The organism is Corynebacterium sp. CMW7794, assembly GCF_001563605.1.
Taxonomy (GTDB): Bacteria; Actinomycetota; Actinomycetes; order Mycobacteriales; family Mycobacteriaceae; genus Corynebacterium; species Corynebacterium phoceense.
In genome coordinates this window covers 1-115,343 of the sequence record NZ_KQ961731.1, presented here as the reverse complement: position 1 = coordinate 115,343, position 115,343 = coordinate 1, and the positions used below count along the sequence as shown (strand labels likewise).

Genomic DNA, 115,343 nt, shown 5'->3' with positions numbered 1-115,343 from the left:
CTAAGGCGTTATGACTGATCTGAAAACCACTGCAGGCAAGATTGAGGACCTCGGTAATAAGATTGCCGAGTCCCGCTCGCCACTCGGCGCGGATGCCGGTACCCCAGCGGCCCGCGCGCGGCTGGATGCCCTCATGGACGACGGATCCTTCGTGGAAACGGACGCTCTCGCCCGTCACCGCTCCAAGGATTTCGGCCGCGAGCACGACCGTCCTTACACGGACGGCGTCATCACCGGCTACGGCACGATCAATGGCCGCAAGGTCTGCGTCTACTCGCAGGACGCCACCGTCTTCGATGGCACGATGGGCGAGGTCTACGGCGAGAAGATCATCAAGCTCTACGACCTAGCTTTGAAGACCGGCGTGCCCATGGTCTCCATCGTCGAGGCCGGCGCCCCGCGTGCCCAGGAGGGCATCGTCACGCTCGCCATGCAGGCGCGCATCCTCGAGCGCGTCACGCGCGCCTCGGGGCTTATCCCGCAGGTCGCCATCCAGGTCGGCGAGCTCGCCCCGCTGGCTACGCTCGCCCCGGTCATGGCGGATATCGTGATCGGCGAGGGCGGCCACCTTCACGCCGCAAATGCGGACGAGGCCATCGCCGCCGCCCGCACCGTGCTGGGCTACCTGCCTTCCAATAACCGCGCAGAGGCCCCGCGCACGGACGCCGCCCTCCAGGCAGGCTCCATCGCGGAGAATATCTCGGAGTCCGACCGCGCGCTCAACGCGGCCATCGCGGACAACGGCTCCTTCGAGATGAGCGCCATCGTCGACGCCCTCTTCGATGACGTCCTCGAGCTCCAGGCCGATGTGCGCGGCATCTCCACCGCATTCGCCCGGCTCGAGGGCCGCACCGTCGGCCTTATCGCGACGGCCGGCGGCTTCGACGAGGCCGCAGCGGAGAAGGCCGCCCGTTTTATCCGCCTGTGCGACGCGTTCAACACGCCGATTATCGAGCTCGTCGACACCCCGGAGCTCACCGCGCAGCCAGCACGTCTATCCAAGCTCGTCCAGGCCTACGCCGCGGCGACCGTGGGCAAGCTCACCGTGGTCCTGCACCGCGCGTACGGCTCCGGCTACGTCGTCATGGGCTCCAAGGATCTCGGCGCGGACCTCGCCTACGCATGGCCCACCGCGGAGATCGCCGTCGCGGACGCCACGACGCTCGCCAGCACCCTGGGCGTCGAGGAGGCCGAGGCTGCAGAGTTCCTCACCCCGTACCAGGCCGCCGAGCGCGGCCTTGTCGACGCCGTCATCGAGCCGGCCGCCACCCGCGGCTACCTCATCGAGGGCCTGCGTCTCCTCGAGCGCAAGATCGTCTCGACCCCCGCCAAGAAGCACAGCAATATCGTTCTTTAGAAACTACCCAAGGAGGCAGCTATGAACGCTCCCGTCATTCAGGTCCTGCGGGGCAACCCCAGCGACGACGAGGTCGCGGCTCTCACCGCCGTCCTCACGCAGCTCGACGCGGACGCCCGCGCCAAGGCCGCGCAGACGAAGCAGACGCGTGATCTGTGGACCGAGCCGGGCCACCGGTTCAACCCGTCCGCGTTCCGCAACGTGCGCTACTACTAAAGCATGCGTATCGTTCTCGCTTCTCAGTCCCCGTCCCGCGCAGCCATCTTGCGCGGCGCCGGGGTCGAACCCGTTTTACGCCCCGCACACGTCGACGAGCGCGCCATCGAGGCTGAGCTTGCCGATGCCGCCCCCGGCGACGTCGTCGCAGCCCTCGCCGCTGCCAAGGCCGAGGCCATCGCGCCCCACTACCCTGATGACGTCGTCATCGGCGGCGATTCCATGCTGCTGCTCGACGGGCAGCTCCAAGGCAAGCCGCACACCGAGGAGCGCACTGTCGAGCGCTGGCGCGCCCAAGCGGGCAAATCCGCGCAGCTGCTCACCGGACACTGCATCCTGCTCGGCGACAAGCGCTACGTGGAGACTTCCACGACGACCGTCCACTTCGCGCAGGCCTCCGAGACCGACATCGCGGCCTACGCGGCCTCGGGCGAACCCCTCCAATGCGCGGGCGCGTTCACGCTCGAGGCCCTCGGCGGCTGGTTCATCGACGCCATCGAGGGCGACCCCTCCTCGGTCATCGGCCTGTCCCTGCCCGTCGTGCGCCGCGCGCTCTACGAGTTTGGGGTGAACGCCTCGGAATTCTGGAATCTGCCGCGCAACTAGCCACGCGACTCCCTCCATCCTGCGTAGAGTGGCGAACATGGAAATGAAAGACATGCTTGCCCCGGATCCCATCCTGCTGCCGGAAGACCCCGGCCACGACGTCACCGACCTTACGCAGGGCGCCGTCGAACACCCCAGCTCCCCGCTCGTGTGGGCGCTGCTCGCCGAAAAGGAGCTCGCCCGCGTCCGCGAGGACGAGGCCTTGCCCACCGCCTACATCACGGCCTACGCCCTCGCCCGTACCGGCTACCACCGCAGCCTCGACCGCCTGCGCGGCAACAGCTGGAAGGGCTGGGGTCCAGTCCCCTTCGCCCACGTGCCTAACCAGGGCGTCCTACGCTCCTGGGCCGCCCTCGCCCACGCCGCCCAGGCCATCGGCGAGACAGACGAGTACGACCGTCTGCGTCAGATGCTCTCCGACGCGGACCCGGACTGCGTGGCGCAGCTGCTCGACTAAGGCGCGCTTCACGCGCGACAGAACGGGGCCCCATGTGGCTTGACGGATACCTCGAGCAATTCAGAAACCGCCTCGCCGATTTCCTCGCGGAGGCCGCGTGCCCACGGGGATGGTCTGCGCCGCGGCGAACCTCACGGCACCACGCATGCCGGACCAGACGATGACAGAACCCTCGCGGCGAGCAGCGCCGTGCGCAGGGTGACCAGAGCCGACGTCGTTGATGAGTCCCTCGCCATCGAGGATGGAGATGACGCGGCGGTTGACGCCGGCCTTCTTCACGATGGAGGTGGCGACGGCATCGGAAGGGCTCATGACGGCGCCGGCCGCAACGCCGTGGCGTAGAGCAGCGGCGGGAGGATGAGGTCGGGCTCGATGTCGAGCTCCGGGACCGGTGTGACGACAGCGACGACGACGCTCACCACGAGCAGCATGATGACTGCCACGACGATTTAAAAAAGCACCTCCCGATCATATGGGAGGTGCGGGTCATCGCCAGATTCCTAGGTTCTCGCGTTGACCGTGAAGGCACGTGCGCTACGCGTCGGCCGCCTCGACGCGGGAGATGGCTTCCGCAGCGACCTTCTCCTGGATGCCCATGTCGAGCTCCGAGGTGAAGCCCACGCAGGAGCAGTTGATCTCGCCGAGGACGTAGGTGTCCTCGCCGTTCTCGCCGTCGGCGAGCATGAAGTCCGCAGTCCAGATGAGCGGGACGTGGCCGGTCTCGCCAAGCTTCTCGGCGATGACGGGGCGGGCGCGCTCGAACATGGCGAGCAGCTCCGGCCAGGCTTCCGGCTTGTCGTAGGTGTACTTCGCGCCAGAGAAGAGCGTCGCGGAGAAGTTGTCGCCACCCTCGGCCGGCTTCTTGTGGACGATAAAGACCGGCTCATTGCCCACGAGGAGAATGCGGATTTCGCCTTCGACAATGCGCGGCATGAAGCGCATGTCGACGAGCATGCCGTTGTCGCCGATGATGTACTGGTCGCAGAAGTCCATGAACTCGCCCAGCGTATAATCATGCGTCTTGTTGTCGACGGCCTCGGTGCACTTGAGCGCCGTGTCGAGCGGCAGCGCGGTGCCCGGCTCGACGGAGGCAGCCAGATCTGCATCAGCGAGGCGAACGCGCCAAATGCCCTCACCCGTGGAGCCGCGGTTCTGCTTGAGCACACGCTCACCGAAAGACAGGGAGGTAGGGAAGGTCTCGTGGAAGTCGGAGACCTCGTAGTAGGCCGCAGTGTCTTCCGGCACGAGCGGGGTGTCATTGAGCTTAACCAGAGCGTCCTTGGCGCCGTAAGCCATCATGTCGGCCGGGGTGGACATGCCCACGAGCCCGGCGTCCGCCAGCTTGGTGAGCAGCTCGAAGTAGCCCTTCTCGCCGCCGGGGATGTTGCCGGGGTTGACGCGCGAGATGTAGGCGTCAAAGTTCTGGGAGACGCGCTCGAAGATCTCGTCCGCGTTGTCCGGGTGGAAGTAGATGACCTCCGAGTCCCATCCGTTGGCCTTGATGGCCTCCACGATGGGCATGGTGTCCTTGCGGTGGCCGTCCGGTCCCTTGTCGGAGCCGCCTTCAACCTCAAAAACCACGATTGCCTTGTGCACAGCAATTTACCTTTCGTCCCTGGGAAAAATTGTTGTGGGCGCGTAAAGGGAATTCCTCCGGCCCTCGCCTAAAAATTACCTGAGTACACTCGTTTTCGCGCGCTAAAGAAACCGTGATTAACCCCACCTACCCACGGCCCACGCACCCCACCTGCATCGTTGTTATAACCAGCCCCCCACGTGTATCCGAGACCACATTACGTTACCCCTTGTTGGGTATCGCGGTATTGTAAAAGGGCTAAAGACTACGCTAGGGAGTTCACCCTCAGCCCGTCCTGAATCAACAGAAAGGCCACCAGGACCATGATTGAGACCGACCCAAATCCGTCGTTCCAGGACTACGCCGTTCCTTCACGCATGGTTTCCGCGCCGTGGCTGTCCGCCCGCTTGGGCATTCCTGGCTTGCGCGTCATTGAGGTCGATGAAGACAACCTCCTCTACGACATCGGCCACATCCCCACGGCCACACGCATCAACTTCCACACGGATCTGCTGGACAAGCTCACCCGCGACATCATCGGCCCCGAGGATTTCGCAGCACTCATGCGCTCCAAGGGCATTCACCGCGACGACACCATCGTCGTCTACGGCGACAAGAACAACTGGTGGGCCACCTACGCCCTGTGGGTCTTCGAACTCTACGGCCACCCAGACGTCCGCCTCCTCGACGGCGGCCGTGACGCCTGGATGAACGAGGAACGCGATACCTCCTACGCCGTCCCGGAGCACCCGGAGTCCGAGTACCCCGTCACCGAACGCGACGACGCGGACCACCGCGCCTTCGTCGCCGAATTGGGCGACGCTTCCCTCGTCGACACTCGCCCCACCGAGGAGTACCAAGGCATCGCTACGGAGTTCTCCCCCAAGGGCGATTCTTCCTACGGCACGACCATCCGCCACGGCCACATCCCGGGCGCCGTCAACCTGCCGTGGTCACTCGCCGTGCATTCCAACGGCGCCTTCCGCTCACGCGCCTCGCTCGACGAGGCCTACGCGGAACTCGATCCAAAGAAGGACACCATCCTCTATTCGCACCTCGGTAGCCAGGCAGCCCACACGTGGTTCGTCCTCAAGTTCCTCTTGGGATTTGAGAAGGTCCGCAATTATGACGGCTCCTGGGCCGAGTGGGGCAACATGATCCGCATGCCCATCGAGCGCTAAACCCTTCACACCACCGAACGAGCCCTTACCGACACGCCGCACCGTCTTTAACCGCGACAAAAGCGCAGGTAAGGGCTTTGTCGATCAAATTTCTAGAAACCTGACGGATCACTCATGTTTTTGTGTGCGATAATAGTCCGAGCACAAACAAACTAGGAAGGTTTTAAATAAGCCGTGACTGTTGAAACCAAGAAGATCACCAAGGTGCTCATCGCCAACCGCGGTGAGATCGCCGTGCGCGTCATCCGTGCCGCACGCGACGCTGGAATTGCCTCTGTCGCCGTCTACGCCGAGCCGGACGCGGACGCCCCGTTCGTCGCACTCGCTGACGAGGCCTTCGCCTTGGGCGGTCAGACCTCTGCCGAGTCGTACCTCGACATTGCCAAGATTCTCGACGCCGCCGCGAAGTCCGGCGCCAACGCCATCCACCCGGGCTACGGCTTCCTCTCCGAGAACGCCGAGTTCGCCCAGGCCGTCCTCGACGCCGGCCTCATCTGGATTGGCCCCTCCCCGCAGTCCATCGCCGATCTCGGCGACAAGGTGACGGCCCGCCACATCGCGGAGCGTGCCGATGCCCCCATGGCCCCCGGCACCCCGGACCCGGTCAAGGATGCTGCCGAGGTCGAGGCCTTCGCCGACCAGCACGGCCTGCCCATCGCCATCAAGGCCGCCTTCGGCGGCGGCGGACGCGGTATGAAGGTCGCCTACGAGCGCGACGAGGTCGCCGAGCTCTTCGAGTCTGCTACCCGCGAAGCCACCGCCGCCTTCGGCCGCGGCGAGTGCTTCGTCGAGCGCTACCTCGACAAGGCCCGCCACGTCGAGGCCCAGGTCCTCGCCGACCAGCACGGCAACGTCATCGTCATGGGTACTCGCGACTGCTCCCTGCAGCGCCGCTTCCAAAAGCTCGTCGAGGAGGCCCCAGCCCCGTTCCTCACCGATGAGCAGCGCGCCACCATCCACGAGTCTGCCAAGCGCATCTGCCGCGAGGCTGGCTACTACGGCGCCGGCACCGTCGAGTACCTCGTCGGCTCCGACGGTCTCATCTCCTTCCTTGAGGTCAATACCCGTCTGCAGGTCGAGCACCCGGTCACCGAGGAGACCACCGGCTTCGACCTCGTGCGCCAGCAGTTCCGTATCGCCGAGGGCCTGCCACTGGAGATCACCGAGGATCCCGCTCCGCGCGGCCACGCCTTTGAGTTCCGCATCAACGGCGAGGACGCTGCCGCGGGCTTCATCCCGGCACCGGGCACCATCGTCCAGTACTCCGAGCCCGCCGGTCCCGGCGTGCGCGTCGACTCCGGCGTCCAAGCCGGCACCGTCGTGGGCGGCAACTTCGACTCCATGCTCGCCAAGCTCATCGTCTGGGGCGAGGACCGCGAGCAGGCCCTGCAGCGCGCCCGCCGTGCCCTGGCCGAGTACACCGTCACCGGCCTGCCCACCGTCATCCCCTTCGACCGCGCCATCGTCGAGGACCCCGCGTTTACCGCAGAAGACGGCTCCTTCGGCGTCTACACCAAGTGGATCGAGGAAGAGTGGGTCAACGGCCTGCCGCCGTACACAGATCCGGACGCCGACGCTGGCGCGTCGGCAGAAGACAACGAACCCGGCCAGAAGTTCGTCGTCGAAATCGGCGGACGCCGCGTCGAGGTCGCCCTGCCGGGCAATCTCTTCTTCGGCAACACCGGCGGACGTAAGAAGACGAAGAAGCGTCGCGGTGGCGGCGCCAAGGCAGCCGTCTCCGGCGATACCGTGGCAGCGCCCATGCAGGGCACCGTCATCAAGGTCAACGTCGAAGAAGGCGCCGAGGTCAATGAGGGCGACGTCGTCGTAGTCCTCGAGGCCATGAAGATGGAAAACCCCGTCAAGGCCCACAAGTCCGGCACTGTGAAGGACCTCAAGGTCGAGACCGGCACCCAGATCAACAAGGGCGAGCCCATCCTCGACATCAAGTAGGACATCCCACCCTAGCGGCATCGCTTGCCGATGCCCCCTCACCCAAGCCCGCAGCATGCCGGGGCATCGCTTGCCAGTGCCTCGTTGCCACCACCTCTGCCGCCGCTTGCTCCCCTGCACGCGGCGGCAGAATCATTTCTGCAACTCTGCGCAATCGCACTTGACACCGCCCACCCGTCCCTCGCACAGATTCGGTGTTTCGGCCTTGTGTCTGTCGTGCGCATGAGACAATTGCCTACATGGCTGAGATGACACATGCGCAGCGTGTTGCTGCTGCTAGAGATTTCGCTTCGCGGTGGAAAGACCGGGGTGCTGAGAAGTCAGATACCCAACAGTTTTGGATTGATTTGTGCTCCGAGGTGCTGGGGATGGGAAATCAGACCACGGCGTTGCATTTTGAGTCTCGTACCTCTGGCGCAGGCTGGATTGATGTTGTGGTCCCCGATGCGAAGACGTTCATTGAGCAGAAGTCGCTCGGCATCGACATGGACAAGCCGGAGCCGCGCCAGGGCACGATGGTCACGCCGTACCAGCAGGCTAAGCGCTATGCGGACCAGCAGCGTAACTCCAAGCGCCCGGACTACATTGTCATCTGTAACTTCGGTGAGTTCCGCATTCATCATCTTGATGATGACTTTCCAGAAACCGAGTATGAGTCCTTCAAGCTTGAAGAGCTGCCCGAGCAGCTGCATCTTCTCGACTTCCTGGTCAACCCGCAGGCGCAACGTGCCCGACGCGAGCAGAAGGCATCACTGCAAGCTGGCGAGCTTATCGGCAAGCTCTACAAGCTGCTGCGCGAGCAGTACGTTGACCCGGATTCTGCCGCATCCCAGCATGCACTCAACGTGTTGTGTGTGCGCTTGGTGTTCTGCCTGTTTGCCGAGGACGCGGGCATCTTCCCGAAGAACGCGGTGTTGAACTACTTAGCCCCTTTCAATGCGTCCGCGTTGCGTCTTGCCCTCAAGCGCCTGTTTATCCAGCTCGATACACCGTTAGACCAGCGTGACCCGTATGATGAGCAGGCACTTGCGGTCATGCCCTACGTCAACGGTGGCCTGTTCACAGGCACAGATGTTGAGATCCCTAACTTCACAGACGAAATTCGCGAGCTGCTCATTACCGAGCTGTCGGCGGATACGGACTGGTCGCACATTAGCCCAACGATCTTCGGTGGTGTCTTTGAGTCCACACTCAATCCTGAAACTCGTCACCAAGGGGGTATGCACTACACCAGTCCTGAGAACATTCACAAGGTCATTGACCCGCTGTTTTTGGATGCGTTGACCGATGAGCTGACAGACATCATCAATGAGCCGGGTGTGGGTGCAGTCAAACGGCGCAACAACCTCAAGCGCTACCACGATAAACTTGCCAGCCTGACCTTTTTCGACCCTGCTTGTGGTTCGGGCAACTTCCTCACTGAGACCTATATCAGTCTGCGCCGCTTGGAAAACAAGGTGCTCTCTGAGTTAGCGAATGACCAGACCGCGCTCGATTTTGGCGGTGAGTCCTCACAGATCAGGGTGCATATTAGCCAGTTCTACGGCATTGAGATCAACGACTTCGCGGTATCAGTCGCGCAGACTGCGCTTTGGATTGCCAAGCTACAAGCCGACGCGGAGACCGAGATTCTCACCTCAGCAAACATCGATAACCTTCCGCTGCGCGACTCTGCGAACATCATGCTTGGCAACGCGCTACAGCTCGACTGGGCAGACATCCTTGAACCGGACCAGTGCAGCTTCGTTATTGGAAACCCACCATTCTTGGGCGCGCGTAACCAGTCCAAGGAACAAAAGGCCGAGCTACAGGCCACGTTCAAGTCCATCGGTGCGACGAAGAACCTGGGCAACATCGACTACGTAGGCGGCTGGTACGCCAAAGCCGCCAAGTACTTAGGCAACCACGACATCCGCGCAGCCTTTGTCTCAACCAACAGCATCTGCCAAGGTGAGCAAGTCGCCAACGTATGGAGCCGTCTCTGGGACATGGGCATCCGCATCGACTTCGCACACGACACGTTCAAATGGACCAACGGCGCAGCAGACCAAGCAGCCGTCTACTGCGTCATTGTCGGCTTCTCCAAGCTCGGAGGACCAAAGACACTCTTCCACTACCCCACCGTGACGGGCGAGCCTGAAATAAGCCACCCGAAACAACTAAACGCTTACCTCAAAGACGCGCCCGAGGTCTTCGTATGGAGCCGGTCTAAGCCGCTCTCAGATGTACCCAGTATGGGGATTGGCTCGCAACCTATCGACGATGGAAACTACCTGTTCACAGCCGAAGAGAAAGCGGAGTTCCTGGCCGCTGAGCCGAAGGCAGCGCCCTTCTTCCACCGCTGGTACGGCTCGCGCGAGTTCATCCAAGGCGTTGAGCGTTGGGTCATGTGGGTCGGCGATGCTATGCCGGCACAGCTTCAAAGCTTGCCCCGGGTGAGAGAACGAGTCGAAGCAGTTAGGGCATACCGCCTGAAGTCAAGGCGATCACAGACGCTGAAGGCCGCTGAAACTCCACAACGATTCGGGACGCAGATTATTGCGACCTCGAACTCTCTACTCATCCCTGAAGTGTCTTCTCGGCGCCGAAACTACATACCTATCGGATTCATCACGCCGGAAAACTTTTGCTCGAACAAGGTAAAGCTAGTCCCCGAAGCCACGAGATACCATTTCGCAGTGCTTCATTCTCGGTTACACAATGCATGGATGCGCGTAGTCGGCGTTCGCCTGAAGTCCGACTACAGCTACTCAGGCAGGATTGTTTACAACAACCTCATCTGGCCAGATGTCACGCCCGAACAGGAAGCAGAAATTGCCCAGCTCGGCCAGGCCGTGCTCGACGCACGAGCCCAGTACCCAGACTCGACCATCGCGCAAATGTATGACCCCGACAACGACTGGATGTACCCCGAGCTCACTAAGGCTCACGCGGCACTGGATGCAGCTGTCGAGCGTGCCTATGGTCTAGAACCCGGTTGCGAAGAAAAGACCATCGTGGAGCACCTATTCAAGCTCTACTCGCAAGCCGTAGAGAAAGCTGAAAAGGCTTCCTAGCAGGAAAAGAAAGTCTCACCCAACGCCGGACAGCTATAGTCAAAAGCGCAGTTTTAACGCGGGCCAAAGACGACTCGCACTGTGTGCTGAAGGGATTTAGGCGGCATCGGCAGCCTCCTGCGCCATGACGAAAGCCCACCGAACCTGCAGGTTCGGTGGGCTGTACGCTGGGTGAGCTACCTGGTGTTACTTGATGACAGCGATGAGGTCGCCGCCCTCTACCTTGGTGGCCTTGCCAATGGCGACACGCTCGATGACGCCATCCTTGGTCGCGGAGATGGAGGCTTCCATCTTCATGGCCTCAATAACTGCAACCTGGTCACCGGCCTTGACCTCGTCGCCCGCAGAAACGGTCGGGTTGACCACACCAGCGAACGGAGCGGCCACGTGGCCCTCGTTGCTCGGGTCGGCCTTCTCGACGGTGGCGACGGTGGATTCGACGTTATTGTCGCGGACCTTCATCGGGCGAATCTGACCGTTGACCGTCAGGACAACGTTGCGCATACCCTTCTCGTCGGCTTCGCCGAGCGCATCGAGGCGCACAGTAATCGGCTTGAGGTCAGCACGGTCGTTGGATCCGTCAGCGAAGTAGTGAACCACGTACTCGTGGCCTTCTTCCAGACCGTAGAGGAACACCGTGTCCGTGAGGGCCTCCGTGTTTCCGTACTTACGACGGAATTCGTTGAACTCCTCAAACTGCTTCGGGAAGAGCAGGCGGTTGAGGGAGTCACGGCGTTCCTGCGAGTTATCGGAGTCAAGGTGCGGCTGCTCTTCAGCGGGCACCTCCTTGACGGTCACCTCGCCCGGCGTACGGCCTTCGAGGACACGGTCGCGCAGCTCCGGCCAGCCGCCCGGAGGGGTACCGAGCTCGCCGCGCAGGAACGCGATGACGGAATCCGGGATGTCGTACTTGGACGGGTTGGCCTCAAACTCGGCCGGGTCCACGCCAGCACCCACAAGCTGCAGGGCGAGGTCGCCCACGACCTTGGAAGACGGGGTGACCTTGGTCGGACGGCCGAGCATCTCGTTGACGGCGGCGTAGGTGTCCTCGATGACCTCGAAGCGGTCCTCGAGGCCCAGAGCAGTCGCCTGAGCGCGCAGGTTGGACAGCTGACCACCCGGGATCTCGTGGCGGTACACGCGGCCAGTCGGGCCAGGAATACCCTTCTCGAACGGCTTGTAGAGCTGGCGGACGGCCTCCCAGTACGGCTCCAGATCGGAGACGGCCTTGAGGTCGAGGCCAGTGTCGCGCGCGGAGTTGGAGAATGCCGCGACAATAGCAGACAGGGACGGCTGCGACGTGGTACCGGCCAACGGAGCGGAGGCACCGTCGACGACATCGGCACCGGACAGCGCCGCCGCGTAGTAGGTCGCCATCTGGCCACCCGCAGTGTCGTGGGTGTGGACGTGCACCGGCAGGTCGAATTCCTTGCGCAGTGCCATGACCAGCTTGGAGGCAGACTCCGGACGCAGCAGGCCCGCCATGTCCTTGATAGCCAGCACGTGTGCACCCGTGCCCACGATTTCCTCGGCGAGCTTGAGGTAGTAATCCAGCGTGTAGAGCTTCTCATTCGGAGAGCACATATCGCCGGAGTACGCCATGGCAACCTCAGCCACGGACTTGTCGTTCTCAAGGACAGCCTCGATAGCCGGACGCATCTGGCTTACGTCGTTGAGGGCGTCGAAGATACGGAAGATATCGACGCCAGACTTGGCGGCTTCGTCCACGAAGGCGTGGCACACCTTGTCCGAGTACGGCGAGTAGCCAACCGTATTGCGGCCGCGCAGCAACATCTGAATATTCTGGTTCGGCATGGCCTCACGCAGCAGATCAAGGCGAACCCACGGGTCCTCCTTGAGGAAGCGCATCGCGACATCATAGGTCGCTCCGCCCCACGCCTCCACCGAGTAGAGGGACGGGGTCATGCGGGCCACGGCCTCCGCGGCAGAGACGAGGTCAGTACCGCGCACACGGGTGGCGAGCAGCGACTGGTGCGCGTCACGGAACGTCGTGTCCGTAACGCCGAGAGCCTGCTGATTGCGGATCTTTTCTGCCCAAGCCTTCGGACCCAGCTCAAGCAGATCGTCACGAGAACCACGCGGCAGCTCAGAGTTGCGATCGAATTCTGGGAGCTTGTCGAACGGACGAAGCGCGGTCGGACGCGTGCCATTCGGCTTGTTCACGGTGACGTCCGCGATGTAGTCGATGATACGGCCGGACTCGTCCACAGCCGGCGGAGCCTTGAGCAGGTCCGGGTGGGACGCGATAAAGCTGGTGTCGACGCGGGTCTCGGTGAAGTCCGGCTCGCGCAACAGGGCGCGCAGGAAGCCGATGTTGGTGGCAACGCCGGCGACGGTGAACTCGTTGAGGGCGCGCTGTGCACGGGCGACAGCCTGCTTGAAAGTGACGCCACGGCAGGTCATCTTCACCAGCAGGGAGTCGAAGTTCGGGGAAATCTCGGCGCCGACGGCAGTCGCGCCATCGAGACGCACGCCCGCGCCGCCCGGGGAGCGGTACGTGGTCAGGGTGCCGGTATCCGGGCGGAAACCGTTGTTCGGGTCTTCAGTCGTAATACGGCACTGCAGGGCCGCGCCGGTGATGTGGATATCCTCCTGGTGCAGACCAAGCTGCTCGAGGGACGCGCCCGCAGCGATGTGCATCTGCGACTTCACGATGTCGACACCGGTGATTTCCTCGGTAACGGTGTGCTCGACCTGGACACGGGGGTTCATCTCGATGAAGACGTGGTTGCCGCGCTCGTCCACGAGGAACTCGACGGTGCCAGCGCCCTCGTAGTTGATGTGCTGGCAGAACTTCACAGCGTCCGCACAGATGCGGTCACGCAGTTCCGGATCCAGCGTCGGAGCCGGAGCAATTTCCACGACCTTCTGGTGACGACGCTGCACGGAGCAGTCACGCTCGAAGAGGTGGATGACGTTGCCCTGGCTATCGGCGAGGATCTGGACCTCGATGTGCTGCGGCTTGATGACCGCGGTCTCAAGGTAGACGTGGCCGTCGCCGAAGGCAGCCTCGGCCTCGCGGGAGGCCTCAGCGCACTTCTCGCGCAGCTCAGACTCGTTCTCGATGAAGCGCATGCCGCGTCCGCCGCCGCCGGCGACTGCCTTGACGAAGAGCGGGTAGGTGAAGTCCTTGGAGTACTCGACGAGCTTGTCCACGTCAGTGGATGGCTCGGAGTCCTTCAAGGTCGGCAGGCCCGCCTCCTGAGCGGCGTGCACCGCAGCGGCCTTATCGCCGGTGAGGTCCAGGGTCTCCGGAGTAGGGCCAATGAACTTGATTCCGGCCTCATTGCAGGCACGGGCAAGGTCGGCGCGCTCAGAGAGGAAGCCGTAACCCGGATAGATGGCATCCGCGCCCGACTTCTTGGCGGCACGAATCACCTCATCAATGTCGAGGTACGCCTTCACCGGGGCACCCTCGGCGCCAATGCGAACGGCTTCGTTGGCGAATGCACGGTGGAAGGAGTTGCGATCCTCACGTGGGTAAATTGCAACGGTCTTCGCGCCAATTTCGAAAGCGGCACGGAAAGCACGGACAGCAATTTCGCCGCGGTTGGCTACAAGCACCTTGTTGAACGTCGGTAACGCGGTGGCAGACACTGCAGTAAGTTCCTTTCGGATTGTGGTCATTGGTTCACGTTGCTACGAGGTAGTTCAGAAAACTAATGCCAGCACGGGTGATCCACATCTCAGATTAGTAGTGCGTGATGCACGATGCGAACACGATCCCACACTATTGGTACTAAAGGGGGGTAAAACGTCCCGAAGGCCGGACGCCCGACGTATAAAGTCTGGCGCCGGCCGGGGAAATTCAGGGGCAACGGAGGAGTGTAGGGGTTCCGTCACAGATAGGTCATAGGAAACGTCGTTCCCTCCGGGGTGACGCCAGGAATACCCCGGCGCCACAGACGGCGATTAGAACTGCTTCGGCGGAACGGAGCGCTGAGCCTCACCGTTGTAGGCAGACAGCGGGCGGATGAGCGAGTTGTTCTCGTTCTGCTCCACGATGTGTGCGGTCCAACCGGTGATACGGGACATCACGAAGATCGGGGTGAAGAACTCGATGTCGAAGCCCAGGATGTGGTACGCCGGGCCCGTCGGGAAATCGAGGTTCGGCTGAATCTTGATGGAGGTGTTGTCGTACATGGTCTTTGCCATGATTTCGTACATCTCCACCCACTGCTCCTGGCCGTGCTCCTTGGCCAGCTCGCGGAAAGCGGCCTCCATGGTCGGAACGCGGGAGTCACCGTTCTTGTAGACGCGGTGACCGAAGCCCATCACGAGCTCCTTGTTCTTGAGCTTGTTGAGGGTCCACTCTTCGGTCTTCGCCGGGTCGCCAACCTCAATGAAGTTGTGCATGACGGCCTCGTTCGCACCACCGTGCAGCGGGCCCTTGAGGGCGCCGATAGCACCGACGACTGCGGAGTAGGTGTCGGACATCGTGGAGGTGATGACGCGCGCGGTGAAGGTGGAGGCGTTGAAGGAGTGCTCAGCGTAGAGGATGAGCGACTTGTCGAAGGCCTCGATGTCGGCGCGGGAGTTGGCCGGGGAGCCCTCTTCCTCACCGAAGACCATCCACAGGAAGTTCTCGGCAAAGCCCTTCTTACGCGACGGCTGGATGTAGCCTTCACCGCGGCGACGGCGGATGTCGAGCGCGATGATGGTCGGGATCTTGGCCATCAGCTCGAGAGCGGTACGACGGATGTGCTCGGAGTTCTTGGTGTAGGCCTCCGGATCCTGAGCGCCGATGAAGGAGATGGCGGTGCGCAGGACGTCCATCGGGTGGCAGGACAGCGGCATCGACATGATGAGGTCGATAAGGTGGCGGTCCAGGTGGCGCAGAGCCTTCTCACGTGCAGAGAAGCGGATGAGCTCCTCCTGAGTCGGAAGCTCGCCGTTCCACAAAAGGTAGGCAACCTCTTCGAAGGAGCAGTAGCGTGCCAGCTCCTGAACGGGGTAACCACGGTAGGTCAGGGAGTTGGTCTCCGGGACGACCTTGGAGACGGCGGTCTCGTCAACGACGACGCCGTACAGGCCCTTGCGGATTTCGGGGGTGTTCTCAGACATTGTGTTCTCCTTGTGCTTGGAAAAGTGTGTGGGACGAAAGACGCCACGAACCGTGGCGCGGTTCTTTTACTTGGATTGAAGGAACGACGTTCCAAGAAGGTTCGCCGCTGTGCGCTCGAGGCACGGGGTTCCGCGCTTCGAACGCAGTAGCTCGTCATACCGGCGAAGCGCCGGTCGGCAGGAGCCGGGGTTTTACTCGAAGGTCGGCTTGTAGGAGTCCTTGGAGTAGGTGAACACCGCCTGGTCGAAAGCGTTGTACTCGTTGTAGCGAACAAGTTCGTACAGGCGAGAACGGTGCTGCATGCGCTCGAGCCACTCGGTCTGGTTGCCCTCTTTCTCCATGAAGCGGAGGAACTCTTCGGTGGCGCCCATGGCGACACGGAAGGTGGACACCGGCCAGATGACAGCGTTGTAGCCCAAATCCTCGATTTCCTTGGCGGACAGCAGCTCGGTCTTGCCGAACTCCGTCATGTTCGCCAGGAGCGGGGTATCGACAGCGGCGCGGAACTTCTCGAAGTCTTCCTTGGAATAGAGGGCCTCGGTGAAGATCATGTCGGCTCCAGCGTCGGCGTAGGCCTTAGCGCGTTCGATGGCGTCGTCGATGCCGTGGATGCCGGCGGCGTCCGTACGGGCGCAGATGATGAAGTTGGGGTCGCGGCGCTCGTTGACCGCGGCGGAGATGCGGCGGACCATGAGGTCGGTCGGGACAACTTCCTTGCCGTCGAGGTGGCCACAGCGCTTCGGGTTGACCTGGTCCTCAAGGTGCATGCCGGCGAGGCCAGCGTCCTCAAGGGCCACCACCGTGCGAGCCGAGGACATCGGCTCACCGAAGCCGGTGTCAGCGTCGACGAGGACCGGCAGGTCGGTGGCGCGAGCAATCTGGCCGGAGCGGTGGGCGACCTCAGTGAGAGTGGTGAGGCCGATGTCCGGCAGGCCCAGGTCGTTAGCGAGGACGGCGCCCGAGATGTAGACGCCTTCGAAGCCGCCGATGTCCTGGATAAGACGCGCGGTGAGCGGGTTGAAGGCACCCGGGAGGCGGGTCAAACCCGGCCCCTCCAGGGAGGCGCGGAACTCCGCGCGCTTCTCGGCGTTGGTCTTGGTAGAACCAAACAGTCCAGCCATGTTAGAAAATTCCTTCCGGCTTCTTGGGGGCCTTCGCGAGGTGGTCCGGGGTGACATGGACGTTGAGCTCGTTCAGGTCGGTGAGGTTCTCGAGGTCCTGGACGGCGGCGAGGAAGCGCTCCTGCTCTTCCTCGGAGACCTTGCCTGCGGCCAGCTTCTTGAACTTGTTGATGTACTCCTCGCGGCCGAACGGACGGGCGCCGAGCGGGTGAGCATCAGCGACGGCGCGCTCGTCCTCGATAACGGTGCCGTCCTTGAAGGTGATGACGGCCTTGCCGCCGAACGCCTTCTCGGAAAGGTCGTTGGAGTGGTAGCGGCGGGTCCACTCAGGATCCTCGACGGTGGAGATCTTGTGCCACAGCTCGATGGTCTCCGGGCGGTGCTTGCGCTCGTCGGAGTAGGAGTGCTCGTAGTCCCAGTCGCCGTCCTCGAGGGCAACGGCGAAGATGTACATGATGGAGTGGTCGAGCGTCTCGCGCGATGCGCCCGGGTCCATCTTCTGCGGGTCGTTCGCACCGGTACCGATGACGTAATGGGTGTGGTGCGAGGTGTGGAGGACGATGGACTCGATGTCCGCCAGGTCGCGGCCCTCCTCGGCGAGGCGCTTCTTCAGCGCGAAGGCCATGTCGATCTGGGCCTGTGCCTGGTACTCCGCGGAGTGCTCCTTGGTGTAGGTGTCGAGGATGGCGCGCTTTTCTTCGCCCTCGGCCGGCAGCGGGATGGTGTAGGTGCGCTCCGGGGAGTGCAGCATCCATGCGATGAAGCCGTCCTCACCTTCCCAGATGGGAGCCGGGGCGCCCTCGCCGCGCATCGCGCGGTCGACAGCCTCGATGGCCATCTTGCCGGCGAATGCCGGAGCGGAGGCCTTCCAGGAGGAAATCAGGCCCTTGCGGGACTGGCGGGTCGCGGTGGTGGTGTGGAGAGCCTGGCCGATGGCCTGGTAGATGGTGTCGACATCGAGGTTCAGCATGGTACCGATACCAGCGGCGACGGACGGGCCGAGGTGAGCGACGTGGTCAATCTTCCACTCGTGAAGGCACATGCCCTTGACGAGGTCGACCTGGATCTCGTAGCCGGTAGCGATACCGCGGATGAGGTCCTTGCCGGTGAGGCCCTTGTGCTGTGCGACGGCAAGGATCGGCGGGATGTTGTCGCCCGGGTGGGAGTACTCGGCGGCGAGGAAGGTGTCGTGGTAGTCGAGCTCGCGGACGGCGGTGCCGTTGGCGAGTGCGGCCCACTCGGCGGAGTACTTACCATCAACACCGAAGACGGTGGACCCGTTGCCGCTCGCATCCGAAGAATGAGGATGCGACTGAGCCATGACGCGGGCGGAGGTGACCGGGCCGCGGACGACGGACGCCATAGCAACGGAGGCGTTGTCGATGATGCGGTTGATGATCATGTCCTTGGTGTCGGCCGGAACCTCGACCTTGTCTGCGGCAACCTTGGCGATCTTGTAGGCGAGGTGCTCCTCAATCGGGAAATCCTCGGCGGACTTGTGGGTGCGTACTTCGTGATTAATCACCGGAATTTAAACTCCTTTTTAAGTGTGGAAGCGTGGAGTGCATCGCAAGGAAAGCGAGCGACGCACTGTGGCACCGCGTTGTTGCGATAGCAATCACATTACTTTTTTCGACGTGCCCTAGGCCACAAGTGACCTTTGCGTAAATTTGTGGCATTATTATGCATACTCTGTAAAAGCTGTAAAACTCGCAGCCAGGACGCAGATCTGAAGGAGCACCATCCATGAGCAAGCACTACGCGGGGGCACGAATCCACGCGCTCCGCAAGCAACGCGGGCTGACGCAAGTCGCCATGGCCAAGACTTTGGGGCTATCCACGAGCTACCTCAACCAGCTCGAAAACGACCAACGGCCACTCACTGTGACCGTGCTCATGCAGCTATCGCAGCGCTTTAATGTGGACCCCAGCTACTTCTCCACAGAAAAAGATTTGCATGCCATCACGGAGCTGCGCCTCCTCTTCCCCGGCGCGGAAGAAGACACATTGGCAGACCTCGCCGGCCGGTTTCCTGAGCTCATGCCGGGACTCACCCGCGCCGCCGCCCTCGTCCCCCGCGAGCAAGAAGGCCCCTTCGAAGCCGTCCGCGAGTTTTTCTATAACGCGCACAACTACATCCATGAACTCGATGTTCTCGCGGAGGAACTCGCCGGCCAGCTTGGCCAGCGCGTTTTCCGTCGGGCTCGCCTTGCCTCGCTCCTCGAAGAGGAACTCGGCGTCTCGGTGCGCTTTGGCCGCACCGGCCCTCGCCGCGAATTCGATCCGGTCCGCCGCGAGCTCAATCTGCGCGGCGGCCTCACCGAAGCGCAGCTGGTCTTTGAGATGTCCTTGCAGTATTGCCTTCTCGCCTATCAAGACCTCTGCGACAACCTCGTCTCCGAGTTGCCCGAAGGCGTCGCGCGCGACATCGGCAGGCTGGGCCTCGGCCAGTACTTCGGCGCCGCGGTGACCATGCCATATAACGAGTTCCTCGCCAAGGCGGAGGAATCCCGCTACGACATCGACATGCTCGCCGGTGACTTCGGCACCGGATTCGAGACCACTGCCCAGCGCCTGTCCACCCTTCAGCGCCCCGGCAACACGGGTGTGCCCTTCTCCTTCATTCGCACAGACCGCGCCGGCAATATCTCCAAACGCCAGTCCTCCACGAGTTTCCACTTCGCCCGCTCCGGCGGCACGTGCCCGCTCTGGGTCGTCCACCGCGCCTTCGAGACCCCCAACCGCATCACCCGCCAGGTCGCCTCCATGCCCGATGGCCACACCTACCTCTGGATTGCCCGGCACGTCCAGGGTCCCGCCAAATCCTTCGGCACCCCGCGCAAGGAGTTCGTAGTGGGGCTTGGCTGCGACATCACGCAGGCCGATCGCCTTGTTTACGCGGACGCCCTGAACCTCTCCCCCTCCGCCGCCACGCCTATCGGCCCCGGCTGTCTCGCTTGCCCGCGTACCGACTGCCCGCAGCGCGCCTTCCCGCAGCTGGGCCGCACCATCCGCCTCAATCTCAATACGACAGCGGACCAGGCGTACGACACCATTTAAGGCGCAGGCTCGGCACCCTTGCACCAGCTTGCCGATGCCCCCTTTTCTTTCCGCTCGCACGAGCGTTCTAGGCCCCGAGCCTCCATGTCACCTGTGCGCGAGAAACTACCTGTGTTCCGCGCGAGAGGGCATCCGGTCTCTTTCCCTTTCCCGGAGGCCGGGCCTCGTTCGGAACACCTCTCCTCTCGAGTCCTCTCCACCCGTGCCCTGCGCAGGAATGCGCAGGGTGTGGCCCTACGAGTGTCTCGCTTCTTCTCATATGCCTCATGGCGCTCGCCGCGAAGAGAAAGCTCCACGACCGCGCACGGTGAAGCGCGGCCGCGGCGGCGCTGGAGGCTAGGGACGAGCCGGGCGCGGGGGCATCGGAAAGCTCCTGCGTGCTGCGGCTGTCATGCCACACCGGGGATAGCCACGGTGGACACCAACCATCCGATGAGCGTTCAGAATTAGTTCGTGAAGACGCTAAGGCCTGCGAAAGCAACGACGAGAAGCTCGGGCAAGGCAAACCCTGCCGAGCTCCACGTCGTTATAGTCCCTTGTTCTGAAACGAAAACTTAGGACAGATCGTCGTGCGCAACGAGGCGGCGAGCCGCCTCCGTGATGGTGCCCGACAACGATGGGTAGACCGCAAACGAGTCTGCGAGCTGGTTGACCGTGAGCTGGTTGGTCACGGCAACGGCGACGGGCAGAATGAGCTCCGAGGCGGTCGGCGCGACGATGACGCCGCCGATGACGCGGCCGGAGGTGGCGCGGCAGAAGAGCTTGACAAAGCCGTGGTTAAGGGAGCGCATCTTCGCGCGCGGGTTGGTGTTGAGCGGCATCATGATGGTGCGCGCGGAAACCTCGCCAGCCTCAATCTCGGCCTGAGTGAAGCCCACGGCGGCGATCTCCGGGCGGGTGAACACAGCGGTGGCCACGGTCTTCAGGCGCAGCGGGGACACGCCCTCGCCCAGCGCGTGGTACATGGCGATGCGGCCCTGCATGGCGGCGACGGAGGCGAGCGGGAAGAGATCCGAGCAATCGCCCGCCGCGTAGATGCCGGCGACGTTGGTGCGCGAGACGCGGTCGACCTTGATGTGGCCGGACTTCTGGGTGTGGACGCCCACGTGCTCGAGGCCCAGGTCCTTGGTGTTCGGGACGGAGCCGATGGACATGATGACGTGGGAGCCATGGATCTCGCGGCCGTCCTGGGTCTTCACCACGACGTTGCCGTCCTCGGTGCGCGCGACAGACTCCACGCGGCAATTCTTCTCCAGCTCCACGCCGCGCTCGGCGAGGACGGTCTCGAGCACATCTGCGGCATCGGCGTCATCATGCGGCAGAATGCGGTCGCGGGAAGCGACCATGGTGACCTTGACGCCCATCTCGGCGAAGGCGGAAACGAACTCGGCACCGGTGACGCCGGATCCGACGACGATGAGGTGCTCCGGCTCCTCCTTGAGGTCATAGACCTGCTGCCAGGTAAGGATGCGCTCGCCGTCCGGCTGTGCGCCCGGCAGGATGCGCGGGGTGGCGCCCGTAGCAACGAGGACGAGGTCCGCCTCGAGCTGCTCCTCGGTGCCGTCAGCACGCGTAACGTCGACGAGGTGGTGCGTGCCGCGCACGCCGGTCTGGTCCTCAGAGAACTTCGCGCGGCCGTCGATAACCTTCACGCCGATCTTCTCCAGGCCCGCCCGCACGTCCGCGGACTGCTTCGCAGCCAGTGCTTGGACGCGCTCGTTAAGAGCATCGAGCTTCAGCTGCAGCGAGCTGAGCTGATCGTTAAGCCCCATCGCATCTGCACGGCGGAAGTCCGTCTGAATGTTCGCGCCGGCGATGAAGGACTTAGACGGAACGCAGTCGAGGAGCACGGAGGAACCACCGGGCCCCTGCTCCTCAATGAGCGTGATGTGGGCGCCGTACTTGGCGCCGGCCGTTGCGGCCTCGTACCCGGCGGGGCCACCGCCGATGATGACAATGCGCGGGGTGTCTTCGGTCACCTGGGCAGTCTGAGCAGCAGCCTTATCCTGGGTCACTTTTATTTCTCGCTCCTTATGAGATCTCACGTCAAACACGTCATGGGGAATGCGGCTAACTCCAGTATCAACCTGGTCCTCGCCGGTAATGCCTTGGTGCTTTGCCTCCGCCACGGACGCACAGATCTCCGCCGCGCTTCCGAACGTGGAAACGCATGCGCATTATACGACCACCGTGAGGCAGGCACACTCATCCCACAGTGTAGTGCCCGCAGGTCACCTCCCGCACGCTGGGTAACGCGGCTGAGCTTCGACCGCCAGTTCCGTGGAGCGGTTTACTCTGCTGCCGCGAATTGATCGACGACGGATCCGAAGAGCTTAATGCCCACACCGAGGGCGCGCTCGTCCACGATGAGATCGCCCATATGCAGGTCATACTGCTCGCCCTCGCCAGACCAGCAGCCCAGGCGCGCCATGGAGCCTGGGACATGCTCGAGGTACCACGAGAAATCCTCGCCGCCCGAAGACTGCGGGGCCTGGGCCACGCACTGCGGATCGATGGCCGCGGCCGCCGCGGTGAGCGCGGCCGTCGCCACGTCGTCGTTGAGCACCGGCGGCACGCCGCGATGATACTGCAGGTCGTACTCCACGCCGAGGGGAGCGAGGACCTGTTGGACAAGTTCGCTGAAAAGCTTTTGCATGCCGCGCCACACGGTGATGTCCGCCGTGCGCATGGTGCCGGTGAGCGTGCCCGTCTCCGGCATAGCATTAGGTGCAAAACCGGAGTTGATCTGGCCGAACACGAGCACGGTGCCGGTGCGCGGATCCACCCGGCGCGAGAGCAACCCGGGCAGATCCGTGACGACCTTGGCGAGGGCAAAGATAACGTCGGCCGACAGGTGTGGGCGTGACGTGTGTCCGCCCGGTCCCTTCACCTCAAGCTCGACCACGTCGGTGGCCGAGGTGATCGCCCCTGCGCGCACGCCGATGCGCCCCACGCGCAGCTTGGGCTCGGCGTGCACAGCGAAGATGGAATGCACGCCCTCGAGCGCACCCCAGGACACGACGTCCGTGGCGCCTCCGGCCCACGTCTCCTCCGCCGGCTGGAAGATAGCGCGCACGCCGACAGGCAGACCGTGCTGCTCGTCGTATTCCTTCAGCGCGCAGGTGAGCCCCAGCACGACCGTGGTGTGGACGTCATGCCCGCAGGAATGGGAGACTCCTTTATTCAGCGACGTAAACTCCAGCCCCGTGACCTCTTGGATGGGCAGTGCGTCGATATCCGCACGGAAGGCCAGACGGCCCTGCTCGCTGTCCGGGCCCAGGTCGGCCATGAGACCGGTCTCTGGGAACAGGTGCGGCTCCACGCCCCACTCCTCCAGAATCTTCGCGATGTAGCGCGTGGTCTCGACTTCGTTATTCGACGTCTCTGGGTGGCGGTGAATGTGGCGGCGCCAGCCGATGACCTCGGCGCGGTGCGCATCGAACCAGGCCGCCACGAAACGCGAGACATCGCCCGGCCCCTCGCCGAAGACGTCAATCGACGTATCCGCGTGAGCGTAATGCGAGCTCGGTCGAGCGTTCATGAGGTACCTCCTGGGTCTTTCCCAACGAGTCTAGACTAGACCAAGCGGTACAGAAAATCTGGCCCGGTTTTAATGCGGCCAACCCCGGGCTATTCGAAAGCCCACTTCCCGCTAAAACGCCGGCGATTCACGTAATCCGATGGAAACGGTGCGATGTGTTCCGGCTTCACGAGGAGCGTCCAGTCATCCTCTCCATCCAGCGCGCAGATTTCCTCCACCATGCGCGCCGCACCAGGCAGCAACGATGCCGGCGGGACTTCAAGCCCGAGCGCCAGCTTATAGATGGTGGACAAGCGTGGGTCCGCGAGCCCCTCCCCGTAATGATCGTTTCGCTCTAGGTTCGAAATCTGGTTGCGCGATAAGCCCGTGATGTCTGCGAGCGCTTGCTGCGAGATCTTCCTGCCCTCGCGCAGTGCTTGGAGCGTGATGGAAAAGCCGTGGCCATAGCTTGACCACATGAGTCGTTCGACAGCGAAAGTCATGTGTCCCCCGAGTAGTCGGACCCGCGCACCCCAGCGCGGGCTTTCTACCCCGGGATTCTAAAACGACGGCCACGAACGCGCCACCGCTGCGGCGAAACACTTACGTCACCGCAGCTCAGCGGCCGCTGCTTGCGGCTTAAAGGTCAATATTGCGTGGTCCGTAGAGGCGGTCGCCAGCGTCGCCCAACCCCGGCACGATGTACGCGTCTTCGTCGAGCGAAGGGTCGATGACGGCGGTCACGAGACGGACCGGCAGACCGGAGTTGGCCAGTGCATCCACGCCTTCCTGTGCCGAGACCATGCAAATAGCCGTGATATTCGTCGCACCACGCGCGGCAAGCAGACGCAGGGCGTGGAGCAGCGAACCACCCGTGGCAAGCATGGGATCCACAACGAAGACCGTACGGCCTGACAGATCTTCCGGCAGCGCCTCGAGATACGGCACCGGCTCGTGCGTTTCCTCGTCGCGGGCCATGCCGATGAAACCAACCTGTGCATCCGGAATCATGGACAAGGCGGGGTCAATCATGCCCAGGCCAGCGCGGATGATGGGAACGATGATCGGCGGGTCTTGCAGGCGCGTGCCTTGCGCGGTGTCCACGGGGGTCACGCAGTCAAAGTGCTCAACGGGCAGGTCGCGCGCGGCTTCGTAGACGAGCATGGTGCCCAAGTCTTTCAAAGCAGCGCGGAAGGCGGCGTTATCGCTGCGCGCGTCGCGCATGAGCGTGAGGCGGGAGGCAGCCAGTGGGTGGTCTACAACGTGGATATCCATGCCCCCTACTCTAAAAGCTTTTTTAAATTTTGTGGGAACCTTTCGGCGCGCAGCACAGTCCAATGAGGCATGAACACTTTTACCTTGGACCCCGAAGTAACCCGCTCTCTTGCCCGTGACCTCGATCAACAGTCGCTACCCCAACCTTTGGCACTGCCCTCACTGCCGGGCGGCTGCCTCAGTGACTTCTGTTCGGCGCTCACCGCAGCGTTTCACAATGTTGCCGCGCGTGACGAAATGATGCGCTCCGACTTGGCACATCTCGCAGAAGTCGCCGTCGTGACAACGCACGCAGCACTCACCGTGGACAGCGATGGCGCTGCGGCTTTCGCCAACGAGAACGTCGCCCCACGTCCAGGAACGGAGGGATGAGCTCATGATGGTCATCATGGACGCCATTCGCCAGATTTCGGCGCTGCGTCCCGCCGAGCTTCCCGCCGTCCCCACGCCACGCATGCCGGATGTCTCGAGCGTGCACGAACTGGCCCGCATCACGGATGGCACACCAGAGAAGATCCTGCGTGCCGTGGACTCGCTACGAGCGGACTCGGCGCAGATTGAAAAGCTGCAGCGCGAGGCCCGCCAACTCGCTTTTGGGTGCATTCGTGACCTCTTCGCCTTGGGCCTGCGACTTCTCCAAGAGGCGGTACCCATGGCGCTGGGCTTGCTCATTCCCAATCCGGCTGCACAGATGGCTGCCCGCGCCGCCCTGCAAGGGCTGGCCATGCGTGGCCTCGCGGAGGCCGGGCAGCGCATTATGCAACTCGTCCATGAGCTCATTCCGCTCGCCCGTCCCCTTCTAGAGATAGCCGGTCGCGCCGTCGCCTCGGCCGTAAGCGAGGAAGGCCACGTCGCCAAAGACTCGCTCAAGTCGGAGCAGTCCCGTGCACTTCCCGGCGCGCCCGCGCCCTCCGCCGCGCCCGAGATTCGCCCCGCTGCGCTGGAAGACACCACCGCTGGCAGCAGTGCACGTCCGGCCACCAGCAGCTCCAGCAGTTCCGCGCAAGGTCAGGCCGCCGTCAACGCGGCGCTGTCGCAAATCGGCACTCCGTATACCTGGGGCGGGACCGGCGCCGGTGGCTACGACTGCTCCGGATTGACGCAATGGGCGTGGCGCCAGGCGGGCATCGAATTGCCGCGCCTTGCCGAGCAGCAAACGGTAGGCCGCCAAGTCACCGCCGCAGAGCTCCAGCCCGGGGACCTCGTCGTCTGGGACGGCCACGTGGCCATGTATGCCGGTGACGGCCAGATCGTCGAGGCCGGAAGCCCCGTCCAGACCAACCCGCTGCGCACCACCAACATGGGCATGGCGTTTAAGGGCTTTTGGCGACCGACCGGCTAATTCCACCGAAGTTTATGGGCGCAGCCTCGGCATGGGTACAAGCCGCTTCTGCTCTAGTGCGATCGCGTGCGCATCCGTCGCGCACGGTTGGGTAGACTGAGCTTTTATGAGCACCCGCGCAATCGTACCGATTAAGCTCTCGCTGACTGAGGGCGACTTTTATACCCTGTGGGCCCCGAAGTGGCGCCAGAACGGCACGGAGTGGCAAGCCTTCTTGGGCGATGATGAGTCGATCCTCCTCTTCCGCACCGAGGCCGAGCTGCTGACGTTCTTGGAGTCAGGCCAGCGTCACGACTTGCTGGATCACCCCAACTGGGAAGCTTTCAACTCGCGGCCCGCGAACCGCGTCTCCGTCGCGCCGCGCGATGACTACGACCTCATCGGCATGCCTGCCAAGCTGGCGGAGCGCCCCGGCCACGAGGCCGTGTCCACCGTCGCACGTGACTTGGAGGTCGCCGAGGCTCTCGCCTCGGTCGCGGGTGCCGAGCACACCACCATCTTCTTCGCCACGCACTCCATCCTGCGCAACACGGTGCGCGGCTCTGAGCACTACACGGGCGATGAAGGCCTGCGCGAGTGGTCCGGCGTGGGCCGCGTCATCCTCACCAACTGGAAAGAGATCATCGAAGACCTCGACAAGCACGTCAAGGTCGTTCCCACCACGGACTTCAGTGAGGATAAGGTGACCGACGCCGCCGCGCGTATCTCCGCCGCCACCGCTGCCGCGGCCAAGAAGCGTCAAGAGGACGAGGAAGCCCGCAAGGCCGAAGCCGCCGCCGCGGATCCGTACGACAAGTCGGTGTGGGCCGCCGCTGGTATCGACCCGGTGAAGATCACCATCGACCGTAAGACCGTCTACACGCTGCGCACCTATCTGGGCGAGCGCCCGGTCTTCCTGGGCAAATGGGGCGAGATTTACTCCTTCCCCACCCCGAAGCAGCTCGTGCGCTGGATCATGGAAAACGATGACCATGACCTCGCCCATGTGTCCACGTGGGAGGACATCATCACCGCCGCCAACGCCGGCGAGCTTGAGGTCCAGGTTCACCCGGACAACCAGTACACGTTTAACAACCTCGTGCGCGACATCGAGCAAGGTCCGGAGGCCGTGGACAACGACCAGCTCGCTCGTGCCTACGAAATCTGCGCGGACGCCGCAGACTGGGCCGGCGACGACTCGATTAACTCCTTCATGTTGGCGAACCCGCGCTTCCAGGACTACCTGGGTTATATGCTCGGCTCCACGGAGCATGCTGGTTACGTGCCGTCCAAGCCATACAGCGATCATTCCTCCGCTTGGCGCAGCCTGGAAGAGATGCTCATCAAGCGCTTCTCCAAGTTCTAAACAGCACGATAACCGCTGCTAGAGCACTGCGTCGGTCACCCCGGCGCCGTGCGAACACCGAACGCCCGCTGCCCCACGTCATCGACGTGGGCAGCGGGCGTTTGCTGTGCGACTACATGTTCTCCTCCGCGCTTTAGGGAAGCAGGTACGGCCGCAGCGCCGCGATGAGGTTTGCGGTGAGCTGGGCAGTCTCCGGTGACTTCGGCGCGAGCGCGTCAAAGCCATGGTAGGCACCGGGAACCTCCACGAAGTCGACGGGAACGCCCGCCTCCCGCAGCTTGTCCGCGTAGGCACGCGACTCGTCGTAGAAGAGATCGAGCGTGCCGATGGAAATCCACGTCGGCGGCATGCCGGTAAAGTCGCCGCGCTCGACGGGGGACGCATAGGGTTCCGGCTCCCTCTCAAGGTGATCAGCGCCGAGGTACGCAGCCCACGCCGCACGGTTGAAGTTAGCCGTCCAGACAAAGTGCCCGCGCCCGCCCTCGACGGGGCGCTGTCCCGTGCGGTGGTCGAGCATGGGATAGACCAGCCCGTTGAAGACAATGGGATGGCCCTCATCGAACGCGCGTTGTGCAAGGCCTGCGGCTAGTCCGCCGCCGGCGCTATCGCCACACACCGCCACGGGGCCGGAGGTGCGTTCCTGTGCCCAGCGCAGCGCCGCGTAGCAGACGTCAAAGTCCGCCGGGAAGGGATTCGCCGGGGCCTTGGGGTAATACGGTGCCACGATGATGGCGCCCAGCGCTCGCGCGATGGCCGCGTTGCGAGTGTCATACATCTCCGGCGCACCGACCAAATGTCCACCACCGTGCGTCCACACCATGACCGGTATGTCGCCCCAGTCGGGTGCATCCGCCGCGGCATCCACAGAGTCCGGAACTAGCACGTGTACGTCGCAGGACACGCCCTCGGGTGACTGCACACGCAGGCGGGAGGCCTGCACATCGTCGCCGGTGGGCTGCGCCATGACGGCGCGGCGGCCCAGGCGCGCGATGGCCATGGCCACAGCGCCTGGCACATTCGTAAACGGGAACCACGTCGCGGGCGTGCGCAGCGTCGGCGAGACAGCGCTGCGGTCAGCCCGCCATTGCGGCACCAGAGCGGCGGCTGCGCCGAGCGCGCCAAGGACCCCGGCACTGACGAGGGCGCGGGAGGCGAAGCGGGAACAGGTAAGGGACATCACTATTCTTTCGTGTGGGTGCGGCAACGGCGCACGGCATCGAGGGAAACGACGTCGGCATCAGGCGCATCCGGCGCCGCCGGTGTCGCGGATTCTGTGGAGCCAGGGGGCTGCGCGGTCGTGGCGCGTTCACCGCCCAGAACCGTGAGTGGTCGTCGCGCAGCGCGGCGCGTGGCGGCGAAGCGGTGAATCTCCTGCCCCACGGCGGGCTCGCCCAGGATAATCACCTGGGCAAAGGAGGCCTCGTCCACGGTGTGCAGCGCGCGGGGGCTCAGCAACGCGAGGGTGCACTCCTCCAGATAGCCGCGCACCCGCGTCGCCGCGTCAGGGCCCAAGGATTGGAGCTCGGTCTCGTCTACCTGTGGCTGTGCCCCGCCCGGTGTGGCAAGTACAACATAGTGCCCAGCCGCCTTCGCAGTACGGTGCGCGTCGACGAAGGCAGCGGCATCAAAGTCCGCCTCGGCAGGCAGGATGATAAGCACCGAAGACGCAGTGTTTGACGCTGAAGACATACCCCCATTGAACACGCGTCACCGCGCGATGGCACCCCACCGCGGCGCCACTGGCGCATTGAACAGCGTGTTCGTCGGTTCCTGGCAGGCCGTCTTCAGGAAGCGTGCCGGGCGCGAGACATCGGGCTAGTGCGTATGACCGTGATCGTGGTCGCTAGCACCGTCCGCGTCCTCGCCGCGGAAGAGAGCGTCCTCGGCGAATTCGGGGTCGCCGAGTTCCTCGTAGGCCGGCAGGATGGTCGTCTCCAGGAGCTTCTCACGCACGACCTGCGGAGCGAAGGCGTTCTCCACGGCCTTGACGGTGAGGTCGAAGAACTCCTCGAGACCGTAGCTAAACGTCTCGTTGAGCGCGACGAACTGGTCGGTGAGCGTGCCCACCTCCGGCAGTCCGGCAGAGATAGTGCACGTAAAGCCCAGCTGCTGCAGAAGCGGCAAGGGGTGATCGGACAACTCCTCGAGTTGGCCGCGCATGATTTCTACCGCGGGGCTAAAGGTCACCGGGATGCGTCGGTCGCACACCCAGCCGGAGACCTCGCCCGGAGCGATGCCGTCAAGGTTCGCGGTGAAGTCATCTACCAGCGCCGTCGCGTGGGAGAGACGGTTCACGCCCGCCTGCACGCCCGCAGCAACATCGTCGAGCTCGCCGTCAGCGTGAAGCTCGAAAGGAAGGAAGCCCCTGCGCAGGGTGGCAACGAGCGCGTCCAAATCCGGTAAGGGCTGCGCCACATCGCTGCCCAGAGCAAAGCCGGCGACGCGGGCGCCCTCGGTGCCGCGGTCAGCCTTGTCCTTGCGTGCGGCGGCGACGGTTAGCGCGGCCAACTCCTGCAGGGTGGTGGACCCACGCAAGCCCATGATCACGAGGCGGGCGTCGATCCCCGCGTGATCGAGCCCGGCAAGCGCGGCATCGACAGCCTCCTGCGCGCTGAAAGGATAAGTCTCCGCATGGAGACGCAGCTCCGCGTAGACGACATTATCGGCGGCCAACGCCGCCACCGCGGCGGCCGTGGCCGCCGTGAGGTCTGCGGGAGTGGCGGCATCGGAAGGCACATGCTCTTGGAGGGTGACTTTCGGCAGGCCAGCGAAGGTGTCGCGGTCCGAGTCCTTATTTTCCGGGCTAATCAAAGGTGCGTCATGCATGCCCACCATCGTAGGCGGGCGCCTAAGATGTTTCACGTCATGAAAAAGCTCGCCACCCTGTCGCTCGCCGCGGTGTGTTCCGCGGCGCTCAGCGCCCCAGTCCTCAGCCCCGCCCCCGCCCGTGCGCAGGAGGATCCTGCCGCCACGGCACCGGCCCCAGGCGACCCCGCAGGCGGCCCCGCTGGCGACCAGGCGGGCGAGGAAGGCGACGCCACAGAAGAGTCCGTCACCCCGACCTACCGCACGGAGGCACCCAACACGGATACGTGTCCGCAGTCCCTCGTGCCGCCAGAGCCGGTGACGACCTCGGAGCGTCTCGCGCCGGGCCAACCTGCGCCCACTCCCCTGCCGGCTACGCAGACCAGCGACTGCGGCGTGAAAGCGCCGAAGGGTTTCACGGTGGACAAGGACGTCCTTGCCGCGGCGTTCCTCGTCGCAGACGTTGACTCAGGCGAGATCATCGCGATGAAGGATCCGCACGGGCGTTACCGCCCGGCGTCCATCATCAAGGTGCTCCTCGCACTCGTCGCCATCGAGGAACTCGACCTCAACCAGAAATACACCGCCACCGCGGAGGACGCGAACGCGGACGGCTCCGCCGTGGGCATTGGCGAGGGCGGTGTCTACACCATCGAGCAACTTCTTCAAGGCCTCGTCATGGCCTCAGGCAACGATGCCGCGCACGCGCTCGCCCAAGCCCTGGGCGGCGATAAGGCGACCCTCGACAAGGTCAATAAGAAGGCCCACGAGCTGGGCACCACCGACACCGTCGCCGCGAGCTACTCCGGTCTCGACGCGCCAGGCATGTCCACCTCGGCCTACGACCTAGGCCTCATCTACCAGGCCGCGTACCGCAACCCCACCTTCGCGCGCCTGGTCAACACGGATCACGTCGACTTCCCCGGCTACGGCGACCTGCCCGGCTATGAGCTGTGGAACGACAACGGCCTGCTCATGAACGATCCGGAGGGCATCGGCGGCAAAACCGGATACACGGATGACGCGCACCATACCTTCGTCGGCGCCGTCAACCACGGCGGCCGTCGCCTCATGGCGATCATCCTCAATACCACCGTGGAGCACGGCCCCCGCGCGTGGGAGCAGGCCCAAAAACTGCTCCACGAGTCTTATGACGTCCGCCCCGGCCAGGGCGTGGGCACGCTGGCACCCGCCGAGGATCCTTCCGCGACCCCCACGGTGACGGCCACACAGGACCCTGTGGCGCCCAACGCCGCGGAGCCTTCCGATGCCCCCACCACCTCAGCGCGCGCACACGCCTACGACCCAGTCCTCGACGATCTCAAGCCGTGGATGAGCTGGCTCATCGTGGGCCTCGTCGGGCTCTTCGCGCTTATCGCCGCGGTGCTCACGCTCCGCGGGACGACGGGTCGCCACCACAAGCGCTAGCCTTTGTCCCACGCACATGCCGCGGCTCCCGGATGAACATTCGTATGTCTAGCGGCGCGACGAACGCTTGACCACTTCGGCATGAGCGAAGCGATCGTGGGCACCCAGCATGCCGTTATCGGGCGAGATGGTGCCGACGCTGATGAGTCCACCAATGAAACCGACGAGCTGGCCGAGTCCCGGCACGATGTTGACGAGGCGGAACCAGTTTCGTTTCATCGCCTGTCGCGGGCTAAGCCGCTCGTGCGTGTCGACGTCGCGCACCTCGTAGCCTGCCGCCAGCTTGATGGGGCTGCCGCCCCAGAGCACCTCGGGGAGGATGAAGTACGCCGAGAAGACGACGAAGAAGAGGAGCGCAGCGATGGCGTCTCCGCTGTCGCCGAATACGCTGAGCGGCGCAAGCACCGCACCGCCGACCATCGTGGCGAGGAAACCGTCCACGATGCCCATTGCCCAGCGAGTGCCGGGCGTGGCGCGTTGCGCGACCGCGCCGTAATCCACGACGCCGGTGGGCTGTCCCCACACTGGGTGCGCGGGGCTGGGCACGTTGTTATTCGGCCCCACGCCCGGCGTGTGTGCGAAGTTAAGAGAAGAACCGTACGGGTTCACCGCAGGTTGATCGAGCTGGGCGTACTGGCCATAAGGGTTCTGCGCAGGGCCCGGCTGTGCGTGCTGGTGCGGCTGCGGGGCGCTGGCGGCCTGCGCGTTAGTGTCGTGGTCGGGTTCCGTCCACCCCGTGTAGTCCTGTGGCCACGTGCCAAAGTCGCAGAGGTACTGCAACTGCGCCCACGTGACGCCACGGCCAGCGCGGAGCGCTTCATCGTAAAGCGCGCGGGCCTCGTCGTTGCCTAGGATGCCGTAGCCGATATTCGTCTCACGCCGCGTATCCGCCGACGTGGAATAGCCCTGCTGAGACAGGCGCGCGTCGCGCGCCGAAAGCAATACGCCCAGAGCAGTCGAGTTCTCCTGCGGATCAAGACCAAAGTGGGTGTAGAGGTTCGGTGCATGCATGGACGCTCACGGATCCTTTCGTTGCTGCACTGCGCACCCCATCGCGCTGCGAGAGCGCCGCGCGGGGTGCCGCAGAGACTCTGCTGGGTGTGTTTGTGGCGCTATTGTATCGCCCGCGCCACGACTCGCTCGAGCGAACGGCGGGGTGACGTGCGGATGAGCTACTTGCGGCGGAGCAGGGCCACGAGACCGGCGCCCACCGCGCCGAGAGCCGCGCCAATGCCCAGCGTGGTGCCCGTGGACGGACCGCTCTTCATCTCGTTGCGCACACGAATAATCGCCGGTGCGGGGACGTCCACGTCCTCGGCGTTGACGAGAGACTCCTCCGTCGTCGCCGTCCAGGCTGAGACATAGAGCACCACGCGCCAGACGAGGTACATGACAACCATGAGGACAATGACGGGGCCGAAGACGGCGCCCGCCGGGTTGCCTGCAGCAGAGGACATGATGACGGTGGACAGCTGCTTGAGGACCTCAAAGGCCACGGCGCCGATAAGGGCACCCATGAGGCCGGACTTCTTCGGCACCTTAGTGCGCGGCAGGATGACAATGAGCCACCCGAACACGAGGAAGTTCGCAATGAGACCGACCACTAGGCCGACGAGGAAGATCACGATATTCATGCCGGGGAAAGATTCAATGCCCACCCAGTCGAAAACCTTCTGCGTGAGTCCAGACGAACCGGCTGCGGTAACGCCGAAGGCGATGACGAGCGCGACGAGCAAACCGATGAGGCCGAGCAAGTCGCTAAGCTTCTTTTGAATGAAGGTGCCGCCTTCATTCGCGTCGATCTTCCACATCGCGGAGATACCAACGCGCAGGTTGTTCATCCATCCCAAGCCGGACCACAGGGTGGTCAGACCACCGATGCCGAACATGGCGCCGCGCTGATCGACGGCGGTTTCAAGAACCTCGTTGAGTGTCGAGCCTAAATCACCCGAGACAGACTCGGTGATGCGGTCCTGCAATTGCTGAAAAAGATCGGGGCGCGATGCCAAGACCGTTGCCGCACCCGCGGTAAGCAGCATGAGCAACGGGAAGATAGCGAGCACCGAGTAGTACGTGGTGGCTGCGGCGAACTGGTTGCCGCCCTCAGACCCGTACCGATCGAGCGTGCGCATGATGTGGTCGACGAAGGGCGAACGCTCACGCACTTTGTCGACGGCACCTGGCTCGTCATCATATGCGCGTTCAATGCCGTACACGTCGGTGCGTGCCTCGTCGTTCTTCGTAGACGGAGATGACGCTGCTGTCATGCGGACGAGAGTCCTTTCTTAGAAAGAAATAAGTTACTCGTCCTAGAATATCGTGGTCCTAGCCACGGCGGGGGCGGAGGAAGCCAACCTTGTCATAAACGTTATCGAGCAGGGGCTGCGCGATCTCCTGCGCGCGCTCCGCGCCGCGGGCAAGGATGGACTCGAGCTCGCCGCGGTCCGTCATGAGTTCCTCATAGCGTGCCTTGAGCGGCGTGGTGAACGCTTGGAGGGCATCGGCAGTGTCGACCTTGAGGTGACCATAGCCCTGACCTGCGTACTTCTCGACCAGGGCATCCACGGATTCGCCGGTAAGCGCGGACTGGATGATAAGGAGGTTGGACACGCCCGGCTGGGTCTCACGGTCGAAGGCGACAGAACCCAGATCATCCGTGACGGCGGACTTGATGCGCTTGGCCGAGGTCTTCGGATCGTCGAGCAAGTTGATGATGCCCTTCGGGTTCGAACCCGACTTCGACATCTTAGAGGTCGGATCTTGAAGGTCGTAGATTTTCGCGGAGCCCTCCGGGATGAACGGCTCGGGCACGCGGAAGGTCTCGCCATACTTGGCGTTGAAGCGCTCGGCCAAGTTGCGCGTGAGCTCGAGGTGCTGGCGCTGGTCCTCCCCCACCGGCACGAAGTCCGGCGAGTACAGCAGGATGTCCGCCGCCATGAGCATGGGGTAGGTAAACAGGCCCACGGAGGTGCGGTCCGAGCCTTGCTTGGCGGACTTGTCCTTGAACTGCGTCATGCGTGAGGCCTCGCCAAAACCGGTGAGGCACTGCAGGACCCAGGTGAGCTCCGTGTGCTGCGGAACGTGGGACTGCACGAAGAGCGTGGACTTCTCCGGATCGATGCCCAGGGCGATGAGCTGGGCGGCACCGGCGATGGTGCGCTGGCGCAGCGCCTCGGGATCCTGCTCCACCGTGATGGCGTGCAGGTCCGGGATGAAGTAAAAGGCCTCGAAGGAATCCTGCAAGTCAATCCACTGCTTGAGGGCTCCCAGGTAATTACCCAAATGGTAGGAATCCGCCGTGGGCTGGATACCGGAGAGGACGCGGTGCGTCGCGGCGTCGGTGCTCCCCGCGGTTGCTGCAGAATTCTGTTCAGTCATAGTCATTCAGTGTAGTGCGCGGCCTCCTGCGTGCAAGGCCCAGGGTTAGCCTCGCGCTACACGGCCATTCTTCATGTCAACACCCACCGGCGTGCGCAACTCCCCCACAGAGCGAAAGCCGCCCCTCCCGAAACGGGAAGGGCGGTTCAGCGTCGTGAACGCGAGAACTAGATCTTGCGCTTGGTCGGGCTGTGGGTATCCAGCGCGTTAGAGAAACCAGCGACCATGAGTGCGCCGCCTACGCCCATGAGGACCATCGGTGCCAGGGACAGGAAGGACGGGCCTTCGACGCTAAACCACCAGATGGCGGCGGCCAAGATAACAGCGCCGAGGATGAATTCAATTGCTGCGCGTGCCATGCAGTTGCTCCAAGTTCTCGCGAGGAAAGAATGATATAGACGTCACAGAGTTTAACACCCGGCACACGCTTCAATCCATTAATGCCCGCTTTCGGCCGCTCGCGCGGGGGTAGCCTTAGCGGTACTCCACCACAAGCGGCGAGTGATCGGACCAGCGTTCCTCGACGCTCGGGGCCTTGTCGACCCAGGTGCGCACGGCGCGGTCGAGCATCGCACGGGTCGCGGCTTGATAATCGATGCGCCACCCTGCGTCGTTATTGAAGGCCTGACCACGGTAGGTCCACCACGTGTACGGGCCTTCCAGCTCCGGCTGGAGGCGACGCGCGGCGTCAAACCACACCGGCTCATGGCCGGCCGCGCGAGCCGCCCAATCCGTCTTCGTCGCGTACTCCACCACGCCGTGGTACTCGCCCAGGCGCGCCTTGACCTGCGGCTCAGAATCCGGGAATGCGCCAAAGACGAAGTCCATGAAGGCGCGCTCCTCCGGCAGGTGGCCAGCCTTCTTCTCGTTCGCCTTGTTGTTCTTCAGGTCCTGCGCGCGGTGGCAGATATTCCAGTCCCCGCCGATGACCATCTGTGGAAACTCGTTGGCACGCTCCTCGAGCACATCCGCGAACTCGTCCAGGAAGCGGTACTTCTCATCCAGCTTGGGCGAGTCCGTGTCGCCGCTGGGCAGGTAGAGGGAGGCGACGCGCTCGCCGTTGGCGACGGTGGCCTCGATGTAGCGACCGGAAGATGCAAAGGAACCGAAACCCACAGAGACATCGGAAAGCTCCGTGCGGGAGAGGATGCCCACGCCAGCGCGGCCCTTGGCATCCGACTCAGCCTGAACCAGGTGCCAGCCCGCCTCGAGCGACGGCGCCAGGGCCTTCTCCGTCTCCTTGGGGTTCGCGCGCACTTCCTGCATGAGCACAACGTCCGCCGGGGTCTGGGCCAACCAGGCGTTCATGCCCGGGTTGAGTTCGTTGCGCTGCTTGCAAGCGGCGCGGATGCCATTGACGTTGACGGAAGCGATGGTAAAAGTCATGCCGCCTACTCTAGCGGGCGGACGAGCGGGCCAAGCGCGCGGCCACGACGCAGAGGACGACGGCGGCGGCTGAGAGCGCGGCGCCAGCAAGCGCCGGCGAGCCGAAGCCCAAGCCCGCGCCGACAACCACACCGAGCGCGTAGGCCGAAATGATGGCCGAGGCGGTGTCCTCACTCACCCCGAAGTCCGCCGCGATGAGTGGCAGCAAGCCCATGGAGGTAAATTCCGTGGTACCGAGCGCGAAGGCGCCGAGTGCCATGGCGAGCATGGCGATGGTACGGCGACGCCGCCCCATCTCCGTCTGGCGGGAATGGGGCGGCGGTGGAGCCGGCGGCGGGGCGCCCGGCCGGTGGGCTGGGATTCTTCGACTATCCGCGTGGTGTCCTTGTATATGGTGTCCTTGCGTACAGTGCGAGTGAGTGCGTTTTAGCTTTGCTCGACGATCTTGACCTTGGGCGCAAACGCCTCCGGGTCGCGACGCATGATGCGGCGCTTATCCCACATCGTGACGAACCACAGGGAAACGCCCACGAGGGCAAGCGCGGCACCGGCCAGCGCCGTCGAGTTGTAGGAGAAACCGGCGCCCACGACAATGCCGCCGATGGCGGCGCCCATCGCGTTCGCGATGTTAAGGGCCGACTGGTTGAGCGCGGAGGCGAGCGCCTGGGCATCACCGGCGACCTCCATGAGGCGCAGCTGCAGCGAGGGCACGAGGACGGAGCCGAAGAAAGCGAGGACGCCGAAGACGAGGGCTCCGGTCCATGCATTGTGCGCGGCGAAGTAGAAGGCGACGGCCAGGCCCAGCATGCACGTGAGCGCGATGAGGATGGCGCCGTCCATGTTGCGGTCTGCCATGGCACCGCCGGCGCCATTGCCCAGCGTCATGCCAATGCCGTAGGCCATGAGCACAGCCCACGTCCACTTCGCGTCCATGCCAGCGACCTCCGTCATGGTCCACGTGATGTAAGTGTAGATGGAGAACATGACCGCGAAACCGGCGATGCCCATGAAGACCGTGAGCCACACCTGGGAGTTCTTCAACGCGCCCATCTCCGTGGCCAGGGAGGTCTGTTGCATCTTCGTCATGTGTGGCATGAGGAAGTAGAGCAGGACCATCGTCGCGAGCGCAATGATGACCACCAGGAGGTACGCCGCGTGCCACGTCATGGCCTGGCCGAGCGCCTGTGCGGCCGGCACACCCACGACGGTGGCGACAGCCAGGCCCATGCCCACAAACGCCATGGCCTTACCGCGGTCGCCCGCCGGGGACATGGAGGCCGCGGACAGGTTGGCCACGGAGAAATACGCGCCATGCGGCAGGCCAGCAACAAAGCGGGCGATGACGAGCACCGCAAAGTTGGGCGCCAACGCCGTAAAGAGGTTGCCCACGAGCAGGAACGCGATGAGCAGCAGGATCAGGCGGCGGCGCGGGAGCTTGCCTGTCACCGCGGAGATCACCGGCGCGCCCACCACGACACCGAGCGCGTAGATAGAGATAAGAATCGACGCGGAGTCCTCAGACATCCCGAAATCGTGCGCGATAAGCGGCAGCAAGCCCATGGACACGAACTCGGTCGTGCCGATAGCGAATGCGCCCAGCGCCATGGCAAGCATGACGAGGGTGCGGCGCGTCGAGGAAATCTCGGTCTGGCGCGGCACGCGCGGGGCGTTGGGGTCGCGGGGATGCTTACGCTGGTCAGTCTTTGCGGAGGAGTCAGTCACGAGCAAGGACGTTAGCTAATTATGAGTGCTCTTCGTAAGTTGGAAGCGACATTCACGACGAATCAGACATGACTCACCACGTGTGACATGGTGCACTCACCGCCCGCCCGATATCCCCGGTAGGCTGCGCCTTTCTTTCCCACAGGCCGTAGGTGGTAGCGTAGGCTCACCTAAACAACGCAAGCCTTACTTACCATGAAGGATGTCTCTGATTATGGCTCACGCACGTTCCTCCGCTCGCACGTTCTCACGTCTCGGTGCGCGCCCGCTTACCGCAACGCTCGCTGGGCTCACGTGTCTCTCGCTCGCGCTCACCGGATGCTCGTCCACGGATTCCGCCACCACTGGCGGCTCTGACTCCCAATCCGCGCCCAACGCACAGTCCTCCTCTGACTCCGCCGCGGCGTTCCCCGTCACCGTCCAGCACGCCTTCGGCGAGACCACCATCGAGGCCGCCCCGCAGCGCGTCGCCACCGTAGGCTGGGGCAACCACGAAGTACCGCTGGCCCTCGGCATCGCCCCCGTGGGCATGTCGAAGGTGACGTGGGGCGACGACGATGGCAATGGCATCCTGCCCTGGGTCGAAGACAAGCTAACCGAGCTCGGCTCGGAGACCCCTGTTCTCTTCGATGAGACGGACGGCATTCCCTACGAGCAGGTCGCGGAAACCAAGCCGGACGTCATCCTCGCCTCCTACTCGGGACTCACGCAGGAGGATTACGACACGTTGTCCAAGATCGCACCCGTCGTCGCCTACCCCACCCAGCCGTGGACCACCTCGATGGAGGACATGGTCACTATGAATGCGAAGGCCCTGGGCAAGGAGGACGAGGGCAAAGAGCTGCTCGCTGCCCTCGATAAAGAGGTCTCTTCGACCTTGGACTCTTACCCCGATCTCAAGGACAAGAAGGTGCTGTTTACCTCCTTCGGCGGCGCCTCCGATCCGTCCAAGGTGGGCTTTTACACCACCGAGGATCCCCGCATGGGCTTCCTCGCCAACCACGGCCTCGCCGTGCCGCAGGTGGTCAAGGACAACACCGAGGGCGCCGACTCCTTCTGGGTCGAGGTCTCCGCGGAGCAGCCAGAGCTCTTCGAGGACGTCGATCTCTTCGTCTCCTACTCCCAGGGCAGCGCGGAGGCCGACGCCCAGGCGCTCAAGGACATGCAAAAAGACCCGCTGCTGTCCAAGATCCCCGCCATCAAGAATGGCCACGTCGCCTGGCTGCCGGAGGGACCGCTGGGTGCCGCATCCAACGAGTCGCCGCTGTCCATTCCGGCCACCATCGACGACTACTTCTCACTCCTCAACGACGCCGCCCAGTAACCAGCACAGTAACCCGCCGTGACGCACCAGATGCCCCGTCTTCCCGAGACCACCGAATCCCCGAACCGCCCGCGTCCCCGCCCAAGCACCGATTCAGGCCCGGACTCAGGCACCCGCACGCACGCCCGCCGCGCCAGCCTTGTCCTCGCCGGCACGCTCCTCGCGCTCGTACTCGCCGTCGTTGCGTCTGTCATGTTTGGCGTCCGCGTCATCGGCGTGACCGACGCCCTCGCCGCGTTGCAGGGACACGCTGACACTGCGGCGCAGGCGGCAGCCTATGTCCGCGTGCCGCGCACGATCCTTGCCGTCCTCGTTGGCGCAAGCCTCGCCGTCGCGGGCACGGTCTTTCAAGGCGTCACCCGCAATCCGCTCGCCGATCCCGGCATCTTCGGGGTGCTCGCTGGGGCATCGCTCGCCGTCGTCACTGGCATCACGTTCTTCGGGCTCGCCCGCCCATTCAGCACCATGGCCGTGGCCATCGTCGGTTCCTTCTTGGCCGCGACCTTCGTCTACGCGGTGGGATCGCTCGGCCGCGGCGGAGCGACGCCGCTCAAGCTGGCGCTCGCGGGCGCGGCCACTGCGGCGGCCATCTCCAGCCTCGTCTCTGCCATCGTGCTCCCCCGCGCCGACGTCATGGATACCTTCCGCTTCTGGCAGATCGGCTCCGTGGGCGGCGCGCAATGGCCACACCTCGCCGCCGCGGCCCCGCTGTTACTCCTCGGCGCCGGCATCGCCGCCTACTGCGCGCACGGGCTCAACGCCCTAGCGCTGGGCGATAGTCTCGCCAGCGGTCTGGGATTCCATGCCGCCCGCACGCGGCTTCTCGCGACCATCGGCGCGGTTATCCTCTGCGGCTGTGCAACGGCGCTTGCCGGCCCCATCGCCTTCATCGGGCTCATCGTCCCGCACCTCATGCGTGTGCTCGTCGGCACCGATCACCGCGTCCTCCTGCCAGCGTGCGCGCTCGGCGGTGCGGTCGTCCTCACCGTCGCGGACACGGTGGGCCGGCTTATCGCCCGGCCCGAAGAACTCGCCGTAGGCATCCTCACGCCTTTCCTCGGCGCCCCTCTGTTTATCTGGATAATCCGCCGCACGAAGATACGAGAACTCGCATGACCGCCACGACCACCACGCCCGCGCCCCGCACGCAGCACGAACTCGCCCGCGACATCCGCGCCGCCCGCCGTAATCGTGCACGCTCGCACGCTCTGCGCACCACTGTCCTGGTCCTCCTCGTCGGCGGCCTATGGCTCGCCAGCCTCGTCTTCGGGGAGGTGACCTACTCGCTCGGCGACATCGCCCGCGTCATCGCCGGGCAGACCGTCCCCGGCGCGTCCTTTAGCGTCGGCGAGCTGCGCCTGCCGCGCGCCACCGTCGCCGTCGCCGTGGGCCTCGCGTTTGGCATCGCAGGAACCACCTTCCAAACCATGCTGCGCAATCAGCTTGCCTCGCCTGACATCATCGGCATCTCCTCGGCGGCCTCCGCCGCGGGCGTCACGGGCATCGTCGCCTTCCATTGGTCACAGACCGCCGTCTCGGCCTTGTCGCTCGCCGCCTCACTCGTCGTCGCCGCGGTGATCTACCTGCTCAGCCTCAAGTCAGGTTTCTCCGGTACCCGGCTCATTCTCATCGGAATTGGCATCTCCGCCATCCTCAATTCCTGGGTGACGTACCAGCTCTCCCGCGCCGCGGCATGGGACCTCGGAACCGCCACCCGCTGGATCACCGGCTCTCTCAACACGATGAGCTGGGAGCGCGGCGCCCCGCTGCTTCTCACCGTCGCGCTCTGCGTACCGCTTATGACAATCGGCCGCCACCAACTCGCGGTACTCCGGCTTGGCGATGCCCTCGCCACCGGCCTCGGCCTGCGCCTGGGCGTCGTGCGGGTCGCACTCATCGCCGGCGCCGTCACGCTGATCGCCGTGGGCACCGCCACTGCTGGCCCCGTCGCCTTCGTGGCCTTTATGTCCGGACCCATCGCCACTCGGCTCTACCCGGGAGGGCTCACCTCTCCGCTGCCCGCCGGTCTCATCGGCGCTGTCCTCGTCCTCGCCTCCGATCTCGCGGGGCAATTCGCCTTGGGTACCCGCTACCCCGTGGGCGTCATTACCGGCGCCCTCGGCGCGCCTTTCCTCATCTATCTGCTCACCCGCGCCCGCCGGTAACAACACAACGCAACGCCCGATAAACCCACCTACAAAGAAAAGAGCTTCCATGCACTCCGAACTCCGCGCGGATTCGCTCACCGTCGGCTACGGCGGCACGCCCATCCTGGACGATCTCAGTCTCACCGTCACGCCGGGCCGCATCACCTCCATCATCGGACCCAACGGTTGCGGTAAGTCGACGCTGCTCCACACGCTCTCGCGTCTGCTCAAGCCCGCGGGCGGTTCAGTCCTCCTCGACGGCCGCGACATCTCGTCGGTTCCCACCAAGGAACTTGCGCGCACCCTGGGGCTCTTGCCGCAATCCCCCACCGCGCCCGAAGGCATCACCGTCGCCGAACTCGTCGGCCGCGGCCGCTCGCCGCACCAGAATTTCCTCGGCCAGTGGTCGCAGGCGGATTACGACATCGTCGCCCAGTCCCTCGCGGCCACCGGTCTCACAGAACTTACCGAGCGCAGCGTCGACGAACTCTCCGGCGGCCAACGCCAGCGCGTGTGGATCGCCATGGCGCTCGCACAGCGCACCGACGTGCTGTTCCTCGACGAGCCCACGACATACCTCGACGTCAAGCATCAACTCGACGTCCTCGATCTCCTCGTCGACCTCAACGAGGAACGCGGGACCACCATCGTCATGGTCCTCCACGATCTCAACCTCGCCGCGCGCTATTCGGACGAGCTCATCGCCGTCTCCCACGGCAGAGTCCTCGCCCACGGCACTCCTGCAGACGTCGTCACCGAAGACACCGTCCGCGCGGTCTTCGGCATCGACTCCACCATCGTGCGCGATCCCGTCTCCGGCGCACCCGCAGTCATGCCCATCGGCCGCCATCGCGTCTCCACCCCATCCACCACCCACTAATCAACTCGCCTAGTAGAAAGGAAGCTATGCCTTTCCTCGCCTTCCGCGCCCACGTGGTCTCCACTCAGCGCATTTCCCCGTCGTTCCAGCGCATCCGCCTGGGTGGCTTGGAAGACATGGGCCCCGCCGGCCCCACCCGCGACCTGCGCATTAAGCTCATTTTCCCTGGATCTCAAGGACTGCCTGCGCTTCCCGAGGGCGATGCCAATTGGTTCGACCACTGGCACAGTCTCGATCCCGCCGCGCGCGGCCCCATGCGCACCTACTCCGTGCGCAACCATGTGGGCAGTGAGATTGACGTGGACTTCGTCCTGCACACCGCCCCTGGCGCGACGGGCCCCGCCTGCGCGTGGGCTCAGGCCGCGCGCCCCGGCGATGAAATCCTCGTCATCGCGCCGCCGCTTTCCGATGCCTCCGGTGACGGCATCGAGTTCTCTCCAGGTTCCGCCTCCCAGATTCATCTCTTCGGCGACGAGACGGCCCTACCCGCCATCGCGCGCATCATCGATGAATGGCCGTCAACTCCTGTGGGACTCACCGGCACTGCCCACATTGAGGTCCCCTACGCCCAGGACCAGCAGATCCTCGCCGCGCCCAACGGCGTGGACGTGCGCTACTACGCGCGCGGCACCCGCCCGCACGGCGAGGCACTCCTCACCGCCGCCGCGCAGCTGCTTAAAACCGAGGTTCCCGAGTACTCCCCCACCGGAATGAGTCCAGAGGAAACGGTGTGGGAAACCCCCGTTTTCTCGGCCTCCGGCGAACCCCTCGACGCCAGCTCCGATGCCCACACCGCCTCGCCTGCTCCTGACGCCTACTTCTGGATCGCCGGCGAGTCCACGCTGGTGACCACCATGCGTCGCATGCTCGTCAAGCAGGTTGGCGTCCCCCGCGAGCAAGTGTCCTTCATGGGCTACTGGAAGCGCGGCCGCGCCGAAAACTAATGACAGTCCCGCCCCGCTCAAACGGGGTTAACCGCGCTCACAAAACCCACCCAACGTGTCGCAGGCAAACCGTACAACAGGTATTCTTGAGCGTCGAAGATTTTTTCAACTTTATTTAGGAGAATCATGGCAAAGATCATCTGGACCCGCACGGACGAAGCTCCGCTGCTGGCTACCTACTCGTTCAAGCCCGTCGTTGAGGCCTTCGCCTCCACCGCTGGTATCGAGGTCGAGACCCGCGACATCTCCCTGGCCGGCCGCATCCTGGCACAGTTCCCGGAGACCCTCGGCGACCAGAAGGTCGATGACGCTCTGGCAGAGCTGGGCAAGCTCGCTAAGACGCCGGAAGCCAACATCATCAAGCTGCCGAACATCTCGGCGTCCCTGGTTCAGCTGAAGAAGGCCATCGCCGAGCTCCAGGCTGAGGGCTACAAGCTCCCGGATTACCCGGATAACCCGTCCACCGAGGAAGAGAAGGCCATCGCCGCCGCCTACGACTCTGTCAAGGGCTCCGCCGTCAACCCGGTTCTGCGCGAGGGCAACTCTGACCGACGCGCCCCCATCGCCGTGAAGAACTTCGCTAAGAAGAACCCGCACCGCATGGGCGCTTGGACCGCTGATTCCAAGACCAACGTTGCCACCATGGCTGACAACGACTTCCGCCACAACGAGAAGTCCGTCATCATGCCGGCCGCTGACACCCTGACCATCAAGCTGATCGGCTCCGCCGATCAGAACGAAACGATCCTCCTCGACGGCCTCAAGGTCCTCGAGGGCGAGGTCATCGACGGCACCTTCATGTCGGCCAAGGCCTTGGACGATTTCCTGCGAGACGCAGTCTCGCGGGCCAAGGAAGAGGGCGTCCTCTTCTCCGCTCACCTCAAGGCCACCATGATGAAGGTCTCTGACCCCATCCTCTTCGGCCACGTTGTCCGCGCCTTCTTCGCTGACGTCTTCGACAAGTACGGCGAGGAGCTCTTCGCCGCTGGCCTCAACGGCGAAAACGGCCTGGGCGCCATCTACGCGGGCCTCGAGAACCTCGAGAACGGTGCGGAGATCAAGGCTGCCTTCGACGCTGCCCTCGAAAACGGCCCGGACCTGGCCATGGTCAACTCTGACAAGGGCATCACCAACCTGCACGTTCCGTCTGACGTCATCATCGACGCCTCCATGCCGGCCATGATCCGCACCTCTGGCCACATGTGGAACAAGAACAACGAGGAGCAGGACACCCTGGCTGTCATCCCGGACTCCTCCTACGCTGGCGTTTACCAGGCCGTCATCGAGGACTGCAAGGCCAACGGCGCCTTCGACCCGACCACCATGGGTACCGTCCCGAACGTCGGTCTCATGGCGCAGAAGGCGGAGGAGTACGGCTCCCACAATAAGACCTTCAAGATTGCTGCTGACGGCAAGGTCCAGGTCGTCAACTCCGCTGGCGATGTGCTCATCGAGCACGACGTCGAGGCTGGCGACATCTGGCGCGCATGCCAGACCAAGGACGCCCCGATCCAGGACTGGGTCAAGCTGGCCGTCAACCGCGCTCGCCTGTCCGGCATGAAGGCCATCTTCTGGCTCGACCCGGAGCGCGGCCACGACCGCAACATCACTGAGCTGGTGAAGAAGTACCTGCAGGACCACGACACCGAGGGTCTCGACATCGAGATCATGGATCCGGTCTCCGCAACCAAGGCGTCCGTCGAGCGCATCCGCAAGGGCGAGGACACCATCTCCGTGACCGGTAACGTTCTGCGTGACTACAACACGGACCTCTTCCCCATCCTCGAGCTGGGTACCTCCGCGAAGATGCTCTCCGTCGTTCCGCTCATGGCTGGCGGCGGCCTCTTCGAGACCGGTGCAGGCGGATCCGCTCCGAAGCACGTCCAGCAGGTCGAGGAAGAAAACCACCTGCGTTGGGACTCCCTCGGCGAGTTCCTCGCCCTGGCCGAGTCCTTCCGCCACGAGCTCAACGCTCACGGCAACGAGAAGGCTGGCGTCCTCGCCGCCGCTCTCGACAAGGCTACGGAGACCCTGCTCGACGAGGGCAAGTCCCCGTCCCGCAAGGTCGGCGAGATCGACAACCGCGGCTCCCACTTCTTCCTCACCCTCAACTGGGCCAAGGAACTGGCTGCGCAGTCTGATGACGCTGAGCTCGCCGAGCACTTCGCTCCGATTGCCAAGGCTCTCGAAGACAAGGCTGATGAGATCGCTCAGGCCCTAATCGACAACCAGGGCCAGCCGGCTGACCTCGGCGGCTACTACGCTCCGGACGAGGACAAGCTCAACGCTGTCATGCGCCCGGTCGCTGCGTACAACGAGATCATCGACGCACTGAAGAAGTAGTCCTTCTTCTCCACAGACTCGGCCCCACCTCCCTCATTCCCGGGAGGTGGGGTCGTCCCCCGTTTTCTGAGCTTGCCGATGCCCCTTTGGGCCCCGCGCAGCACCGCGTCACCGTCGCGGCCCAAGGCCGCGAGCGGGCTTCGGTCATTCCCACACGGCTATTCCCACACGGCTGCGTCCGGATCGACACCCTGCGCTGCCGCAGCCGCATTGATCGCGGCCTGCAGCCACTCCGCTAACCCAGCCTGCCGCTCGTCGTAGTGAGCTCGAAAGCGCGGGTCAGCGGTGTATCCGCTCGCGATGAGAACGTGCTTCGCGGGGCTTACCGGGAAATGCTCGCACAGCAGCGTGCGGTGTTCCTCAACGAGCGCACGAGCTTCCTCGGACTCTGGCGTCGTGCCGGCCCCGCATGCCGCCGCCAAGCGGACCTCGAGTTCATCGGTGCGCGACTTGAGGTCTGCCCAGTCCTCCGCCGTGCGCTGCGCAGCGTTCTTCTGCGATATCGCCCAATCATCCGAGCCGCCGTAGCGCTCTTCTGCTTCCTCGTGGTGCTCGGCAAAGTGAGCGTCGCCCAGCACCGTGGCGATTTCGTCAACGCTGAGATTCGTATCCTTCATTTCTTCCTCCATGAGATAGTCGAGGGCATCAAGCATCTCGTCGAGCTTGTGCCGTTTGTCCATGAGCAATGCGCGTTGTCGAGCGAGGTGCTCGAGGGACGTTCCCTCAGCGTCGAGTACCCGCGCAATATCGGCGAGTGCCATGCCCGTCGCACGGTAGATCAGCACGCGCTGTGCCCGTGCGATGTCTGCGTCGGAATACACGCGGTAGTTCGCCCACGTACGAGCGCTCGGCACCACAAGTCCGCGTTCTTCCCAATAGTGCAGGGTGCGCACGGACACGCCGAGGACGGCTGCGGCATCGCTAACACCGCGGCCCTCGCCGTCAAACTTGTTGTCGTTGCTCATGAACCCATCACAGTCCCTTACGCTACGTGAGGGTCAAGTCTTAAGCGTCACGCGCGTGACGTCATGAGCACGGAATCGACTGCAGGCATCCCAATCGTAGAAAAGAAATGCGAACTTTCCGCGCCTATGTCGCCTAGCTCCCTATCCTGGTAAGGGCGCACAGGTCGAACACGCAAAGGAGACATTTCATGGCCCAGGACGCCCTGAACACCGATACGGACACGATTCACGAGGTATCGGGCGTTAGTCCGGACTTCCGCACCGAGCTCGCTGCGCAGTTGGCACACCTTGTCCCTGAAGCCGTCGCCGACGGCACCATCGACATCGACAAGCTCACTGAGCTTCTAGGCGGCGACGCATCCGGAACTGCGGAGCGCTTTGGCTTGTTCTGGCCGGGGAAGAAGCGCGCCATGCGTACCGCCCAGCTGCCCACTTCTGCAACGCTGCGTCCGGAAAAGGGCAAGTCCAGGAACTGGGACTCTGCGACGAATGCCTTCATCGAAGGCGATAACCTCGAGGTCCTCAAGGTGCTCCAGAAGCACTATCACGGCCACATCAAGCTCATTTACATCGATCCTCCGTACAACACGGGCCATGACTTCATCTATCCGGATAACTTCAAAGACGGCATCAGGAACTATCTCGGGTGGTCGCAGCAGACGAGCAGCGACGGCAAGAAGCTCTCCACAAATGCCGAGTCCGAAGGCCGGTACCACTCCAACTGGCTCAACATGCTCTATCCGCGACTCAAACTTGCGCGCAATCTGCTTACTCCTGACGGTTACATCGCTATCAGCATCGATGACAGCGAGCTTTCCAACCTCGTGACCATGTGCCGCGAGATCTTCGGTGAGGACAACGTCATCAACACCATTCCCGTGAAATCGAGTGAGACCTCGGGCGTGAAGATGTCGCACGTCGACAAGCGCCTGCCCAAAATCAAGGAATATGTGGTGCTCTGCACGCGCGACCACACGCGGGCATCGCTCAATCGTGTCGACGTCCCCAAGAGTGGCTCTGCTGATGGAACGCTGGACAAGTACCTCAAGTACTACAACAAAATTATTATCAACCCCAGCGCCCCGGCCGAGGAATGGGTTCTCACCTCCGTCAAAGACGCCATGGTCGAGCAGGGACTTCCCACTACTGCAGACGCTGTACGGAAGTTTAAGGTCGAGAACGCGGAGCGCGTTGTCTATCGCACCAACAACGCTTCGCTCAGCGACATGGCCTTCGACACTCCTATTGCACGCGTGACGTCTCCCACGGGCATCGAGTACATCTGGTGGGAAGGCAAGCAGATGCTCTTCCTCAGCGATTATCTGAAAGAGTCGCTCTGCGATCTGTGGACGGATATCTCCACTATCAACCTCAACAAGGAAACCAACGGCGTCAAAGGCTTCCGAAATGGCCAGAAACCGCTCAAGCTCTTGCAGCGCATTCTGGCGCTGACCACGCAGCCAGCGAGCAACGACATCGTGCTCGACTTCTTCGCGGGCTCTGGCTCAACGGGTCACGCCGTCATGAAACAGAACTCCGAAGATGGTGGCAACCGGCGCTTCATTCTGGTGCAGCTTCCGGAGCCGTTGCATGAGAAGAACAAGGAGCAAAAGGAAGGGTATAAGTTCTGCACGGAGCTGAAACTCGAACCGACGATTTCCTCGTTGTCTCGCGAACGCGTAAGGCGTGCCGCCGAAGAATTCGATGCTGGGTTCCGCTCTTACACGCTCGCCGATACCAACTTTAAGAAGTGGCAGCCCCAGCCAGGAATCGACGCCGAGACGCTGAGCCAGACCCTGATCGACCTGCGCGGCAGCAGCAATGACAATGCGGATCCCGAGGATCTCCTCGTGGAAATCCTCCTCAAGCAGGGGCGCTCTCTCGTCGAATCGATTCGCGACATCGACATCGACGACCTGCCGTACACCATCGTTGGGGAGCAGCATGCCGCCGCCGGGGAGGACCGCACCTGCCTCCTGCTGTACCTTAACGAGCATGTAAAACCGAGCGTCGAGCAACTACGAGCAGCCGTCGCGACTGCGCCAGCTGAGTTCATCATTCTGGAGGATGCTTTCCAGGGAGACGACGAGCTGAAGACCAATGTGGTGCAGATCTGTGCAACACACAACGTCGAGCTGCGGACTGTGTAAGGAGCACTCATCATGAAATTCAAGTTTGATCCGAAGCAGGACTATCAGCTCGCCGCCATCAACTCGGTCACGGAGTTGTTCAAGGGACAGCCGAAAGATGCCGGCAGCCTCGTCTCTTCTTTGAACCTTCCAAGCCAGCCTGTCGACCTGGCAGCGACGACCCTCGACGGAGAAGAGGACGACGCTCTCTTTAACATCGATGTCAGTGCAGAGATCGGCGCAGTGGGCAATAACCTGGTGGTGGGTGACGACCAAATCCTGCGCAATCTGCAGGAGATCCAGAATCACAATGGGCTAGAGCCTGCCACTGAGCTCAAGGATGGGCGGCAGTTCGATATTGAGATGGAGACCGGTACGGGTAAGACCTACGTCTATCTGCGTACCGTGTTCGAGCTCGCACGGAAGTACAACTTCACCAAGTTCATCATCCTCGTCCCCAGCGTTGCGATTCGCGAGGGCGTGAAAACGAGCATCGAGCTCATGGCCGATCACTTCCGGCAGCTCTACCCGGATCAGCCCTTCGATCACGTGGTCTACAGCGGCAAGGACGCCGAGCAAGTCCAGTCCTTTGCGACGTCCACCAGCATTCAGATCATGATCATGACGATTAGCTCTGTGCGCAGCAAGGGCGACCGCCTCATCATGCACCAGACTCGTGACAAGCTCAACGGCCTGCGCCCCATCGATTTCCTCCGCGCGACGCAACCCGTCCTCATCCTCGACGAACCGCAGAACATGGAGTCCGATCTTGCGAAGACCTCGCTCGAGGGACTCAACCCTGCGTTCATGCTGCGCTACAGCGCGACGCACCGCGAGACCCGCAACGTGGTCTACCGGCTCGATCCGGTCGACGCGCACGAGCTAGGACTGGTCAAGCAAATCGTCGTGGCGGAGACCACGGAGCATGGAAACGACGCCAAGCCGTATATCAAGGTGGTGTCGGTGAAGAGCCAGCCGTGGCAAGCCCGTCTCGAACTCGACTGCCGCAAGAAGGACGGTTCGTTCAAACGTCAGGAAAAGAACGTCACAACGAACCAGGATCTAGCGAAAGTCACGGGTAACCCGGCGTACGAGAACAACTGGCGCATCAACGAGATCAACCTCGACGCGGGCGGCTTCGTGGAACTTACCCACCACGGCATCCTTCGTGTCGGCGAGTCCATCGGTTCCAATGACGACGCTGTGTACCGCGAAATGATCCGAGAAACCATCCGTGAGCACTTCCGCCGTGAGTCGATGCTGCGCGAGCAAGGCATCAAGGTGCTCAGCCTCTTCTTCGTCGACAGGGTCCACAGCTACCTCGGCGATGGCGCCGACAATGACACCGCGAACGGCAAATTCGCGCAGTGGTTCGACGAGCTATTTATCGAAGAACGTGCGCGGTCTCCTCGTTACGAAGAGTTGCTGCCGCAAGATCCCGTCGAGCTGCGCCGCGCGTACTTCTCACAGATTAAGAAAGGCGTCTACGACGATACGAGCGGCACATCGAAGAATGACGAGGACTCCTACGACCTCATCATGAAAGACAAGGCGCGCCTGCTCAGCGAGGACGAACCTGTACGCTTCATCTTCTCTCACTCGGCGCTGCGCGAAGGCTGGGACAACCCTAACGTCTTCCAGATTTGTACGCTGCGCGAGATGGGCTCGGAGACCGAACGTCGCCAGACGATCGGCCGCGGTCTGCGTCTACCTGTGGACCAGGACGGCGTGCGGCTGTCCGATCAATCCGTCGCGCAGTTAACCGTCGTCGCCAACGAGTCCTACCAACAGTTCGCCAGCAATCTCCAAAAGGAATACACGAAGGCGGGCGTTGCCATCGGCTTCATTGGCAAGGGCCACTTTGCGAAGATTCGACGGCCGGACTCCGAGGACGATAAAAACATCGGCTACGCAACCTCGGAGCGTATTTGGGAGGAGCTGAAGGACCGCGGTTTCCTCGACGAGGACGGTCGCCTTACCAAGGATTTCACCCCCAATGCTGACGGCTTCGCCCTTGACCTCAGCGACGAGTTCAGTGACGTTGAACACGAAGTGCTTGCCCTCATGAAGCGCGCGAGCATCGGAACACATATCAAACCTATCCGTCATCGCACGACACGCAGGCTCAACAAGGAACTGTATTTCGAGTCTCCCGAGTTCACAGAGTTCTGGAAGACCATCACTCAGCGCACAACCTTCAGCGTCTCCGTCGATCGCGATGAGCTCATTGAAAACGCGGTCGAAGGGATCAAGAATGCCCCAGAGATCGAGCCGCTGCGAGTGCAGGTGACCAAGGCCAAGCTGACCATCTCCCGTGGCGGCACGGAGGGCGAAGAAACTAGTAGTCCGCGCGCCACCGACCTCCGAAGGAGCTTCCAGCTCCCAGATATCGTGACGGAGCTCCAAGAGGCGACGTCGCTCACCCGCAGGACAATTATCGATATCCTTCTACAAAGCGATCGGCTCGACGAGTTCATCGGTAATCCGAATGACTTCGTTGCAATGGTGCGCACCATCATCCAGACCGAGCTTTCAATGCTTGTGACCAAGGGCGTGCAATACGAGAAAATCGATGGCAGCGTCTATTCCTTGTCGGAGCTGCGCGAAGACGGAGTGAAAGAAAAGCAGCACTTCCTCGAAAACCTCTATGAGGTCAAGAACAAGACAAAGACAGACTATGACTACGTGGTCTATGACTCTGACACGGAGCGGCAGTTCGCCAAGCTGCTCGACGGCAACGACGACATCAAGCTATTTGTGAAACTGCCCCCGAAGTTCAAGATCGACACTCCCGTCGGCCCGTATAACCCGGACTGGGCGATTGTTAAGCGTGTGGACGGCGAAGACAAGCTGTATATGATTCGCGAAACCAAGTCCACGATGGATCGAAACAAGATCCGCGCCAGCGAACAAGCGAAGATTGATGCAGCAGAGGTCCACTTTGCAGCGATAGGCGTGAACTATTCCAAGAACGCCCCAGGGCACTGGAATATCTAGGCGCTGTGCAACACCGCGTGCGCGGCGTGCCACCCCGGCATGCCGTGCACACCACCGCCGGGCGCGGTGGCGGCAGACGCGAGGAACACCCGTTGCGTGAGCTGGTAAGGGTTGCGCACAAAACCGGGGCGTAGGAACAGCTGCGTGCCGGTCATGGCGCCGCCGGCGATGTCGCCGCCCACGAGGTTGGGATTCCATGCCTCGAGGTCCGTCGGACTCATGACGCGGCGGGCGAGCACGTGGGCGGTGAACCCCGGCGCGAAGCGCTCAAGCTGTCCCTCGATGTGTTCGAGCGCTGAGCCAGTGAAACCGTGAGGCACGTGGGCATAGGCCCACAGCGTGTGGCCGCGTCCAGGATCCGCGGCAGACTGCTGGGCGACGAGCACGACGGGGCGGGCGGGCATCTCGCCGCGCGCGATGGCGCGCTCGGCGGCGATGAGGTCCGGCACGGTACCGCCGAGGTGAACGGTGCCGGCCTCCCCTACCGCCGGGTCCCGCCACGGGACTGGGCCATCGAGTGCGTAGTCGATCTTGAACGCACCGGGGCCGTAGCGCCAATCGCGCAAGACCCGTGCGCGGCGTTCCGGCACGATGAGGTTGCGCAAGCCGAGCACTTGGCGCGGGGTGAGCGCGAGCACGACGGCATCGAAGCGGGTGAGCTCCCGCATATCCGTCACGGGATGAGCGGTGTGGATAACGCCGCCGTGGGTCGCGAGGACACTCGCCAGGGCATCGGTAATGGCGCCGGAGCCGCCGCGCGCCACGGGCCACCCCGTCGTCATGCCCAGCGCGCCAAAGAGGACGCCGAAAGCGCTCGTGAACGGCAGGGTCGGCGAGCACAGCGCGTGGAGTGCCGAGCCGATGAAGAGCGCGCGGGCTGCTTCCGTCCGGAAGAGTGCGCGGGCTTGCGCACTCGCGGGCGGCGCGGCGCGCACGCCGAAGCGTGCCATGGCCAGCGGGTGCGGCGGGACGCCGGTGAGGGGACGCAGGACGTTGGCGAGGTGGGTATCGGAAAGCTGCGCAATGGGCGCGTGCAGCGCACGCCAGGCGGGACCATCGACGCCAAGACGCCGCGCGGTGGCGTTGAGGTCCCGATGCAGCAGGGCCGCAGGATCATCATCAAAGGGATGCGCGAGCGGATAACGCGGGTGGGCCCATTCGAGGCCGTGGTCCTCGAGACCCAACGCACGGAAGGCTGGGCTCGCGACGCCGAAGGGATGGGCGGCCGCGCCGAGGTCAATCGTCCGGTCATAGAAGCGGACGCTGCGCGCGGCGCCGCCCGGCGCGGGACCAGCCTCGAAGACCTCGACACGCAGCCCGGCGCGCGCCAGCACCGCCGCGGCGGTGAGGCCATTGGGCCCGGCGCCCACGACGGCGGCGCTGCGGAGAGTGGTCATGCGGCCAGAATACAGCGAGTCCAAGCCCCCAGTAATGGCGACGCTGCTCGTCATTACTCTGCACTATGGCGAGCAACCTCGGCATAAACGCCTCTCGATGGCGTGTCCGGGATCCGGCTTTCGACTAACGCGCTGCGTCTGTCTGTATCCATCGCCGCAGGCTCGTCACGCCGCGGGAGATGACCTTTGCCGCGTCCGCTGAGCGGGGCGGAACCAAGACATTATCGAACAATGAGTAGCATTATCCGACGAAAGAAAACCGGCAAAGAATTGTAGGTCATAGTGGATCAACGAACGACGTCCAAGCGCTCCTTTAATGCGCAGTGGACCATCACGCTCTTCGGCACCGCCGTGGGCGCGGGCATCCTCTTCCTTCCTATCTCGGCCGGCAGCTTTGGTTTTATCCCGCTGCTCATCGCGACGCTCCTCATCGGCCCGATGACGTATTTCTCGCACCATGCGTTCTCGTGGATCATGAACCACTCGCCTATTCCCGGCGCGGACGTGCTCATGGTGCTCACCAAGTTTTTCGGGCGCAATAAGGGCATTCTGCTCGCGGCCATGTACTGGTTCACCGTCTTCCCCGTGGTGCTCATCTACGGCGTCTCCATTACGAACACGGTGGAAAGCCTCATCGTCAACCAATTCCACGGGCCGGAGATCTCCCGGTGGATCCTCGCGCCGCTGTGCGTGGGGCTGATGACGGCAGCGCTCGCCTTTGGCAACAAGGTGATGCTCGCCGCGGCGAATCTCGTGGTCTACCCGCTCATCTTTGCCTTGGGCGCGGTCTCGCTCTACCTCATCCCGCAGTGGGATTTCGCATCCTTTATGCAGGCCGGCGACCATAGTGCGCTGGGTATCCTCACGTCCATCCTGCTCATCCTGCCGGTGCTTGTCTTCGCGTTCTCCTACGTCGCGGCCCTCTCGCAGTTCTGCGTCGCCGCGCACAAGGACGGCCGCCCCACGGCGAATGCCATCCGCAACTCGACCATCCTGCTCACGGTCTTCACCATGTTCTTCGTATGGTCCTCCGCGCTAGCCATGGGTGCCGACGGCATGATTGAGGCCGAGGCTCAAAACCTGCCCGTCCTCTCCTACTTCGCGAACGTCACGGACAACCCGTTCCTGTCCTACATGGCGCCCGTCGTCGTCATCTGCGCGGTGGCGTCGAGCTACTTCGGCCACGCCCTGGGCACCATCGAGGGCACCCAGTACTTGGCAGAGCTCGCCATGCCGGGACTCACGCGCCGGCTTAGCCCCCGCGCCTTCGACCTGTGGACGTACTTCTTTATCTTCGTCACGGTCTCGCTGGCCGCAGTCTTTAACCCCTCGATTCTCAGCCTCATCACGCTCGTGGGCGGCATCTTCTTTACCTTCCTCACCTACCTCCTGCCCATGCTCTGCGTGCACTACGTCCCAGCCCTCGAGCAGTACCGCGGCCGCGCCACCAATGTCTTCGTCACGGTCATGGGTCTCATTGTGCTGGCCACAACCGTGGTCACGATGTTCTAGCGTTTCGTTTACCCTTTCGACGCCGGGTCCCCGCATGGCCTCGGCGTCTCCGCGTTGCCAAGCAACGCAGATTTCTTTACTCGACTCAGAGGCTTTCTTGCTTCATTAACCTCACAAGCCTCGATTGTGGCCTGAATTCGCTGTTTTCACGTCTCCTCCGAGTCCATGACCTAGATATATGCAAAAATTCAATTCTTTGCCTGTTTCTTGCTTCTGACGCAGAAAATTCCTCTTCTAACGGTCACGTCCCTGCCGCACACCGCACGCACCAACCCATGTCGAGGGCCCCTGCTAGCGTATGAATCCTGCACCCCCTACGAAAGGCATAATCATGCGTCCCCTGTTTTCTTCTGAATCCGACGTCGTCTACGCCATGCTGGCGCATGCCTCGGACGCCATGCATTCCTTGAGCGCGGAGCAGCGCAAGGCCATTGCTACGCGCGTGCCGGAACTCAAGGTGTACAAGCACTGTGGATGTGGCACGTGCCCCACGGTCTATCTCACGGCAGGTGAAGAGCCGCCGGAGCCGCGTCGCGACGCCAACGGCAAGGCCGTCCCGCAAGGCTCCGATTACGTGCTCACCGCCGATTGCCCCGAGGCGATGGTGCTGCTGCACATCGCAGGCGGAATTCCGGTGGAGCTCGAAGTCGCTCCTTTCGACGACCACAAGGTCGAACTTCCTTGGCCCGAACAGCTCGTGTTTTAAGGGATTCTCCTGCCGCCGGTACGAGGAAATCGGTAGATTAGTCGCATGACTAATCCACTTCTTTCCCCCTCCACGCTCCCCTACCAGCTCCCGCCGTTTGCGGAGATTAAGGTCGAGCACTTCCGTCCCGCCATCGCCGAGGCACTCACCCGCCACGACGAGGAGATTAAGGCCATCGTCGACAACACGGCCGACCCGACGTGGGAAAACACCGTCGAGGCCCTCGAGCGCGCTGGCCAGGATTTAGAGCGCGTGCTTTCCATCTTCGGCAACCTGTCGGGCACGGATGTCACGGACGAGATGGAAGAGATCGCCGCGGAGGTCTGGCCGCAGGTCGCCGCGCATTCGGATGCGATCTACCAGAATGAGGTCCTCTACGCCCGCCTCAAAGAGGCGACCCCGCCGGCCGACGAGGAGTCGCAACGCCTCCACGCGCACCTGCTGCGGACTTTTGCGCGCCAGGGCGCGGACCTCGGCGCGGCAGAGAAAGAGCAGCTCTCCACCATCAACCAGCGCCTCTCGGCGCTCTCCGAGGAGTTCGGCCGCAACCTCATGGCGTCCACCCGCGAGCGCGCCGTGCACTTCGACAGCGCGGAAAAGCTCAAAGGCCTGCCCGCCGATCGCATCGAGGCCGCCAAGGCCTACGCCAACGAGGTAGGCCAAGACGGCTACGTGCTCCCGCTCGAGCTGCCCACCGTCCAGTCGGAGCTCGCGCGCCTGGCCGATCCGGCCGCCCGCGCCAAGGTCTATGAGGCCTCGCGCGCCCGCGGCAGCGAGAATAACCTGAGCGTGCTCACCGAGATGGCGCGCCTGCGTGCCGAGCGCGCGCAGCTGCTCGGCTACGACACCCACGCGGACTACGTCATCGCCGAGGAGACCGCGCAGACCGCCGAGGCCGCCCGCCGCATGCTCGTCGAGCTCGCCCCTGCCGCCGAGGCTAACGCCGCCGGCGAAGAAAAGCTGCTCGCCGAGGAAGCCACCCTGCACAACGAGGACTTCGGTGCCGCGGACTGGGCCTACTGGGAATCCCAGGTTCGCGCCCGCGACTTCTCCCTCGACGAGGACGAGCTGCGCCAGTACTTCCCTCTCGACCGCGTTCTCAAGGATGGAGTCTTCGCCGCGGCCCACCGCCTCTACGGCATCACCGTCGTCCCGCGCGAGGACCTCGAAGGCTACGCCGAGGGCGTGCGCGTATGGGAGGTCTTCGACGAAGGCCAAGACCCCACCGCTGATCGCGATAGCGGCATCGGCCTGCTGCTCACCGACTACTTCGGCCGCCCCTCCAAGCGCGGCGGCGCGTGGATGAGCGAGTTCGTGGGCCAGTCCCACCTGCTGGGCACCAAGCCCGTCATCGTCAACGTCATGGGTCTTACCAAGCCCGCGGACGGCTCCCAGCCACGCTTGAGCCAAGACGAGCTCCACACCGTCTTCCACGAGTTCGGTCACGCACTGCACGGCCTGCTCTCCGACGTGCGCTACCCCACCTTCTCCGGCACCCGCGTCCCGCGCGACTGGGTAGAATTCCCCTCCCAGATCAACGAGAACTGGGCCCTCGACCCGGCCATGGTCAAGCGCTACGCCCGCCACGTGGAGACCGGCGAGGTCATCCCGGACGAGCTGCTCACCAAGGTCCGCGAGGCCCAGACCTTCGGTCAGGGTTTTAGCACCGTCGAGTACCTCGCCGCCTCCATCGTCGACCTTGCCTGGCACTCCCTCACGCCTGCCGATGCCGCCGCCATCGCCGCATCCCAAGAGTCCATCGACGCCTTCGAGCGCGCCGCCCTCGACGACGCTGGCCTGCACAACCCGCACATCGCGCCGCGCTACCGCTCCGCGTACTTCAATCACATCTTCGCCGGCGGCTATTCCGCGGGCTACTACTCCTACCTGTGGGCCGAGGTCCTCGACGCCGACGGCTTCTCCTGGTTCAAGGAAGAAAACGCCGCGGGCCCCGAGGCTTCCGATGCCGCCGCCCGCGCCGCCGGCCAGCGCTTCCGCGACCTCGTCCTGTCCAAGGGCGCGTCCCGCGACTTCACCGAGGCCTACCGCGAGCTGCGCGGCCGCGACAAGGACGTCGCCCCGCTGCTCGCCCGCCGCGGCCTGTCCGGCGCCACCGACTAACTGCACACGCCTAACGACACAGGCCCGACTAGACGGAAAATTCGACCGATTCAGGACGGAAAATACGACCGATAAATCGCCGAAAATTCGACCGATAAGTCGCGGAAAATTCGACTGATAGAGGCTGTGAACAGCATGTTCACGCCATGCCCACGCTGCGCGCTAGGGACGGCCCAGCGCGCGGCGGCATCGGAAAGCTAGCGGCTCGCCGAGGTCAAGCTCGCGGACGAGCCGACGAGGATCTCGCGCATGAGCTCCGCGGCCTGAGTGGGGGTCTTACCCACCTTGACGCCGGCGGCCTCGAGCGCGGACTTTTTGCCCTCGGCGGTGCCGGAACCGCCCGAGACGATGGCGCCGGCATGGCCCATGGTCTTGCCCTCGGGCGCGGTAAAGCCCGCAATATAGGCGACGACGGGCTTGGTCACGTGGTCGCGGATGTACTCGGCGGCGTATTCCTCCGCGTCACCGCCAATCTCGCCGATCATGATGATGGCCTCGGTGTCCGGGTCGGCTTGGAAGGCCTCGATCGCCGCGATGTGCGTCGTGCCGATAATCGGGTCGCCGCCGATGCCCACGCAGGTGCTAAATCCGAGGTCACCCAGCTCGTACATCATCTGGTACGTGAGCGTGCCGGACTTAGAAACGAGGCCGATCTTGCCGGGGTTCGGCGCGATGTTCGCGGGAATGATGCCAGCATTGGAGACGCCCGGCGTGATGAGCCCCGGGCAGTTCGGGCCGATAATGCGGGTGGTGCCCTTCTCGCGGGCAAGCGCGAAGAACTCCGCAGTATCGCGCACGGGCACGCCCTCGGTGATGACGACGACGAGGGGCATTTCCGCGTGGATGGCCTCCTCGACTGCGGCCTTCGTGAACTTCGCGGGGACAAAGATGACAGACACGTTCGCGCCGGTGGCCTTCATGGCCTCACGCACGGAGCCGAAGACGGGGATGGTCACGCCATCATTGAACTCGAGCTCTTCGCCGGCCTTCTTGGGATTCACACCGCCGACGATGCGAGAGCCCGAATCGAGCATGCGCTGGGTGTGCTTCATGCCTTCGGAACCCGTCATACCCTGGACGATGATGGCAGAGTTTTCATCAAGGAAAATCGACATAGAAATCTCTTTCTGGTTCTCGGAATAGGGTTAGACAGCAACAAGGTTTGTGCGGGAGGCGAGCTCCGCGGCGCGCAGTGCAGCCGCATCCATGGTGTCGACCTGTTCGAGGTGGTCGAGCGCTGCTTCTTTGAGGATCTGCCGGCCCAGCTCCGCATTGTTACCGTCGAGGCGCACGACGAGCGGCTTGGGCGCGATGCCATCGGCGGCGAGAATCTTAAAGGCTTGAACGATGCCCTTGGCGACCTCGTCACAGGCGGTAATCCCGCCGAAGACGTTAACGAAGACCGACTTGACCTGGGGATCGCCGAGGATAACCTCAAGACCGTTGGCCATGACCTCCGCGTTCGCGCCGCCACCGATATCGAGGAAGTTCGCGGGCTTGGCGGCGACGTCATCGCCCTCGGCGAGCTTGTGCCCCGCGTACGCGACGACGTCGAGCGTGGACATGACGAGGCCAGCGCCGTTGCCGATGATCCCGACGTTGCCGTCGAGCTTGACGTAGTTGAGCCCCATCTTCTGCGCCTTGAGCTCGAGCGGGTCTGTGGTCGAATGGTCCTGCAACTCAGCGTGGTCGGGATGGCGGAAGCTCGCGTTCTCATCAAGGGTGACTTTGCCGTCGAGCGCCAGAATCTTTCCATCGTTGGTTTTCACCAGTGGGTTGACCTCCACGAGCGAGGCATCTTCCTCTACGTAGACTTCGTACAGCTTCTTGAAGACCGGCACGAGCTGCGGGATATCCGCCTCATCGAACCCGGCCTCGTACGCCATGTCGCGCGCGAGTGTGTCCGTCATGCCGTCGAGCGGCGAGAAGCTCCGGCGGATAAGCACATGCGGACGCTCCTGCGCGAGCTGTTCGATTTCCACTCCGCCCTCTTTGGACAGCATGGCCAAGTACCGGCGCTTCGTGCGGTCGAGCACAATCGAGAAGTAATACTCCTCAGCGATGTCAGCACCCTGGGCAACCATCGCCTTGCGGACAACATGCCCCTTGATATCGAGACCCAGAATCTCATCCGCAACGGCTGCTGCTTCTTCTGGACTACGCGCGACCTTCACGCCGCCCGCTTTACCGCGTCCGCCGACCTTCACCTGGGCCTTGACGACAACGAGCTCGCTGCCCGCCTTCATGAGTTTTGCCGCGGCACGTTGCACTTCCAGCGCCGAGGTCGCCATGATGCCGCCCAGCACGGGGACTCCATGCGCTTCGAAGAGGTCACGAGCTTGGTACTCGTAGAGATCCACAATTCCTCCGTTCACAAGTTCTTAGAAGTGTGTCATGCCTCACCTATCCTAAATTTTGCGAGCATCTTTTGCAGAGAAATTGGCAAAGAAGTTAATCTTTCACGCCTGCCCGTCCCTTCAACCGCCCACTCCACGACCCCGATGCCCGCGCGCTTCGATAGACTTACCAGCTATGGCACAGGACACAAATCTCACGTCGGAACGCGACTTTGACATCATCCTTTTCGGCGCCTCGAGCTTCGTCGGCAAAATCACCGCCCGCTATATCAAGGCGAACCATCCCGAACTCAAGGTGGCGCTTGCCGCCCGCGGTGCCGGGCGAGTCAACGGATTGAAACTGGGCTACCCCGTCATCGTTGCCGACGCCATGGACGCCAAAGCCATGGACGCACTCGCCAAGCGCGCGAAGGTCATCATCACAACCGTGGGCCCGTACACGCGGTACGGCGACAACCTGGTCGCCGCCTGCGCCCAGAACGGCACCGGCTACGTAGACCTCTGCGGCGAGGCGCTCTTCATCCGCCGCAGCATCGACAACTGGCACGAGGTCGCCCAGGAGACCGGGGCCCGCATTGTCCATTCCTGCGGATTCGACTCCGTTCCCTCCGACATGGGCATGTTCTACCTCCACCAGCACGCGAACCGCCCGCTCACCGAGGTCACTATGTCGGTGGAACGACTCTCCGGTGGCCTGTCCGGCGGCACGATCGACTCCATGCGCGAAGTCAGCGCCGACGCGAAGCGCATGCCCAAGGGCGGCGCAATCCTCCACAGCCCCCATTCCCTTTCGCCGGACCACAAGCAGGAGCCCGACCTCGGCCCCGAGCCTGACCGCTTCGTGGAATACGACGAGCTCGTGGGCCAATGGGTCGGCCCATTCTTCATGGCCATGTTCAATACGCGCGTCGTGCGCCGTTCCAACTCGCTTATGAATCACGCCTATGGCGAGCGCCTGCGCTACCGCGAGGCGATGACCACCGGCCAAGGACTCCTGGGTCAAGCAAAAGCACAGCTCCTCCACGCCGCGACAGTCGCCGGCTTCGCACTGATTATGATTCCCAGCCTGCGCAAGCCCCTCTCCCGCTTTATCCCCGAACCAGGCGACGGCCCCAAGGACATTGAGAAGGGTGGCTTCACCATCGCCCACTACGGCAAAGACGAAGACGGTCATGTCTATGTCACCGAGGTGTCCGCCGAGGGCGACCCAGGGTACAAGACAACCGCCATGATGCTCACCGAAGCAGCCGTCACCCTCGTGAACCATCCTGGCGAAGGCGGCGTCCTCACGCCGGCAACAGCGCTCGGCGCCCCTTATATAGAGGCATTGGATTCCCACGGCATGCGATTCCGCGTCCGCCAATAATCCCATCCACAGCGCCCAGCCCCCGCGAGGGACGCGTTGTGGGCTGTGTTGATAGCTTCTGCAGCTACGCCCGGGCTTAGCCGGCGTTGCGCAAGGCGGTGGCGAGACCGTTCATCGTCACCTGGATGGTCTTCGAGACGAGGAAGGAGTCGTCGCCAGCGCGGTAGCGGCGCAGCAGCTCAAGCTGGACCGCGTTGAGCGGCAGGAGGTACGGGTAACGGCGCTTCAGGGAGCGAGCCTGGCGCTGGTTTTCCGCCGTGAGGTCCGCGTTGCCGGTGACCTTGAGGTAGACCTCGCGGGTGAGCTCAAACTCGTCAGCGATGAGCGTGTAGATGCGGTCGGCCACGTCTTGGTCGCTCACGAGGTTCGCGTAGAGACGCGCGAGGGCGATCTCCGCCTTGGTCATGACCTGCGCCATGTTGGACAAGACGGCGCGGAAGAAGGGCCAGGTCTGGTAGAGCTCGCGCAGCTTATCCCAGCGCGCGGCGTTCTCCCCTGCCCAACCGGAAAGCGCGGTGCCTACGCCGAACCAGCCGGGGACGTTGGTACGCGACTGCGACCAAGAGAGCACCCACGGGATGGCGCGGAGGTCAGAAATCGCGGTGGTCTGCTTACGGGCCGCGGGGCGGGAGCCGAGGTTGAGGTCGCCGATTTCGTGGAGCGGAGTGGACTCGGTGAAGTACTGGATAAAGCCCGGGTCGCCGATGAGCTCACGATACTTTTCGCCGGAGCGCGCGGAGAGCTCGCGCATGAGCGCGTAAGAACCTTCTGGGTCGGCGATGGGTTCGGTATCAAAGAGGGAGGCCTCGAGCGCGCCGGCCGCGAAGGCCTCGAGGTGGCGGCGAGCGGTCTCGGGCGCGCCGTATTTCGCGGAGATGACCTCACCCTGCTCGGTGATGCGAACAGAACCGGAGACGGCACCCTTGGGCTGGGCAAGGATGGCGTCATAGGTCGGGCCGCCGCCACGGCCGACGGCGCCGCCACGGCCGTGGGCCAGACGCAGCTCAACATTGTGGCGCTGGCGCAGCTCGACAAGTTCGAGCTCCGCGTCGTAAAGCGACCAGTTCGCCTGAAGGTAGCCGCCGTCCTTGTTGGAATCCGAGTAGCCGAGCATGACTTCCTGGACGTCGCCACGAGCGCGCAGGTAGTCGCGATAGAACGGCAGGGACCAGAGCTCTTCCAGGATGTGGGCGCCGGCCTTCAAGTCATCGATGGTCTCGAAGAGCGGGACGACGTCGACGTGGGTGAGCCCCACCTCCTTGAGCAGAACCATGGGCTCGAGGATGTCGCTCACGGTACCGGTCATAGCGATGATGCAGTGCGCGACGGAGCGCTCGCCGAACTTCGCGACGGCCGCGGCAGCCGCGCGGAAGATACCGAGCTCCTTCTCCGCGAGCTCGCCCAGCGGGGCGTGGTTCGGGTAGAGCAACGGGCGCGGCGTACCCAGCTCACCCACGAGAAGCTCGACGCGGGCAGTCTCGTCGAGCGAAGCATAGTCGTCGGTGAGACCGGCGGCAGCAAAGATATCGGCGAGGACGGCCTCGAAGGACTCAGAGTTCTGGCGCATGTCGAGCGTGTAGAGGTGGAACCCGAACGTCGAGATAGCGTCGCGCAGGCGTGCCAGACGGTCCTCGGCGATGATGTCGTCATTGTGCTGGCGCAGCGAACGGTCGATGATGTCGAGGTCATGCTGCAGCTCCGCGGGCCCCTCGTATGGCTCGGCGGGCGCGGCACCCGAGGCTGGCAGAAGGTCGGGGCGGCGGCGCTCCGTCAAGGGGGCGACGGTCGCCGCCTCGTCGCCGAAGAAGTGCCTACGCGTGGCGGCGACGCGGGCACGGATCCCGAAGATAGCGCGGCGGTAGGGCTCGTCGACGCGGGACTCCCAGTCATTATGGGCGGCATCGGCAAGCTGCTCCAGCTCCGTGGAGCAGGAGGAATAGCGGTCCGAGAGGGAGAGCTCGCGCTCGAGCTCCGCGAGCTGATCCTCGTAGTACTTGAGCGCCGTCTCCGCCGCGCGCGAGGTGGCGTAGGTGAGCGTATCCGCGTTGACGAAAGGGTTGCCGTCGTGGTCGCCGCCGATCCAAGAGCCGGGGCGCATGAGAGCGGCTTCGGGAAGCTGCAGCCCAAAGGTCTCCTTGAGGCCCTCGCGGACGGCACGGTTGAGCGCCGGAATCTGCTCGAGCAGGGAAAGCTTGTAGTAGCGCAGCGCGACGTCAACCTCGTCTTCGAGGGTCGGGCGCGCGATGCGGATGAGCGCGGTCTGCCACAGCAGCGTCATACGCAGGTACAGCTCGCGTTCAATGTCCGACTCATCGCCACCGAGATGCCACTGCTGGAGGAGCTTCTTAATGCGTGTCTGAGTATCGAAGACCGTGCGGCGGCGAGTTTCCGTGGGGTGCGCGGTAAGGACCGGCGCGACCACGGCATCACGGACGACGTGGGAAGCCTGAGCCGCGGTGACCGGCGAATCCTTGAGCTTGTCAAAGGTCGTGCGCAGGGAGACCGGCGCAGGCACGGACTCGTCCGCAAGGTCCTCGACCAAGTTGGCAAGCAGCGCGAAGTAGGAGAAGGCGCGAGCGACGAGGTTGGCCTTCGTGATGTCGAGGTCGCGGAAGACGGCAAGCAAGTCCTCAGCGCTGGCGTCCCCGTGGGCGACATCGAAAGCTAGGCGACGCGTGGACTCGACGAGTTCGTAGACACCCTCACCCTCCTGCTGCGCAATGACGCGGCCAAGTACCCGTCCAAGCAGGCGGATATCGTCTTTGACGAAGTCACGGGACGAGCTGGCAGTGGTCATGAGGAGTCCTTTCTATGCCGACTCGGCGCGGATTCTGTACTGTCTCAGCACAGCCGCTGAGTTAACACACTGTGGTTTACAGGATTTACATAAATGTAGCCCACGTCACTATTCTGCGCCGGGTTAAGGTGGCGCACTACCCCCAGTTGTGGTGCAAGCACGGGAAGCACGACCAGCACTCACCCGCCGCGCCGCAGCCCCCTTTTCAAGTAGCGGCACCCGCCACGACGTTTTAGACTGGCGGGACACCATGCATATATCGGGGAGACGGGGGCCTACGCCATGCTCACGGCTGGAACAATCGGGGATATCGCGCGCGAACGCCGCCGCGAAGGAGGACTGACACAGCGACACGTCGCCCGGCGCGCCCGCGTGTCCGAGCGCTTCGTGCGCGACTTAGAAACAGGGAAAGGCACAGTACAGCTCGACAAGGCGCTCGCTGTGCTCGCAGCGATTGGACTGCACGTCCGTGTCGAAACGGCAGGCGCACTGCCGTTCGACGCGATGGCATAAAATGGCACGATCATGCCGGTTTTCCGTCGGGGAGGTTCGATGGACACACAGGAATTGGGCCGCTTCGCGAAGGAACAACGCCGCGAAGCTGGCCTGAGCCAGCATGACGTCGCTCTCCTCGCGGACGTGCCTGAGCGCTGTGTCCGAGCCTTCGAATCCAGCAAAGGCAGCGTTCACCTCGATAAGGCCATTTCCATCTTGTTTGTCGTGGGTTTCGACCCCCGGCGACGCCGCGACCTCACCCACGTGCTCGCGTATCGCCGCCGGTTGTGGGGCGCTTAGGCCACAGCCGAGGCCGCCGGAATCTGCGCCAACCACGCCGCATGGATGCGGGCATCACCATTTTCCTCAGGATGGAAACTCAGCGCGGTGATGGCGCCAGAGCGCACGCCCACGATGAATTCGCCCTCGCCAGCGTTACCGGAGACGGTGGCGATAGCCTCCACACCCGGACCGGTACGGGTAACGATGGGCGCGCGAATGAACGAAGCGTCCACGTCGACGACGTCGCCGCCGACTCCGGCTTCGCCGTCGACTCCCGCTTCGCCGTCGTCGAGAATGACTGGAACGACGCGCTCCGCGGAGAAACGCTGATTGCCAAACGCATTGCGGCGCACAGTGACGTCGAGCGCGCCCAGGGTCTGTTGGCCAGCGGCGGGATTTTCGAGCTCGCGTGCGAGGTAGATGAGCCCAGCGCAGGTGGCGAGCACGGGCAGACCGGCGTCGATGGCGGCGCGCAGCGGTTCGGCCAGGCCGAAGGACCGCGCGAGGCGGTCAATGACGGTGGATTCGCCGCCGGGAAGAACAAGGCCGTCGAGGCCCTCAAGGTCCGCCACCTGGCGCACTCGGCGCGTGTCCGCGCCAAGAGATTCGAGAACCTCGATGTGCTCTTCGACCCCGCCCTGGAGGGCAAGCACTCCAATGCGCATGGGATTACCAGCCGCGCTCAGCGAGGCGGTGCGGGGCCGGGACATCGGCGACGTTGATGCCGACCATGGCCTCACCCAGGCCGCGGGAGACGCGAGCGAGCGCGGACGGGTCGTCGTAGAGGGCGGCTGCCTCGACAATGGCCTTGGCGCGGGCGGCCGGGTTGCCGGACTTGAAGATGCCGGAACCGACGAACACGCCTTGGGCGCCCATCTGGCGCACGAGGGCGGCATCGGCAGGCGTAGCCACGCCACCAGCAACGAAGAGAACGACGGGCAGTTCGCCGGTCTCGGCGACCTCGGCGACGAGGTCGTACGGAGCCTGCAGTTCCTTCGCTGCGACGTAGAGCTCGTCCTTGTCCAGGTTGCGCAGGCGGGCGATCTCGCCCTTGATGGTGCGCAGGTGCTTGACGGCCTCGGAGACGTCGCCGGTGCCAGCCTCGCCTTTGGAGCGGATCATGGCAGCGCCCTCGGTGATGCGGCGCAGGGCCTCGCCCAGGTTCGTCGCGCCACAGACAAACGGCACGTCAAAGTCCCACTTGTTGATGTGATTGACGTAGTCCGCCGGGGAGAGAACCTCGGACTCGTCGATGAAGTCCACGCCCAGCTCGGCAAGAATCTGCGCCTCGACGAAGTGACCGATGCGCGCCTTGGCCATGACCGGGATGGACACGGCATCGACAATGCCCTCGATGAGGTCCGGGTCAGACATGCGGGCCACGCCGCCCTGCGCACGGATATCGGCAGGAACGCGTTCGAGCGCCATGACGGCGGCGGCGCCGGCGTCCTCCGCGATCTTGGCCTGTTCCGGGGTGACGACGTCCATGATGACGCCGTTCTTGAGCATGTCAGCGAGCCCGCGCTTCACACGGGTAGTTGCAATCTGTTCAGTCATGGCGACTATTTCAACGCCGCAAGTGGTCTATTACAAGAGCCAATTTCACCCAATTGAATTAGACCACTTACCCTTACCCCATGCACGTCATCCTCGACCCGGCTGATACCCGCACCCTTCCGGTGCAACTCGCCCACGCCATCCGCGACCAGATTTCCGCACGCATCCTCTCCCCCGGCGAGGCCCTTCCGTCGACGCGCCAGCTCGCCGCAGAACTCGGCATTTCCCGAGGTAGCGTCGTTGCTTCCTACGATCAGCTCCTCGCCGAGGGCTACCTCGAGGCCACCGTCGGCTCCGGCACGCACGTGAGCCGCCGCCTTCACCACAACCCCGTTTCCCCAGCCCCGGAACCGGCCATACAGAAGCCTGCCCGCGCGCTCGTGGAACTTACCCCCGGCGCCCCAGACACCGCGGGCATCATTACCCCCGAATGGCGCTCCGCATGGCGTCGCGCGGCGTCCACTCCGCTTTCCGATGCCCCCGCCTCCGGCCTCCCCACCCTCCGCCACGAGGTGGCTGCACACCTCGGCACCATGCGCGGACTCGCCGTCGACCCAGCGCACATCCTCATCACCTCGGGCGCCCGCGAAGGACTGGCGCTATTACTCCGCGCGCTTGCGCCAGCGCTCGGCGGCGCACTCACCGTGGGCGTGGAGTCCCCCGGTTACCCCAGCTTGCGCCGCATTCCCTCGGCCTTTGGCCATGCCGTCGCGGAAATCCCCACGGACTCCGAGGGCGTGCGCGTCCCCGCCACGCCGCTCGACGCGCTCATCGTGACGCCCAGCCACCAGTACCCGTATGGCGAATCACTGTCGGCCGCGCGCCGTACGGAGCTCGTCGCGTGGGCACGACGGACGGACGCCCTGCTCATCGAGGACGACTTCGACTCGGAGCTGCGCTACGCGGGCCAGCCACTGCCAGCGCTCACGGCTTTGGAGCCCGCGCGCACGGCGTTGCTGGGAACCTTCTCCTCGGTCATCTCCCCCGGCGTGGCCTGCGGCTATCTCGTCGCGCCATCCTCGCTCGTGCCGCGGCTACGCGCGGAACGCGAACTTACCGGCCAACCGGTCAGCCTCATCACGCAATCCGCGCTGGCACGCTATCTCGCTAGCGGCGCGTTGCGTCGCCACACCGGCTCCGTGCGCCGCGCCTATCGCCGCCGCCGCGACCTCGTAGATTCTTACCTCGGCGACCTTCCGGGCACGCAACTGCTCCCCATCCGAGGTGGCCTGCACGCGGTGTTGCTCTGCGAGAAACCCGCCGATGAGGTTGTTGCGGCGGCTGGGCGTCTGGGCGTGGGGCTCACCGCGCTCGCGGAGTACTGGGGCGGCGAGGACGCACCCGGCGGCGTGGTTCTCGGCTTCGGTCACTTAGCCGATAGCGAGCTCGACGCCGCGCTGCGCGTCGTCGCGACGGCAGCGCGGCTTTAGGCACAGCTCGACATGCCAGCTGCCCCGCGCGCGGCTTAAGCGTTGAGAGTCACCGACGCGAGCATGCGTCCAGAGGGCTCCGCGCTGCCAGCCATGGGCTCTTCAGTGACGAGCACCTTGGTGACGTCACCGTCGAAAGGCATCCACACGCCGTCGTGCGGGTCCTGCCCGATGACGCCGGCGGAGCTCATCTCGCCGGTGCTCGACACGGCCCACACCTGCGCGCCCATGCCAGCGTCTAGTTCCGGCTCGCCGTCGACCATCGCGCCGGCTTTGCCCATGTCCTCGGAAGACACAATCTGGAGGCGTGCGCCTTCGGCTTCGGCATCGGCGCTGCGCAGATCCTCCGCGCCCATGATGGCATGCATTTCCTTCTCGCCAGGGCTCTCCGGGGCCGGTGCGTCTTGGGCCAGCTGCGTGTCCTCGCCAGCCGGAAGGAACTGCGCGACGGTCACGCCGCCGATAACGAGAACGAGCGCCGCGGCGACCACCGCGAACCAAGGACGCCGGCGCCGCGCGCCGAGGTCAATGACGCCGCCGTCACCACTGCCGCTGTCGTTACCGCCCCCGGCAACCACAGTGGTCGGTTCCTGTGGCGTGCGCTCGAGGCGCTCGAAGACAGCGTCTTTCAGACGGGCCGGTGGCTCGACCTCGGGCACGGAGTCGAGGAAGTTCTCAAAGCTCGCGTCGTCGAATTCACGCGTATTACTCATCGTTCCTCCCTCGCCATCAGTTCCTTAAGTTTGCGGACGCCATCGCGCACGCGCGTCTTTGCGGTGCCCAGCGGTACTCCCGTTGATTCTGCCAGCTCGGCGTGGGTGAGACCACCGAAGAAGGCCAGCTCCACCGCCGTGCTGTGGGGTTCACCAATAGCAGCGACGGCGGCGCGCAGACGCTGCGACTCCACACGGTCGAGCGCGTCTGTTTCCACGTCATCACCCCGCAGCGCCGCGCGGAGCGTGGCTTCGCGGTCATCCCGTTCGACGCTCGCGATGTGCGAGCGCAGGCGATCCACCGCGCGGCCGTGGGCGATGCGTCCCACCCAGGTGCGTGCCGAACCCCGCGCCGGATCGAAGTTTGCGGCCTTAGACCACACCTCGACGAAGACGTCTTGGGCGACTTCCTCAGCAAGAGCCGGATTACGCAGAACGTGGAGCGTCACGCCGTAGACGAGCGGTGCCAGTGCGTCGTAGAACTCGGAAAAGGCATGCGTATCCCCCGCCGCAGACGCAACGAGCAAGTCGTTGAGTCGATCTAGCTTATCGGGAGACATTGTCGACACGGACGTTGATCTTACCTTCCCCTCGAGGACGGGAGCGGACATCTTTAGTGTGACATTGAGCCGGACATAGGCGCTTCGGTCATCATCTCGTCCGACATCATCTCGTCGGTCATCATAGAGTCTGACGGCTTCATCTCATCAGACATCATCGAATCCGAGGGCTGCATGGAATCCGACATCATCGCGTCCGAGGGCTTCATCTCGCCGGACATCATGGAGTCAGAAGGTGCCATCGAGTCAGAAGCCACGGCACCGGACGGAGCCATGGAATCCGACATCATGGCATCCGAAGGAGCCATCGAGGGAGTCTCCGTCGCCGGAGTGTTCTTCGTGTCATTGCAGGCAGCCAAGCCAGTGGCAGTGAGCGCGAGGGCGGTAGCGGCGGCGATGAGTTTGATCTTCATGAGTGTTCTCCTTTAGAGGTAACGGGTTCTGCCGTGCGGGGGTGCGCGGCCTTACGTGAACTCATTCGGAGCACGCGGCTGGGGCGGATTGGAATCGACGAAAACTTTTTTCAAACCATCCGCACTGGGGCTCGGCGCCGAATAAAGGGCAGACCGTACGAAAGAACCGTCTGAAAGAAGGAAACCATCATGGTCTCGACTACGCTCACCACCCTGGCAGTGGGGCTTGCCGGAGGGCTCATCACCGGCATCTCCCCCTGTATCCTGCCTATTCTCCCGCTCGTGCTGGCCGTGAGCGGCGCGCCTGGCGAGGAGCGCTCACGAGCGCGGCCGTGGCTCATCATCGCAGGCCTCGTCACGAGCTTTACCGCCGTCACGCTCTTTGCCACGACGGCGCTCAACGCCCTGCATCTGCCCGGTGACCTCGTATGGAAGGTGGGCCTGGGGCTCCTCATACTCGTGGGACTGGGCATGATCTTCCCCAAGGTCCAGGAGCTCCTCGAGTGGCCGTTTCTCAAGCTGCCGAAGGCCGGCGGGTTGCAGGCCAAGGTTCGCGACAAGGGCGGGTTCCTCGTGGGGCTCGCGCTCGGCGTCGTCTTTGTTCCTTGCGCCGGGCCGGTCCTCGCCGCCATCAGCGTGGCGGGCGCCACGGGCCACGTCGACGCCCATATCCTCGTGCTGTGTTTGTCCTTTGCCGTGGGCGTGGCCGTGCCGCTCCTCATCTTTGCACTCGGCGGTGAGCAGATCGGCCGGCGCGTGAGCTTCTTCCAGTCACATCAGCGCGGCGTGCGCCTCACCTCGGGCTTCCTCGTCATCGCCATGGCAGGTGCGATCGCCACGGGCGCACCGGCCTGGCTCCAGCAGAAGCTGCCAAGTCTCAGCCAACCCGAGGTACAGGCGGCATCGGCAAGCTCGGGTGCGGTCCCGGAATTTGCCGGGCTCACCGGCTGGTTCAACACGGATACACCCGTGGACCCGCGCACGAATGGGCAGGTGACGCTCATCGATTTTTGGGCGTATGCCTGCATCAATTGCCAGCGCAACAACGTGCATATCGCGAAGCTCTACGACACGTACAAGGACTACGGCCTGGAGGTCGTGGGCATCCACGCGCCGGAATACCCGTTTGAACGCGAGTCCTCCAACGTGCGCCGCGCGGCCGCGGAGCAAGGCATTGCCTACCCCGTCGCACAGGACAATGACTTCGCGACGTGGCGTGCTTTCGGCAACCAATACTGGCCGGCGCATTACCTCGTCGACGCGCAGGGGCAACTGCGCGGCAGCCACGCGGGCGAGGGCGACTACGCGGAGACGGAGCACCAGATTCGTTCTTTGCTGCAGGAACGCGACCCGCAGGTACGCCTACCCACGCCGGTCGAGAGCACTGAGGCCGCCGTGGGTGCAGCCGACCGCAATCCGGAAACGTACCTGGGCACCGACCGCGCGCGGTATTTCGACAACCCGGCGGCCGAGTATGTCGATGGCACGCATTCCTTCACGGCGGTGACGCCGCGGCAGGGGCGCTACGCGCTGGGTGGCGAGTGGACGCTGGCGGGTCAGCCGATTACCGCGGGCCGCGACGCGACGGTGGATCTGGCCTACCACGCGGCGTGGGTCCAGGTGGTCGTTGCAGGGCGCGGGACCATCACAGTGTCCGATGGCGACACGACTCAGGAGATTCCGGTTACCGAGGACGGGACGATTGACCTCCTGCGCGGGGACGCGGCCCGAGAGGGCACGCTCCATCTGGCGGTGACCCCGGGCGTGGAGCTGTTTTCGTTCACGTTCGGATAAACCTCAACGGCGCGTCGTGTGGCGCAGCTAGGCTGGGACGCATGAAGCTCACCATGCTCGGCCACTCCGCCATCGCCATCGACGCGCCTGAGGGCACCATCGTTATCGACCCGGGTTCACTCACCGACCCGGCGTGCCTGAAGTCCGCGGACGCGGTGCTACTCACGCACGCGCACCCGGACCACCTCAACGTCGACGCGGTGCGCGACTCCGGCCTGCCGGTGTGGGGCACGGCCGAAGCTATCGCGGCTTTGGGTGACCGCGCGGAAGACACGGTGGTGCAGCGTGACTCGGAGTTCGACATTTTGGGCCAGCACATTCGCGTCTTTGGTGGCCAGCACGCAGAGATCCACCCGTCACTGCCACGGCCAGAGAACCTGGGATATTACATGGATGGCTTGCTCCATCCGGGCGACGAATACGTCGAGTGTCCTCTGCCCGTTGAGGTACTCCTCCTGCCGATTGCGGCGCCGTGGGTCAAGGGGTCCGAGGCCGCAGACTACGCAGTCAAGGTTGGCGCACGCGTGACCATCCCCATCCACGACGCGGTGCTCTCCCCCGGCGGCAAGGCGATTACTGACGGCATGCTGGGCAAGGTGGGCGTGCCCGGATACCAGCGTGTCGAGACCGGTGAGACCGTCGAGTTCTAGGCACTCATACACGACGCCGGCCCGCCCCATCATGTGATGGGACGGGCCGGCGTTGGTGTCTGCGGAGTTACACCGCGTAGCTCCTTCTCAGGTGCGTTCTAAGACTCTTTCTCAGACTGTGCAGTCTCGGTCTTGCCGGAGAGCTGCGACATGTTCTTGTTGAAGTCCTGGAAGCCCTTGGAGAAGGTGCCCAGGTTTTCCATGAAGCCGCCCATGATGTCGATGGGCAGCGGGAACACGATGGTCGAGTTCTGGTCTGCGCCCAGGTCGAGGACGGTCTGGAGGTAGCGCAGCTGCAGCGCGGCCGGAGCCTTGCCCAGCTCCTCAGCGGCCTCACGCAGCTCACGCGAGGACTGAAGTTCGCCGTGCGCGGAAATGACCTTTGCGCGACGCTCACGCTCGGCCTCCGCCTCGCGGGCCAGGGCGCGCTGCATCATCTCAGGAATTTCCACGTCCTTGATCTCCACGATGCGGGTGATAACGCCCCAACGTTCGGTCTGGCCGTTAATGATAGTGGCCAGGTCCTCATTGAGTTCCTCGCGGTGAGCAAGGAGATCATCGAGGTCCGCACGACCCAGCAGGGTACGCAGGGTGGTTTGGGCGATCTGGGAGGTCGCGACGGCGTAGTTTTCGACCTGCAGGACGGCCTTTTCAGCGTCCGTCACCTCGAACATGACCACGGCGTTGACGCGCACGGAGACGTTGTCCTTGGTGATGATTTCCTGCGGCGGGATGGTCAGCGTCACCACACGCTGATCAACGCGCTCAAGCTTGTCGATTCCCGGCCACATGAAGTGCAAGCCCGGCTGCAGGAGCGGACGCAAATGGCCAAAGCGGAACGCCACACCGCGCTCGTATTGCTTGATGACCTTCAGGGAATACATCAAGAACATGATAATGAGCGCGATAATAATGCCGATCACGATCGGCCAAAAGACGAATGCTGACATTTAACTTGCTTCCTTTTCCTTGCGGCGATCCGAGCCATAACGCGTCCGCGTACTATTTCCGTACTTCGAGCTGAAGCGGTCAATCTGCGCAGACAGCTCGGCTTCGCGGTTACTCATCTCCGGCACCACAATCTTCGGTGCGTTCGACGGCGTATTCCACAGATGGCGAGCCAACGGGTACACGCCGAGGCCCGTGATGACGATGAGGGTGCCGACGGAGATGAGAATCTCCGAGAGCGAGTGGTTGGTGATCATCGAGCACAGCGGCAACAGGTATGCCATCGCAGCGACTCCCAGAGCGATACCGCGATGGAAACGCCCGGAATCCGAGTGCGGCCACGGATCGAGCTGACGGGTGACCTCGCGGCCATGGTGCGAGACCGTGCAGGCGTCCTTGACGGGGCAGGTATTACACACCGTCGGGTTTGCGCGGTAGCGCATGACGCGGTTTTCCGGATCGAAGCTCGATGGCCACAGCCACTGATCCTCGGGGCACTGCCAGGCATCGTGTTCCTCGAGATAACGGAACGTGCCCGCCTGATTACTCATCGTGCGGTTCGCGGTCTGCTTCGCCATAAGGTCGAAGCCCCACGCCACCGCGACGAGAAAGAGACCATAGGCCGCCGCGAGGACGGTAAAGATTCCAGGTGCGTCCATAACGAATGTTCGCTTGCCTTTCTTTTACTTCTTATCAGCGTCGGTGCCGTCAGCACCGTTACGCTTGTCGGACCCGTAGGTGCCGCCCCACTTCGTGCGGGAATCGAACTTCGGATCCTGCGGACCGGAGGCCGCCGAGTCGCCGCGACCGGAATCCGGATCGACTTCCTCAACGAACGCACCGCGCTCGTCGATGTAGCCGTACTTCCGGCCAGCCACGCGGCGACGATCGTCGACACGGCCCTTGCCACCAGAGACCAGGCCCACGGAGGAGCCGACCGGAATCTCACCGGCGTGGTCATCGTCATCCGGAGCGATGATGCTAAAGAGCGGATCGGTCGGGTGCTCCTCGATGGTGGGGATCTCCTTGTTGTAGAGCACGCCCTTGAGCGCCATCCACAGGAACGGGAAGATACCGGCAAGGAACATGACGTCACCCGGCATACGCAGCCACTCCATGATGAAGTTGCCCGGCTCCGTGATGTAGCCCAGGGAGCGTGCCTCGACATACCCGGAAGCAACAGACTCGTAGAGCTGCATGATGCCGAGCGGCAGAAGGGAAATGACAACCATCCACAGCAGACCCAGGTTGGTGAGCCAGAAGGACCATGCCATGGCCTTATCTGACCACTTGTCCTTGGGGATGAGGTAGCGCAGGGCGAAGGCAGACAGGCCGAGGGCCAGGAAGCCATAGACACCCATCATGGCGCCGTGCGCGTGGTTGGCGGTAAGCGCCGTACCGATTTCGTAGTAGGAGACGATAGGCAGGTTGACCAGGAAGCCGAAGATACCGGCGCCCAGGAAGTTCCAGAAGCCCACGGCAACCAGGAACATGACGGCCCAGCGGTGCGGGAACGGACGCTCGCCTGAGGCACGCTGACGGGAACCGAGCTGCATGAAGGTCCAGGCCTCTACGGTAAGCAAGGTCAGCGGGACGACCTCGGCTGCGGAGAAGAAGGCACCGAGAGCCATGTGTTCGACCGGCGTACCGGAGAAGTACAGGTGGTGCATGGTACCCAGGACGCCACCCGTGGAGTACAGGATGATGTCGAGGAAGATAATGCCCAGGGCGATCTTTTCGCGAATGACGCCCAGGAGGACGAAGACGTAGGCCACCATCACGGTGGTGAACAGCTCAAGGAAGTCCTCCACCCAGAGGTGGACGACCCAGAAGCGCCAGAACTCGGCGACGGAGATGTGCGTCTCCGAGCCAGCCAAGTTACCCACGGCGTAGAACGCCGGGATGGCAATGCCGGCGTAGAAGAACATCCACGGCATGTTGGATTTGTTCTCAGTCTTCAAACGGCCACGCAGCTGGCGGAAGAGGATGAAGATCCACACGAACATGCCCACGGTGAGGAGCACCTGGAAGAAGCGAGGCAGGTCAAGGAACTCCCACTGCTGAGAAAACAGCGTGCCTTCCTTGATGTAGCCCATGGTGGACAGCCACTCGAAGGCCATCGAGCCGAAGACAACAAAGGCGATCGCGCCGAGCAGGAACCACACGAGCCAGTGCTGGCCCTTCGGTTCCTTCTTGCCCACGAAGGATGCAATGAAGATACCGGCGGCAAGCAAACCACCTGCGGTCCACAGCAGGGACAGCTGCAGGTGCCAGGTACGCGACACGTTGTACGGGAGGATCTCCTGCAACGGGATGCCGAAGAAGCCAGTGAGCTCGGTTCGGTAATGCTGCGAGGCCGCGCCTAGGAGGGCTTGGATGAGGAAGAGTAAGACGATGACGAGGACGAACCAGGCGACAACCTTCTGGGACTTGGTCAGACCCACCTCGCTCGGCTGAGTGAAGTCAAGGTTCGGAGCCTCTTCTGCGTGCCAGCCGATGGACTTGGACCAGCGGCCGTAGATGGCGAAGATGAGGCCGGTGCCGCCGATGAGCGCGATGAGCGAGAGCACAGACCACACGACGAGGTCAGCGGTCGGGCCGTTATCCACACGCGGCTCAGCAGGCCAGTTGTTGGTGTAGGAGTAATCGTGGCCCGGACGCTCAGCGGCCGAGGCCCACGCGGTCCAGCCAAAGAAACCGACCAGGTTGTTGATCTGCTTGTCATCGGTGATGAACTCGGAAGGAAGGCCCTTTTCATGGGAATCCTCGCCGAAGTACTTGGCGTAATAGGCCTTGTTGGACTCAAAGGCAGCAATCTGGTTGTCCGTCCACTCGAGAACCTTGGTGTCCTCGTTGTAACGGTTGGTACGGAATTCGTCGATGACCGCTTGTTCCGGCGTGACGTTTTCATCAATGAAGTCCGGGTAGCCGTTCTGGTCATTGAGTTCGCGCGCCTTGTCGGCCGCCATGCGCAGGTACTCTGCAGTGTAGTCGGGGCCGAGGTACGCGCCGTGGCCCATGACTGAGCCATACTGCTGCAAACCACGAGCCTGGTACAGAGCCTGGCCGTTGAGGATCTCTTCCTTAGTCAGGATGGTCTCGCCGGTCGACTGTGACACGATTTTGTCGGGCAGGGGCATTGAGGCGGTGTAGGTACGGTACGCCAAGAAACCCATGACCAAGAAGCCAAAGATCATGACGAGAGCGACACCCTGCACCCACACGCTACTCAGCTTCAGTACCGGCTTGGACCGGTCTTCGCTGCTAGTGGTGATAGACATGTATCTTCCTGTCGATTCAGATAGTGAACACCGCTTCCACGTCGCCGTGCACACCAATGAGATACAGCGTTGTGCTCAGTGTTGTACTCACACGGCTGTACTCACGCGGTTGTACTCACACGATGCACACGGAACGAGCGAGAGCGCGGTGCATTAGAGATATTCATGGGCCCCAAGGACGGAGTCCACCACGGATAATTATGAACGGAAAATCCAGTTTTAAATAGAGCGCGGCACTTCCACTGCCACAAATGAAGTCAACCGAAAGAGGTAGAGCGCGCGTTGACGCACGAACAGAGTGACCATTCACACCCCAAAGGATGTAGCCACACCAATCCCGCTCGCTGCAATTTTTACGGTAGAACCCGGATAATTTAACTTCATTATTCAACTTATAGCCCCGAATATATGACTTTGGTCACTAGTGGCCATATAGGAAACTTTTCCAATCGCGCGGCCGAGATATTGAATTAAACCGAAAAAGCCGTATTATTTGGATCATGAACTTCGCAGAACACACCAAGCGCAACTGGGTCATCACCCTCTTTGCCGCCATCTTCTTCGCAGCCATCGTGTCCATGATCTTCCTCAACGACCCGCACGAGACCATGCTCGTCGCCGTCGTCTTCGTCGCCTCAACCCTCATCCTCTTCGGCGCCATCCTGGGCATCTGGTACCTCATCCAGAACCGCAAGAAGAGCTCCGCCGCCCAGTAGCGGCCACACTCCATCCCTCTCCCTGCGGAGCCCTAGATCGAGCGTATCTATTTACCGCTCGGTCTAATTTTATTCGTACCCCTACCGGGTGAAATGCGCGGAACTCCTGGAATCCTTGGCCACGTTTGGACAGCTTGGTCTAGTGTTTCTGGCATGACTACGAAATATGACAACACCAACTTCGCCGACTGGTCCATCGAAACCCGTGCCCTCCACGTAGGGCAGGATCTGGATGGCTCGACGAACTCGCGCAGCATTCCGATTTACCAGACGACGTCCTACGTCTTCGACAGCGCCGAGCACGCTGCCGCTCGCTTTAACCTCTCGGATGCAGGCCCGATTTACACTCGCCTGACCAACCCGACGGTGGACGCCCTCGAGCGCCGCATCGCAGCCCTGGAAGGCGGCGTCGCCGCCGTGGCTTTCGCGTCCGGCCAGGCCGCTGAGACCGCCGCCATCCTCAACGTCGCTTCTGCCGGCGACCACATCGTCTCCTCCGCGCGCCTTTACGGTGGCACCACCACCCTGTTCGCCGTCACCTTGAAGCGCCTGGGCATCGACGTCACCCTCCTCGAGAACCCGGATGACCCGGCCGAGTGGGAGAAGGCCGTCCAACCGAATACCAAGGCTTTCTACGGTGAGACCTTCGGCAACCCCATCGCTGACGTCCTCGATATCCCAGCCGTCGCCGAGGTCGCTCACAAGCACCATGTTCCGCTCATCGTCGACAACACGATCGCCACCGCGGCGCTTGTTCGCCCGCTGGAACTCGGCGCCGACGTCGTCGTCGCCTCCACCACGAAGTTCTACTCCGGCTCCGGTTCCGCCGTGGGCGGCATCCTCGTCGACGGCGGTAAGTTCGACTGGACCGTCGAGCGCGACGGCAAGCCCGTCTTCCCCTATTTCGTGGAGCCGGATGAGGCTTACCACGGCCTCAAGTACGCCGAGCTCGGCGCCCCGGCGTTCGCCCTCAAGGCTCGTGCGGGCCTGCTCCGCGACACCGGCGCGGCCGTCTCCCCGTTCAATGCCTGGCTCACCCTCACCGGCCTGGAGACCCTCTCCCTGCGCGTGCGCAAGCACAACGAGAACGCGCAGGCCGTCGCCGAGTACCTCGCTGGCCACGACAAGGTCGCCAAGGTCAATTACGCGGGCCTCGCGGACTCCCCGTACAAGGCGGTCAAGGAAAAGATCGGTGCCGAGTACACCGGCTCCGTTCTCTCTTTCGACATCGCCCCGGGCGAGCGCGACGCCAAGGAGGTCGCATGGGCTTTCATCGACGCCCTGAAGCTGCACTCTAACCTGGCCAACATCGGCGACACCCACTCGCTCGTCGTCCACCCGGCCACCACCACGCACTCCCAGTCGGACGAAGAGGGCCTGCGCGTCGCCGGCATCAACCAGGCCACCATTCGCCTGTCCGTCGGCATCGAGGACATCAAGGACATCCTCGCCGACCTCGAGCTGGGCTTCGCGGCCATCGCCTAACCGCACCTCACCAGCCAACGGTCGGCAAACGCTGGACATCGGCCGGCTCATGCTGGCCCCGCTTTCTTCCGCGGCCGCTCCTCCTGGAGGCCGCGCGTGCCACAAAAGTCCCGCCGCTCGCGTCCTGGGAAACGCGAGCGGCGGGATTTCTGCGTCAAGGTTGCTTACAGGTCGAGGGTCTCGACCCACTCCTTCGCGATGCTCTCGACGGGGACTTGGCCATTGACGCTGCGCGCGTTCATGAGGAAAAGTCATCCACTCCAAGTATCGCCAACGTCCGCCGCTCCGTCACGACAGCACGCCGCCGCTACCGCACATGAATCTAATACCAAAACAGACCAAGCGGTTCATCTACACTTTGAACCAGACGCCTGGACACTCAATCCGGGTTTCGCCATGAAATCGATTCGCCCCTCCGCAGAAAGGATCGCCGCTAGATGTCGTACCCCACGTTCGCGCTCGAAGGCGAGCTCGCCTTCACCGATATCGGAACCCTGCGGACTGAGGCGGGCGCCGAAATCCCTGCGGCGACCATTGCCTATCAGCACTGGGGTGCTTTCGCCGGCGACCCGGATGGCGCCAATAACGTCCTCCTCATCGAGCACGCGCTCACTGGCGACTCCGACGCAGCGGACTGGTGGGGCGATCTCATCGGACCTGGCAAGGCGCTCGACACCACGCGCTGGTGCGTCGTATGCACCAACGTCATCGGCGGCTGCAAGGGCTCTACCGGCCCCGCCAGCAAACACCCGGACGGCGGCACCTGGGGCTCACGCTTCCCGGCACTTTCCATTCGCGACCAAGTCCAGGCGGAAAAGCAATTCCTCGACGCGCTCGGCATTCACCGCGTCCACGCCGTCATCGGCGGCTCCATGGGCGGTGCCCGCACGCTGGAATGGACGCTGCTCTATCCCGAAAAGATGGACGCCGCCTGCGTCATCGCCGTGTCCGCGCGTGCCTCCGGCTGGCAGATAGGCATTCAAACCGCACAGATTTCCGCCATCGTGCGCGACCCGAATTGGGTCGGCGGCGATTACTACTCCACCGGCAAAGTCCCCGGCGACGGCCTCGCCGCCGCCCGCCGTATCGCGCACCTCACCTATCGCGGTGAGCAGGAAATCGACGAGCGTTTCGGCGCCCAGCCCCAGCGCGGCGAAAATCCTCTGGGTCCCTACCGCAGCAACGACCAACGCTTCGCCGTGAACTCCTACTTGGACTACCAGGGCGCTCGTCTCGCCGATCGCTTCGATGCCGGCAGCTACGTTGCGCTCACGGAATCCCTCAACCGCCACGACATCGGCCGCGGCCGCGGCGGACTCATCAAAGCGCTCGCCCAAAGCAAAGTTCCCACCATGGTCGTCGGCGTGGACACAGACATTCTGTACCCCTACCACCAGCAGGAACACCTCTCCCGCAACCTCGGCAATCTCCTCGCCATGGCGAAGGTCGTCTCCCCGGTCGGTCACGACGCCTTCCTCACCGAGACACGCCAGATGGACCGCATCCTGCGCAACTTCCTCACGCTCTCCGCGCCGGATGGCCTGAACTTCGGCCCGGCCTACGTCGGCGACGAATACTACATCTAATCGCCGACGCCGCACTCACACTCTCCGGAGCATGTGCTGCCGCGCGCCTAGAACTTCACGCCGAAACGCGCGAGTGCCTCACGCGCCTGAAGCTGAATCTGGGTCCACTTGCGATCGATAGCCACCATGACGCGCTTACAGCACGACTAACTCCCCAGCGCGTCCACCGACGTCGACAGGAAAAGCATCGCCGCGCCCACAGCTGCGGTGAAGACGGCGTCAAAGTGGCGCGAACGCACCGCGAGAATTCCCACGCGCTCTGAGTCGCAGGTCAGACGCACGACGGTGAGCCACAGCAGCCCAGTACCCAGCGCAAAGGACGCACGCCGCCAGTGTTCAAACGCAGCAAAGCCTGCCGATGCCGCCACCAACACGACGAAGATCCCAATCATCACCCATTGCACGGTGCTCGGCAGCCGCGAGGCCTTGAGACCGATGTCGTGCGGATTAGCCAGGGACAGCCCCTCCGGAGTCGTCTGCGCAGACGCGGAACGAGCAACCGAGCGGCGCGGGTCGTGCTGGTCGCGCTGTGGCTCCATGCCGTGCACGCTCTTAGGCCTGGGCAGCAAGTTGCTCGGCACGCTCGACGATGTTGTAGACAAGGAACGCACGCGTGAGAGGGCCCACGCCGCCCGGGTTCGGGGAGACGAAACCGGCCTTCTCCCAGACGTCCTCGGCCACGTCGCCAGCGAGCTTGCCGTCGACGCGGGAGACTCCGACGTCGAGCACGGCCGCGCCTTCCTTGACCATGTCCGCGGTGAGCATGTGTGCCTTGCCGGCGGCAGCGATGATGACGTCCGCCTCGCGGGTCTCCGCGGCAAGGTCCTTCGTGCCGGTGTGGCACAGCGTGACGGTGGAATTCTCGCTGCGGCGGGTGAGCATGAGGCCGATAGGGCGGCCGACCGTGACGCCACGGCCGATGACGACGACTTTGGCGCCATCAAGCTCCACGCCGTAGCGGCGCAGCAGGTGGATGCAGCCGTTCGGGGTGCACGGCAGCGGGGCCGGCTCATTGAGAACCAGCTTGCCCAGGTTCACCGGGTGGAGGCCATCGGCATCCTTGTCTGGATCGATGCGCTCGAGGATTTTGTTTTCGTCGAGGTGCTTGGGCAGCGGCAGCTGCACGATGTAGCCCGTGCAGTTCGGATCCGCGTTGAGCTCGTCGATGACAGCTTCGAGTTCTTCCTGCGTGGTTTCCTCCGGCAGATCCTTGCGGATGGAGTTGATGCCCAGTTGCTCGCAGTCACGGTGCTTCATCTTCACGTAGGAATGGGAGCCCGGGTTGTCGCCCACGAGGACCGTCGCCAGGCCCGGGGTCACCCCCTGCTCCTTGAGCTTCGCCACACGAGTGGCCAGGTCTGCAAAGATCTCGTCGCGGTACAGGGTGCCGTCTAGTTTGGTAGCGCTCATGCCCACCATCCTAGACTGAGCACTATGAGCCAGCTGCACATCGTCTTTGATAACCCCGTCATTCCTACTAATACGGGCAATGCCATTCGCACCGCCGCCGTCACCGGTGCCACGCTCCACCTCATTGAGCCGCTGGGCTTCAACTTCGATGACAAGCACTTAAAACGCGCTGGCCTCGACTACCACGACCTGGCAGATCTACAGATCCACAAGGACTTCCAGGCCTGCATGGATGCCCTACCCGGCGCGCGCGTCTTTGCCTTTACCACGCACACCACCAAGTGGTTCACCGATGTCGAGTACCGCGACGGCGACGTGCTCCTCTTTGGCACCGAGCCCACCGGCCTGCCCAAGGAACATCTCGAGCACCCACGCATCACCGAGCAGGTCCGCATTCCGATGATGCCCGCGCGTCGCTCGATGAACCTGTCGAACGCCGCCTCGACCGCCGTCTTCGAGGCGTGGCGCCAGCTGGGCTTTGAGGGAGCTGTCTAGTCCCGCCTCGACGTGCTCTGCGCAAGATCAGCGCGTGGGAGGACACCCTCAAGCACAAGCCCGAATCCACGCCGGAGTAAAGCTCACCGTCTTAGGCTTCTGGCTCGCCGTCCCCGGCCTCGGGCACGGCGGCGAGCTCCGGCAGACGCCGGGCGCGCAGGCGCTCCATGAGGAGGGCGGCATCGGCAGGCTCGAGCTCTTCGGCGGCCATCTTCACGGGACCGTTGACGAGCTCGAAGCGCACCGTGCCCACTGTGAGCAGCTGCGCGAGCGGCCCCGCCTTATAGGTGACCTCCTGGATGTGCGGCAACGCGACGGCCATGACCCGGCGCGTGAGCCGCCCGCGATGGACGATGGCTACGCCCTCATGCAGGGTCACCGACTGGCGCGCACGGTCCATGGGCGACGCCCACCAGGCCCGGCGCGGCGAGGTAAACGTGGGCTGGGTATGGCCTTCTGGCAGGGCTACGGCGTCGATCTCCGCAGGCGAGAGATCGGAGACCACCGCGAACATCGCGAGCGCCTGCTCGCGCGTGCCCACCGGGACGATGCGCGTGGAACCCGACTGCTTGCCGCCTGCCGTGCCATAGCCAGCGACGGAGACGTGCACCTCGTACCAGCCGAAAGGCCGCCACGTCCACGGCTGGGACACGCGCACGCCATGGATGCGCGAGAGACGAATAGCCTGCCGGCGCCTATCCGCCAGACCATAGTTCACGTTGAGGACGCCACGGTCCGCGTCGAGGCGCGCGCTAAAACGCCACGAGGTGTCGACGAGATTCCACATAGACGGCACGAAACCAACGATGATGGGGATAACCGAGGCATTCGCCACCGGTAACGCAAGCAGGCCGAAAGCCACGGCGACCATCACGAGGGTGCCGGGTCGCAGGGCCTCTGCGAGAAGCGTGCGGCCAATGGGAATCTCCGGCAAGACCGCCGAGTGCTCCGCGTCCTCCGACTCTGTCACCGCACCGCCGTCCGCCATGGGTCGCGCATGCACGTGCGCCAAGACCTCGCGGCGCACCTCCTCCGCCTCGGGCTTGGGCAGATACCCAATCTGGATAACCGACGCGGTGCCGCCGGCGGTTTCCACGCGCACCTGCGCCAGTCCGAAGATGCGGGCGATGACGGACTCGACGACGTCGACGGCTTGAATGCGGTCATAGCGCGCCGAACGGAAGGAATTAGACAGCACGCCGTGGCGCAGCGATACCTCTTCTTCGTCGATTTTGAAGCCCAGCTTGCGCCACCACAGCTCGCTCACGAACCAGATGACGACGCACACCACGACAAAACCCGCGAGGGTGAGCAGCGAGTCGCGCCCCATGTCCCGCCAGTGGCCGTCGCGCAGGTAGGTCACGAAGTCCGCGACCATCTCTAGGTTGAAGTTGAGGATAAAGATCGCGACGATGGCCAGGATGAGCGACCAGAACCGCAGCAACGGCGTGAGGCGATGGACGCGGCGGAAACTCTCCTCGTCGACCGGCATGCGGCCACGCGCGTGACGGCTCACAGCCCGCTCATCCTCTCGCGTGCTTGGACTGCCAGCCGTTCGCGCAAGGCGTCAGCTTCTTCTGCCGGCAATCCCTTAATGGTGGCGTCCGTGCCTGCCGATGCCGTGTGCAGCTTCACCGTCTTCATCCCATAGGCCCGCGCCACAGGCCCCGCCGTGACATCGACGAATTGAATGCGGCCATAAGGCACGACCGTAAACTTGTGCCACAACTTGCCCTTGGTAATGAGCAGCTCATCCTCAGTCTCGAGCCATCCCATGTTGCACACCTGCGCCGGAATGAGCCACAGCAGCCATACGAAGAGCACGGCGAAGAAGGCCGTACCGATGTGCCACCACGGTCCCCAGAAGTACGCCGCCACCACGCACGTCACCGCACAAAGGACAGTCCACGTGAGGTTGACGATATAGCGCACCTTCACCAGCGCGGGCGAGACCGCATTCATATTCGGCGGAACGACAGGATTCATGATGGTCACACTAGCAAAAGGCCAGTGTTTTCTTCGCGCTACTTCTGGTTGCCAGAGTCTTCCTCCGCGACGCTGTCAGTCGCGGCGGTATCCTCCCCCATCGCCTCGACAACGTCCTGGATATCCGCGTGCCCACGCTCACGTGCTTCTTCTTCGGAGATGTACTCACCCTCCTCGTAGTCGTAGGGGATGGGCGTGCCTTCCTCGTCCGTGCGCACGTACCACTCGGTGGCTTCTTCCGAGGTGGAGTCGAAATCGGCGCCGGCCGCGTACTCCGAGTCAGGCTCGGTGGGCTCGACGGCAAGCGCGAAGTCGTCGCCGTGCTCGCGCACGCCTTGAACCACGGCGTTGGCAAGTGCGTGTTCCTCGTAAGACTGGCGAATGACGGCTGGATCAAAGCGCAGCTCACGAATGAGAGCGACGACCATGAGCACGATGATGAACGCGAACGGCAACGCCGTGACGGTGATGAAGTTCTGCAGGCCCTGCAGCGCCTGCTGGCCACCGGCGACGAGGATAACGACGGCGATGCCCGCCATACACGCCACCCAGAAGATGGTCACCCATTTCTTGGGATGTGGGTTGCCCCGCTGCGAAAGCTGGGAGTTCACCAGGGACGCGGAGTCCGCCGTCGTAATGAAGAAGACGGCGAGCATGACGACGACCACCGGTGCGATGAACTGCGCGCCCGGCAGGTGGTCGAGCACGATAAAGAAGATCTCCGCCGCAGCCGGCATGGAGTCCGCCGTGCCATCCGGCGCGATGGTGCCCTGCGTGCGCTGTATCCACATGGTCGTACCGCCCAGAATGGTAAACGCCGCAACGATGATAAACGACGGGATAAACAGCACGCCGAAGACGTACTGACGGATGGTGCGCCCGCGCGAAATCTTCGCCACGAACACGCCCACGAAGGGCGACCAGGACACCCACCAAGCCCAGTAGAAGGTGGTCCAGCTCGACAGGAACTCCTGCATGTCCTCGCCCTGGCCCATATTCGCACTGAGCATTTCCGGAGACTTGGAGATGTACTCGATGATCGTCGCGGGCAGCACGTTGGCGAGGAACGCGGTAGGGCCGACAATAAAGAAGAACAGAGCGAGGACGAGCGCGAGTGCCAGGTTGATATTAGATAACCAGCGCACGCCCTTGGCAACGCCGGACACGGCGGAGATGATGGTGCCAATGGACAAGACAACGATGATGCCGATGGCGAGCGCGTTGCCCGTCGGTGACCACCCAGAGACGACTGTGACGCCCTGGGAGATCTGCATGGCGCCGATGCCCAGGGAGGCCGCGGTACCGAAGAGCGTGGCGATAATAGCCAGACCATCAATGATGCGGCCCTGCCACGAGTCTGTGGATTTCGCACCGAACAGCGGCATGAGGATGGAGCTCATGAGCGGCACGCGTCCGCGCCGATAGGACACGTACGCGACGGCGAGGCCGACCACGGCGTAGATGGCCCACGCGTTGATGCCCCAGTGCATGGCAGCCTGGGCGAGCGAACCCATGATTGCTTCTTCCGATGCCGCCTCATAAGCGCCCGGCCGCGGCGAGAGGTAGTACGTGAGCGGCTCGAACGGACCGAAGAAGATGATGCCGATGCCGATCCCGGCACCGAAGAGCATCGCCGCCCAGCTCACCGTCGAGTATTCGACGTCCTCGCCGTCGACGCCAAGCGGGATGCGCCCGTACTTCGACACCGCGAGGTAGAGCAGGAAGAACAAGAGTCCGGCGGCGAGCGTGGTGAAGACCCACCCGAAGTTGTGCATGACCCAGGTCAGAGCCGTAGACGAGATGTCAAAGACCTGTTGTGGCTTGGCCACACCCCAGACGACGAAGGCGATGATGAGGCCACCCACGACGAAGAGGATGGGTTTATCCACGCCGTAGCGCACTTTCTGTGAGTCGATGGACACGCCAGGCACCAGCGCCGGGTGGATATTGTGCGGATAAATGATGTCTTTGAGAATCCGCTTGGCGGTGCGCGTGCGGCTGCGGTCCGCCACGGTGGGCTCCACCGTGGTCGCTGGTTTCAGCCCGTGGGCATCGGCCCGCGGGCTGGCGTGCGCGTTGCGTTCAAAGTTCGACGCGCGGTCATCGGCTTGGTCACCGGAGGAATTCGAGACCCCCGAGACGCCGTCAGAATTTTTCTTACTGCTGTCTCTATTCATTGCGTGAAAGCTTTTCCATGATTGGTCTACTAACTCCTTACCCATTCAGGCTAACGAAAATCTGCAGCGCACACACCCAAACGCTGCAGTTTCCCTAAATACAGACACATTGCTTCTGCCCCGAATGCCCGTCCCTGTGGCTCGCGCCCCGAGGCACTCGACGAGTACGAGCTCCAGCGCCTCGCCGAGGCCCGCAACGATGGTCTCCGCGCTGCGCTCATGGCGAGCATCGGGCTCCTCATCGTTACCGGCCTCATCGCGGTCAGCGCCCGCCTCACCGGCTTCATGGACGGCGTCTTCGTCGCGCACATCTACTTCAAGCTCATCTGCGCCCAGCTCGCCTTCGTCCCCTTCACCGTCACCCGCTCCCTCGCCGGAAAAATCAACCGCGACGAGCTCATCTCCTCCGAATAACCTCATCCCGCCTAGTTCAAAGGAAACGACCATGTCACGTCAGACCTTCTTGCACCTTGCACTTGTTTCCCTCGTCCCGCTACTTGTTGCAGTCGCGCTCAATTCCCTCGAGATGGAGTGGGCCGTATATCTCTGAGTCTTTGGCATAATCCTCATGTCAGTGGCGATTGGAGGTCTCCAAAAGACTATTGGCAAAGACAATTCGGATCCCGGTTTCGCTGACGAATACCAGCGTGCACGCATCGATCGCGCGCGCACCCATTCGTTGAGCTTCGCTCTCTTCGTTCTGGGCGGACTTATGGTAGCGCTGCTATTCCTCCCGCTCCTCAATCTCACTGGTTCAGACATCCCGTGGCCAGAAGTACTCCGCTCCGTGGGCATGCTCGCTGGCGTGCTTATGTTTGGAGTCTCGCTAACCCAGCTCGGCACCATCTCGCTGGGCATGAGCGCAGACGAGCGCGCCGACTCTACACCCGCCACTATCTAAAGTCCCGCGACCCCCTTGAGAGCCACTCGGATAATTCGAGTGGCTCGAGTTTGTCCGCGGCCACGGTCACCGCCCCCGAGGCATTCTGCACGATGCCGCGCACGACGAGCGCCCGCGCCGTGCGCGCGAGCGTCTTATGCCGCGCCCACAGCCCGGGCGTCACCATGACGTTGAGCAACCCCGTCTCGTCTTCCAGTCCAAAGAAGGTCACGCCGGACGCGGTCTGCGGCCGCTGGCGGTGCGTGACAATCCCCGCGATCCGCACGCGCGAGCCATCCTCCACACGCTTGAGGTCGCGCGCCGTGAGCACGCCGCGCAGTTCTAGGTTCGCGCGCACGAAATCCATGGGCTGATGGTCAGCCGTCACCCCGGTCGCCGCAATGTCCGTGGCCATGAGCTCGAACGCGCTCATCCCCGGCAGCGACGGCGCCTCAATCGCGGAGAGCCCCGGCAACATCCCGGTGCGTTCCGTCGCGGCCACGCCCGCCTGCCACAGCGCCTGGCGGCGGTCCACGCCGAAGCAATCCAGCGCGCCCGCGGTCGCAAGCGCCTCGACCTGCTCGACATTAAGGTCCGCCCGGCGTGCAAGGTCTGAGATATCCACAAACGCCGCGCTTGCCGATGCCGCCTCCACCCGCTCCGCAGCCTTCCCACCCAAGCCTTTGACCAGGTTGAGGCCCACGCGGATGCCAAAGCCGCTGGCAGAGCCTTCGACCGGCACGACGCGGGCTTCCTTGCCCGACGCATTGACGTCCACCGGCAAGATCGAAATCCCGTGCCGCCGCGCGTCTTGGATCAGCGATTGCGGCGAGTAAAAGCCCATGGGCTGCGCGCGCAGCAGGCCAACGCAGAACTGCGCCGGATAGTAGCGCTTGAACCACGCCGAGAAATAGACGAGCGAGGCGAAAGACTGCGAGTGCGATTCCGGGAAGCCGTAAGCCGCAAACGCCACAATCTTGTTCCACAGCGTGTCCGCGCTCTGCCCCGTGATGCCGTTGGTCTCGCGCAGGCCGGTGTAGAAGCGGTCGCGCAGCGCTGCCATCGTCGCCGGCGAGCGCTTGGAGCCCATCGCGCGGCGTAGGCTGTCGGCCTCCGCACCGGAAAATCCCGCAGCGTCGACAGCAATCTGCATGAGCTGCTCTTGGAACAGCGGAATGCCCAGTGTCTTGCCCAGCGACTTCTCGAGCACCGGGTGCTCATACGTCACCGGCTCAATCCCATCGCGGCGGCGCAGGTACGGGTGCACCGAGCCGCCCTGGATGGGGCCCGGTCGGATGAGCGCCACCTCCACCACGAGGTCAAAGAAGCGCCGCGGTTTCAGGCGCGGCAGCGTGGACAGCTGCGCGCGCGACTCAACCTGGAACACACCCACAGCATCCGCGCGGCAGAGCATGTCGTAGACTTCCCCGTCCGCGAGGTCCAGCTCCCACAGGTTGACCACGCGTCCGGTCGTTTCCTCCACCAGATCGAGCATGTGATGCAGAGCTTCCAGCATGCCCAAGCCCAGTAGGTCGAACTTCACGAGCCCCGCCGCCGCGCAGTCATCCTTATCCCATTGCAGGACCGAGCGAGCTTCCATGCGCGCCCACTCCATGGGCACGACGTCCGAAATCGGCCGGTCGCACAGCACCATGCCACCGGAGTGAATGCCCAGGTGCCGCGGTTGTCCCTTGAATTGTTCCGCAAGCTGCCGCACGTTCTCCGGCGGCTCGCCCTTGCCCTTGGCCCATGCGTCCGCGGTGCCCTGCGGGTAGCCCAGCGCGCGGGCCGCGTCGCGCGTGGCGCCCTTGCGCCGGTACGTAATGACGTTGGCGACCTGCGCCGCGCGCTCGCGCCCGTGTGACTCGTAGACATACTGGATGACTTCTTCGCGCCGCCCTGACTCGATGTCGATATCGATATCGGGCGGGCCGTCACGGTCCGGCGAGAGAAAGCGCTCGAAGAGCAGGCCCGCGGAAATCGGCTCGGCGTTGGTGATGCCCAACGCGAAGCACACTGCGGAATTCGCCGCCGAGCCGCGACCCTGACACAGGATATTCGTCTTCTTACAGAAGTCCACGAGGTCGCAGACGATGAGGAAGTAGCCTGGGAAGCCGAGCTTCTCGATGACCCCCAGCTCATACTCGATCTGCGTCCACGCCCGTTCCCTAATATCGGCGTCACGCGAAGCGTAGCGGACTTCGGCACGTTCCCACGTGAGGTGCTCGAGCCAGGACATCTCCGTGTGCCCCTCCGGCACGCCATAGTCCGGCAGACGCGGGGCGAGCGAGGTCCACGTAAAGGAGCACTCCTCCACCACGCGCAGCGTTTCCGCGAGCAGCTCGGGGCGCCCCGGCAGCAGTTTCGCCATCTGCGCTCCGCCGCGCATCCAGCTCGCCCCCATGGGATGCGCATTAGGCTCCGCCTCGCCCACGGAGTTGCGGCGCGCAAGCGCCCGCTTTGCACCGGCCAGCCGCGCGCGATCGCGGGTCGCCGCCGCGGGCCGCGCCGTCGCGATGGCGCGCAGCCCGGGCCGACGGTCGCGCAGCTCGTCGAGCGCCGCGTGGCGGTCCGCGTCCTCCGGCAGCTGCTCGCAGACATACTCCAAAACCAAGCTGTCTATTTTTATTCTTTCGCTAAAGATATCGAAAGAGTCAATCCACTCGTGGCCCAGAAGATAGAGACATTCCTCCCCCAGATCGTCCAGAATCGCCTCGAGCGGCGGGTAGGCAACCTCGCCTTTTGCGCGCGCATCCATGCGCGCGCGGGCGACGAGTCGACTCAGCCGCCGGTACCCCTCCGGCGTGCGCGCGAGCACCGTGAGCCGCCGACCTTCCGTCGCCACAATCCCCACCGGCCGCGTGCCGCGCGCCGTGTCGCCAGGCGCCCGCTCGACCGAGAGCTCCACGCCATAGACCGCCGGTAAACCCGCCTCCGCTGCGGCTTCCACAAACTTCATAAGGCCATAAAAACCGTCCCTATCCAGGATCGCGAGCCCCGAGAGCCCCAGCTCCAGCGCGCGGGCAACCATATCCTCTGGTTCCGAGGCACCGTCAAGGAAAGAGTAGGACGAAACGGCATGGAGCTCCGCAAAGGCGGGACCCTGCGCGCGGCCCCGCGCGGCGGCATCGGAAGCCCCGGCGAGAGTCACCTCGAGCGCCGAGGGGGCATCGGCAGGCACGGGCGTAGGCCCAGGGCGGCCGGACAGGATGCGCTCCACGCGTGACCACGGCAGCGCCTCGCCTCCATTGAACCTCATGCGCCACATGATATTTCGAAAACTCGTTCCAATCAAAACTTTCCGTTCGTCCGACCCGGGATAGACAAAGCGGTTCGTTCGTTGCTACGTTGAGCAACAGCAAATTACCCCAAGTAAGAAAGTCTCCATCATGTTCCTCCGTCGCGTTCTCGCCACCACCGCCGCCGTGGCCATTTCCGCCACCGGCCTCGCCGCCTGCTCTTCCTCCGATTCGTCGGATTCCGCCTCCGGCGATAACCCCACCATCAAGGTCGGCACGACGGATGCCTCCAAGAAGGCCTGGGCCGCCTTCGAGGACGAAGCTAAGAAGGAAGGCTTCAAGGTCGAAATCCAGAACTTCTCGGATTACACCACCCCGAACCAGGCCCTCGACCAGGGCGCCCTGGATACCAACAACTTCCAGCACCTCAAGTTCCTCTCCGAGTACAACAAGGCCAACGGCACCGACCTCGTGCCGATCGTCGCCACCGAGATCGTTCCGCTCGCCCTGTTCTGGAAGGACCACGACTCCCTCGACGGCATCGAGGGCCAGGAAATCGTTATCCCGAACGACTCCACCAACCAGGGCCGCGCCATCAACGTGCTCGTCCAGGCTGACCTGGTCAAGCTGAAGAAGGAAGGCCTCATTACCCCGGCCATCGCCGATATCGACGAGGGCGCCTCCAAGGTGAAGGTCACCGCCGTCGATGCCGCCCAGACCCCGGCCGCCTACGGCGAGGGCACCCCGGCGATCATCAATAACTCGTTCCTCGACCGCGCCGGCATCGACCCGACGACCTCCGTCTTCCAGGATGACCCAAACTCCGAAGAGGCCGAGCCCTACATCAACGCCTTCGTCGTTCGCGCCGAGGACGCCACCAACGAAAACATCACCAAGCTCGCCGAGGTCTGGCATTCCGATGCCGTCCAGGCAGCCGTCTCCGAGGACTCCAAGGGCACCTCGGTTGAGGTCGAGCGCACCCCGGAGGAGCTCAAGGCCATCGTCGACCGTCTCACTGAGCAGCTCTAGTCCCGACCCCTCTCCCCTTCCCCTTTCACTCCCGCACCCCCGGCTCCCTGCGCACGCACCGGGGGTCGCGCCCCTTTTCACCACCGTCTTCTTGTTAAATACGGTGCAGCAGACGCTGTAGTGACGCTGCAGTCGACATTGTCAGCCGCGTCGGGCACACTCAAAGCCCGACAAGAACACCCATAGTTTGAACCCATAAAGGACCCCACTCGTGACCACATCTTTGCCGCAACGCCACGGCACGCGCGTCGAGTTCCGCAACTTGAGCAAGGTCTTCAAGAACAAGAAGACCGAAACCGCCGCGTTGCAGGACGTCAGCTTCGCCATCGAGCCCGGACAGATCGTTGGCATCATCGGCTACTCCGGTGCCGGTAAGTCCACGCTCGTGCGCATGATCAACGCCCTCGACACGCCCACCTCCGGTGACGTGCTCCTCGACGGCACATCCATCGTGGGCCTGCCGGAGAAGAAGCTGCGCACCATCCGCCGCGACATCGGCATGATCTTCCAGCAGTTCAACCTGCTCACCTCCCGCACCGCGGCAGGCAATATCGAATACCCGCTGCAGCTGGCGGGCATGCCCAAGGCCGAGCGCACCAAGCGCGTCAAGGAACTTCTCGAGTTCGTCGGCTTGGCCGATAAGGGCGGCAACTACCCGGAGCAGCTCTCCGGCGGCCAGAAGCAGCGCGTGGGCATCGCTCGTGCGCTTGCGGTCAACCCCTCCCTGCTGCTCGCAGACGAGGCGACGAGCGCCCTCGACCCCACCACGACGCACGAGGTCCTCGAACTCCTGCGCCGCGTCAACAAGGAACTAGGCATCACCATCGTCGTCATCACTCACGAGATGGAGGTCGTGCGTTCCATCGCGGACCACGTCGTGGTCATGGAAAACGGCCGCGTCGTCGAAAACGGCTCGGTCTACGAGGTTTTCTCGCACCCGCAGACGGACACCGCCGCGAAGTTCGTGTCAACCTCGCTGCGCAATACCCCGGACCTCGTCGAGGCCGATGACCTACTCGCCCACGAGGGACGCCTGTTTACCGTCAACCTCACCGAACACTCCGGATTCTTTACCGCCGCGGCGAAGCTCGCCGAAGCTGGAGTGACCATCGCCATCGTCCACGGCGGCATCACGACGCTGCAGCGGCATTCCTTTGGCAAGGTGACGGTCCGCCTCAACGGCCCCGACGCCGCCATCGAGGAGTTCTACGCCACGCTTGCCCGCACCACCGACATTGAGGAGATTCAGCGATGACCGTCACCACCCTCGCCGCAGACTGGGATCGCCTAGGCGATACCCTCGTCACCGCCATCGTCGACACGCTCATCATGGTCTCCGTCACGCTTCTCGTGGCGGGCATCCTGGGCCTGGCGTTGGGCGTCCTGCTCTATACCACCCGCCCCGGCGGAATCCTGCAAAACAAGTTCATCTATTTCCTCATCAACGTCGCGGTGAACTTCGTCCGCCCTATCCCGTTCATCATTTTGCTGGCCTTCGTCCAGCCGCTCACCGTTGCCGTCATGGGCGGGTCTATCGGCCGTAACCCCGCGACCTTCGTCATGGTCATCGCTGCGACCTTCGCCGTGGCGCGCATCGTCGAGCAAAACCTCATGGCTATTGACCCGGGCGTTATTGAGGCCGCCCGCGCCATGGGGGCGAGCCCCTGGAAGATCATCACTTCCGTCATCGTCCCCGAGGCCCTCGGCCCGCTGGTCCTCGGCTACGCCTTCCTCTTCATCGGCATCATCGACATGTCCGCGATGGCCGGTTACGTGGGCGGCGGCGGCCTGGGTGACTTCGCCATCGTCTACGGTTACCGCTCCTTCGACTGGGAAGTCACCGTCGTCGCGACGCTTATCATCATCGTCATGGTCCAAGCAGCCCAGTTCTTCGGCAACTGGCTCTCCGCCAAGATCATGCGCCGCTAAGTCCCCGCGCATGCGCGTGGCCCCGCCCTCACACGAGGACGGGGCCGCGCTTCGTTCTAGAGCGCCTCTACGGAATCCGCGACCCACGCCTGCGACGTCTTCGGCTCGTCCCCACACGAGGAGACAATCCCGTAAACCTCGCGCTGGGTAAGCGTCACACGCCACGCACGCCCATCCGGGTGGCGCACGGTGACGGCACCCTCGCCGGGGTCTACCACCTCGAGTTCGCCGTAGTGCAGCCCCGTGATCATGGCCGCGACAGCCAGCTCCGCCACCTGCCCGCGCGGGGGCAGCAGGCCGGAGCCGCGATTGGCGGGAACAAACATCTCGCCGCGCAGCGCCGCACGCGTCATCTGGCGCGCCGCCTCCTCATTGAGCCGGCCAAAGGAGTACGCCCACGGCATAAGCAGCAGCGTCGGCGCGAAGCGGTGACCCTTCATATGCGAGGCTTCCCAGACCATCTTGCCGGGGAATTCCTCGTTGAGCGCCGCAGCGAGCGGACGGCCCTTGATAGCGCAGCACTGGTCGCGCTTGGCGTGCGTGCATACCAGCACCAAGGGGGTATCGACAGGCTCGCCGCCATTGCGGCCCGGACCGGTGAGATCCAGGTCGAGCATGTCTTCCGGCTTTTCCAGCAGGAGCAGCTCCATCACCTGCTCCTTCGCCCACACGAGGTAGCAACGGTGCAACTTACCGACGTCACGGCCCTCACGACCTGGCAGGCGAATGAGCTGCAGGCCAGCCTGGCCCTTCATCTTCGCTTTGAGTTGCGCCGTGAGCTCCTCGCCAAACGTGTGGCCGTCCATAATGTCGTGCGACCACCGGCCTGGCTGTTCAAAGAGAACATAGACGGACTCTTGCTTCGCGGTACCGGGCAGCGGCTCCGGATCGCCGTGCAGGTACGCGTCGGAGCACAAGTTGTGCGTGGAAGTCATGTCCCCCAGCATAGCTTTGACAACAATCCGGTTAAGAAATGTGCTTTCTCACGATAGTAATTTTCGCTTTCTCCAGTGAACCTTTACGGTGGAGGAATGCATCCCTCTCAGGCCACTCCGTCCGCCGCACTCGCGTGTGCTCTCGGCGCCGCCTGCGTCCTGGCTCTCACCGCATGCTCCGCCGCTCCCACCAGCACTCCGGCCGCACACGAGGCCTCGTCTGCCAGCACCACGCTGAAGACGATGGCCGCGTCCGCCGAGTCCGGGAATACCGGCGCCGGACTCACTCCCTTGGGAGACGCCAACACCACCCTCAAGACGGAGCGCCCCGGCGCGCCTAGTCAGCTGCTCGTCACCAATATCCGCACGGGCAAGCACGAGGGCTTCGAGCGCGTCGTCTTTGATCTCGAAGGCACCGGCACGCCGGGCTGGTTCATCGACTTTACGGACCGCCCCACGCAGCAGGGCTCCGGCAACACCGTCAAGGTCGACGGCGACGCCGCCCTCAACGTCAACATCGACGGCACCGTCCTCCCCTTCGAGGTAGGCCACGACGACCCCGGCCTGAAGACCACGGACGGCCACGGCGGTTTTATCACCCAAGTCGTCCCCGTCGGCACCTTTGAGGGCCGCTCCCAATTCTTCATCGGACTCAAGGGCCAGCACGCCTACTCCGTGCAGGCTCTCGAAGAACCCACGCGCCTGGTCATCGACATCCTGTCCTAAAAATAGGCCGCCTCCACACGCCACGCCCCGCGCGCGAAGTACAGCAGCCACGCCCGCTGCACCTCCTCGCCGTCGGCTTGTCCCACGAGCTGCAGCCGCGCCACTCGGCTTCCCGGCTCCGCCGTCCACCATTGTGCATCCACGGGCCAGGGCCCTGCCCAGCCCGCCACGCGGTAGACGTACGCGCCCCACTTCGCGGCATAGGGCTCGGCGTTGAGCTCCGCCTCCGCCGTAACGATAACCGGCTCATCTTTCGCGCTCACCAGGTAAAAACGCGAAGCAGGATGGTTCATGCCGCCACCCAGCCGCGCCGGCAGCGGCCCCGGAATCCGGCCCGGCCACGTGCCCCGTGGCGCCGGGTCGCGCGCCTCGCCATAGGGCACGAATTCCACGCGCTCAGCCACGCCGCGCCCGCCCGCCGGCCGCGGGACCAGCACTTTATCCACGCCCAGCTGCGACTGTACGCGCGCCACCGCGCGCCGCACCTGCTCATCGCTCGTCCGCGCGCCAAAGAGCTCACCCGCCTCCGGCGGCGCTACTTCCACCGGAACAAGCTCCAGCCTTCCGATGCCCCCAGCCTCCGCCGCCCGCGCCGTGCTCAGCCACCCATCAAGCTGCCAGCGCACCCGGTTGGCCGTCGCTTCCTCATCCAAGGCATCGCGCGTGCGCCACACGCGTTCCAGGCGCTGGCCGCTCGTGAACTCCGCGACGACCTCGAGGCGCACGCACACGAGTCCCGCCGCGTCGAGCTTGCCATGCAACAAGCTGGCGAGTTGGCGCGCGGCGAATGCAGCGGCATCGACACGCTCGATGGGCTCTTCCGGGGTAAGCCCCACGCGCAGCTCCGTGACCGCCAGCTCCGGCGCGACACGACGGTCGGGCGTGGCTTGCGCGATGGACTGGGCCTTCGCACCCGCCTGTCCAAAGCGCGTGACAACCTGCCCGCGCGGCAGCCCGGCGAGCTCGCCCAAACGTCGCACGCCAAGCTTGCCCAGTTGTTCCACGAGCCGCGCATCCACGCCCAGCGCTGCTTCCGCGATGAGCACGCCCACCGGTTCACCCGCGAGAAACTCCCGCGACTCGCCCGCCGCGACAACCGCGCCGCGCCCGGCATGCCGAGCCGCGATGAGCGCCGTGGCAATCTCGTCCGCCGCGCCCACAAGACAATCCACACCCGCGCGTGCGGTGGCGTCGATGAGCATCTCCAACGCGCGATCTTCCCCACCATGGAACGCACCCGCCGCCGCGAGGTCCACGATCACCAGCCCCGGCCGCAGGATCTCCACCGAGGACGCCACGTCATCGAGCGAGTCCGCAATCGCCCCAAAGACCGCGCCGTCACGCTCCGGGTTTGCATCGAGGACGACCAGCTCCGGGCACACCGCCTGTGCCTGACGCACGCGCATGCCACGCCGCACGCCGGCCCCGCGCGCCGGTCCGTTGCACACCTCGACGTGATGGTTCGCCGCCACCGCCACCGGCCCCGCAACCACGCCCGGCGCCACCTCCTCGTCCAAGTCCGCGGCCTGCACCGGCCAATCCGGAAACCACAGCGCCGCAACACGCATGCCCGCCGCGCGCGAGCCATGCCGCTTTCTGCGCACTGCTGGCGCGCTCATACGAGCTCCAAACGGCGCCGCTGCCCGGCGGTTACGGTGCCGCGCTGCTCGCCCCGCTTCGTCCGCGCCGTCACCGCAAGGTCCACACCGCGAATGCGTCCCGCCCCGCGGCCGATGCCCCGGTAGGTCGTCACCTCACCGCGCAACGTCAACCGCGCGCCCGGCAGGTGCGGGCCTACCGTGACGAGCGCCGCATGCCCCGCACGCAGCTTCGCTAAGATGGGGCGCGCCCGCGTAGGGCTGAGCTCCGCGGCCGCGCCGTGATGGATGACAAGATCGAGACCCTCAACGAGCACGCTCGTGGCCTCCCACGGCTGCGCACCCGGGTCCGGCACCGCGATGATCCGCGCCGCTTCCCCCTCGTCGATCACCCGTGCGAGAGAGAGTTCGGGCCACCCCACAACAGCGGCGAACCCACCCACCCGCGTAACCCGCGCAAGCAGTTCCACTGCGAGCGCCGGACAGTCGTTCAACTCCGTGACCGCACGGCGCTCCAGCCCGCCACCCGGCAACAAGCGCGCCAAATCGCCGCCCACTTCCAGCAGGTCAGCGCCCTCGACCGGCGGTTCCGCGTCGGGCACAGCACGCAGCACGCGAGCCGCCGCACCGCTTCCCGCCAGCGCCGATCCAGACTCCATGGCCGCAACCTGGGCGCGCAAAGCCGCGACGCGGGACGCTTTGTCCTCGCCGAGCTTTCGAACACCTGATCCAGTCACGCAACACAGTTTATTCACCCGCCCGACATGTGCAAACTACTGTTCGAAAAGCATGCTCAGCGTCATGCGGTTCCCCGTTCCTCAGCGCAGAATACACCCATGTTCGACCAGACGCTCACACTCAACGACAATCACACCATCCCCAGCTCGAACTAGGCACCTGACTTATCGATGACGACGCTGTCGTCGAGCCCGTCTACCACGCCATCGCACACGGTTACCGCCACATCGACACCGCACAGGCGTACGGCAACGAGGCGGGTGTAGGCCGTAGCATCGCCCGCGCGAAGAACTTTGTGTCACCACCAAGATCCAGGGCGAGATCAAAGACCACAACACCGCCCTCGCGTCGATTACCGAGTCCCTAAATAAGCTGGGGCTTATCTCCCTGCCCAAGTCCGCGACCACGAGCGCATCGACTCCAACGCCGACGTCGAGTTCGAGATTTCGGACGCCGACATGGAAACCCTCAACAACCTGCCGCCGCTCGAGAACTACGGCGAGGACGGCTTCTTTCCTGTCTTCGACAAGGCCGCCGCTCACCGCGAGGCCTAGTTCACACGCTCAAAGGCGTGCTTCCCGCAACGGGAAGCGCGCCTTTTGCATGCGGTTTTAGAGCGCGTCGTACTCCGCATCCGCGACCGGCTCGAGCCCTTCGTTGGTCGCGCCCTCGACCGGAGCGGAGCTCGCGCACCGGGTGAACGCGGCGAACCTGCGGCATAACCGAGAGCACTTCAATCCTTTCGCGCATCTGCCCGCCGCGGAGCAGGCCATGGTCAACAATTTCATGGTGTCGAGCTCCGTGGGCCTTGACCGGCACTGGGTCACTACAGGCAAGGCGATGCCCCTGCCCAGGCTGCTGAAGCTGTCCGGCCAGTTGCTCGAACATGGCGCCGCGGCGGTCGCACGCCGCTAGGGTTGTACGCATGGATAAAATCGCAGTAGTAACCGGAGCCACCGGCGGCATGGGCCGCGAAATCATCGCGGACTTGGCCCGCACCCACCACGTCTACGCGCTGGGCCGTCGTGCCGAGGCGCTCGAGGGCCTCGACAACATCACGCCCGTCGCCATCGACTTAGTCGCCGATATCGAGGACCTCCCGCTGCCGGAGCTCGAGCGCGTCGACGTCCTCGTCCACGCCGCCGCCCGCGCCGAGCACTTCTCGGTCGACTCGGCCCGCCCCGCGGACTGGCGCGCGCAGATGGATCTCAACGTTCACGCCCCCGCCGAGGTCACCCGCCTGCTCCTGCCTGCTCTGCGCGCAGCGGGCGGTACCGTGGTCTTCATCAACTCGGGCGCGGGCCGTCACTCCTATGCAGACAACGTCATCTATGCCGCAACGAAGCACGCGCTCTACGCCCTCGCGGATGGCCTGCGCCTCGCCGAGCCCGATATTCGCGTCTCCACCGTGGCGCCCGGCCCCACGGACACACCCATGTTGCAGGGCCTGCAGGATTACAACCCGGAACACGTCATCGCGCCGGTCGAGGTCGCCCGCGCCATCCGCGCCGTCGTCGACGCCGGCCCCACGACCCAACTCACCGAGGTCCAGGTCCGCCCGCGCCTCGAGCTCGCGCAGCGCGCCGCCCTCGGCCGCGACTAAATAAGCGCGAGCAGGTCCGCCGCGGTGCGGTCGGTTTCCTGCAGCATGAGCGGGTCTGTGCCCGGCATCGGCGAAATCGTCGTATCCGGCCACTGCGCGTACGTCGGAATGCCCACGACGTGCAGGCGCTCGTCCACCGCGCCGTCCGCGTGCACGGTCCGGCGCTCGTGCGTCGTCTCCGGCGAACCGGTCTCCTGCCCGTCATCCACGAACGGCCGCACGCGCTCCCCCAGCGACAGCGTGAGCGGGTCCGCGCGGTGCCGCACGTCCGGGCCGTGCATCCACGCATCAATGAGCACGCTTGCCGATGCCGCCTTCGTCCCCGCCGTGAGCGTCACCTCACCGTCGGCGAGCGCCAAGGCTGGGCGTGCGCCGAGAAACGTGACCAGCCCGGCATCGACGAGCGCGAGGAGCTCACGCGTACGGAACAGCGGCGGGCCCGAGCCCACCATCTGCCCTAGCGCCATGAACTGGTTGAAGGATCCCGAGCGCGAGTCCCAGCAGAACCGTCCATTCGAGCCTGCGATGGACGAGGGCTTGCGGCCCGCAGAGATCGCCCACAGGCCCGCCTTGAGCGGCGAGCGACGCGCGGCGACGGCCTCCGCGATGTCGCGTTCCATGCCCGTTGCAATATGTGCGGTGAGCTCCTCGCGCGTCATGCCTTCGGTGCCGGCGAGCGGGTAGAACCAGTCGGTAAGAACAAAGGGCTCGGAGGTGGCACGGCCAAGCTTGGCCTCGAGCGCGGCCGGGGTGACCGTCGCGTCGAACTGGTCGACGGGCAGGTCCTCGTCAATGGTCGCGAGAATCTCGGCGAGCGGGACGGTGAGCGCCTCGGGGCGTACCTCGGCGAGCGTGCGGTAGTACTCCGCAAACGCATCGCGCACGAGCGCCGGCCACAGCACTCGGCCAAAGTTGAGCGAGTTGGAGCCCGCCTCCACCTGGTTATCCGCGATGGTCGTACGCAGGCGCTCAAGGTTCGCCTTGGGCGGCAGCGAGTGATACTCGCTCTTCGGCAAGTACGGGTAGCCGCGGCCCGAGGAGACGATAAGGCGCGGCTCGCGGCCGGATGCGATGTAGCGCAGCCCGGCGCGCGCCGAGTCATCCTCAATGAAGCGGCCGCCGCGGTCCATGGTGAGGCGCGCCATGACGTCGAAGAAGCCCATGCCCAAGCCACGCACGAGCACGTCCTCGCCCGCAGGCACGGCGCTCAGGTTCTGCTCCACCGGGTTGGCCGGCGCGACCCACTCAATCTCCGCAGCCGCGAGCGCGCGCTCCTCCGCGTTCAGCGCAGGCGTCGTCCAGCCCGAGGCTATGACGGTTGTCGCGGCTTCAATGCGCGTGCCGTCGGAGAGCTCGATGCCGTCCACGCCGTCGCTCTCAGTCAGGCGCACCGCGCGGGCTGCGTGGCGCTCCACCGTCGCCGTCTCCGGCAGCTCGCCCAGCGCGACCTCGAAGACCCACGCGATGTACTCGCCGTAGAGCGCGCGCGACGGGTTCGACTCCGGCACAGTGGCATCCAGCTCGGCTTTAAATTCATCCGGTACGTGCGCGGGGTAACGCTCCACGAGCGCGGCCTTCGCGGCCGGAATTTCCTCGCCGCGCAGCGCCTGAATCCACTCGAACATCGTAGGGCCTTCAAGCACCGGCGCACCCACCGTGGAGCCCGGCTCGGTAAAGAGCGTCACGGCGCCGGCCAGCGTGTTCATGCACAGCGTACGGGTCTGTTCCGTGTTCCAGATGCGGCCGGAGCCAACCTGAGCGTCATCGATGATGTGGAGCTCCACCGCACGTCCCGCGTAGGCAGGCTCGCGCAGGTAGGCACCCAGGCGCTCGACGAGCGAGACGCCGCGCGGACCCGCGCCCACGATCGCAATCGCCGGAGCGGCGGAAGGAATTTTATTATCAGTCACCTCGTTGACAGTACTACTAGACAGATCAGTATGTAAAGATGAGACAAAATCGTCCACCGTGGTGTACTGTTCACTCTCGTTAAACTTCAACGCTAAAGGAAAACCGTGAAATCTCCCTTCCGTGCGACGCTCGCCGCCGCGCTGGCTCTCGCCCTCGCCGGGGCGGTGACGAGCTGCGCGTCTCCATCCTCATCGTCGGCGTCTACCGACGAGAATTGGATTACCTACCTCGAGCCCCAAATGTTTAGGACGCTTTATCCGCCGGCCGCAGGCTTTTACCCCAACGGCGGCGTGGTCAACCAGGTCACCGACCGCCTGCTCTACCAAGATCCGGAAACGCTTCAGCTCTCCCCGTGGATCGCCACCGACCTGCCTAAGATCAACGCGGACGCCACGGAGTACACCTTCAACATCCGCACCGATGTTACGTACTCTGACGGCACGCCGCTCACGGCCGAAAACGTCGTCGCGAACTTCGACCTCTACGGCAAGGGCGATAAGTCGCGCACGCTCAACTCCTCGGAGCAGATTACGAACTACGACCACGGAGAGGTCGTCGATGACGACACCGTGAAGTTCTACTTCTCGGCGCCCTCGCCCGGCTTCGCCCAGGCCACCGCCGGTTACAACGCGGGCCTCGTCGCCGACTCCACGCTGCAGCTCGACAACGAGGGTTTTGCCCCCGGCAACGCCGAGGCCGTCATCGGCTCCGGTCCCTTCGTCATCACAGGCGAGACGCTCAACACCGCCCTCGACCTCACCGCGCGCGACGATTACAACTGGGCCCCGCCCGCCGCCCGCCACCAGGGCCGCGCTCGTCTCGATGGCATCCACTACCGCCTCGCCGCGGAGGAATCCACCCGCGCCGGCGCGCTCGTCTCCGACCAAGCACAGATCGCCCGCCAGGTCTCCGCACCCGTGGAAAAGCAGCTCGAGGCCCAGGGCATCAACATCATCGCCCGCGGCACTAACTCGATGAATAACCAGCTCGCCTTCCGCTTCAACCACCCCATCCTCAAGGACAAGCGGGTGCGCGACGCGATCATGAATGGCATCAACCGCGAAGAGATCATGCGCATCCTCTTCTCGCCCACCTACCCCCTGGCCACGTCCACCGTCGCCGCGACCGGTCTGGGCTACAAGGACCAGTCCGCCGCCTACTCCTACGACCCCGAACACGCCACGGCGCTCCTCGACGAGGCTGGCTGGGTCCCCGGCGAAGACGGCATCCGCGTCAAGGACGGCCAACGCCTCACCCTGCGCGTCAACCCCGCCCTGCCGCAACCGCGCTCCAAGGAGGTCCAGACCATGGTCCAGGAAGACATGCGCGAGCTCGGCATCGAATGGCTCATCAACGCCGGCGACCAAGCCACGCAGAACGCGGATGCCAAGGACATCGACAAAATCCAGGTCTATCACTCCATGGTCGGCCGCGCGGATTACGACGCCATCCACTCGCTGTACTCGGTCACCAACCGCGACGCCTTCCTCAACCAGGACGCCAAGGGCAACCCCATCGACCAGCACCTCGAGGACCTGCTCACCACGGTCATCTCCGCGCCCGCCGACGCCGAGCGCAAACAGGCCACCGAGGACGTCCAGGACTACATCACCGAGCAGTCCTACTCCCTGCCGCTCTTCGAAGAACCCGTTGTCTACGCCGTCGCGCCCTACCTCAAGGGATTTAGCCCCGAGGCCGTCGCGCGTCCCTGGTTCTACGAGGCCTACATCGACCACGCCGCCAAGGAGGCCCAGTAATGGCCCACATCGCACGCCGCATCGGACAGGCCGTCCTCGTCCTGTTCATCACCTTCACCGTCGCCTTCCTCCTGCTCTCGGCCCTGCCCTCTGACGGCGTCATGGCCCGCTTCGGCGACCCGGCCCTGGGCCTCTCCCAGGCCGAGATTGACGGCATCCGCGAGGAGATGGGCATCGACAAGCCCCTGCTCACGCAGTACCTCACCTCGCTCGCCGGCTTCGTCACGGGCAACTTCGGCATCTCCACGCAGACCGGCACCGCCGTGAGCTCCATGGTCGCCACCGCACTGCCGCACACGCTCGCGCTCGCCGCGAGCTCCATCGCCCTGGCCATCGTCGTCGCGCTCGCCTTCGCGTTCCTCGCCACAACGGTCCCCGCCGTGGGCGGCTTCTTCCGTGCCCTGCCGTCGTTCATGGTCTCCCTGCCGGGCTTCTGGATCGCCATCCTCCTGCTGCAGTTCTTCTCCTTCAAACTCGGCTGGGTCCGCGTCATCGACCCGAGCCCCTTCGAGGGCCTCATCCTGCCCACGCTCACCCTCGCCGTGCCCATGGCCGCACCCCTCACTCAGGTGCTCATCCGGTCCATCGACGACACCCGCGCCATGACCTTCGTCCAGGTCGTCCGCGCCCGCGGCGCCTCCGAGTCCTGGGTCTTCTGGCGCAATATCCTGCGCAACTCGCTCCTCCCCGCGCTCACCATGGTGGGCCTCCTCTTCGGCGAGCTCGTGGGCGGCGCCGTCGTCACCGAGACCGTCTTCGGTCGCCCCGGCCTGGGCTACCTCACTGTCCAGGCGGTCTCCAACCGCGACACCCCGGTCCTGCTCGCCATCGTCATCATCGCCGCCACGGCCTACGTGCTCATCAACCTCGTCGTCGACCTGCTCTACCCCGTCCTCGACGTCCGCCTGCGCGAGCGCCCGCTTTCCGATGCCCCCTCCACCTCCGCCCAGCTTGAAAGGACCGCCTAATGCGTCGCTTTACCACCACTGTCCCCGTGGTCCTCCCAGTGGTCCTCTCCGCGGTCATCCTCGTGGTCGCCTTCGCCTGGGCGCTCTTCCCCGGCGTGTTCACCTCCGCGGATCCGTACTCCGGCACAGATGTCGCCCTCCAGGCCCCGAACTCCGCGCACTGGTTCGGCACGGACGCCGTGGGCCGCGACGTGCTCGCCCGCGTTATCTTCGGCGCCCGCCAGTCGCTCCTCGGCGCGCTCATCGCCGTCGCCGTGGGCCTCGTCCTCGGCACGCTGCTCGGCCTTCTCGCCGGCACGCTGCGCGGCTGGGTCGACACCGTGCTCATGCGCGTCGTCGACGTCCTGCTGTCCATCCCCGGCATCCTGCTGTCGCTGTCAATCATCATCCTGCTCGGCTTCGGCTCACTGCAGGCCGCCTTCGCCGTCGGTATGACCACCGTCGCCGCCTTCGCCCGCCTCGCGCGCTCGCAGGTCATGACGGTCGCCAACTCCGAGTTCGTCGAGGCCGCCTACGGCTCCGGCGCCACCACCGCGCAGGTGCTCGCCCGCCACGTGCTGCCCAACTCGCTCACGCCTGTCCTGGCCCTGGCCACCCTGCAGTTCGGCACCGCCATCCTCCAGCTGTCCATTTTGGGCTTCCTCGGCTACGGCGCCCCGCCGCCCACGCCGGAGTGGGGCCTCATCATCGCCGAGGGACGCGACTTCATGGCCACCTCCTGGTGGCTCATCATCCTGCCCGGCCTGGCCATCGTTGCCGTCGTGATGAGCGCCAACTACCTGTCCCAACGCCTCCAGAACCGCGAAGGAGCCCGCGCATGACGCTGCTCACTATCGAAGACCTTTCGGTCTCCTACGGCGATAAACCCGCCGTCCAGGGCATTAGCCTGCACGTCGAACCCGGCGAGATGACCGCCATCGTCGGCGAGTCCGGCTCCGGCAAGACCACCACCGCCATGTCCGCGCTCGGCCTCAACTCGGCCAACGCACGCATCGACTCCGGCCGCATCACCTTCGACGGCCAGGACGTCACACACTTCACGCACAAGCAATGGCGCGCCCTGCGCGGCGCCCGCGTCGGGCTCATCCCCCAGGATCCCAACAACTCACTCAATCCGCTGAAGACCATCGGCCACTCCATCGAGGAAGGCCTGCGCATTCACGGCCGCACGCAAAACCTGCGCGCCACCGCCCTCGACTGGCTCGCCCGCGTCGGAATCGACGACCCCGAGCGCCGCTACGGCCAATACCCGCACGAGCTCTCCGGCGGCATGAAGCAGCGCGTGCTCATCGCCGCCGCGCTCGCCCTCGAGCCCGACCTCATCGTGGCTGACGAGCCCACCTCTGCCCTTGACGTCACCGTCCAGAAGACCATCCTCGATCTCCTCGACGACATGCGCCGCGAGCTCGGCCTGGGCATCCTCTTCATCACGCACGACCTGTCCGTGGCTGGCGACCGCGCCAACCGCATCGTCGTCATGGAAGAGGGCGAGGTCCGCGAAGAAGGCCTCGCCGCACGCGTCTTCGCCGACCCGCAGCACCCCTACTCGCGCCGCCTGCTTGCCGATGCCCCCTCCCTCACCGTCGCCGACGTCGACCGCCACCCCGAGTCCTTTACGTCGCCGCGCAAGATGGCGGCATCGGAAACCTTGGTGCAGGTCCGCGACCTCACGCGCACCTTCGGCGACTTCACGGCCGTCGACCACGTGAGCTTCGACGTCGCCCGCGGCACGACCCACGCCATCGTGGGCGAATCCGGCTCCGGCAAGACAACCACCGGCCGCATCATCTCCATGTTCGAGCAAGCCAGCTTCGGCACCGTGACCGTCGGCGGCCACGATGTCACGGCGCAGCACTCGAAGGCTGAGCTCAAGGAGCTGCGCCGTGGCATCCAGCTCGTCTACCAGAATCCGTACTCCTCGCTGAACCCGCGCATGTCCATCGGCGATATCATTGCCGAGCCGCTGCGTAACTTCACAGGAGCCTCGAAGTCCGCCGCCCGCACGAAGGCCCGCGAGTTCCTCGACCTCGTCGCCCTCGACCCACAGTTTGCCGAGCGCCGTCCCCGTGAGCTCTCCGGCGGCCAGCGCCAGCGCGTCGCCATCGCCCGCGCCATGATCGTCGAGCCGGAGCTCGTCATCCTCGACGAGGCCGTTTCCGCTCTCGACGTCACCGTCCAGGCCCAGATCCTGCGCCTGCTCGACCGCCTGCAACGCGAGCTCGACCTCACGTATATTTTCATCTCGCACGACCTCGCCGTCGTCTCGCAGATTTCGGACACCGTCTCCGTCCTGCGCCACGGCAAGCAACTCGAATCCGGCACCACCCGCGAAGTCTTCGCCCACCCGGCCAGCCCGTTTACCCGCGAGCTCATCGACGCCATCCCAGGCCAGCGCTACCGCGCCGGCGACCTCAATCTGGGGCTCTAAGAAAGGACCAGACATGTCTGACATCATCAACCTCCTCGCCGGCCTCGAATCCGAGTCCGACACCGCGACCGGCGCTGCCGCCGCTATCGCGACCGCCCGCTCCGCGCGCCCCGACGCCGTCTCCAACGCGCAGGCCAGCTTCGAGGCCCTCCTCGAGCCCGCCGAGCCCGGCACGTTCACCTATGCCGAGCGCTACGCCGTCGCCGCCTTCGTCGCGGGCCTCACGCACGCCGGCGGCAGCTTCTACCTCGATCTGCTAGCCGACGAGTCCGAAGAGCTCGTCGCCCCCGTCGAGGCCGCCATCGCCGCCGGCCGCACGCAAGGCCCCTATATCGCAGGCCCCGCCGCGCCCGCTTTCGCACTCCACAACGCCGCGGCACTCGGCGCGCGCCTCGCCGCCGCGCTCGACTACGCGCACCTGCTCACCTTCCATCCCAAGGACGCCTCACCCGCCGCGCTCGGCCATCTCTACGCCGCGGGCTGGGACGCCGACACCGTCGTCTCGCTGTCCCAGCTCGTCGCCTTCGAGGCCTTCCAGCTGCGCGTCGCCCACGGCGCCGCGGTCCTCGCCGGCCACGCGCCGGCCGCGCCTGCCGCACCGAACCCGCGCCCCACGTCCGCCCCGGACTGGCAGCCCGTCGCGGGTATCAACACGGCCGAGGACGTCGTGCGCCCAGACAGCTTCGTCAACCACTCCCTCGGCTGGGTCCCCTGGATCGCCGCGCTCGACGAGGACGAGCTCACCGCAGAGCAACGCGACGCGCTCATCAAGCCCGAGCGCGCCAAGTCCGCCTACTTCCGCCTGCTCGCCCGCGACGCCGCCGCGCTCAAGGCCCGCACGCTCACCGACTTCGACATCTTCTACAACGTCGAAGGCGGCCTCCCCCGCGCCGAGCGCGAGCTCGCCGCCACCGTCGTCTCGCGCTTCAACGGCTGCGAGTACTGCGCCTCGGTCCACCAGGGCCGCACCGTCGAGGAAGGCGGCGACCGCGCCGCCGTCGACCGCCTCCTCTTCGAGGGCATCGAGGCCGACCTCGGCTCCGAGCTCTGGGACGCCATCCGCCGCGCCGCCCTCGCGCTCACCGCGACGCCTCTCGCCTTCGGACAGGAACACGTCAGCGCCCTGCGCGCCGCCGGCCTCAACGATATCGCCATCCTCGACGTCGTCAACGCCGCGTCCTTCTTCAACTGGGCCAACCGCCTCATGCTCACTCTCGGCACGGCGGAGCTACCCGCGCGCTTCCGCTAAGCGCACACATCACATCTCATTCCCTTTTATCCCTCCTGAGCAGGAGGGACAATACCTCCACGCTCAGCCGGATGTGAGCCACCCGCGGGCAGTAACACAAAAATCGCCAGCGTCTGCGCAGGCATCGCGCAGCGCTACGATCTCGATCCCACCGTGGTGCGCGCATACTTCATGGCGGCGGCCACGGCATTGCGCTCCTCATCGCGTTCATCCTCGTGGTGAGCTCGGCACCCCTCTCCGGGATCACGGAGAGAGTGGCATCGGCACCGTGCGCCCCCGCTAGGCCAAGTCGCGGTCCGCGGCCCAGCGCGTGAGCTGATAGCGGTTCGACTGCTGCGTCTTGCGCAAAATATTCGACGCGTGCGTCTCCACCGTCTTCACCGAGATAAAGAGACGCTCGCCGATTTCGCGATACGTGTAACCGCGCGCGAGCAGCCGCAGCACCTCGAGCTCGCGCCGTGTGAGCGCGTCAACCGCCGGGTCCACGGATTCGTCCGGCGCGCCGGGCTTCGACTCGGCAGGCGCACCCGATGCGAACGCATCGAGCACGAACCCCGCCAGCCGCGGCGAGAAATACGCATCCCCCTCATGCACCCGGCGCACGGCCGCGGCCAGCTCCGGACCTGAAATACTCTTCGTCACGTAGCCCCGAGCGCCGGCGCGGATGAGCGCGATGACGTCCTCCGCCGCGTCCGAAACACTCAGCGCCAAGTACACCGGTCCCGAGGCGCCACGCAGCACGGCCAACCCGCCGCCGTCCGGCATATGCACGTCGAGCAGCACCACGTCCGGGTGCGCCGACTCAATCCCGGCGACCGCCTCGGCGACCGTGCCCGCGTCGCCCACGACCTCGATATCCCCCGCGGCGGCCAGCTCCGCACGCACGCCGGCGCGGAAGACAGAATGATCATCGACGAGGAAAACAGCAACCATGGCTACAAAGCTACCGTGAGCTCCACCTCTGTGCCCTCTCCCGGACGCGAGTTCACCCGCGCGGTGCCCCCAGCGGCCTCCATGCGCGCGCAGACGGAATCCCGAATCCCATGCCGGTCCTCCGCTACCGCATCCATGTCGAAGCCCGCGCCGCGGTCGCGCACAAAAATCGCGAGCTCACCAGCCAGATTTTCTGCATACACGTCCACCGTGTCCACCCCCGCGTGCTTGCCCGCGTTGACCATCGCCTCGCGCGCGGCCTGCACCGCAAGCTTCGTCGCCTCGGTGAGCTCCACGTCCTCGCCCACCGTCACCGGCGCAATTCGCACCGGGAAGAGGTCCTCGACCTCGCCGCACGCCACGGCGAGCGCGCCGAAGACAGTCGCTGGCGCCGCCGACGGCGAGTCAAAGAGCCACGCGCGCAGCTCGCGCTCCTGCCCGCGCGCCAAGCGCGCGACCTCCTCCGGGTCCTCCGCCCGTTTTTGAATGAGCGCCAAGGTCTGTAACACCGAGTCATGCAGCTGCGCCGCCATGTCCGCCCGTGCTTCCGATGCCGCCTTCTCCGCGCCCTCGTCCGCCACCTGCCGCCACAGCTTCAGCACGAGCGGCACGACGAGCGCACCGAAACCGACCACCGTGAGCAGCACCGCGGCCAACGCTGGCCCAAAGTCCGTCCCGCCGTTCCACCGCGCGACGGTAATGACCACGCCGGCCAGCACGAGCACGCCGCCCGCCCCCACGCTGACCTTATTCGTCACGGAGCCCAGGCCGCGGTCGTAGGCCTGCCAGGTAATCAGCGCACCGGCACCGACGATGACCAGCGGAATGAGCAGGCCTCCCGCGCTCATGCCGAGCCCGACGGCCAAGACGGCGGCAAGGACCAGCAGCCAATGGGCGCGGAAGTCAAAGCGCGAGGTGGGGGCGGGGGCATCGGCAGGCTTGGTGGCTACCCAGACGCCGGCGTAGAGGAACGCGCCCAGGCCGCCCAGGGCGCACAGCGCAGTGAACGCCAGACGCACAAAGAGCACATCGACGCCGAGGTGCCCCGCGAGCCCTGCAGCCACGCCCGCCACGACGCGGCCGTCCTGCGGGCGGGACAGGCGCGGGTAGGCGGGCTGGACCTCGCGCGGCGCATAGGGAGAAGTCATGCGTTTTATCTTCGCACGCGCCTCCCTGGCGCGGATCGGGGTAAACCCTGAACTTTAAAAATCAGGGCGTTCCCCGATAGCTCTTGCACGAACCGTGGGCGACGATAAAGACATGAACACCGCGACTCTCAACGAGATGTGGGCAACGCGCCCGCCCCGCATCCCGAGCTCTCAGGGCGGCAATGCCAAGATCGCCGGCGTCTGCGAAGGCATCGGCGCGCGCTACCAAGTAGACCCCACCCTCGTGCGCGTGGCCTTCGTCGTCACCGCGCTCGTCCTCGGCGGCGGCCTCGCCCTCTACGTGCTGGTGTGGGCGTGCATGCCGCTCTACGGCAAGTCCACCGCGCCCATCCAGGACCTCTTTGGTAAACAGGATGGCCCCAAGTCCGAGTCCGGCCTGGGAATTTCACTGCTCATCCTGCTTATCATCGCTGTTGGCCTCGGCCGCTTCTTTGACGACCGGCAGATGGTGTCCACCCTGGTCATTGTTGTCCTCGCGGCCGCCGCGTGGTACGGCCTGCACCGCCATCAGCCCGTCCCGCCGGCGGGTCTGCTCGCCACCGCGCGGGAGACCGCACCGGGCCCTGACATGTCGGTCTTCACGCCGGTCGAGGGCTACCCCTTCCCGCCTGGCCGCCAGACCCCGCCGGCGTGGGACCCTCTCGGCACCGTGCCCGAGGCCTGGGACCTGCCAGACCCCGCGCCCGCCCCCGCACCCAAGAAGAAATCCCACGAGGGTCTCATCGCGACGGTCGCCGTGAGCGCCGCTGTCGTCGTGGGCATCTCATTTATGTTGACAATGGCCGCGTCCGAAGAGAACACGAAGAACCACGCGGGCTCGGTCACCTATACCGTGCGCGACGCCGCGGACCTGCCAGACACCTACTCCAACGGCGTGGGCTCCATGACCGTCGACCTGCGCGAGCTCACGCTCGATAAGCCCCGCACGCTCACCATCGATAACGGCGTGGGCAGCATCGATGTCTACCTTCCGAAGAAGACGCCCATCGCCATTGAATGTGATACCGGACTCGGCACGAGCAATTGCACGCCGCGCAAGGACGCAGGTGCTAAGTTGACTGTGATTATCGACAACGAAATTGGCACTACAACTATCCACGAGTAATGAAAAAGAAGACTATCGCCCTCACCGCCACCGCCCTCGCCGTCCTCGCTGCGGGCGGTGGCGGCGCCTACTACCTCGCCGTCGGCCCCGACGGCGTGGTGCTCACCGCCGCCGATGTCACGACCGTCGCGGCGAAGGACATCACGCAGTCCGTGCCCGCCACGGGCTCGATCGCACCCGTCCGCGAGGTCTCGCTCGCCACGACGCAGTCTGGGCCCATCGTCACGCTCGACGCGAAGGTCGGCCAGCGCGTCACGGCCAACCAGGTCCTCGCCTCCTTCGACACGTCTGCCGCCGAACGCGAACTCCACAGTCAGCGTGCCGCTCAGGCCGCGGAAGAAATCGGCGCGTTCAATCAGGTCGAGGCCGCGCAGCTCGAGCTCACCCAGCTCCAGGACGCGCTGGCTCAAGGCCTCAACGGCGAGGTCAACGCCGCCCGCGCCTCCGTGGGCACCGCGCAGCACAGCTTCGACGACGCGCAGCAGGCCGTCGCCGAGTCCCGCGCCGCCGCAGATCCTTCCGTCGCCGAAGCCGCCGCCGCGGTCGACACGGCCCGCGCCGGGCTGCGCACCGCGAATAACGCATCGCTCCAAGCCGCGCTCGCCTCGCTCGGCGCGACGAACGAGGGCGAGGTCCCCGGCACGACCATGGCCACTGCACTCGTCCAGTGGACCGAGGCCGACCACGCGGTGAGCGACGCGCAGACCCAGCTCGACCACGCCGAGGAGTCCTACGCCCGCGCGCTCGAGGCCGTCGACCGCGAGGTCGGTGCCAAACAGCGCGCCGCCAACGCCGCCTACGCCCAGCTTTCCGATGCCCAGCTCGCCCAGCGCGCCGCCGAGCTCAGCGCCCAACAGCAAGTCGACGCGCAATCCCAGGCTGTCGACCACGCCCTCAAGTCCGCCGCGGGCACCCGCGTCGCCGCCGAGGAGGCCAACGCGAAGCTCGAGTTCGACATCTCCGGCGCCCAGCTCCTCTCGCCACTAAGCGGCGTGGTCACGACTGTCACCGCCCAGCAGGGCCGCCCCGCCGAAGGCCCGCTGCTCAGCGTCGCGGACGACTCCATGCTGCTCGTCAAGGCCACGGTCAAGGAGGCCGACATCGCGGACATCCAGGTCGGCGACCACGTAACCTTCACCTCCCCCAGCCAGCCGCACAAGGAATACACGGGCACCGTGTCCTTCATCTCGCCCGTCGCCGCCTCCCCCGCAGCGCCTGACGATGCCGCCTCCTCCGGCGCCGCAGCCGCCGCGCCCGCCGGCTCCGGCTCTGCGAAAGCCGAGTTCCCCATCGAGGTCCGCGTGGACGGCAACCGCGAGGGCCTACGCCTGGGCTCCACCGCGAAGGTCAAGGTCGTCACGCACGAGGACAAAGACGCGCTCACGGTGCCGCTCAGCGCACTCATCGACGGCGACAAAGCCGTGCTCGTCGTTTCCGACTCCGGCACCATCGAGCGCCGCGACGTGAAACTGGGCACCCGCACCGATTTCGAGGCCGCCGTGACCGAAGGCCTCCACCGCGGCGACCGCGTGCTTACCCAGGGCGCGGCCCACGAAGGCGACGTAGGTCAGCAGGCATACCTGCCCGACGCAGCGAGCGGAGAGAAATGAGCCTCATCGACATGCGGGGCATCGTCAAGCGCTTTAACGAGGGCACCGACGCCGAAATCACCGTCCTGCCCGGCTGCGACTTCTCGATGGAGCCCGGCGAGTTCGTCGCCGTCATCGGCCAGTCCGGCTCCGGCAAATCCACGCTCATGAACATCATTGGGCTGCTCGACCGCCCCACCGCAGGCGAGTACTTCCTCGACGGCGAGGACGTCTCCGCCTACGACGATGACGCGCTCGCCCGCCTGCGCGCCGACAAGCTCGGCTTCGTCTTCCAGAACTTCAACCTCATCGGCCGCATCACCGCGCTTGCCAACGTGGAGATGCCCATGGTCTACGCCGGTGTGCCCCGCCGCGAGCGCGCCCGCCGCGCCGCCGAGCTCCTCGACCTCGTCGGCATGTCCGAGCGCGCCAGCCACCTGCCCAACGAACTCTCCGGCGGCCAGAAGCAACGCGTCGCCATCGCCCGCGCGCTCGCCAACAACCCGGAGGTCATCCTCGCCGACGAGCCCACCGGTGCCCTTGACTCCCAGACCGGCCGCCTGGTCATGGACCTCTTCCACGAGCTCAACCGCGAGCGTGGCACCTCCATCGTGTTTATCACCCACAACCCAGAACTCGCCGCCGAGTGCTCGCGCACCGTAACCATGACGGACGGAGTGCTGAAATGAATCTCACCGAATCCCTGCGCATGGCGCTCACCTCGCTGCGCACCAACAAGATGCGCTCGCTACTCACGCTGTTGGGCGTCATCATCGGCATTGCCGCCGTCATCGCGATCCTCACCCTCGGCTCCGCGCTCAAGGGCCAGTTCACCTCTGACCTCGACAAGGTCGGCGCCAATAACTTCCAGGTCCAGGTCAAGGAACGCACCGACGAAGGCGAGACCGACTATTACGTCGAGTCCTCCGTCGACGACCCCGACTCCCTCCTCACCCCCGAACAGCTCGAGCAGGTGCGCACGGCGCTCGCGCCGGACGTCGAGGGCGTCATCATCGGCGAATACGACACGCATCCGGGCGACCTGACGCCCGAAGGGGCATCGGAAAGCTCAGCGGTGATGGTGCAACCCACCAACCCGGACTACGTGACGGCCTCGCAGTTCACCGTCCGCACCGGCCGCGCACTCACGGACGACGACATCGCAGCCGACCGTGCCGTGACCATGCTCTCCGCCGCGACCGCCACCGAGCTCTTCGGCGACGCCGACCCGGTGGGCCAGACGCTGAATTTTGCCCCGCTCGACGGCACGGATCTGGAACTCACGGTCATCGGCGTCTACGACAGCCCCGCCACCGGCGCGCTCATCGGTGGCGGCGGGCCCGAACACGCGCTCGTGCCCTATCCCCTCGCTGCCCAGCTTTCCGATGCCCCCTTAGCCGGCGAGGCCTTTTCCTCCGTGTCCATCCGCGCGGCGGCCGGCACAGACAAGGCCGCGCTCGGCGCACGGCTCCAAGCGGCCTTCGACTCGATGTACGCCGACAACGAGGACTACCGCGTCGAGGTCACCGACTTTAGCAAGGACCTGGCGAGCCTCAACCAGCTGCTCACGGCGTTGTCCGCGGCGATTGCGGCTATCGGCGGGATCTCGCTGCTCGTCGGCGGCATCGGCGTTATGAACATCATGCTGATTACCGTCACGGAGCGCACGCGCGAGATTGGCGTGCGCAAGGCGCTCGGCGCGCGGCGGCGTGACATCCGCCTGCAGTTCGTGACGGAGGCCATCATCGTGTGTCTCATCGGCGGGCTCATCGGCGTGGTGCTCGGCGCTGTGGCGGGCATGATTGGATCCTCACTCATGGGCTACTTCGTGTTCCCGCCGCTCGGCGCGATTGTGGTCTCGCTGCTCTTCGCGCTCGCCATCGGGCTCTTCTTCGGCTACTACCCCGCGGGCAAGGCGGCAAAACTCGACCCGATTGAGGCGCTGCGCTACGAGTAGCCTGGCTGCATGATTCATTTCGGCAACGACTACAACGAAACTGCCCATCCCGCCGTCCTCGCGGCCCTCGCCGCGCCGGGATCACATGCGGGCTACGGTCTCGACGAGCACTCCGCCCGCGCCGCGTCGCTCATCCGTAACGCGTGTGCCGCGCCCGCCGCAGACGTGCACTTCATGGTGGGCGGCACGCAGGTCAACACGACTGCCATCGCCTCCCTGCTGCGGCCGTGGCAGGGCGTTATCTCCGCCGATACCGGCCACATCAATACCCACGAGACCGGTTCCGTCGAGCACGCGGGCCACAAAATCCTGACGCTACCCTCAGCGCTGGGCAAGATCACGGCCGCACAGGTCGCTGCGCTCGTCGAGGAGTACCGCGGCTCCGGCGTCCTCGAGCACGCCGTCGAGCCCGCGATGGTCTATATCTCGCAACCCACCGAATACGGCACCGTGTACTCACGTTCTGAGCTCGCCGCGTTGCGCTCCGTGTGCGATGAGTTCGGGCTCACGCTCTTCGTCGACGGCGCGCGCCTCGGCTATGGCCTCGCCGCCTCCGACGTCACGCTGCCGGACCTCGCGCGTCTCGCGGACGTGTTTACCATCGGCGGCACCAAATGCGGCGCCGCTTTCGGCGAAGCCATCGTCTTCGCCACCCCGCACCCCTACTTCCGCAACGCGATGAAGCAGAACTCCGGGCTGCTGGCCAAGGGCTGGCTGCTCGGCGCGCAGTTCGAGGCCCTCTTCACCGACAGCCTCTACGAGGCAATTACGGCGCATGCCAACGAACAAGCCCAGCGCATAGCCGCCGCCTTCGCCTCCGTCGGCATTCGGCTGCTCTTCGACTCACCCACCAACCAGCAGTTCGCACTCCTCACACCCGAGCAGGAGGCTGCGCTGTCCGAGGACTACGTCTGCCAGTTCTTCGAGGAACACGACGGCCTACGCGCCGTGCGTTTTTGCACGTCCTGGTCCACGCGCGACGAGGACGTCGACGCGCTCTGTGCCTCCATCGCCCAACTCTAGGTCTACCCCTGTTCGAATACCCCTGTTCGACAAATGCATTGGGCAATCGGTTGCAGGCTTTCCGATGCCTCCTTAACCTCCGTGGCATGACCGTCTCGATCTTCGATGCTCTTGCTCTCGGCGTCGATTCTCTCAAGGAAGCCGCCGGCCTCACCGTCGCCCAGTTGCGCGACCGCGGCCTGACGCTTGCCGATGCCAAGTTTGTTCAGCCGCTGGCTGCCGTTTATTGGCGCGCTAAGCCTAAAGGCATTGCTGAGGCCCGCAAGGCCGCCCGCGCTGCTGGCCATTCCCTGCGCGTGCTCGCCCGGATTGAGGTGCTCGCCGCGCGCTGCGAGGACCCCAACGCTGCCCGCGTCACCTTGTGTGGGACCGCGGAGACCAAGCTTGATGAGGTCGGCGCGGCACTTGCCAAGCCGAAGACCCGCGTGGAGTCTGCCCGCCATACCTATGGCAAAGACGGTTGGCACCGTTTGGTGATTAACACCCAGGATCCGTGGCTGATGGATATGCTCGGCGCGCTGCCCGGCGATAACCTGCTTGACGGGTTCAAACAGTTTGTCGCTGGCGGAGAGCAAATTCAGGCACCGGCGCGTGCTGCGCATGTGGTTATTCGTCTCGATGAGCACGAGGAATACCTCAAGGGAGAAAAGCTCATTCGTGCCACGGATGGGACAGTGCGCCCGGCTCGTCTGCTTGCGCAGGAGAAGCTCGCGGAGGTCGGCTACGTCACGCTGGTGAGCGAGT

Annotated in this window: 100 protein-coding genes; 54 read left to right on the top strand and 46 right to left on the bottom strand. The window is 64.4% G+C overall.

Annotated elements, in window-relative coordinates; genetic code table 11:
* The first annotated feature begins 10 nt into the window (after positions 1-10).
* Genes HMPREF3227_RS05315 through HMPREF3227_RS05300 form a run of 4 tightly spaced genes read left to right on the top strand, consistent with a single transcriptional unit; the run spans position 11 to position 2,636 of the window.
* Positions 11-1,357 carry an acyl-CoA carboxylase subunit beta gene (locus tag HMPREF3227_RS05315; protein WP_066485123.1) on the top strand — a complete coding sequence of 449 codons (1,347 nt, stop codon included), beginning with the start codon at positions 11-13 and terminating at the stop codon, positions 1,355-1,357.
* Positions 1,358-1,378: 21 nt separating this feature from the next.
* Positions 1,379-1,573, top strand: coding sequence for an acyl-CoA carboxylase subunit epsilon (locus tag HMPREF3227_RS05310; protein ID WP_066485115.1), 195 nt, complete (start codon positions 1,379-1,381; stop codon positions 1,571-1,573).
* Between the two features lie 3 nt (positions 1,574-1,576).
* Entirely contained in the window at positions 1,577-2,179 is a 603-nt protein-coding gene (locus HMPREF3227_RS05305) for a Maf family protein (RefSeq protein ID WP_066485113.1), read from the top strand.
* 37 nt (positions 2,180-2,216) lie between these two features.
* Positions 2,217-2,636: a DUF3151 domain-containing protein gene (locus HMPREF3227_RS05300; protein ID WP_066510897.1), complete on the top strand. Its 420-nt coding sequence runs from the start codon at positions 2,217-2,219 to the stop codon at positions 2,634-2,636.
* Between the two features lie 60 nt (positions 2,637-2,696).
* Here HMPREF3227_RS05300 and HMPREF3227_RS05295 read toward each other — a convergent pair whose 3' ends face one another.
* The 3 genes from HMPREF3227_RS05295 to HMPREF3227_RS05290 all read right to left on the bottom strand — a co-directional run bounded on the left by HMPREF3227_RS05295 (position 2,697) and on the right by HMPREF3227_RS05290 (position 4,232).
* Complete coding sequence (locus HMPREF3227_RS05295) at positions 2,697-2,948, bottom strand: hypothetical protein (protein ID WP_066485101.1); 252 nt, start codon at positions 2,946-2,948, stop codon at positions 2,697-2,699.
* The gene (locus tag HMPREF3227_RS13860; protein ID WP_255356834.1) at positions 2,945-3,079 is read right to left on the bottom strand and encodes a hypothetical protein; all 135 of its coding nucleotides are present in this window, start codon (positions 3,077-3,079) and stop codon (positions 2,945-2,947) included. Before HMPREF3227_RS13860 ends, HMPREF3227_RS05295 begins: the two co-directional genes overlap by 4 nt.
* 91 nt (positions 3,080-3,170) lie before the next feature.
* Entirely contained in the window at positions 3,171-4,232 is a 1,062-nt protein-coding gene (locus HMPREF3227_RS05290) for a Cj0069 family protein (RefSeq protein ID WP_066485099.1), read from the bottom strand.
* Between the two features lie 303 nt (positions 4,233-4,535).
* Here HMPREF3227_RS05290 and HMPREF3227_RS05285 point away from each other — a divergent pair, with 303 nt between their 5' ends.
* From HMPREF3227_RS05285 to HMPREF3227_RS05275, 3 genes are all read left to right on the top strand, one after another.
* Entirely contained in the window at positions 4,536-5,393 is an 858-nt protein-coding gene (locus HMPREF3227_RS05285; RefSeq protein WP_066485097.1) for a sulfurtransferase, read from the top strand.
* 174 nt (positions 5,394-5,567) lie between these two features.
* Entirely contained in the window at positions 5,568-7,346 is a 1,779-nt protein-coding gene (locus HMPREF3227_RS05280) for an acetyl/propionyl/methylcrotonyl-CoA carboxylase subunit alpha (protein ID WP_066510894.1), read from the top strand.
* 239 nt (positions 7,347-7,585) lie between these two features.
* Positions 7,586-10,402 (top strand): class I SAM-dependent DNA methyltransferase, encoded by a 2,817-nt coding sequence (locus tag HMPREF3227_RS05275; RefSeq protein ID WP_066510891.1) that lies wholly within the window; start codon positions 7,586-7,588, stop codon positions 10,400-10,402.
* Between the two features lie 186 nt (positions 10,403-10,588).
* Here the strand turns inward: HMPREF3227_RS05275 and HMPREF3227_RS05270 are convergent, their stop codons facing one another.
* From HMPREF3227_RS05270 to HMPREF3227_RS05255, 4 genes are all read right to left on the bottom strand, one after another.
* Complete coding sequence (locus HMPREF3227_RS05270; RefSeq protein ID WP_066485083.1) at positions 10,589-14,020, bottom strand: pyruvate carboxylase; 3,432 nt, start codon at positions 14,018-14,020, stop codon at positions 10,589-10,591.
* A gap of 315 nt (positions 14,021-14,335) precedes the next feature.
* Positions 14,336-15,487 carry a bifunctional 2-methylcitrate synthase/citrate synthase gene (locus HMPREF3227_RS05265; RefSeq protein ID WP_066485081.1) on the bottom strand — a complete coding sequence of 384 codons (1,152 nt, stop codon included), beginning with the start codon at positions 15,485-15,487 and terminating at the stop codon, positions 14,336-14,338.
* Positions 15,488-15,679: 192 nt separating this feature from the next.
* Positions 15,680-16,609: a methylisocitrate lyase gene (prpB, locus tag HMPREF3227_RS05260; protein WP_066485079.1), complete on the bottom strand. Its 930-nt coding sequence runs from the start codon at positions 16,607-16,609 to the stop codon at positions 15,680-15,682.
* Position 16,610: 1 nt separating this feature from the next.
* Positions 16,611-18,134, bottom strand: a complete 1,524-nt coding sequence (locus HMPREF3227_RS05255; protein ID WP_066510888.1) for an MmgE/PrpD family protein — start codon at positions 18,132-18,134, stop codon at positions 16,611-16,613.
* Between the two features lie 221 nt (positions 18,135-18,355).
* Here HMPREF3227_RS05255 and HMPREF3227_RS05250 point away from each other — a divergent pair, with 221 nt between their 5' ends.
* A complete protein-coding gene (locus HMPREF3227_RS05250) occupies positions 18,356-19,669 on the top strand; it encodes a short-chain fatty acyl-CoA regulator family protein (protein ID WP_066510885.1) in 1,314 nt (437 codons plus the stop codon).
* 554 nt (positions 19,670-20,223) lie between these two features.
* Here the strand turns inward: HMPREF3227_RS05250 and HMPREF3227_RS05245 are convergent.
* From HMPREF3227_RS05245 to upp, 4 genes are all read right to left on the bottom strand, one after another.
* Positions 20,224-21,684 (bottom strand): NAD(P)H-quinone dehydrogenase, encoded by a 1,461-nt coding sequence (locus tag HMPREF3227_RS05245; protein WP_369814866.1) that lies wholly within the window; start codon positions 21,682-21,684, stop codon positions 20,224-20,226.
* A gap of 275 nt (positions 21,685-21,959) precedes the next feature.
* Complete coding sequence (locus HMPREF3227_RS05240) at positions 21,960-23,210, bottom strand: amidohydrolase (protein ID WP_082750271.1); 1,251 nt, start codon at positions 23,208-23,210, stop codon at positions 21,960-21,962.
* A gap of 89 nt (positions 23,211-23,299) precedes the next feature.
* A complete protein-coding gene (locus tag HMPREF3227_RS05235) occupies positions 23,300-23,692 on the bottom strand; it encodes a helix-turn-helix domain-containing protein (RefSeq protein WP_066485050.1) in 393 nt (130 codons plus the stop codon).
* 136 nt (positions 23,693-23,828) lie between these two features.
* Positions 23,829-24,464, bottom strand: a complete 636-nt coding sequence (gene upp / locus HMPREF3227_RS05230; RefSeq protein WP_066485047.1) for a uracil phosphoribosyltransferase — start codon at positions 24,462-24,464, stop codon at positions 23,829-23,831.
* 69 nt (positions 24,465-24,533) lie between these two features.
* Between upp and HMPREF3227_RS13265 the strand changes: the two genes are divergently transcribed.
* The 3 genes from HMPREF3227_RS13265 (at position 24,534) to HMPREF3227_RS05220 (ending at position 27,151) form a co-directional block, all read left to right on the top strand.
* Positions 24,534-24,836 carry a transducer protein Htr23 gene (locus HMPREF3227_RS13265; protein ID WP_141628602.1) on the top strand — a complete coding sequence of 101 codons (303 nt, stop codon included), beginning with the start codon at positions 24,534-24,536 and terminating at the stop codon, positions 24,834-24,836.
* A 4-nt stretch (positions 24,837-24,840) separates the two neighbouring features.
* The gene (locus tag HMPREF3227_RS05225; RefSeq protein WP_066510883.1) at positions 24,841-25,806 is read left to right on the top strand and encodes a C40 family peptidase; all 966 of its coding nucleotides are present in this window, start codon (positions 24,841-24,843) and stop codon (positions 25,804-25,806) included.
* 106 nt (positions 25,807-25,912) lie between these two features.
* Positions 25,913-27,151: a hypothetical protein gene (locus HMPREF3227_RS05220; protein ID WP_066485038.1), complete on the top strand. Its 1,239-nt coding sequence runs from the start codon at positions 25,913-25,915 to the stop codon at positions 27,149-27,151.
* A gap of 133 nt (positions 27,152-27,284) precedes the next feature.
* On the opposite strand, the gene HMPREF3227_RS05215 is transcribed toward HMPREF3227_RS05220, so the two are convergent.
* The 3 genes from HMPREF3227_RS05215 to HMPREF3227_RS05205 form a co-directional block, all read right to left on the bottom strand.
* Positions 27,285-28,328, bottom strand: a complete 1,044-nt coding sequence (locus HMPREF3227_RS05215) for an alpha/beta hydrolase (protein WP_066510881.1) — start codon at positions 28,326-28,328, stop codon at positions 27,285-27,287.
* Positions 28,329-28,330: 2 nt separating this feature from the next.
* A complete protein-coding gene (locus HMPREF3227_RS05210) occupies positions 28,331-28,840 on the bottom strand; it encodes a hypothetical protein (RefSeq protein WP_156452972.1) in 510 nt (169 codons plus the stop codon).
* A gap of 126 nt (positions 28,841-28,966) precedes the next feature.
* The gene (locus HMPREF3227_RS05205; protein ID WP_066511012.1) at positions 28,967-29,977 is read right to left on the bottom strand and encodes an amidohydrolase family protein; all 1,011 of its coding nucleotides are present in this window, start codon (positions 29,975-29,977) and stop codon (positions 28,967-28,969) included.
* Between the two features lie 39 nt (positions 29,978-30,016).
* Between HMPREF3227_RS05205 and HMPREF3227_RS05200 the strand changes: the two genes are divergently transcribed.
* Positions 30,017-31,384: a D-alanyl-D-alanine carboxypeptidase family protein gene (locus HMPREF3227_RS05200; protein WP_066511005.1), complete on the top strand. Its 1,368-nt coding sequence runs from the start codon at positions 30,017-30,019 to the stop codon at positions 31,382-31,384.
* Between the two features lie 48 nt (positions 31,385-31,432).
* Here HMPREF3227_RS05200 and HMPREF3227_RS05195 read toward each other — a convergent pair whose 3' ends face one another.
* From HMPREF3227_RS05195 to HMPREF3227_RS05165, 7 genes are all read right to left on the bottom strand, one after another.
* Positions 31,433-32,395 carry an RDD family protein gene (locus HMPREF3227_RS05195; protein ID WP_066510876.1) on the bottom strand — a complete coding sequence of 321 codons (963 nt, stop codon included), beginning with the start codon at positions 32,393-32,395 and terminating at the stop codon, positions 31,433-31,435.
* Positions 32,396-32,556: 161 nt separating this feature from the next.
* Complete coding sequence (locus HMPREF3227_RS05190) at positions 32,557-33,651, bottom strand: YhjD/YihY/BrkB family envelope integrity protein (protein WP_066510863.1); 1,095 nt, start codon at positions 33,649-33,651, stop codon at positions 32,557-32,559.
* 58 nt (positions 33,652-33,709) lie between these two features.
* Complete coding sequence (gene trpS / locus HMPREF3227_RS05185; RefSeq protein WP_066510860.1) at positions 33,710-34,762, bottom strand: tryptophan--tRNA ligase; 1,053 nt, start codon at positions 34,760-34,762, stop codon at positions 33,710-33,712.
* Between the two features lie 167 nt (positions 34,763-34,929).
* Positions 34,930-35,121 carry a hypothetical protein gene (locus tag HMPREF3227_RS05180; RefSeq protein WP_066485014.1) on the bottom strand — a complete coding sequence of 64 codons (192 nt, stop codon included), beginning with the start codon at positions 35,119-35,121 and terminating at the stop codon, positions 34,930-34,932.
* A 115-nt stretch (positions 35,122-35,236) separates the two neighbouring features.
* A complete protein-coding gene (locus HMPREF3227_RS05175; RefSeq protein WP_066485011.1) occupies positions 35,237-36,148 on the bottom strand; it encodes an exodeoxyribonuclease III in 912 nt (303 codons plus the stop codon).
* A gap of 10 nt (positions 36,149-36,158) precedes the next feature.
* A complete protein-coding gene (locus HMPREF3227_RS05170) occupies positions 36,159-36,443 on the bottom strand; it encodes a hypothetical protein (protein WP_066510857.1) in 285 nt (94 codons plus the stop codon).
* A 131-nt stretch (positions 36,444-36,574) separates the two neighbouring features.
* Complete coding sequence (locus HMPREF3227_RS05165) at positions 36,575-37,762, bottom strand: MFS transporter (RefSeq protein WP_082750273.1); 1,188 nt, start codon at positions 37,760-37,762, stop codon at positions 36,575-36,577.
* A gap of 322 nt (positions 37,763-38,084) precedes the next feature.
* On the opposite strand from HMPREF3227_RS05165, the gene HMPREF3227_RS05160 reads away from it, so the two are divergent.
* The 6 genes from HMPREF3227_RS05160 to HMPREF3227_RS05135 all read left to right on the top strand — a co-directional run bounded on the left by HMPREF3227_RS05160 (position 38,085) and on the right by HMPREF3227_RS05135 (position 45,508).
* Positions 38,085-39,194 carry an iron-siderophore ABC transporter substrate-binding protein gene (locus HMPREF3227_RS05160; protein WP_066510851.1) on the top strand — a complete coding sequence of 370 codons (1,110 nt, stop codon included), beginning with the start codon at positions 38,085-38,087 and terminating at the stop codon, positions 39,192-39,194.
* 18 nt (positions 39,195-39,212) lie between these two features.
* Positions 39,213-40,310: a FecCD family ABC transporter permease gene (locus HMPREF3227_RS05155; RefSeq protein ID WP_231732323.1), complete on the top strand. Its 1,098-nt coding sequence runs from the start codon at positions 39,213-39,215 to the stop codon at positions 40,308-40,310.
* Positions 40,307-41,359, top strand: coding sequence for a FecCD family ABC transporter permease (locus HMPREF3227_RS05150; RefSeq protein WP_066510848.1), 1,053 nt, complete (start codon positions 40,307-40,309; stop codon positions 41,357-41,359). Before HMPREF3227_RS05155 ends, HMPREF3227_RS05150 begins: the two co-directional genes overlap by 4 nt.
* A 49-nt stretch (positions 41,360-41,408) precedes the next feature.
* Complete coding sequence (locus tag HMPREF3227_RS05145) at positions 41,409-42,221, top strand: ABC transporter ATP-binding protein (protein WP_066510845.1); 813 nt, start codon at positions 41,409-41,411, stop codon at positions 42,219-42,221.
* A 26-nt stretch (positions 42,222-42,247) separates the two neighbouring features.
* Positions 42,248-43,165, top strand: coding sequence for a siderophore-interacting protein (locus HMPREF3227_RS05140; RefSeq protein WP_066510840.1), 918 nt, complete (start codon positions 42,248-42,250; stop codon positions 43,163-43,165).
* Positions 43,166-43,291: 126 nt separating this feature from the next.
* Positions 43,292-45,508, top strand: coding sequence for an NADP-dependent isocitrate dehydrogenase (locus tag HMPREF3227_RS05135; RefSeq protein WP_066484980.1), 2,217 nt, complete (start codon positions 43,292-43,294; stop codon positions 45,506-45,508).
* Positions 45,509-45,666: 158 nt separating this feature from the next.
* Here the strand turns inward: HMPREF3227_RS05135 and HMPREF3227_RS05130 are convergent, their stop codons facing one another.
* Positions 45,667-46,473, bottom strand: a complete 807-nt coding sequence (locus HMPREF3227_RS05130; protein ID WP_066484977.1) for a MerR family transcriptional regulator — start codon at positions 46,471-46,473, stop codon at positions 45,667-45,669.
* Between the two features lie 188 nt (positions 46,474-46,661).
* Between HMPREF3227_RS05130 and HMPREF3227_RS13695 the strand changes: the two genes are divergently transcribed.
* Together HMPREF3227_RS13695 and HMPREF3227_RS05120 are read left to right on the top strand one after the other, a co-directional pair.
* Positions 46,662-48,623, top strand: a complete 1,962-nt coding sequence (locus HMPREF3227_RS13695) for a site-specific DNA-methyltransferase (RefSeq protein WP_066510836.1) — start codon at positions 46,662-46,664, stop codon at positions 48,621-48,623.
* Between the two features lie 12 nt (positions 48,624-48,635).
* The gene (locus tag HMPREF3227_RS05120; protein ID WP_066510831.1) at positions 48,636-51,599 is read left to right on the top strand and encodes a restriction endonuclease; all 2,964 of its coding nucleotides are present in this window, start codon (positions 48,636-48,638) and stop codon (positions 51,597-51,599) included.
* Here the strand turns inward: HMPREF3227_RS05120 and HMPREF3227_RS05115 are convergent.
* Positions 51,596-52,996: a phytoene desaturase family protein gene (locus HMPREF3227_RS05115; protein ID WP_156452971.1), complete on the bottom strand. Its 1,401-nt coding sequence runs from the start codon at positions 52,994-52,996 to the stop codon at positions 51,596-51,598. The genes HMPREF3227_RS05120 and HMPREF3227_RS05115 overlap by 4 nt on opposite strands.
* 282 nt (positions 52,997-53,278) lie before the next feature.
* Here HMPREF3227_RS05115 and HMPREF3227_RS05110 point away from each other — a divergent pair, with 282 nt between their 5' ends.
* The 3 genes from HMPREF3227_RS05110 to HMPREF3227_RS05100 all read left to right on the top strand — a co-directional run bounded on the left by HMPREF3227_RS05110 (position 53,279) and on the right by HMPREF3227_RS05100 (position 57,335).
* Positions 53,279-54,508, top strand: coding sequence for an amino acid permease (locus HMPREF3227_RS05110; RefSeq protein ID WP_231724974.1), 1,230 nt, complete (start codon positions 53,279-53,281; stop codon positions 54,506-54,508).
* 331 nt (positions 54,509-54,839) lie between these two features.
* Positions 54,840-55,214, top strand: a complete 375-nt coding sequence (locus HMPREF3227_RS05105; RefSeq protein WP_066510823.1) for a hypothetical protein — start codon at positions 54,840-54,842, stop codon at positions 55,212-55,214.
* A gap of 45 nt (positions 55,215-55,259) precedes the next feature.
* Entirely contained in the window at positions 55,260-57,335 is a 2,076-nt protein-coding gene (locus HMPREF3227_RS05100; protein ID WP_066510820.1) for a M3 family metallopeptidase, read from the top strand.
* Positions 57,336-57,532: 197 nt separating this feature from the next.
* On the opposite strand, the gene sucD is transcribed toward HMPREF3227_RS05100, so the two are convergent.
* Positions 57,533-58,450 carry a succinate--CoA ligase subunit alpha gene (gene sucD / locus HMPREF3227_RS05095; protein WP_066510817.1) on the bottom strand — a complete coding sequence of 306 codons (918 nt, stop codon included), beginning with the start codon at positions 58,448-58,450 and terminating at the stop codon, positions 57,533-57,535.
* 30 nt (positions 58,451-58,480) lie between these two features.
* A complete protein-coding gene (gene sucC / locus HMPREF3227_RS05090; RefSeq protein ID WP_066510814.1) occupies positions 58,481-59,695 on the bottom strand; it encodes an ADP-forming succinate--CoA ligase subunit beta in 1,215 nt (404 codons plus the stop codon).
* A gap of 172 nt (positions 59,696-59,867) precedes the next feature.
* Between sucC and HMPREF3227_RS05085 the strand changes: the two genes are divergently transcribed.
* Positions 59,868-61,058: a saccharopine dehydrogenase family protein gene (locus HMPREF3227_RS05085; protein WP_066510811.1), complete on the top strand. Its 1,191-nt coding sequence runs from the start codon at positions 59,868-59,870 to the stop codon at positions 61,056-61,058.
* 76 nt (positions 61,059-61,134) lie between these two features.
* On the opposite strand, the gene ppc is transcribed toward HMPREF3227_RS05085, so the two are convergent.
* On the bottom strand, positions 61,135-63,855 hold the full coding sequence (gene ppc / locus HMPREF3227_RS05080) for a phosphoenolpyruvate carboxylase (protein ID WP_066510805.1): 2,721 nt from the start codon (positions 63,853-63,855) through the stop codon (positions 61,135-61,137).
* Positions 63,856-64,137: 282 nt separating this feature from the next.
* Between ppc and HMPREF3227_RS05075 the strand changes: the two genes are divergently transcribed.
* A complete protein-coding gene (locus HMPREF3227_RS05075) occupies positions 64,138-64,368 on the top strand; it encodes a helix-turn-helix domain-containing protein (RefSeq protein WP_066484925.1) in 231 nt (76 codons plus the stop codon).
* Between the two features lie 39 nt (positions 64,369-64,407).
* Complete coding sequence (locus HMPREF3227_RS05070; protein WP_066484917.1) at positions 64,408-64,650, top strand: helix-turn-helix domain-containing protein; 243 nt, start codon at positions 64,408-64,410, stop codon at positions 64,648-64,650.
* On the opposite strand, the gene pdxT is transcribed toward HMPREF3227_RS05070, so the two are convergent.
* Together pdxT and pdxS are read right to left on the bottom strand one after the other, a co-directional pair.
* On the bottom strand, positions 64,647-65,297 hold the full coding sequence (pdxT, locus tag HMPREF3227_RS05065; RefSeq protein WP_066484914.1) for a pyridoxal 5'-phosphate synthase glutaminase subunit PdxT: 651 nt from the start codon (positions 65,295-65,297) through the stop codon (positions 64,647-64,649). The two genes, HMPREF3227_RS05070 and pdxT, sit on opposite strands and share 4 nt — an antisense overlap.
* Positions 65,298-65,301: 4 nt before the next feature.
* Positions 65,302-66,189, bottom strand: a complete 888-nt coding sequence (gene pdxS, locus HMPREF3227_RS05060; RefSeq protein ID WP_066484911.1) for a pyridoxal 5'-phosphate synthase lyase subunit PdxS — start codon at positions 66,187-66,189, stop codon at positions 65,302-65,304.
* An 80-nt stretch (positions 66,190-66,269) separates the two neighbouring features.
* On the opposite strand from pdxS, the gene HMPREF3227_RS05055 reads away from it, so the two are divergent.
* A complete protein-coding gene (locus HMPREF3227_RS05055) occupies positions 66,270-67,619 on the top strand; it encodes a MocR-like pyridoxine biosynthesis transcription factor PdxR (RefSeq protein ID WP_066510804.1) in 1,350 nt (449 codons plus the stop codon).
* A 35-nt stretch (positions 67,620-67,654) separates the two neighbouring features.
* Here the strand turns inward: HMPREF3227_RS05055 and HMPREF3227_RS05050 are convergent, their stop codons facing one another.
* From HMPREF3227_RS05050 to HMPREF3227_RS05040, 3 genes are read right to left on the bottom strand one after another with little or no spacing between them, the layout of a single operon-like run.
* The gene (locus HMPREF3227_RS05050; protein WP_066484906.1) at positions 67,655-68,332 is read right to left on the bottom strand and encodes an anti-sigma factor; all 678 of its coding nucleotides are present in this window, start codon (positions 68,330-68,332) and stop codon (positions 67,655-67,657) included.
* Entirely contained in the window at positions 68,329-68,892 is a 564-nt protein-coding gene (locus HMPREF3227_RS05045) for a sigma-70 family RNA polymerase sigma factor (RefSeq protein WP_230384013.1), read from the bottom strand. The genes HMPREF3227_RS05050 and HMPREF3227_RS05045 overlap by 4 nt, the downstream gene beginning before the upstream one ends.
* Positions 68,893-68,945: 53 nt before the next feature.
* Entirely contained in the window at positions 68,946-69,305 is a 360-nt protein-coding gene (locus HMPREF3227_RS05040) for a hypothetical protein (RefSeq protein WP_066510802.1), read from the bottom strand.
* Between the two features lie 189 nt (positions 69,306-69,494).
* Between HMPREF3227_RS05040 and HMPREF3227_RS05035 the strand changes: the two genes are divergently transcribed.
* Together HMPREF3227_RS05035 and HMPREF3227_RS05030 are read left to right on the top strand one after the other, a co-directional pair.
* The gene (locus HMPREF3227_RS05035; protein ID WP_066510799.1) at positions 69,495-71,099 is read left to right on the top strand and encodes a cytochrome c biogenesis protein CcdA; all 1,605 of its coding nucleotides are present in this window, start codon (positions 69,495-69,497) and stop codon (positions 71,097-71,099) included.
* 41 nt (positions 71,100-71,140) lie between these two features.
* Positions 71,141-71,749 carry an MBL fold metallo-hydrolase gene (locus HMPREF3227_RS05030; protein WP_066510792.1) on the top strand — a complete coding sequence of 203 codons (609 nt, stop codon included), beginning with the start codon at positions 71,141-71,143 and terminating at the stop codon, positions 71,747-71,749.
* Between the two features lie 98 nt (positions 71,750-71,847).
* Here HMPREF3227_RS05030 and HMPREF3227_RS05025 read toward each other — a convergent pair whose 3' ends face one another.
* From HMPREF3227_RS05025 to HMPREF3227_RS05015, 3 genes are read right to left on the bottom strand one after another with little or no spacing between them, the layout of a single operon-like run.
* Entirely contained in the window at positions 71,848-72,642 is a 795-nt protein-coding gene (locus tag HMPREF3227_RS05025) for an SPFH domain-containing protein (protein WP_369814867.1), read from the bottom strand.
* A 57-nt stretch (positions 72,643-72,699) separates the two neighbouring features.
* On the bottom strand, positions 72,700-73,356 hold the full coding sequence (locus HMPREF3227_RS05020) for a hypothetical protein (RefSeq protein ID WP_066510784.1): 657 nt from the start codon (positions 73,354-73,356) through the stop codon (positions 72,700-72,702).
* A gap of 24 nt (positions 73,357-73,380) precedes the next feature.
* A complete protein-coding gene (locus HMPREF3227_RS05015; RefSeq protein ID WP_066510783.1) occupies positions 73,381-75,978 on the bottom strand; it encodes a nitric-oxide reductase large subunit in 2,598 nt (865 codons plus the stop codon).
* Between the two features lie 500 nt (positions 75,979-76,478).
* On the opposite strand from HMPREF3227_RS05015, the gene HMPREF3227_RS05010 reads away from it, so the two are divergent.
* From HMPREF3227_RS05010 to HMPREF3227_RS05000, 3 genes are all read left to right on the top strand, one after another.
* A complete protein-coding gene (locus HMPREF3227_RS05010) occupies positions 76,479-76,694 on the top strand; it encodes a hypothetical protein (protein ID WP_066510778.1) in 216 nt (71 codons plus the stop codon).
* Between the two features lie 153 nt (positions 76,695-76,847).
* Positions 76,848-78,179 carry an O-acetylhomoserine/O-acetylserine sulfhydrylase gene (locus HMPREF3227_RS05005; protein ID WP_066510773.1) on the top strand — a complete coding sequence of 444 codons (1,332 nt, stop codon included), beginning with the start codon at positions 76,848-76,850 and terminating at the stop codon, positions 78,177-78,179.
* A gap of 437 nt (positions 78,180-78,616) precedes the next feature.
* Positions 78,617-79,765, top strand: a complete 1,149-nt coding sequence (locus tag HMPREF3227_RS05000) for a homoserine O-acetyltransferase MetX (RefSeq protein ID WP_066484850.1) — start codon at positions 78,617-78,619, stop codon at positions 79,763-79,765.
* Positions 79,766-79,911: 146 nt separating this feature from the next.
* Here the strand turns inward: HMPREF3227_RS05000 and HMPREF3227_RS04995 are convergent, their stop codons facing one another.
* Both HMPREF3227_RS04995 and HMPREF3227_RS04990 read right to left on the bottom strand, forming a co-directional pair.
* Positions 79,912-80,304, bottom strand: coding sequence for a DUF3017 domain-containing protein (locus tag HMPREF3227_RS04995; protein ID WP_082723159.1), 393 nt, complete (start codon positions 80,302-80,304; stop codon positions 79,912-79,914).
* Between the two features lie 13 nt (positions 80,305-80,317).
* The gene (locus HMPREF3227_RS04990; RefSeq protein WP_066484849.1) at positions 80,318-81,175 is read right to left on the bottom strand and encodes a bifunctional methylenetetrahydrofolate dehydrogenase/methenyltetrahydrofolate cyclohydrolase; all 858 of its coding nucleotides are present in this window, start codon (positions 81,173-81,175) and stop codon (positions 80,318-80,320) included.
* A gap of 24 nt (positions 81,176-81,199) precedes the next feature.
* On the opposite strand from HMPREF3227_RS04990, the gene HMPREF3227_RS04985 reads away from it, so the two are divergent.
* Positions 81,200-81,670 carry a tRNA (cytidine(34)-2'-O)-methyltransferase gene (locus HMPREF3227_RS04985; protein ID WP_066484846.1) on the top strand — a complete coding sequence of 157 codons (471 nt, stop codon included), beginning with the start codon at positions 81,200-81,202 and terminating at the stop codon, positions 81,668-81,670.
* Between the two features lie 91 nt (positions 81,671-81,761).
* Here the strand turns inward: HMPREF3227_RS04985 and HMPREF3227_RS04980 are convergent, their stop codons facing one another.
* Genes HMPREF3227_RS04980 through HMPREF3227_RS04970 form a run of 3 tightly spaced genes read right to left on the bottom strand, consistent with a single transcriptional unit; the run spans position 81,762 to position 85,833 of the window.
* Entirely contained in the window at positions 81,762-83,186 is a 1,425-nt protein-coding gene (locus tag HMPREF3227_RS04980) for a PH domain-containing protein (RefSeq protein ID WP_369814865.1), read from the bottom strand.
* Positions 83,183-83,656 carry a PH domain-containing protein gene (locus HMPREF3227_RS04975; RefSeq protein ID WP_369814864.1) on the bottom strand — a complete coding sequence of 158 codons (474 nt, stop codon included), beginning with the start codon at positions 83,654-83,656 and terminating at the stop codon, positions 83,183-83,185. The genes HMPREF3227_RS04980 and HMPREF3227_RS04975 overlap by 4 nt, the downstream gene beginning before the upstream one ends.
* Positions 83,657-83,694: 38 nt before the next feature.
* Positions 83,695-85,833 carry a BCCT family transporter gene (locus HMPREF3227_RS04970; RefSeq protein ID WP_082723158.1) on the bottom strand — a complete coding sequence of 713 codons (2,139 nt, stop codon included), beginning with the start codon at positions 85,831-85,833 and terminating at the stop codon, positions 83,695-83,697.
* A 219-nt stretch (positions 85,834-86,052) separates the two neighbouring features.
* Here HMPREF3227_RS04970 and HMPREF3227_RS04965 point away from each other — a divergent pair, with 219 nt between their 5' ends.
* Positions 86,053-86,247: a hypothetical protein gene (locus HMPREF3227_RS04965; protein ID WP_066484840.1), complete on the top strand. Its 195-nt coding sequence runs from the start codon at positions 86,053-86,055 to the stop codon at positions 86,245-86,247.
* Positions 86,248-86,407: 160 nt separating this feature from the next.
* Positions 86,408-86,734, top strand: a complete 327-nt coding sequence (locus HMPREF3227_RS04960; protein ID WP_156452970.1) for a hypothetical protein — start codon at positions 86,408-86,410, stop codon at positions 86,732-86,734.
* Here the strand turns inward: HMPREF3227_RS04960 and HMPREF3227_RS04955 are convergent.
* Positions 86,727-89,972, bottom strand: a complete 3,246-nt coding sequence (locus tag HMPREF3227_RS04955; RefSeq protein WP_066510978.1) for an error-prone DNA polymerase — start codon at positions 89,970-89,972, stop codon at positions 86,727-86,729. The genes HMPREF3227_RS04960 and HMPREF3227_RS04955 overlap by 8 nt on opposite strands.
* A 130-nt stretch (positions 89,973-90,102) precedes the next feature.
* Between HMPREF3227_RS04955 and HMPREF3227_RS04950 the strand changes: the two genes are divergently transcribed.
* From HMPREF3227_RS04950 to HMPREF3227_RS04940, 3 genes are all read left to right on the top strand, one after another.
* On the top strand, positions 90,103-90,981 hold the full coding sequence (locus HMPREF3227_RS04950) for a MetQ/NlpA family ABC transporter substrate-binding protein (RefSeq protein WP_066484834.1): 879 nt from the start codon (positions 90,103-90,105) through the stop codon (positions 90,979-90,981).
* 211 nt (positions 90,982-91,192) lie between these two features.
* A complete protein-coding gene (locus tag HMPREF3227_RS04945) occupies positions 91,193-92,236 on the top strand; it encodes a methionine ABC transporter ATP-binding protein (protein ID WP_231724972.1) in 1,044 nt (347 codons plus the stop codon).
* A complete protein-coding gene (locus tag HMPREF3227_RS04940) occupies positions 92,233-92,910 on the top strand; it encodes a methionine ABC transporter permease (RefSeq protein ID WP_066484832.1) in 678 nt (225 codons plus the stop codon). Before HMPREF3227_RS04945 ends, HMPREF3227_RS04940 begins: the two co-directional genes overlap by 4 nt.
* Before the next feature lie 56 nt (positions 92,911-92,966).
* Here the strand turns inward: HMPREF3227_RS04940 and HMPREF3227_RS04935 are convergent, their stop codons facing one another.
* Positions 92,967-93,845 (bottom strand): sucrase ferredoxin, encoded by an 879-nt coding sequence (locus tag HMPREF3227_RS04935; protein WP_066510975.1) that lies wholly within the window; start codon positions 93,843-93,845, stop codon positions 92,967-92,969.
* Positions 93,846-93,941: 96 nt separating this feature from the next.
* Here HMPREF3227_RS04935 and HMPREF3227_RS04930 point away from each other — a divergent pair, with 96 nt between their 5' ends.
* On the top strand, positions 93,942-94,571 hold the full coding sequence (locus tag HMPREF3227_RS04930) for an AMIN-like domain-containing (lipo)protein (RefSeq protein WP_066484829.1): 630 nt from the start codon (positions 93,942-93,944) through the stop codon (positions 94,569-94,571).
* Here the strand turns inward: HMPREF3227_RS04930 and HMPREF3227_RS04925 are convergent.
* Together HMPREF3227_RS04925 and HMPREF3227_RS13690 are read right to left on the bottom strand one after the other, a co-directional pair.
* Positions 94,568-96,139, bottom strand: a complete 1,572-nt coding sequence (locus tag HMPREF3227_RS04925) for a Y-family DNA polymerase (protein WP_066510769.1) — start codon at positions 96,137-96,139, stop codon at positions 94,568-94,570. The genes HMPREF3227_RS04930 and HMPREF3227_RS04925 overlap by 4 nt on opposite strands.
* 47 nt (positions 96,140-96,186) lie before the next feature.
* Positions 96,187-96,591: a hypothetical protein gene (locus HMPREF3227_RS13690; RefSeq protein ID WP_230383985.1), complete on the bottom strand. Its 405-nt coding sequence runs from the start codon at positions 96,589-96,591 to the stop codon at positions 96,187-96,189.
* A gap of 482 nt (positions 96,592-97,073) precedes the next feature.
* On the opposite strand from HMPREF3227_RS13690, the gene HMPREF3227_RS13985 reads away from it, so the two are divergent.
* The 3 genes from HMPREF3227_RS13985 to HMPREF3227_RS04910 all read left to right on the top strand — a co-directional run bounded on the left by HMPREF3227_RS13985 (position 97,074) and on the right by HMPREF3227_RS04910 (position 98,510).
* Positions 97,074-97,274: an aldo/keto reductase gene (locus tag HMPREF3227_RS13985; RefSeq protein ID WP_329601855.1), complete on the top strand. Its 201-nt coding sequence runs from the start codon at positions 97,074-97,076 to the stop codon at positions 97,272-97,274.
* Between the two features lie 290 nt (positions 97,275-97,564).
* The gene (locus HMPREF3227_RS04915) at positions 97,565-97,822 is read left to right on the top strand and encodes a hypothetical protein (protein ID WP_141628582.1); all 258 of its coding nucleotides are present in this window, start codon (positions 97,565-97,567) and stop codon (positions 97,820-97,822) included.
* A 10-nt stretch (positions 97,823-97,832) separates the two neighbouring features.
* Entirely contained in the window at positions 97,833-98,510 is a 678-nt protein-coding gene (locus tag HMPREF3227_RS04910) for an SDR family oxidoreductase (protein ID WP_066484822.1), read from the top strand.
* Here the strand turns inward: HMPREF3227_RS04910 and HMPREF3227_RS04905 are convergent.
* Positions 98,507-100,420: an FAD/NAD(P)-binding protein gene (locus HMPREF3227_RS04905; protein WP_231724970.1), complete on the bottom strand. Its 1,914-nt coding sequence runs from the start codon at positions 100,418-100,420 to the stop codon at positions 98,507-98,509. The two genes, HMPREF3227_RS04910 and HMPREF3227_RS04905, sit on opposite strands and share 4 nt — an antisense overlap.
* Positions 100,421-100,525: 105 nt before the next feature.
* Here HMPREF3227_RS04905 and HMPREF3227_RS04900 point away from each other — a divergent pair, with 105 nt between their 5' ends.
* From HMPREF3227_RS04900 to HMPREF3227_RS13980, 6 genes are read left to right on the top strand one after another with little or no spacing between them, the layout of a single operon-like run.
* The gene (locus HMPREF3227_RS04900; RefSeq protein WP_066510758.1) at positions 100,526-102,178 is read left to right on the top strand and encodes a TIGR04028 family ABC transporter substrate-binding protein; all 1,653 of its coding nucleotides are present in this window, start codon (positions 100,526-100,528) and stop codon (positions 102,176-102,178) included.
* Positions 102,178-103,146: an ABC transporter permease gene (locus tag HMPREF3227_RS04895; protein ID WP_066510756.1), complete on the top strand. Its 969-nt coding sequence runs from the start codon at positions 102,178-102,180 to the stop codon at positions 103,144-103,146. The genes HMPREF3227_RS04900 and HMPREF3227_RS04895 overlap by 1 nt, the downstream gene beginning before the upstream one ends.
* A complete protein-coding gene (locus tag HMPREF3227_RS04890; protein WP_066484813.1) occupies positions 103,146-103,967 on the top strand; it encodes an ABC transporter permease in 822 nt (273 codons plus the stop codon). The genes HMPREF3227_RS04895 and HMPREF3227_RS04890 overlap by 1 nt, the downstream gene beginning before the upstream one ends.
* Positions 103,964-105,574: a dipeptide ABC transporter ATP-binding protein gene (locus tag HMPREF3227_RS04885; protein WP_066510754.1), complete on the top strand. Its 1,611-nt coding sequence runs from the start codon at positions 103,964-103,966 to the stop codon at positions 105,572-105,574. The genes HMPREF3227_RS04890 and HMPREF3227_RS04885 overlap by 4 nt, the downstream gene beginning before the upstream one ends.
* Before the next feature lie 13 nt (positions 105,575-105,587).
* The gene (locus tag HMPREF3227_RS04880; RefSeq protein ID WP_066484809.1) at positions 105,588-106,823 is read left to right on the top strand and encodes an alkylhydroperoxidase domain protein; all 1,236 of its coding nucleotides are present in this window, start codon (positions 105,588-105,590) and stop codon (positions 106,821-106,823) included.
* Positions 106,824-106,874: 51 nt separating this feature from the next.
* The gene (locus HMPREF3227_RS13980; protein ID WP_082723168.1) at positions 106,875-107,045 is read left to right on the top strand and encodes a PspC domain-containing protein; all 171 of its coding nucleotides are present in this window, start codon (positions 106,875-106,877) and stop codon (positions 107,043-107,045) included.
* Between the two features lie 57 nt (positions 107,046-107,102).
* On the opposite strand, the gene HMPREF3227_RS04875 is transcribed toward HMPREF3227_RS13980, so the two are convergent.
* Positions 107,103-107,756, bottom strand: coding sequence for a LuxR C-terminal-related transcriptional regulator (locus HMPREF3227_RS04875; RefSeq protein WP_066510748.1), 654 nt, complete (start codon positions 107,754-107,756; stop codon positions 107,103-107,105).
* A 2-nt stretch (positions 107,757-107,758) separates the two neighbouring features.
* On the bottom strand, positions 107,759-108,904 hold the full coding sequence (locus HMPREF3227_RS04870) for an ATP-binding protein (RefSeq protein ID WP_066484805.1): 1,146 nt from the start codon (positions 108,902-108,904) through the stop codon (positions 107,759-107,761).
* A gap of 112 nt (positions 108,905-109,016) precedes the next feature.
* On the opposite strand from HMPREF3227_RS04870, the gene HMPREF3227_RS04865 reads away from it, so the two are divergent.
* The 6 genes from HMPREF3227_RS04865 to HMPREF3227_RS04840 all read left to right on the top strand — a co-directional run.
* Positions 109,017-110,030, top strand: coding sequence for a PspC domain-containing protein (locus HMPREF3227_RS04865; protein ID WP_066510745.1), 1,014 nt, complete (start codon positions 109,017-109,019; stop codon positions 110,028-110,030).
* The gene (locus HMPREF3227_RS04860; RefSeq protein ID WP_066484801.1) at positions 110,030-111,640 is read left to right on the top strand and encodes a permuted SH3 domain-containing protein; all 1,611 of its coding nucleotides are present in this window, start codon (positions 110,030-110,032) and stop codon (positions 111,638-111,640) included. Before HMPREF3227_RS04865 ends, HMPREF3227_RS04860 begins: the two co-directional genes overlap by 1 nt.
* The gene (locus tag HMPREF3227_RS04855) at positions 111,637-112,308 is read left to right on the top strand and encodes an ABC transporter ATP-binding protein (protein ID WP_066510742.1); all 672 of its coding nucleotides are present in this window, start codon (positions 111,637-111,639) and stop codon (positions 112,306-112,308) included. The genes HMPREF3227_RS04860 and HMPREF3227_RS04855 overlap by 4 nt, the downstream gene beginning before the upstream one ends.
* A complete protein-coding gene (locus tag HMPREF3227_RS04850) occupies positions 112,305-113,576 on the top strand; it encodes an ABC transporter permease (protein WP_066484792.1) in 1,272 nt (423 codons plus the stop codon). Before HMPREF3227_RS04855 ends, HMPREF3227_RS04850 begins: the two co-directional genes overlap by 4 nt.
* Positions 113,577-113,585: 9 nt before the next feature.
* Positions 113,586-114,599 (top strand): threonine aldolase family protein, encoded by a 1,014-nt coding sequence (locus tag HMPREF3227_RS04845; RefSeq protein ID WP_066510739.1) that lies wholly within the window; start codon positions 113,586-113,588, stop codon positions 114,597-114,599.
* 86 nt (positions 114,600-114,685) lie between these two features.
* The coding region (locus HMPREF3227_RS04840; RefSeq protein WP_156452969.1) for a hypothetical protein at positions 114,686-115,343 on the top strand (658 nt) is incomplete at its 3' end.

Coding starts and splice junctions, on each gene's coding strand:
- HMPREF3227_RS04890 (WP_066484813.1), top strand. CDS start 103,146: ATGCGTCGCTTTACCACCACTGTCCCCGTGGTCCTCCCAGTGGTCCTC.
- HMPREF3227_RS05140 (WP_066510840.1), top strand. CDS start 42,248: ATGCCTTTCCTCGCCTTCCGCGCCCACGTGGTCTCCACTCAGCGCATT.
- HMPREF3227_RS04845 (WP_066510739.1), top strand. CDS start 113,586: ATGATTCATTTCGGCAACGACTACAACGAAACTGCCCATCCCGCCGTC.
- HMPREF3227_RS04965 (WP_066484840.1), top strand. CDS start 86,053: ATGGCGAGCATCGGGCTCCTCATCGTTACCGGCCTCATCGCGGTCAGC.
- HMPREF3227_RS05315 (WP_066485123.1), top strand. CDS start 11: ATGACTGATCTGAAAACCACTGCAGGCAAGATTGAGGACCTCGGTAAT.
- pdxS (WP_066484911.1), bottom strand. CDS start 66,189: ATGACTGAACAGATTGCAACTACCCGTGTGAAGCGCGGGCTCGCTGAC.
- HMPREF3227_RS04940 (WP_066484832.1), top strand. CDS start 92,233: ATGACCGTCACCACCCTCGCCGCAGACTGGGATCGCCTAGGCGATACC.
- HMPREF3227_RS04895 (WP_066510756.1), top strand. CDS start 102,178: ATGGCCCACATCGCACGCCGCATCGGACAGGCCGTCCTCGTCCTGTTC.
- HMPREF3227_RS04850 (WP_066484792.1), top strand. CDS start 112,305: ATGAATCTCACCGAATCCCTGCGCATGGCGCTCACCTCGCTGCGCACC.
- HMPREF3227_RS05250 (WP_066510885.1), top strand. CDS start 18,356: ATGAGCAAGCACTACGCGGGGGCACGAATCCACGCGCTCCGCAAGCAA.
- HMPREF3227_RS05070 (WP_066484917.1), top strand. CDS start 64,408: ATGGACACACAGGAATTGGGCCGCTTCGCGAAGGAACAACGCCGCGAA.
- HMPREF3227_RS05075 (WP_066484925.1), top strand. CDS start 64,138: ATGCTCACGGCTGGAACAATCGGGGATATCGCGCGCGAACGCCGCCGC.
- HMPREF3227_RS05190 (WP_066510863.1), bottom strand. CDS start 33,651: ATGACAGCAGCGTCATCTCCGTCTACGAAGAACGACGAGGCACGCACC.
- sucD (WP_066510817.1), bottom strand. CDS start 58,450: ATGTCGATTTTCCTTGATGAAAACTCTGCCATCATCGTCCAGGGTATG.
- HMPREF3227_RS05235 (WP_066485050.1), bottom strand. CDS start 23,692: ATGACTTTCGCTGTCGAACGACTCATGTGGTCAAGCTATGGCCACGGC.
- HMPREF3227_RS04930 (WP_066484829.1), top strand. CDS start 93,942: ATGCATCCCTCTCAGGCCACTCCGTCCGCCGCACTCGCGTGTGCTCTC.
- HMPREF3227_RS04875 (WP_066510748.1), bottom strand. CDS start 107,756: ATGGTTGCTGTTTTCCTCGTCGATGATCATTCTGTCTTCCGCGCCGGC.
- HMPREF3227_RS04870 (WP_066484805.1), bottom strand. CDS start 108,904: ATGACTTCTCCCTATGCGCCGCGCGAGGTCCAGCCCGCCTACCCGCGC.
- HMPREF3227_RS05050 (WP_066484906.1), bottom strand. CDS start 68,332: ATGAGTAATACGCGTGAATTCGACGACGCGAGCTTTGAGAACTTCCTC.
- HMPREF3227_RS04860 (WP_066484801.1), top strand. CDS start 110,030: ATGAAAAAGAAGACTATCGCCCTCACCGCCACCGCCCTCGCCGTCCTC.
- HMPREF3227_RS04885 (WP_066510754.1), top strand. CDS start 103,964: ATGACGCTGCTCACTATCGAAGACCTTTCGGTCTCCTACGGCGATAAA.
- HMPREF3227_RS04910 (WP_066484822.1), top strand. CDS start 97,833: ATGGATAAAATCGCAGTAGTAACCGGAGCCACCGGCGGCATGGGCCGC.
- HMPREF3227_RS05195 (WP_066510876.1), bottom strand. CDS start 32,395: ATGCATGCACCGAACCTCTACACCCACTTTGGTCTTGATCCGCAGGAG.
- HMPREF3227_RS05055 (WP_066510804.1), top strand. CDS start 66,270: ATGCACGTCATCCTCGACCCGGCTGATACCCGCACCCTTCCGGTGCAA.
- HMPREF3227_RS04865 (WP_066510745.1), top strand. CDS start 109,017: ATGAACACCGCGACTCTCAACGAGATGTGGGCAACGCGCCCGCCCCGC.
- HMPREF3227_RS05225 (WP_066510883.1), top strand. CDS start 24,841: ATGATGGTCATCATGGACGCCATTCGCCAGATTTCGGCGCTGCGTCCC.
- HMPREF3227_RS05105 (WP_066510823.1), top strand. CDS start 54,840: ATGCGTCCCCTGTTTTCTTCTGAATCCGACGTCGTCTACGCCATGCTG.
- HMPREF3227_RS04990 (WP_066484849.1), bottom strand. CDS start 81,175: ATGAGCGCTACCAAACTAGACGGCACCCTGTACCGCGACGAGATCTTT.
- HMPREF3227_RS05200 (WP_066511005.1), top strand. CDS start 30,017: ATGAAAAAGCTCGCCACCCTGTCGCTCGCCGCGGTGTGTTCCGCGGCG.
- HMPREF3227_RS05215 (WP_066510881.1), bottom strand. CDS start 28,328: ATGTCCCTTACCTGTTCCCGCTTCGCCTCCCGCGCCCTCGTCAGTGCC.
- HMPREF3227_RS05040 (WP_066510802.1), bottom strand. CDS start 69,305: ATGAAGATCAAACTCATCGCCGCCGCTACCGCCCTCGCGCTCACTGCC.
- HMPREF3227_RS05210 (WP_156452972.1), bottom strand. CDS start 28,840: ATGTCTTCAGCGTCAAACACTGCGTCTTCGGTGCTTATCATCCTGCCT.
- upp (WP_066485047.1), bottom strand. CDS start 24,464: ATGGATATCCACGTTGTAGACCACCCACTGGCTGCCTCCCGCCTCACG.
- HMPREF3227_RS04950 (WP_066484834.1), top strand. CDS start 90,103: ATGTTCCTCCGTCGCGTTCTCGCCACCACCGCCGCCGTGGCCATTTCC.
- ppc (WP_066510805.1), bottom strand. CDS start 63,855: ATGACCACTGCCAGCTCGTCCCGTGACTTCGTCAAAGACGATATCCGC.
- HMPREF3227_RS05220 (WP_066485038.1), top strand. CDS start 25,913: ATGAGCACCCGCGCAATCGTACCGATTAAGCTCTCGCTGACTGAGGGC.
- HMPREF3227_RS05135 (WP_066484980.1), top strand. CDS start 43,292: ATGGCAAAGATCATCTGGACCCGCACGGACGAAGCTCCGCTGCTGGCT.
- HMPREF3227_RS05265 (WP_066485081.1), bottom strand. CDS start 15,487: ATGTCTGAGAACACCCCCGAAATCCGCAAGGGCCTGTACGGCGTCGTC.
- HMPREF3227_RS05005 (WP_066510773.1), top strand. CDS start 76,848: ATGACTACGAAATATGACAACACCAACTTCGCCGACTGGTCCATCGAA.
- HMPREF3227_RS05150 (WP_066510848.1), top strand. CDS start 40,307: ATGACCGCCACGACCACCACGCCCGCGCCCCGCACGCAGCACGAACTC.
- HMPREF3227_RS05030 (WP_066510792.1), top strand. CDS start 71,141: ATGAAGCTCACCATGCTCGGCCACTCCGCCATCGCCATCGACGCGCCT.
- HMPREF3227_RS05020 (WP_066510784.1), bottom strand. CDS start 73,356: ATGGACGCACCTGGAATCTTTACCGTCCTCGCGGCGGCCTATGGTCTC.
- HMPREF3227_RS04970 (WP_082723158.1), bottom strand. CDS start 85,833: ATGAATAGAGACAGCAGTAAGAAAAATTCTGACGGCGTCTCGGGGGTC.
- HMPREF3227_RS05120 (WP_066510831.1), top strand. CDS start 48,636: ATGAAATTCAAGTTTGATCCGAAGCAGGACTATCAGCTCGCCGCCATC.
- HMPREF3227_RS04975 (WP_369814864.1), bottom strand. CDS start 83,656: ATGAATCCTGTCGTTCCGCCGAATATGAATGCGGTCTCGCCCGCGCTG.
- HMPREF3227_RS05310 (WP_066485115.1), top strand. CDS start 1,379: ATGAACGCTCCCGTCATTCAGGTCCTGCGGGGCAACCCCAGCGACGAC.
- HMPREF3227_RS05205 (WP_066511012.1), bottom strand. CDS start 29,977: ATGCATGACGCACCTTTGATTAGCCCGGAAAATAAGGACTCGGACCGC.
- HMPREF3227_RS05180 (WP_066485014.1), bottom strand. CDS start 35,121: ATGGCACGCGCAGCAATTGAATTCATCCTCGGCGCTGTTATCTTGGCC.
- HMPREF3227_RS13265 (WP_141628602.1), top strand. CDS start 24,534: ATGAACACTTTTACCTTGGACCCCGAAGTAACCCGCTCTCTTGCCCGT.
- HMPREF3227_RS05285 (WP_066485097.1), top strand. CDS start 4,536: ATGATTGAGACCGACCCAAATCCGTCGTTCCAGGACTACGCCGTTCCT.
- HMPREF3227_RS13695 (WP_066510836.1), top strand. CDS start 46,662: ATGGCCCAGGACGCCCTGAACACCGATACGGACACGATTCACGAGGTA.
- HMPREF3227_RS05165 (WP_082750273.1), bottom strand. CDS start 37,762: ATGCTTGCCATGGCGCTGGGCGCATTCGCTATCGGCACGACCGAGTTC.
- HMPREF3227_RS05170 (WP_066510857.1), bottom strand. CDS start 36,443: ATGGGGCGGCGTCGCCGTACCATCGCCATGCTCGCCATGGCACTCGGC.
- pdxT (WP_066484914.1), bottom strand. CDS start 65,297: ATGCGCATTGGAGTGCTTGCCCTCCAGGGCGGGGTCGAAGAGCACATC.
- HMPREF3227_RS04855 (WP_066510742.1), top strand. CDS start 111,637: ATGAGCCTCATCGACATGCGGGGCATCGTCAAGCGCTTTAACGAGGGC.
- HMPREF3227_RS05100 (WP_066510820.1), top strand. CDS start 55,260: ATGACTAATCCACTTCTTTCCCCCTCCACGCTCCCCTACCAGCTCCCG.
- HMPREF3227_RS04880 (WP_066484809.1), top strand. CDS start 105,588: ATGTCTGACATCATCAACCTCCTCGCCGGCCTCGAATCCGAGTCCGAC.
- HMPREF3227_RS05295 (WP_066485101.1), bottom strand. CDS start 2,948: ATGAGCCCTTCCGATGCCGTCGCCACCTCCATCGTGAAGAAGGCCGGC.
- HMPREF3227_RS05130 (WP_066484977.1), bottom strand. CDS start 46,473: ATGAGCAACGACAACAAGTTTGACGGCGAGGGCCGCGGTGTTAGCGAT.
- HMPREF3227_RS05085 (WP_066510811.1), top strand. CDS start 59,868: ATGGCACAGGACACAAATCTCACGTCGGAACGCGACTTTGACATCATC.
- prpB (WP_066485079.1), bottom strand. CDS start 16,609: ATGGCTGGACTGTTTGGTTCTACCAAGACCAACGCCGAGAAGCGCGCG.
- HMPREF3227_RS04985 (WP_066484846.1), top strand. CDS start 81,200: ATGAGCCAGCTGCACATCGTCTTTGATAACCCCGTCATTCCTACTAAT.
- HMPREF3227_RS05160 (WP_066510851.1), top strand. CDS start 38,085: ATGGCTCACGCACGTTCCTCCGCTCGCACGTTCTCACGTCTCGGTGCG.
- HMPREF3227_RS05010 (WP_066510778.1), top strand. CDS start 76,479: ATGAACTTCGCAGAACACACCAAGCGCAACTGGGTCATCACCCTCTTT.
- HMPREF3227_RS05000 (WP_066484850.1), top strand. CDS start 78,617: ATGTCGTACCCCACGTTCGCGCTCGAAGGCGAGCTCGCCTTCACCGAT.
- HMPREF3227_RS05035 (WP_066510799.1), top strand. CDS start 69,495: ATGGTCTCGACTACGCTCACCACCCTGGCAGTGGGGCTTGCCGGAGGG.
- HMPREF3227_RS05300 (WP_066510897.1), top strand. CDS start 2,217: ATGGAAATGAAAGACATGCTTGCCCCGGATCCCATCCTGCTGCCGGAA.
- HMPREF3227_RS05115 (WP_156452971.1), bottom strand. CDS start 52,996: ATGACCACTCTCCGCAGCGCCGCCGTCGTGGGCGCCGGGCCCAATGGC.
- HMPREF3227_RS04925 (WP_066510769.1), bottom strand. CDS start 96,139: ATGCGTGTTGCGGCGCTGTGGTTTCCGGATTGGCCGGTGCAGGCCGCG.
- HMPREF3227_RS05025 (WP_369814867.1), bottom strand. CDS start 72,642: ATGTTCTTGATGTATTCCCTGAAGGTCATCAAGCAATACGAGCGCGGT.
- HMPREF3227_RS05240 (WP_082750271.1), bottom strand. CDS start 23,210: ATGAACGCTCGACCGAGCTCGCATTACGCTCACGCGGATACGTCGATT.
- HMPREF3227_RS05015 (WP_066510783.1), bottom strand. CDS start 75,978: ATGTCTATCACCACTAGCAGCGAAGACCGGTCCAAGCCGGTACTGAAG.
- HMPREF3227_RS05275 (WP_066510891.1), top strand. CDS start 7,586: ATGGCTGAGATGACACATGCGCAGCGTGTTGCTGCTGCTAGAGATTTC.
- HMPREF3227_RS05175 (WP_066485011.1), bottom strand. CDS start 36,148: ATGACTTTTACCATCGCTTCCGTCAACGTCAATGGCATCCGCGCCGCT.
- HMPREF3227_RS04935 (WP_066510975.1), bottom strand. CDS start 93,845: ATGACTTCCACGCACAACTTGTGCTCCGACGCGTACCTGCACGGCGAT.
- trpS (WP_066510860.1), bottom strand. CDS start 34,762: ATGACTGAACAGAATTCTGCAGCAACCGCGGGGAGCACCGACGCCGCG.
- HMPREF3227_RS04955 (WP_066510978.1), bottom strand. CDS start 89,972: ATGAGGTTCAATGGAGGCGAGGCGCTGCCGTGGTCACGCGTGGAGCGC.
- HMPREF3227_RS05305 (WP_066485113.1), top strand. CDS start 1,577: ATGCGTATCGTTCTCGCTTCTCAGTCCCCGTCCCGCGCAGCCATCTTG.
- HMPREF3227_RS05045 (WP_230384013.1), bottom strand. CDS start 68,892: ATGTCTCCCGATAAGCTAGATCGACTCAACGACTTGCTCGTTGCGTCT.
- HMPREF3227_RS04995 (WP_082723159.1), bottom strand. CDS start 80,304: ATGGAGCCACAGCGCGACCAGCACGACCCGCGCCGCTCGGTTGCTCGT.
- HMPREF3227_RS05145 (WP_066510845.1), top strand. CDS start 41,409: ATGCACTCCGAACTCCGCGCGGATTCGCTCACCGTCGGCTACGGCGGC.